The 81,031-nt window shown below is 36.7% G+C and carries 82 protein-coding genes, 2 pseudogenes and 4 other annotated features; of the genes and pseudogenes, 66 read left to right on the top strand and 18 right to left on the bottom strand.

Features of this window, described 5'->3' with window-relative positions; genetic code table 11:
• Both exsA and G9F74_RS22040 read left to right on the top strand, forming a co-directional pair.
• Positions 1-1,114: pseudogene (gene exsA, locus G9F74_RS30175) on the top strand (spore coat assembly protein ExsA); the annotation flags it as partial.
• A gap of 180 nt (positions 1,115-1,294) precedes the next feature.
• The gene (locus G9F74_RS22040) at positions 1,295-1,942 is read left to right on the top strand and encodes a YhcN/YlaJ family sporulation lipoprotein (protein WP_001093525.1); all 648 of its coding nucleotides are present in this window, start codon (positions 1,295-1,297) and stop codon (positions 1,940-1,942) included.
• Positions 1,943-1,975: 33 nt separating this feature from the next.
• On the opposite strand, the gene G9F74_RS22035 is transcribed toward G9F74_RS22040, so the two are convergent.
• On the bottom strand, positions 1,976-2,419 hold the full coding sequence (locus tag G9F74_RS22035) for a hypothetical protein (RefSeq protein WP_002039655.1): 444 nt from the start codon (positions 2,417-2,419) through the stop codon (positions 1,976-1,978).
• A 433-nt stretch (positions 2,420-2,852) separates the two neighbouring features.
• Between G9F74_RS22035 and G9F74_RS22030 the strand changes: the two genes are divergently transcribed.
• A complete protein-coding gene (locus G9F74_RS22030) occupies positions 2,853-3,383 on the top strand; it encodes a BofC C-terminal domain-containing protein (protein WP_000871206.1) in 531 nt (176 codons plus the stop codon).
• 11 nt (positions 3,384-3,394) lie between these two features.
• On the opposite strand, the gene G9F74_RS22025 is transcribed toward G9F74_RS22030, so the two are convergent.
• Positions 3,395-4,339 carry an iron-hydroxamate ABC transporter substrate-binding protein gene (locus G9F74_RS22025; protein WP_000823617.1) on the bottom strand — a complete coding sequence of 315 codons (945 nt, stop codon included), beginning with the start codon at positions 4,337-4,339 and terminating at the stop codon, positions 3,395-3,397.
• Between the two features lie 188 nt (positions 4,340-4,527).
• Between G9F74_RS22025 and ruvA the strand changes: the two genes are divergently transcribed.
• Genes ruvA through yajC form a run of 6 tightly spaced genes read left to right on the top strand, consistent with a single transcriptional unit; the run spans position 4,528 to position 8,861 of the window.
• Positions 4,528-5,145 (top strand): Holliday junction DNA helicase RuvA, encoded by a 618-nt coding sequence (gene ruvA, locus G9F74_RS22020; RefSeq protein ID WP_000464514.1) that lies wholly within the window; start codon positions 4,528-4,530, stop codon positions 5,143-5,145.
• 5 nt (positions 5,146-5,150) lie between these two features.
• Positions 5,151-6,152: a Holliday junction branch migration DNA helicase RuvB gene (gene ruvB, locus G9F74_RS22015; protein WP_000344470.1), complete on the top strand. Its 1,002-nt coding sequence runs from the start codon at positions 5,151-5,153 to the stop codon at positions 6,150-6,152.
• Entirely contained in the window at positions 6,149-6,349 is a 201-nt protein-coding gene (locus G9F74_RS22010; RefSeq protein ID WP_000136158.1) for a DUF2905 domain-containing protein, read from the top strand. The genes ruvB and G9F74_RS22010 overlap by 4 nt, the downstream gene beginning before the upstream one ends.
• A gap of 19 nt (positions 6,350-6,368) precedes the next feature.
• Positions 6,369-7,421: a tRNA preQ1(34) S-adenosylmethionine ribosyltransferase-isomerase QueA gene (gene queA / locus G9F74_RS22005; RefSeq protein WP_000354013.1), complete on the top strand. Its 1,053-nt coding sequence runs from the start codon at positions 6,369-6,371 to the stop codon at positions 7,419-7,421.
• A gap of 12 nt (positions 7,422-7,433) precedes the next feature.
• Positions 7,434-8,573: a tRNA guanosine(34) transglycosylase Tgt gene (gene tgt, locus G9F74_RS22000; RefSeq protein WP_000125368.1), complete on the top strand. Its 1,140-nt coding sequence runs from the start codon at positions 7,434-7,436 to the stop codon at positions 8,571-8,573.
• Positions 8,574-8,600: 27 nt separating this feature from the next.
• The gene (gene yajC / locus G9F74_RS21995; RefSeq protein WP_000991114.1) at positions 8,601-8,861 is read left to right on the top strand and encodes a preprotein translocase subunit YajC; all 261 of its coding nucleotides are present in this window, start codon (positions 8,601-8,603) and stop codon (positions 8,859-8,861) included.
• A gap of 37 nt (positions 8,862-8,898) precedes the next feature.
• Here yajC and G9F74_RS21990 read toward each other — a convergent pair whose 3' ends face one another.
• Positions 8,899-9,282, bottom strand: a complete 384-nt coding sequence (locus tag G9F74_RS21990; RefSeq protein ID WP_000349137.1) for a TIGR04086 family membrane protein — start codon at positions 9,280-9,282, stop codon at positions 8,899-8,901.
• Between the two features lie 103 nt (positions 9,283-9,385).
• On the opposite strand from G9F74_RS21990, the gene G9F74_RS21985 reads away from it, so the two are divergent.
• Positions 9,386-10,042: a DUF421 domain-containing protein gene (locus G9F74_RS21985; RefSeq protein WP_000455378.1), complete on the top strand. Its 657-nt coding sequence runs from the start codon at positions 9,386-9,388 to the stop codon at positions 10,040-10,042.
• Between the two features lie 56 nt (positions 10,043-10,098).
• Here the strand turns inward: G9F74_RS21985 and spoVB are convergent, their stop codons facing one another.
• Entirely contained in the window at positions 10,099-11,658 is a 1,560-nt protein-coding gene (gene spoVB, locus G9F74_RS21980) for a stage V sporulation protein B (RefSeq protein WP_000198279.1), read from the bottom strand.
• A gap of 185 nt (positions 11,659-11,843) precedes the next feature.
• On the opposite strand from spoVB, the gene G9F74_RS21975 reads away from it, so the two are divergent.
• The 13 genes and pseudogenes from G9F74_RS21975 (at position 11,844) to G9F74_RS21915 (ending at position 27,400) form a co-directional block, all read left to right on the top strand.
• Positions 11,844-12,128 carry a post-transcriptional regulator gene (locus G9F74_RS21975; RefSeq protein WP_000890217.1) on the top strand — a complete coding sequence of 95 codons (285 nt, stop codon included), beginning with the start codon at positions 11,844-11,846 and terminating at the stop codon, positions 12,126-12,128.
• A 282-nt stretch (positions 12,129-12,410) separates the two neighbouring features.
• Entirely contained in the window at positions 12,411-14,675 is a 2,265-nt protein-coding gene (secDF, locus tag G9F74_RS21970; protein ID WP_001119095.1) for a protein translocase subunit SecDF, read from the top strand.
• Positions 14,676-14,839: 164 nt separating this feature from the next.
• Entirely contained in the window at positions 14,840-15,733 is an 894-nt protein-coding gene (locus G9F74_RS21965) for a cation diffusion facilitator family transporter (protein WP_000409731.1), read from the top strand.
• A 101-nt stretch (positions 15,734-15,834) separates the two neighbouring features.
• A complete protein-coding gene (recJ, locus tag G9F74_RS21960; protein ID WP_000941246.1) occupies positions 15,835-18,156 on the top strand; it encodes a single-stranded-DNA-specific exonuclease RecJ in 2,322 nt (773 codons plus the stop codon).
• 65 nt (positions 18,157-18,221) lie between these two features.
• Positions 18,222-18,734, top strand: coding sequence for an adenine phosphoribosyltransferase (locus tag G9F74_RS21955; RefSeq protein ID WP_000346217.1), 513 nt, complete (start codon positions 18,222-18,224; stop codon positions 18,732-18,734).
• 210 nt (positions 18,735-18,944) lie between these two features.
• A complete protein-coding gene (relA, locus tag G9F74_RS21950) occupies positions 18,945-21,128 on the top strand; it encodes a GTP diphosphokinase (protein WP_001262805.1) in 2,184 nt (727 codons plus the stop codon).
• 17 nt (positions 21,129-21,145) lie between these two features.
• Entirely contained in the window at positions 21,146-21,586 is a 441-nt protein-coding gene (locus G9F74_RS21945; protein WP_001266954.1) for a D-tyrosyl-tRNA(Tyr) deacylase, read from the top strand.
• A 266-nt stretch (positions 21,587-21,852) separates the two neighbouring features.
• A pseudogene (locus G9F74_RS21940) lies at positions 21,853-22,185 on the top strand (YrdB family protein).
• A 79-nt stretch (positions 22,186-22,264) separates the two neighbouring features.
• Positions 22,265-22,456, top strand: coding sequence for a hypothetical protein (locus G9F74_RS21935; protein WP_001104578.1), 192 nt, complete (start codon positions 22,265-22,267; stop codon positions 22,454-22,456).
• A gap of 85 nt (positions 22,457-22,541) precedes the next feature.
• On the top strand, positions 22,542-22,718 hold the full coding sequence (locus G9F74_RS21930; protein ID WP_001242605.1) for a hypothetical protein: 177 nt from the start codon (positions 22,542-22,544) through the stop codon (positions 22,716-22,718).
• A gap of 54 nt (positions 22,719-22,772) precedes the next feature.
• Positions 22,773-23,003: a binding site (T-box leader), on the top strand.
• A gap of 69 nt (positions 23,004-23,072) precedes the next feature.
• A complete protein-coding gene (gene hisS, locus G9F74_RS21925) occupies positions 23,073-24,344 on the top strand; it encodes a histidine--tRNA ligase (protein ID WP_033657340.1) in 1,272 nt (423 codons plus the stop codon).
• Between the two features lie 12 nt (positions 24,345-24,356).
• Positions 24,357-26,132 carry an aspartate--tRNA ligase gene (aspS, locus tag G9F74_RS21920; protein WP_000840919.1) on the top strand — a complete coding sequence of 592 codons (1,776 nt, stop codon included), beginning with the start codon at positions 24,357-24,359 and terminating at the stop codon, positions 26,130-26,132.
• A gap of 500 nt (positions 26,133-26,632) precedes the next feature.
• Positions 26,633-27,400 (top strand): tRNA threonylcarbamoyladenosine dehydratase, encoded by a 768-nt coding sequence (locus G9F74_RS21915; RefSeq protein WP_000903173.1) that lies wholly within the window; start codon positions 26,633-26,635, stop codon positions 27,398-27,400.
• Positions 27,401-27,880: 480 nt separating this feature from the next.
• Here G9F74_RS21915 and G9F74_RS21910 read toward each other — a convergent pair whose 3' ends face one another.
• Together G9F74_RS21910 and G9F74_RS21905 are read right to left on the bottom strand one after the other, a co-directional pair.
• Positions 27,881-28,522 carry an RsfA family transcriptional regulator gene (locus G9F74_RS21910; RefSeq protein ID WP_000857727.1) on the bottom strand — a complete coding sequence of 214 codons (642 nt, stop codon included), beginning with the start codon at positions 28,520-28,522 and terminating at the stop codon, positions 27,881-27,883.
• 37 nt (positions 28,523-28,559) lie between these two features.
• Positions 28,560-29,846 (bottom strand): replication-associated recombination protein A, encoded by a 1,287-nt coding sequence (locus tag G9F74_RS21905; protein WP_016109126.1) that lies wholly within the window; start codon positions 29,844-29,846, stop codon positions 28,560-28,562.
• Positions 29,847-30,242: 396 nt separating this feature from the next.
• On the opposite strand from G9F74_RS21905, the gene cymR reads away from it, so the two are divergent.
• From cymR to G9F74_RS21870, 7 genes are all read left to right on the top strand, one after another.
• Positions 30,243-30,659 carry a cysteine metabolism transcriptional regulator CymR gene (cymR, locus tag G9F74_RS21900; protein WP_000704116.1) on the top strand — a complete coding sequence of 139 codons (417 nt, stop codon included), beginning with the start codon at positions 30,243-30,245 and terminating at the stop codon, positions 30,657-30,659.
• A 35-nt stretch (positions 30,660-30,694) separates the two neighbouring features.
• Positions 30,695-31,840 carry a cysteine desulfurase family protein gene (locus G9F74_RS21895; protein WP_016109124.1) on the top strand — a complete coding sequence of 382 codons (1,146 nt, stop codon included), beginning with the start codon at positions 30,695-30,697 and terminating at the stop codon, positions 31,838-31,840.
• 16 nt (positions 31,841-31,856) lie between these two features.
• Complete coding sequence (gene mnmA / locus G9F74_RS21890; protein ID WP_001038014.1) at positions 31,857-32,972, top strand: tRNA 2-thiouridine(34) synthase MnmA; 1,116 nt, start codon at positions 31,857-31,859, stop codon at positions 32,970-32,972.
• A 110-nt stretch (positions 32,973-33,082) separates the two neighbouring features.
• Positions 33,083-33,742, top strand: coding sequence for a tetratricopeptide repeat protein (locus G9F74_RS21885; RefSeq protein ID WP_000066402.1), 660 nt, complete (start codon positions 33,083-33,085; stop codon positions 33,740-33,742).
• A gap of 107 nt (positions 33,743-33,849) precedes the next feature.
• Positions 33,850-36,186 (top strand): SF1B family DNA helicase RecD2, encoded by a 2,337-nt coding sequence (recD2, locus tag G9F74_RS21880; protein WP_000528059.1) that lies wholly within the window; start codon positions 33,850-33,852, stop codon positions 36,184-36,186.
• A 127-nt stretch (positions 36,187-36,313) separates the two neighbouring features.
• Positions 36,314-36,502 (top strand): hypothetical protein, encoded by a 189-nt coding sequence (locus G9F74_RS21875; protein WP_000469281.1) that lies wholly within the window; start codon positions 36,314-36,316, stop codon positions 36,500-36,502.
• 18 nt (positions 36,503-36,520) lie between these two features.
• Positions 36,521-36,649 carry a YrzQ family protein gene (locus G9F74_RS21870; RefSeq protein ID WP_001053553.1) on the top strand — a complete coding sequence of 43 codons (129 nt, stop codon included), beginning with the start codon at positions 36,521-36,523 and terminating at the stop codon, positions 36,647-36,649.
• A 34-nt stretch (positions 36,650-36,683) separates the two neighbouring features.
• On the opposite strand, the gene G9F74_RS21865 is transcribed toward G9F74_RS21870, so the two are convergent.
• Positions 36,684-36,896, bottom strand: coding sequence for a hypothetical protein (locus G9F74_RS21865; protein WP_000242555.1), 213 nt, complete (start codon positions 36,894-36,896; stop codon positions 36,684-36,686).
• A gap of 176 nt (positions 36,897-37,072) precedes the next feature.
• Here G9F74_RS21865 and G9F74_RS21860 point away from each other — a divergent pair, with 176 nt between their 5' ends.
• A complete protein-coding gene (locus G9F74_RS21860) occupies positions 37,073-38,140 on the top strand; it encodes an AI-2E family transporter (protein ID WP_000793112.1) in 1,068 nt (355 codons plus the stop codon).
• 42 nt (positions 38,141-38,182) lie between these two features.
• On the opposite strand, the gene G9F74_RS21855 is transcribed toward G9F74_RS21860, so the two are convergent.
• A complete protein-coding gene (locus G9F74_RS21855) occupies positions 38,183-38,527 on the bottom strand; it encodes a PH domain-containing protein (protein WP_016109123.1) in 345 nt (114 codons plus the stop codon).
• A 237-nt stretch (positions 38,528-38,764) separates the two neighbouring features.
• Positions 38,765-38,983, top strand: a binding site (T-box leader).
• Positions 38,984-39,023: 40 nt separating this feature from the next.
• Here G9F74_RS21855 and alaS point away from each other — a divergent pair.
• From alaS to G9F74_RS21795, 12 genes are all read left to right on the top strand, one after another.
• Positions 39,024-41,666: an alanine--tRNA ligase gene (alaS, locus tag G9F74_RS21850; protein WP_000811807.1), complete on the top strand. Its 2,643-nt coding sequence runs from the start codon at positions 39,024-39,026 to the stop codon at positions 41,664-41,666.
• A gap of 76 nt (positions 41,667-41,742) precedes the next feature.
• On the top strand, positions 41,743-42,009 hold the full coding sequence (locus G9F74_RS21845) for an IreB family regulatory phosphoprotein (protein WP_000348591.1): 267 nt from the start codon (positions 41,743-41,745) through the stop codon (positions 42,007-42,009).
• Positions 42,010-42,012: 3 nt separating this feature from the next.
• Complete coding sequence (gene ruvX, locus G9F74_RS21840; protein ID WP_001221202.1) at positions 42,013-42,426, top strand: Holliday junction resolvase RuvX; 414 nt, start codon at positions 42,013-42,015, stop codon at positions 42,424-42,426.
• A 12-nt stretch (positions 42,427-42,438) separates the two neighbouring features.
• Entirely contained in the window at positions 42,439-42,717 is a 279-nt protein-coding gene (locus G9F74_RS21835; RefSeq protein ID WP_000392249.1) for a DUF1292 domain-containing protein, read from the top strand.
• A gap of 218 nt (positions 42,718-42,935) precedes the next feature.
• Positions 42,936-44,006, top strand: coding sequence for an endolytic transglycosylase MltG (mltG, locus tag G9F74_RS21830; RefSeq protein ID WP_000572128.1), 1,071 nt, complete (start codon positions 42,936-42,938; stop codon positions 44,004-44,006).
• A 203-nt stretch (positions 44,007-44,209) separates the two neighbouring features.
• Positions 44,210-44,851 carry an O-methyltransferase gene (locus G9F74_RS21825; RefSeq protein ID WP_000389100.1) on the top strand — a complete coding sequence of 214 codons (642 nt, stop codon included), beginning with the start codon at positions 44,210-44,212 and terminating at the stop codon, positions 44,849-44,851.
• 7 nt (positions 44,852-44,858) lie between these two features.
• Positions 44,859-45,788: a peptidase U32 family protein gene (locus tag G9F74_RS21820; protein ID WP_000742797.1), complete on the top strand. Its 930-nt coding sequence runs from the start codon at positions 44,859-44,861 to the stop codon at positions 45,786-45,788.
• 18 nt (positions 45,789-45,806) lie between these two features.
• Entirely contained in the window at positions 45,807-47,087 is a 1,281-nt protein-coding gene (locus G9F74_RS21815; RefSeq protein WP_000217962.1) for a peptidase U32 family protein, read from the top strand.
• 17 nt (positions 47,088-47,104) lie between these two features.
• The gene (udk, locus tag G9F74_RS21810; RefSeq protein WP_000537080.1) at positions 47,105-47,743 is read left to right on the top strand and encodes a uridine kinase; all 639 of its coding nucleotides are present in this window, start codon (positions 47,105-47,107) and stop codon (positions 47,741-47,743) included.
• A gap of 274 nt (positions 47,744-48,017) precedes the next feature.
• A complete protein-coding gene (gene greA / locus G9F74_RS21805; RefSeq protein ID WP_000102593.1) occupies positions 48,018-48,494 on the top strand; it encodes a transcription elongation factor GreA in 477 nt (158 codons plus the stop codon).
• A 91-nt stretch (positions 48,495-48,585) separates the two neighbouring features.
• Positions 48,586-50,340 carry a peptidoglycan D,D-transpeptidase FtsI family protein gene (locus G9F74_RS21800; RefSeq protein ID WP_000702462.1) on the top strand — a complete coding sequence of 585 codons (1,755 nt, stop codon included), beginning with the start codon at positions 48,586-48,588 and terminating at the stop codon, positions 50,338-50,340.
• 116 nt (positions 50,341-50,456) lie between these two features.
• A complete protein-coding gene (locus G9F74_RS21795) occupies positions 50,457-51,107 on the top strand; it encodes a YrrS family protein (RefSeq protein WP_000897105.1) in 651 nt (216 codons plus the stop codon).
• Positions 51,108-51,141: 34 nt separating this feature from the next.
• Here G9F74_RS21795 and G9F74_RS21790 read toward each other — a convergent pair whose 3' ends face one another.
• Entirely contained in the window at positions 51,142-51,357 is a 216-nt protein-coding gene (locus G9F74_RS21790; RefSeq protein WP_000010978.1) for a YrzA family protein, read from the bottom strand.
• 136 nt (positions 51,358-51,493) lie between these two features.
• Here G9F74_RS21790 and G9F74_RS21785 point away from each other — a divergent pair, with 136 nt between their 5' ends.
• From G9F74_RS21785 to G9F74_RS21725, 13 genes are all read left to right on the top strand, one after another.
• Complete coding sequence (locus G9F74_RS21785; RefSeq protein ID WP_000536326.1) at positions 51,494-52,132, top strand: class I SAM-dependent DNA methyltransferase; 639 nt, start codon at positions 51,494-51,496, stop codon at positions 52,130-52,132.
• A gap of 14 nt (positions 52,133-52,146) precedes the next feature.
• A complete protein-coding gene (gene mtnN, locus G9F74_RS21780; protein WP_001217044.1) occupies positions 52,147-52,842 on the top strand; it encodes a 5'-methylthioadenosine/S-adenosylhomocysteine nucleosidase in 696 nt (231 codons plus the stop codon).
• Positions 52,843-52,924: 82 nt separating this feature from the next.
• Complete coding sequence (locus tag G9F74_RS21775; protein WP_001103866.1) at positions 52,925-53,848, top strand: O-acetylserine dependent cystathionine beta-synthase; 924 nt, start codon at positions 52,925-52,927, stop codon at positions 53,846-53,848.
• Between the two features lie 3 nt (positions 53,849-53,851).
• On the top strand, positions 53,852-54,985 hold the full coding sequence (locus G9F74_RS21770; protein ID WP_001201921.1) for a bifunctional cystathionine gamma-lyase/homocysteine desulfhydrase: 1,134 nt from the start codon (positions 53,852-53,854) through the stop codon (positions 54,983-54,985).
• A gap of 260 nt (positions 54,986-55,245) precedes the next feature.
• The gene (adhE, locus tag G9F74_RS21765) at positions 55,246-57,852 is read left to right on the top strand and encodes a bifunctional acetaldehyde-CoA/alcohol dehydrogenase (RefSeq protein ID WP_016109122.1); all 2,607 of its coding nucleotides are present in this window, start codon (positions 55,246-55,248) and stop codon (positions 57,850-57,852) included.
• Between the two features lie 123 nt (positions 57,853-57,975).
• Entirely contained in the window at positions 57,976-58,203 is a 228-nt protein-coding gene (locus G9F74_RS21760) for a YrhC family protein (RefSeq protein WP_033657341.1), read from the top strand.
• Between the two features lie 156 nt (positions 58,204-58,359).
• Positions 58,360-59,307, top strand: coding sequence for an ABC transporter substrate-binding protein (locus G9F74_RS21755; RefSeq protein WP_016109121.1), 948 nt, complete (start codon positions 58,360-58,362; stop codon positions 59,305-59,307).
• Positions 59,308-59,312: 5 nt separating this feature from the next.
• The gene (locus G9F74_RS21750; RefSeq protein WP_000445394.1) at positions 59,313-60,341 is read left to right on the top strand and encodes a FecCD family ABC transporter permease; all 1,029 of its coding nucleotides are present in this window, start codon (positions 59,313-59,315) and stop codon (positions 60,339-60,341) included.
• Positions 60,328-61,146 carry an ABC transporter ATP-binding protein gene (locus tag G9F74_RS21745; RefSeq protein ID WP_000626361.1) on the top strand — a complete coding sequence of 273 codons (819 nt, stop codon included), beginning with the start codon at positions 60,328-60,330 and terminating at the stop codon, positions 61,144-61,146. Before G9F74_RS21750 ends, G9F74_RS21745 begins: the two co-directional genes overlap by 14 nt.
• Positions 61,113-61,508 carry an ankyrin repeat domain-containing protein gene (locus tag G9F74_RS21740; protein WP_000556701.1) on the top strand — a complete coding sequence of 132 codons (396 nt, stop codon included), beginning with the start codon at positions 61,113-61,115 and terminating at the stop codon, positions 61,506-61,508. Before G9F74_RS21745 ends, G9F74_RS21740 begins: the two co-directional genes overlap by 34 nt.
• 308 nt (positions 61,509-61,816) lie before the next feature.
• Positions 61,817-62,323, top strand: a complete 507-nt coding sequence (locus G9F74_RS21735; protein ID WP_000469138.1) for a GNAT family N-acetyltransferase — start codon at positions 61,817-61,819, stop codon at positions 62,321-62,323.
• A 56-nt stretch (positions 62,324-62,379) separates the two neighbouring features.
• Complete coding sequence (locus tag G9F74_RS21730; RefSeq protein WP_000276121.1) at positions 62,380-62,838, top strand: GNAT family N-acetyltransferase; 459 nt, start codon at positions 62,380-62,382, stop codon at positions 62,836-62,838.
• A 124-nt stretch (positions 62,839-62,962) separates the two neighbouring features.
• Positions 62,963-63,340: a hotdog family protein gene (locus G9F74_RS21725; RefSeq protein WP_000025016.1), complete on the top strand. Its 378-nt coding sequence runs from the start codon at positions 62,963-62,965 to the stop codon at positions 63,338-63,340.
• Between the two features lie 38 nt (positions 63,341-63,378).
• Here G9F74_RS21725 and G9F74_RS21720 read toward each other — a convergent pair whose 3' ends face one another.
• The gene (locus G9F74_RS21720; protein WP_001020691.1) at positions 63,379-63,924 is read right to left on the bottom strand and encodes a helix-turn-helix domain-containing protein; all 546 of its coding nucleotides are present in this window, start codon (positions 63,922-63,924) and stop codon (positions 63,379-63,381) included.
• Positions 63,925-64,080: 156 nt separating this feature from the next.
• Here G9F74_RS21720 and G9F74_RS21715 point away from each other — a divergent pair, with 156 nt between their 5' ends.
• Positions 64,081-64,485: a DoxX family protein gene (locus G9F74_RS21715; protein WP_001071553.1), complete on the top strand. Its 405-nt coding sequence runs from the start codon at positions 64,081-64,083 to the stop codon at positions 64,483-64,485.
• A 22-nt stretch (positions 64,486-64,507) separates the two neighbouring features.
• Positions 64,508-65,365 carry a VOC family protein gene (locus tag G9F74_RS21710; RefSeq protein ID WP_000009833.1) on the top strand — a complete coding sequence of 286 codons (858 nt, stop codon included), beginning with the start codon at positions 64,508-64,510 and terminating at the stop codon, positions 65,363-65,365.
• Positions 65,366-65,381: 16 nt separating this feature from the next.
• On the opposite strand, the gene G9F74_RS21705 is transcribed toward G9F74_RS21710, so the two are convergent.
• The 3 genes from G9F74_RS21705 to G9F74_RS21695 form a co-directional block, all read right to left on the bottom strand.
• Complete coding sequence (locus G9F74_RS21705) at positions 65,382-65,696, bottom strand: 4a-hydroxytetrahydrobiopterin dehydratase (protein ID WP_000979552.1); 315 nt, start codon at positions 65,694-65,696, stop codon at positions 65,382-65,384.
• On the bottom strand, positions 65,677-67,431 hold the full coding sequence (locus G9F74_RS21700) for an aromatic amino acid hydroxylase (RefSeq protein ID WP_016109120.1): 1,755 nt from the start codon (positions 67,429-67,431) through the stop codon (positions 65,677-65,679). Before G9F74_RS21700 ends, G9F74_RS21705 begins: the two co-directional genes overlap by 20 nt.
• A 161-nt stretch (positions 67,432-67,592) precedes the next feature.
• Positions 67,593-67,820, bottom strand: a binding site (T-box leader).
• A gap of 51 nt (positions 67,821-67,871) precedes the next feature.
• Positions 67,872-68,101: a binding site (T-box leader), on the bottom strand.
• Between the two features lie 70 nt (positions 68,102-68,171).
• Complete coding sequence (locus tag G9F74_RS21695) at positions 68,172-70,919, bottom strand: S8 family serine peptidase (RefSeq protein WP_016109119.1); 2,748 nt, start codon at positions 70,917-70,919, stop codon at positions 68,172-68,174.
• A 228-nt stretch (positions 70,920-71,147) separates the two neighbouring features.
• Here G9F74_RS21695 and G9F74_RS21690 point away from each other — a divergent pair, with 228 nt between their 5' ends.
• Complete coding sequence (locus G9F74_RS21690) at positions 71,148-72,386, top strand: eIF2A-related protein (protein ID WP_016109118.1); 1,239 nt, start codon at positions 71,148-71,150, stop codon at positions 72,384-72,386.
• Between the two features lie 41 nt (positions 72,387-72,427).
• Here the strand turns inward: G9F74_RS21690 and G9F74_RS21685 are convergent, their stop codons facing one another.
• Together G9F74_RS21685 and G9F74_RS21680 are read right to left on the bottom strand one after the other, a co-directional pair.
• Positions 72,428-72,550 carry a DUF4023 domain-containing protein gene (locus tag G9F74_RS21685; protein ID WP_016109117.1) on the bottom strand — a complete coding sequence of 41 codons (123 nt, stop codon included), beginning with the start codon at positions 72,548-72,550 and terminating at the stop codon, positions 72,428-72,430.
• 70 nt (positions 72,551-72,620) lie between these two features.
• Positions 72,621-72,959: a hypothetical protein gene (locus G9F74_RS21680; RefSeq protein ID WP_016109116.1), complete on the bottom strand. Its 339-nt coding sequence runs from the start codon at positions 72,957-72,959 to the stop codon at positions 72,621-72,623.
• Between the two features lie 169 nt (positions 72,960-73,128).
• Between G9F74_RS21680 and G9F74_RS21675 the strand changes: the two genes are divergently transcribed.
• The 3 genes from G9F74_RS21675 to G9F74_RS21665 all read left to right on the top strand — a co-directional run bounded on the left by G9F74_RS21675 (position 73,129) and on the right by G9F74_RS21665 (position 75,051).
• The gene (locus G9F74_RS21675; RefSeq protein WP_000779723.1) at positions 73,129-73,731 is read left to right on the top strand and encodes a histidine phosphatase family protein; all 603 of its coding nucleotides are present in this window, start codon (positions 73,129-73,131) and stop codon (positions 73,729-73,731) included.
• 18 nt (positions 73,732-73,749) lie between these two features.
• Positions 73,750-74,286 (top strand): hypothetical protein, encoded by a 537-nt coding sequence (locus tag G9F74_RS21670; protein ID WP_000935637.1) that lies wholly within the window; start codon positions 73,750-73,752, stop codon positions 74,284-74,286.
• Positions 74,287-74,550: 264 nt separating this feature from the next.
• Entirely contained in the window at positions 74,551-75,051 is a 501-nt protein-coding gene (locus G9F74_RS21665; RefSeq protein ID WP_000236610.1) for a DoxX family protein, read from the top strand.
• A 41-nt stretch (positions 75,052-75,092) separates the two neighbouring features.
• Here the strand turns inward: G9F74_RS21665 and G9F74_RS21660 are convergent, their stop codons facing one another.
• Entirely contained in the window at positions 75,093-75,977 is an 885-nt protein-coding gene (locus G9F74_RS21660; protein WP_016109115.1) for an alpha/beta fold hydrolase, read from the bottom strand.
• A gap of 15 nt (positions 75,978-75,992) precedes the next feature.
• Positions 75,993-76,826, bottom strand: a complete 834-nt coding sequence (locus G9F74_RS21655) for a GNAT family N-acetyltransferase (RefSeq protein ID WP_000706708.1) — start codon at positions 76,824-76,826, stop codon at positions 75,993-75,995.
• 261 nt (positions 76,827-77,087) lie between these two features.
• On the opposite strand from G9F74_RS21655, the gene G9F74_RS21650 reads away from it, so the two are divergent.
• Both G9F74_RS21650 and G9F74_RS21645 read left to right on the top strand, forming a co-directional pair.
• A complete protein-coding gene (locus G9F74_RS21650; RefSeq protein ID WP_016109114.1) occupies positions 77,088-78,473 on the top strand; it encodes an alkaline phosphatase in 1,386 nt (461 codons plus the stop codon).
• A 54-nt stretch (positions 78,474-78,527) separates the two neighbouring features.
• Positions 78,528-78,995 (top strand): hypothetical protein, encoded by a 468-nt coding sequence (locus G9F74_RS21645; RefSeq protein WP_001210411.1) that lies wholly within the window; start codon positions 78,528-78,530, stop codon positions 78,993-78,995.
• A gap of 28 nt (positions 78,996-79,023) precedes the next feature.
• On the opposite strand, the gene G9F74_RS21640 is transcribed toward G9F74_RS21645, so the two are convergent.
• On the bottom strand, positions 79,024-79,674 hold the full coding sequence (locus G9F74_RS21640; RefSeq protein WP_000456209.1) for a GTP pyrophosphokinase: 651 nt from the start codon (positions 79,672-79,674) through the stop codon (positions 79,024-79,026).
• Between the two features lie 349 nt (positions 79,675-80,023).
• Here G9F74_RS21640 and G9F74_RS21635 point away from each other — a divergent pair, with 349 nt between their 5' ends.
• Positions 80,024-80,650 (top strand): nitroreductase family protein, encoded by a 627-nt coding sequence (locus tag G9F74_RS21635; RefSeq protein ID WP_016109113.1) that lies wholly within the window; start codon positions 80,024-80,026, stop codon positions 80,648-80,650.
• Positions 80,651-80,794: 144 nt separating this feature from the next.
• The gene (rpmG, locus tag G9F74_RS21630; protein ID WP_001265617.1) at positions 80,795-80,944 is read left to right on the top strand and encodes a 50S ribosomal protein L33; all 150 of its coding nucleotides are present in this window, start codon (positions 80,795-80,797) and stop codon (positions 80,942-80,944) included.
• Positions 80,945-81,031: the final 87 nt, after the last annotated feature.

Below are 81,031 nucleotides of genomic sequence, written 5' to 3'. Positions count from 1 at the left end.
AAACATAGTATCACCGCAAGTAAAGAAAGAAAATGTAGGAAACATAGTATCGCCGCAAGTAAAGAAAGAAAATGTAGGAAACATAGTATCGCCGCAAGTAAAGAAAGAAAATGTAGGGAATATAGTATCGCCGCAAGTGAAAAAAGAAAATGTAGGAAACATATTGTCGCCGCAAGTAAAGAAAGAAAATGTAGGGAATATAGTATCGCCGCAAGTGAAGAAAGAAAATGTAGGAAGCATAGTATCACCAAATGTATCGAAAGAAAATGTGGTTATCCCACAAGTCATACCGCCAAATATTCAAGTACCAAATATAATGCCAATGCTGGATAACAATCAACCACCAAATATAATGCCAATAATGGATAACAATCAACCACCAAATATAATGCCAATAATGGATAACGATCAACCACCAAACATAATGCCAATAATGGATAACAACCAACCACCAAATATAATGCCAATAATGGATAATAACCAAATGCCGAATATGATGCCGATTATGGATAACAATCAAATGCCGAATATGATGCCGATTATGGATAATAACCAAATGCCGAATATGATGCCGATTATGGATAACAATCAAATGCCGAATATGATGCCGATCATGGATAACAATCAAATGCCGAATATGATGCCGATCATGGATAACAATCAAATGCCAAATATGATGCCGATCATGGATAACAATCAAATGCCAAATATGATGCCGATCATGGATAACAATCAACTACCGAATATGATGCCGTATCAACAGCCGATGATGCCGCCGAATCCATATTATCAACAACAAAACCCATATTACAATATGCCATATCAGCAAGGGGCACCTTTTGGACCACAGTATACGTCTATGCCAAATTCAAATATGATGCCAATGGATAATAATATGCCGCCACTCATACAAGGTGAGGAAGATTGTGGATGCGGAGGAGAGAGTAGGTTATATAGTCCGCAGCCTGGGGGACCACAATACGCTAATCCTTTATATTATCAACCAACGCAGTCTGCATATGCACCACAGCCAGGGACGATGTATTATCAACCAGATCCACCAAATGTATTTGGAGAGCCAGTCGCAGAAGAAGAGGACGAAGAAGAAGTTTAAAAAAAGGTGGGATTATTCCCACCTTTTTTGTATGTAGAATTGTTTTGAAAACGGAAGATTTACATCAAGTGTTAGAAAATTCCCAGTGAAATATTAACAGTGTAAAAACCTTCTCTGTTACTCATCATAAGAGGGAGCTTTTCAGAAGAGAAGTTCATTCTAACAGAGGGGGTTTTTGTATTGAATACGAAAGTAAAAGTGATTGCTGCTTCTTTGTTAGTTACCAGTGCATTAGCTGCATGTGGTACACCAAAAGATAACAATGCGATGGATGGACGTAACTACAATTACGAGCGTACATCTTATAATGATACACATCAGTATCGTGATAATGTAGCGCGTAACGATCGTTATACAGATTATGTAACATATAGAAACGGTCGTAACGATACAGGATATAATAATTATTACCGTGATGTAAATTACAACGGGCAAATTGCTAATCCGCATCCAACTCGTAATATTACAATGAACAATTCATACATTAACAATGATGGTAAAACTGCAGAAAGAATTACAAATCGTGTGAAACGTATGAATAACGTAGACCGCGTGTCTACGGTTGTATATGGAAACGACGTAGCGATTGCAGTAAAACCACGTAACACAGCGACAAATGAAACGGCGATGGCGAACGAAATTCGTCAAGCGGTTTCAAATGAAGTTGGAAACAGAAACGTATATGTTTCTGTAAGAAATGATATGTTTACTCGTGTCGATGCAATGAGTACGCGTCTACGTAACGGTACAGTTACAAACGATTTTAATCGTGACATAGGAAATATGTTCCGAGACATTCGTTACGGTTTAACTGGTACAGTGCGATAGAAAAACAAAAGAGGAAGGGGTTGCCCTTCCTCTTTATTCATCGTTATCTTGTAAACGACGTTTTTTAATAAAATAACTAACGGAATAAGAAATTAAAAAGCATATGAAGAAAATACTACCTGTTAGAAGTGCTTCAAACAGAGGTCTTTCTGGACTGAAAATGATATAAATAATGGCTATAATAGTTCCTACAATAAGAGAGCGTAAAATAATTTTGTAATAAGGAGTTAACTTTATATCCTTTTCGCCTTCTTCTACATCGATAGAAACGCTTAACTGTAAATAACTAAGTACGATACTTGTAAGGATAAATAATAACCATAATGGAGATTTCGTAATTTGATCCATTCCTTCAGTGAATCCGATATAGCCTAAAATGCCAATTATACCAAGTGATTGAAAAAGAAAGGCAATACGTATGTTTTTTAATGTTTTCAGAATGAGACGTTCATCCTTTATTTTTTTCACAATATCCATCTCCTGTTTATTATGATTTCGCTGTTACATTAATTGTAACATATATATTACATTTATCAATTTATAATTTACATAAAGTTCGTTTGGGTGAAAGAGAAAATAAAATATTTGTTATAAAAATGTTGCACTTATACGTTATTAATGTTATATTAGCAAAGCGATGAGCTAATTTACGTAAGACGAGAGATATGCTTAAGTGCTAAACACGCGAATGTGGTCGCCTGGTCTCTCGCCGTAAACGCATCAAGACGCCTGCTTGCAGGCGTCTTTCATTTTATATAAAAACAAATGCTAATGCAGATAAGGATAAAACCTTATCTGCATTTTTTTATTTTTGAGAGAAATGTAATGTGGTTGTTTATATGGATAAAACCTCCACTTTCGGCAAAACTACTAATGAAAGTTTGATTTTGCCTAAAAGAGGTGAACGGAAATGAAATGGATACTGATTGCAGTGCAAGCTTTCGTGATGATGTTTTGTTTAGCCTATGAAACGAGTGTGAGGGCGGAAGGACCAGTACCAGAAGTAACAGAAAAAGAATCTGAAGTTACAATTTTATTAGAGCGTATGTATGTTGATGGAGAAGTAAGTGAAGAAATATTTACAGAAAAAGTAGCGGATTTAGAAAAGTTTTTACAGCAATATAAAGAATGGCAACTCGTTGATCGTGATGATGTACAAATTGTATTGCAAAAGAAAGTGGACGATATTTCTCCGTTATTGAAGACGAGCGGCTATTTTGGTGTTTCAGAGGAAGGGATATTACAAATTTTCAAGGGTGTACCAAAAAGTGATAATGCGATTCATTCTTTCTTTCAAATTGATATGAAAAAACTTGAGAGTTATGAGCGTGCGAAATTGAAACGTGGTATTCGTATAAAATCAAAAGAAAGTTTTGTGAAGACGATTGAAAAAATGAAGCAATATGCAGTGCAAAATAAGAAAAAAAGCAGCTCATGGTGAGCTGCTTTTTCTTACTTGTTTTTAGCTAAAATTTCTTTTGCGATTTCATCAATTAGCATATCTTTTCCGATTGGATTGAATGCTTTCGTATTGAAGATTTCATTCGATACTTCATATACGTGATTGTTTTTTACTGCTTTATTGTCTTTCCAAACAGCACTATTTTTATAGTCTTCGTACACTTTATCAGCCTCGCCGCCGAAGTTTACAATAAACATTTGATCAGGTTGGAATGCAACAAGCCCTTCTAATGATACTTGCGCCATCGTTTGTTTTAAATCTGTACCTTTTGTTGCTGGAAGTTTTAAGTCGTTAAAGATGATGTCACCGTATCCGAAGCTACCGTATACACGGAAGTTTTGTGGTGTAACTGCGACAAACATAAAGTTTTCATCTTTTGTTTTTTCTTTAATTTTTTTAGATAAAGAGTCTGCTTTTTTATCGTAGTCGGCAATCCATTTGTCAGCTTTCTTTTCTTCATCAAATAGTTTACCTACTTCTTTAAACTTACCGCGCCAGTCTTCTAAGTTTGTTTCTAGAACAACAGTCGGTGCAACCTTTTCTAATTGATCATAAATTTTTAATTGACGATTATTTAAAATAATTAAGTCCGGTTTTAAAGCTGTAACAGCTTCTAAATCAACTTTAGGTGCCCAGTACCAGCCAACTGCTTTTACGCCATCTAGCTTGTCTGTTAAGTGATTTTGGATTTTATCTTTATATGTATTTGCTGTACCAACAGGTTTGTGTCCAAGAAGTAATAACTCTTCTGTTGATCCAGATAAGTCAACAATTCTCTTTGGATTTACTGGAATTGTAGCTTCCCCTTTAGCGTGTTTCACAACTTTTGTTTTCGGTTGTTCTTTTGCTTTTGACGCTTCTTTTTGAGAAGAACAGCCAACGATAGAAAGAACGACTAGCATAATAGTTAATAAAATAAATAACTTACGTTTCATCCTGATGTAACCCCTTTAATTAGTATTGATAATCATTATCGACTCCTGTATATTAAGGTGCTTTATCTTTTCTGTCAATGGAAAATAACAGAAGTTTTAAACGGAGAACATTTGTTGGGGTAGTCTCGCTTTTCTATCATTAAATATGTTAAAATGGAATACATGATTTAAGAGGGAGAGATCGTATTTTGTTTGAATATGTTACAGGTTACGTGGAGTATGTAGGACCGGAATATGTCGTAATTGACCATAATGGAATTGGGTACCAAATTTTCACACCAAATCCGTATGTATTTCAAAGAAGTAAGCAAGAAATCCGTGTCTATACATATCATTATGTGAGAGAAGATATTATGGCACTTTACGGGTTTAAAACACGTGAAGAGCGTTTATTATTTACAAAATTGTTAGGTGTGTCTGGCATTGGGCCAAAAGGCGCTCTTGCGATTTTAGCATCTGGTCAAACAGGACAGGTCGTTCAAGCGATTGAACATGAAGATGAGAAGTTTTTAGTGAAATTCCCGGGCGTCGGAAAGAAAACAGCGCGCCAAATGATTTTAGATTTAAAAGGAAAACTAGCAGATGTTGTACCAGATGCATTTGTTGATTTGTTCTCAGATGTTGAAAGTTTTGATGAGAAGAAAGGTTCCTCAGTTGAACTTGATGAAGCACTGGAAGCACTGCGTGCACTTGGTTATGCAGAACGGGAAGTTTCTCGTGTTGTACCAGAGTTATTAAAAGAATCATTAACGACGGATCAATATATTAAAAAGGCACTTAGTCTTTTACTAAATGGTAAGAGGTGAGTATAATGGACGAACGTCTCCTTTCAGGGGAATCTGGATACGAAGATGCGGATTTAGAGTATTCATTACGGCCACAGACGCTCCGTCAGTATATTGGCCAAGATAAAGCGAAACATAATTTAGAAGTGTTTATTGAAGCGGCGAAAATGCGTGAAGAAACGTTAGATCACGTACTTTTATATGGACCACCTGGACTTGGTAAAACGACGCTTGCGAATATTATTGCCAATGAAATGGGTGTTAACATTCGAACGACGTCAGGTCCCGCAATTGAAAGACCAGGAGATTTAGCAGCGGTATTAACAGCACTTCAGCCTGGAGATGTATTGTTTATTGATGAAATTCATCGTTTGCATAGATCAATTGAAGAAGTACTATATCCTGCGATGGAAGATTTTTGCCTTGATATCGTAATTGGAAAAGGACCGTCAGCACGGTCTGTACGTTTAGATTTACCTCCATTTACATTAGTTGGAGCGACAACACGTGCCGGAGCATTATCAGCGCCGCTCCGTGACCGTTTCGGTGTACTTTCAAGATTAGAGTATTATACAGTGGATCAGCTTTCTGCGATTGTTGAACGTACAGCGGAAGTATTCGAAGTGGAAATTGATTCGTTAGCCGCACTAGAAATTGCAAGACGTGCCCGTGGTACACCTCGTATTGCGAATCGTTTATTACGACGTGTACGTGACTTCGCACAAGTTCGCAGCGACGGAACAATTGCAATGGAAATTACACAAATGGCATTAGAACTACTGCAGGTAGATAAATTAGGACTCGATCATATTGATCATAAATTATTGCTCGGTATAATTGAGAAATTCCGTGGTGGCCCAGTTGGATTAGAGACAGTTTCGGCAACGATTGGAGAAGAATCTCATACAATTGAAGATGTGTATGAGCCGTATTTATTACAAATTGGCTTTTTACAACGAACGCCAAGAGGCCGAATCGTAACGCCACTTGCGTATGAACATTTCGGAATGGAGATGCCAAAAGTATGACGGAGATACCGAAATTGCTTATAACAGCAGGTATCTTACTCATTGTTGTTGGCTTAGCTTGGAAGTTCATTGGAAGGCTTCCAGGCGATATTTTTGTGAAAAAAGGTAACGTTACCTTTTATTTTCCTATCATTACATGTATTGTGTTAAGTATTGCATTATCTTTTATTATGTATATAATAAATCGATTCAAATAAGAAATAGGTGGATACAGTTATGGATATTAATCTGTTTGATTTTCATTTACCAGAAGAACTTATTGCACAAGTCCCGTTAGAGGATCGTGAAACATCAAGATTAATGGTGTTAGACCGTGAAACTGGTGATATTGAGCATAAACATTTTACGGACATTCTTTCTTACTTACATGAGGGGGATTGCTTAGTTTTAAATGAAACGAAAGTTATGCCTGCTCGCTTGCACGGTGTGAAAGAAGATACAGGCGCGCACATTGAAGTGCTTCTTTTGAAACAAGAGGAAGGCGATAAGTGGGAAACGCTTGTTAAGCCAGCGAAACGTGTAAAAGAAGGAACTGTAATTTCTTTTGGTGAAGGGAAATTAAAAGCAACTTGCACAGGGACTGCAGATCAAGGTGGGCGTCAGCTTGAATTTTCATATGACGGCATCTTCTATGAAATTTTAGATGAACTTGGGGAAATGCCACTTCCTCCATATATTAAAGAGACACTGGAAGATCGCGATCGCTATCAAACAGTATATGCGAAAGAAATCGGTTCAGCAGCAGCGCCGACAGCGGGACTTCACTTTACAGAAGAGTTACTTGAGAAGTTAAAGAAAAAAGGCGTTCAGTTAGCATTTATTACACTTCACGTAGGGCTTGGAACATTTAGACCAGTTTCTGCAGATACGATTGAAGAGCATCATATGCACGCAGAATATTACCATATGTCTGAAGAGACAGCGGCATTATTAAATCGTGTGAAAGAGAATGGTGGACGTATTATCACTGTAGGTACGACATCAACTCGTACGTTAGAAACGATTGCGACCGATCATAGTGGTAAGCTTTGCGCAGCTTCTGGTTGGACAGATATTTTTATGTACCCAGGATATAAATTTAAAGCAATTGATGGTTTAATTACAAACTTCCATTTGCCGAAATCAACATTAATTATGCTTGTAAGTGCATTTTCAAATAGAGATAATGTACTTCATGCTTATAATGAAGCAGTAAAAGAAAAATATCGTTTCTTTAGCTTCGGTGACGCAATGTTCGTTGCATCTCACGCTAAAATGAGAAACAAATAAAAGGAGTAAATTATGACAGCAATTCGTTATGAATTTATTAAAACTTGTAAACAAACGGGTGCGCGTTTAGGTCGTGTACACACGCCGCACGGTTCATTTGATACACCAACATTCATGCCAGTTGGTACACTTGCAACAGTTAAGACAATGTCACCAGAAGAATTAAAAGCAATGGATTCTGGCATTATTTTAAGTAATACGTATCATTTATGGCTACGTCCAGGTCACGAAATTGTTCGTGAAGCAGGTGGTTTGCATAAATTTATGAACTGGGACCGTGCAATCTTAACGGATTCTGGTGGTTTCCAAGTATTCAGTTTAAGTGACTTCCGCCGTATTGAAGAGGAAGGCGTTCACTTCCGTAACCACTTAAATGGAGATAAATTATTCTTATCACCAGAAAAAGCGATGGAAATCCAAAATGCATTAGGTTCAGATATTATGATGGCATTTGATGAGTGTCCACCGTTCCCAGCTACTTTTGAATATATGAAGAAATCTGTAGAACGTACAAGCCGCTGGGCAGAACGTTGCTTAAAAGCGCATGAACGTCCACAAGATCAAGGTTTATTCGGTATCGTACAGGGCGGAGAGTTTGAAGAGCTTCGTCGCCAAAGTGCAAAAGACCTTGTTTCAATGGACTTCCCTGGTTATGCTATAGGTGGTTTATCTGTTGGTGAACCGAAGGATATTATGAATCGTGTGCTTGAGTTTACAACACCACTTCTTCCAGATGATAAGCCACGTTACTTAATGGGAGTAGGTTCTCCTGACTCGTTAATTGATGGGGCAATTCGCGGCGTTGATATGTTTGACTGCGTACTTCCAACTCGTATCGCTCGAAATGGTACATGTATGACAAGTGAAGGCCGTCTAGTTGTAAAAAATGCGAAATTCGCAAGAGACTTCGGTCCGCTTGATCCTAATTGTGATTGCTACACATGTAAAAATTACTCTCGTGCGTACATTCGTCACTTGATGAAATGTGATGAAACGTTCGGAATTCGTTTAACGTCTTATCACAACCTTCATTTTCTGTTAAACTTAATGGAGCAGGTGAGACAAGCTATTCGTGAAGACCGTCTTGGTGATTTCCGCGAAGAGTTCTTTGAACAGTATGGCTTTAATAAACCGAATGCTAAAAACTTCTAATACATAATTTAAAAGGAGGAACAAAAGATGAATGCAGGTATGATGAATATCGTTATGATCGTTGCGATGTTTGCGATTTTCTATTTCTTATTAATTCGCCCGCAACAAAAGCGTCAAAAAGCAGTTGCTCAAATGCAAAACGAATTAGCAAAAGGTGATGCTATCATAACAATTGGTGGCTTACACGGTACAATCGAATCAGTAGATGAAACGAAAATCGTTGTTAAATCTGGTGGTGCACACTTAACTTTCGATCGCAATGCGATTCGTGAAGTTGTGAAAAACTAATGAGGAAGGCCCTGCATGAAATGTGCAGGGCCTTTTTTTAATTATTTTGCTTTGACATATTTACACCGAAAATACCACCGAGTGTACTCGCGCCCATTAATGCCAATTGGTAAAGTAACTGTGAGTTCGATAAAGTTTGAGAGAAGCCTAAATAGTTAACTAGAAAAACGAGTATGGCGAATGTGAGTCCTGTTGTAAAACCAACTAGCCAACCTTTCCCTTGTGCTTTTTTACCAGCAATAAACCCAGACATAAGCATAGATAAAAGAGCTAGTATCAAAATAGTGACGGTTAATGTACTTTCATTCATGTTCGTAAACTTTAATAATAGAGCCATAACCATGCTAGTAATAGATGCGAGAATTAGTAGGGTAATAATACCGAAACCAATTGCAGTTGATAATTTTTTCGTTCCATCCATTTATGCATTCCCCCTTTTTAATACAAGCATATTTCTCTTTTGCTTAAGTTAGACTATTTTCTTTTCTATAGGGGAATCTATAAGTAAAAAAGGAGATGTAGAAATGGAATGGGTATCGATAATTGGCCGGACGATGCTTTTGTATATTATTATCTTAATTATTTTCCGTCTTATGGGTAAACGTGAAATTGGAGAGCTAAGTGTATTAGATTTAGTCGTATTCATTATGCTTGGTGAAATGGCTGTAGTAGCGATTGAAAATACAGATAAATCACTTTGGCATCAATTAGTTCCGATGACTTTCCTTATGTGCATACAAATCATTTTGTCGGTTATTTCTTTGAAGTTTCAACGATTTCGGCATTTAATAGAAGGGGAGCCTGCTATTCTTATAAATGCGGGAAAAATTGATGAAAAAAAGATGAGAAAACAGCGCTATAACATAGATGATTTAATGATGCAATTAAGGGAGCAAGGGGTCGGAGACGTGCGGGATGTGGAATACGCTATTTTGGAACCATCAGGGAAGTTATCCGTTTTTCAAAAACAAAAAAGTAAAAAGAGTAAAAATGATACGCCTATTTTCACTCTGCCATTAATTATTGATGGAGAAATTCAATCTAATCATTTGCAAATGATTGAACATACAGACGAATGGCTCATTGAAAAACTAAAAAACTTAGGTTATAACGATATAACACAAATTTTATACTGTAGTTTTCAAAATGGACAATTTTTTGTTGATTTGAAAGAAAACTAAAAGCTTACCATTTTAAATAGTAAGCCCGGAAAAGTCTCGCTAATGAAAGTTTTACTTTATTTCAAAAATGAAAGTTTACGAATGATAGGGAGGCGACTTAACTCCTCTTTTCGAATTAGTTTAAAGATGAAGAGGAGAACGACATAAACCATTGTTGTTAAAGTGATTTCCCATAATGTTTGTATACCAAGAGAATGAGAAAAAATAATATACTTATGAAGGTAAAAACCGAAGGCACCTGCAATACCGATGGCAAGTCCGCCGAAAATATAGTCTTTTGCGTAAATGGTAAATGTAATCTTTTTTAAAACGGTAGCGTAGTGAAGGAATGTTACTGTTACTATATTTGCTGCAATAGCGAGAGCAACCCCCATCATTTGAAATTCTGGCTTTGAAGCTAGTACAAAAATAACGATTAATTTCACGATGGCGCCAATAAATGTGTTCATCATAGCAGCGCGTGCTAAATTTAAAGCTTGCAATACAGATGTAAGTGGACTTTGAAAATAATGAAATAAAAAGCAAGGTGCAAGTAGCTGAATGAATGCTGTTGCGCTGTCTGATCCGTACATAAGAGTTAAAACAGGGGAAGCGAATACGTATAATATAACGACAGACCACCCACCAGTAATTAATGAAATTCGAAGTGCTTGTTGTAAACGGTGCTCCACTAATTTATGTTGCCTTTTTGCCATTGCTTCACTAATTGAAGGAACGAGCGCTGTAGAAAGAGCGTATGTAATGAAGGCGGGTAGTGATAGGAGCGGGAATGCATAACCGTTTAATATACCGTATTGCTGGGTTGCGACAGAAGCGGCAACTCCGGCAATCGCTAAACTTTGCATAACGACGATAGGTTCAAAAAAATAAGAAACAGAACCGATTAAACGACTTCCTGTAGTTGGAAGGGCGATATCCATAAGAGAATAAAATGTACCTTTGCTCTCCTTTACGGTAGTGAAAAATCTAGAGCGTATAGATAAGTGTTTTTCACGTTGGAATAAAGTGAGTAAGAATAATAAGGATGCAACTTCGCCGAGAACGGCTGATAACATAGCGCCGGCTGCAGCATATTCTACGCCATAAGGTAAAAATATTCGAATACATACAGCGATAATTGTAATGCGGACAACTTGTTCGATCACTTGAGCATAAGCGCTAGGTTTCATATTTTGTTTCCCTTGGAAATAACCGCGTAAAACAGAAGAAACAGCAATAACAGGAACGACAGGTAAAATGGCCATTAATGGATAGTACGTTCTTTCATCGGTTAATAATGTTTTCGCTAAAATAGGTGTGAGGAGCATAATGCCCATTGTTAAAATGATGCTAATAAAGGAAGTGACAGCTAGTGATACGGTTAATATTTTTTTTATTTTTTGTTTATCGTTCACCGCTTCCGCTTCTGCTACAAATTTTGCGATTGCGACAGGAAGACCGATTTGTGTTAATGTAATTGCTAAAATGAATGTAGGAACGGCCATCATATAAAGGCCAACGCCTTCTTCTCCTAGTATACGTGCCATTACAATCCGGTTAATAAATCCAAGAATTTTGGTAATAAAGCCGGCAATCATTAAAATAAATGCGCCTTTTAAAAAGCTTTGTCTCGTCATGGTCTTCTCCTACCTTCTCAAAATCAGTGGAATGATTTACAATAATTTATATGCACGTACGAGACAAGAATGACAAGCATTTAAGAGAGTGAAGTATGATAGTGCTCTTGAAAGTAGTTATTGCTGTCCATTAGAGCGGGAATAAAAGCGACTTTTCGTGCTGAAATTATAAGGAGATGTTACGTATGTTAGAAAAAGAAGATTTGGTAGAATCATACCGCGGACAGTTACAAGTCGTTTTAGTTAGTAAAGTAGAGGAGTTTCAAATGTTCGGTTATGACAGAGTGACAGATGATGACATTTGGAAGTTTCTTAAAGTGAAAAAGTGGAAAAAGATAGACAGTAATGTTAGGTTGTATGAATTAGTGAACGATGTATTAAGAATAACACCTAATGAATATATGACATATTTAACTGTTGAAGCATACCAAGCGCCACTTTGGTCATTTGATGAGTATGAAAATAAATAACTGACTGCAATTGGTTTGTTCTTCCTTTTGCAGTATAATGATAGGTATTGATAAAGAGGAAATAACGATGTCTAAGATTATATGTAAAGGAGGTAGTGAAGAAGAAAAATAAATAATGAAAGTGTAGGTATTGCGTAAGGTTTACCGACACAGCTAGTGATGAACTAGCAAAAAACAAATGTATTTTATAGAAAGGAAGTCTACTAACTAGGTGTATGCACACGTATAGCAGTGAATCGTAAGAGATTTATTGAAAGTGTTAGTAGCAGAAAGAGGGTACATATGGCAAAGCGTGGTACGAGAATTGCCGCCTTTTTCCTCATCGTTTTATTAATCGGTGGCGTAATTGGTGCGGCAGGAAAAGACATAGCAAAAGGAATTAGTCTAGGACTAGACCTTCGCGGTGGTTTTGAAGTTCTGTATGAAGTAAAACCAGCCAAAAAAGGCGATAAAATTGACCGAGAGGCACTTGTAAGTACAGTAGGTGCTCTTGAAAATCGTGTCAATGTTCTCGGTGTAAGTGAGCCGAACATCCAAATTGAAGGAGAAAATCGAATTCGTGTACAGCTTGCTGGTGTACAAGATCAGCAAAAAGCACGTGAAATGTTATCAACACAAGCGAAATTAACATTCCGTGATGTGGATGACAATCTTCTTATGGATGGTACGGATTTAAAAGGCGGCGGAGCGAAGCAAACATTTGATGAGCAAGGCCGTGCGAGCGTAGGTCTTACATTAAAAAGCGCTGAAAAATTCCGTGCAGTAACTGAAAAAATTTCAAAGATGCCACCACCAACGAATTTAATGGTAATATGGCTTGATTTTGAAGAAGGAAAAGATTCGTATAAAGCAGAATCTGCAAAACCGAATCCGAAGTTTTTATCAGCAGCAACAGTAAGCCAAGTGTTTAACCAAGCTGAAGTATCTATCGTAGGTGGAAACTTTACAGTTGAAAGTGCGAAAGAACTTTCATCTTTATTAAATGCAGGTGCACTTCCTGTTGATTTAAAAGAAATGTATTCAACATCTGTTGGAGCGAAATTTGGTCAACAAGCATTAGAGCAAACGATTTTCGCTAGTGCAATCGGTATTGCTATTATCTTCTTATTTATGCTTGTATTCTACCGTTTACCAGGGCTTGTAGCGGTTATTATGTTAGGTTTATACATTTTCGTTACATTACTTGTCTTTAACTGGATGCATGCGGTTCTTACGTTGCCAGGTATTGCGGCATTAGTGCTCGGGGTAGGTATCGCAGTTGATGCGAATATCATTACGTACGAGAGGTTAAAGGAAGAGCTGAAAATTGGTAAGTCAATGATGTCAGCATTTCGTGCTGGTAACCATCGTTCATTAGCGACAATTTTAGATGCGAACATTACAACAATTGCAGCAGCCGGTGTATTATTTGCTTACGGTAATAGTTCTGTAAAAGGTTTCGCAACAAGTTTAATTGTTAGTATTTTAGTCGGTTTCATTACGAACGTATTCGGTACTCGTTTCTTACTAAGTTTACTTGTAAAGAGCCGTTACTTCGATAAAAAACCATCTTATTTTGGTGTTAAGGAAAAGGATATTATTCCATTAACAAAAGGTGTAGTACATCCGCCAACGAGATTTGATCGTATTAACTTCGTAAATATCGGTCATAAATTCTTCTTATTCTCAATTGTAGTCGTAATTGCTGGGGCAATTATATTACCGATTTTCAAAATGAATCTTGGTATTGACTTTGCAAGTGGTACACGTATCGACTTGCAATCAAAACAAGCAGTTACTGTTGCTGATGTTCATAAAGATTTTAAAGAATTGAAAATCGATGTGAAGGAAGAAAATATTGTACCGACTGGAGATGACAATAAAGGTTTCGCAGTTCGTACATTAGGTGTTCTATCAAAAGATGAAATTGCGAAAACGAAAACATTCTTCCACGATAAATACGGTACAGATCCGAATGTAAGTACAGTTTCACCGACAATCGGTAAAGAGATTGCACGAAATGCATTTATCGCAGTATTGATTGCTTCTGCAGTAATCGTTTTATACGTAAGTATTCGTTTCCGTCTTACGTACGCAGTATCTGCAGTAATCGCATTATTACATGATGCCTTCGTTATGATTGTTGTATTTAGTCTTTTCCGAATAGAGGTAGACTTAACGTTTATCGCTGCGGTATTAACCATTATTGGTTACTCTATCAATGACTCAATCGTTACGTTTGATAGAAACCGTGAATTATACAAACAGAAAAAACGAGTTCGTGATTTAAAAGATTTAGAAGAAATCGTAAACTCAAGTATTCGTCAAACAATTGGTCGTTCAATTAATACTGTTTTAACAGTGTTGTTCCCAGTAATTGCACTACTTATTTTCGGTAGTGAATCACTGCGTAACTTCTCACTTGCGTTATTAATTGGATTAGTTGTAGGTACGTACTCTTCTATTTTCGTTGCTTCTCAAATTTGGTTAATGCTTGAAAACCGTCGTTTGAAAAAGGGCAAAAACAAGAAGAAGGTTGAGAAAGAAGTATCTGAACCACAAGTATAAAAAGGTGATGCCTCATTAGGAGGCATCTCTTTTTTCGTTTGTGGATACAATAAGATAGCAACTTTTTACAGAAGAAAGATGGAAGAAAGTGGTGATGTTATCGTTGTTTTTGATACAATAAATCGGGATAACAAGATAGGTTAAGAAAAGAAGGGATTTTAATTATGGAAAAAGATGAACGTTTTAAACAGGCCGAGTTTGGTGCTATTGTCGGAATCGTTGGTAATATTATATTAGCGATTGTAAAGGCGGTAATTGGTTATATCGGGAACAGTAAAGCACTATTAGCGGATGCTGTGCATTCTGCATCAGATGTAATTGGTTCGCTAGCTGTACTTTTTGGATTGCGAGCAGCAAAGCAACCACCAGATGAAGATCACCCGTACGGTCATGGTAAAGCGGAATCGATTTCAGCGATTATTGTTGCAGTATTATTATTTATTGTGGGCATCGAGATAGCGATTTCGTCTATAAAAGCTTTTTCGCAAGAACTAGAACCACCGAAAGGAATTACGATTTTTGCTGTTATTCTTTCGATTGTCGTGAAAGAAGGAATGTTTCAATATAAATTCCGATTAGGGAAGAGGGTAAATAGTGATGCAATTATTGCAAATGCATATGAGCACCGTTCGGATGTATTTTCTTCAATTGCAGCTTTAATCGGTATTTGTGCAGCTATTATCGGTGGTAAGCTAGGTTTAGATTGGCTTGTATATGCGGATCCGGTTGCGGGGTTATTTGTTTCACTCCTTGTTGCAAAGATGGCGTGGAGTATTGGGGCGGAAGCGATTCATGCAACGCTTGATCATGTACTTCATGAGGAAGATGTTATTCCGCTTAGAGAAGCTGTCCTGCAAGTAAATGGTGTGAAAAAAATCGGTTCTTTATATGCGAGAGAACATGGTCACTATGTTATTGTCGATATTAAAGTTTCTGTAGATCCATACATTACTGTAGAAGAAGGACACCGCATTGGAAAACATGTGAAAGAAATGCTTATGAAACAAGATAATGTACAAAATGTGTTTGTACATATAAATCCGTATTCTCCAAATTAAATATCATTAACATTTTAGTATATAGATATTGCATCGTAGTTTGCATTATATTGTCACCCCTTAATCTGTCTTGTATAATAAACAGGTTAAGGGGTGATTTCGTGTTACAACCGAAGACGCGTTGGAAAGAAAAAGAATATAATGAAGAGCGAGTGAGTGAATTAGCAAAAAAGTTACAACTATCACCACTTGTCATTTCGTTATTCCTCGGTAGAGGATTAGATACAGAAGATAAGATTTTAGATTTTTTAAATACAGAAAATCAAGAATTTCACGATCCGTTTTTATTAGAAGGAATGGATAGAACGGTAGAACGTGTAAATAAGGCGATTCAAAATGGAGAGCAAATATTAATATTTGGTGATTATGATGCGGACGGAGTAAGTAGTACAACGGTTTTATATCTTGCTCTGCAAGAATTAGGTGCAGAGGTAGAATTTTATATTCCAAACCGTTTTACAGAAGGTTATGGACCGAACGAAGAAGCGTTTCGTTGGGCGCATAGTGCAGGGTTCTCACTTATTATTACTGTCGATACTGGTATCGCAGCGGTACATGAAGCGAAGGTAGCGAAGGAACTTGGAATAGATCTTATTATTACGGATCACCATGAGCCACCGCCAGAATTACCAGAAGCACTCGCGATTATTCATCCAAAACTAGATGGCGGTGTGTATCCGTTTCATTATTTAGCCGGTGTAGGTGTTGCGTTTAAAGTTGCACATGCACTATTAGGTCGTGTACCAGAACATTTATTAGAAATTGCAGTAATCGGTACGGTAGCCGATTTAGTATCACTTCATGGCGAAAATAGATTGCTAGTGAAGCGCGGTTTAAAACATATGCGAATGACGAAAAATATTGGTTTAAAGGCATTGTTTAAAGTTGCTAACGTTTCGCAAAGTGAAATTACAGAAGAAAGCATTGGATTCTCAATCGCACCGCGTATTAATGCAGTTGGGCGTTTAGAAGATGCTACGCCGGCTGTACACCTATTATTATCAGATGACCCAGAGGAAGCGAAAGAACTGGCTGAAGAAATTGATGAGCTGAACAAACTTCGAAAAGATATTGTAAAGCAAATTACAGAAGAGGCTATCGCTGAAGTGGAAAATAAATTCCCGCCAGAAGAAAATAAAGTGTTAGTGCTTGCAAAAGAAGGCTGGAATCCAGGTGTAATTGGAATTGTCGCTTCTAAATTAGTTGAACGTTTTTATCGTCCAACAATTGTATTAAGCATTGATCCTGTCAAAGAAACAGCAAAGGGTTCAGCACGTAGTATCGCGGGATTTGATTTGTTTGCAAACTTGTCGGATTGTAGAGAGTTATTACCGCACTTCGGAGGGCATCCGATGGCCGCAGGAATGACGCTACATATGAATGATGTAGATGAGTTACGTCGCCGCTTAAATGCGCAAGCGGATGCAATTTTAACAGAAGCGGATTTTATTCCAATCACAGCAGTTGATACATTTTGTAAAGTGGAAGATGTAACGCTTGCAGCGATTGAGGATATGCAAAAGTTAGCGCCATTTGGTGTTGGAAATCCGAAACCACGTCTTGCAGTGAAAAATGCTGAATTAGAAAGTATTCGTGCAATCGGATCAGATGGTTCACATTTGAAAATGGCACTTCGTGACGGACAGGCAACACTGGATACAATTGGATTCGGATTTGGTGCGTATGCAAAAGAAATTTCTCCAGTTGCTAAGGTATCTGTAATAGGAGAGGCATCCATTAATGAATGGAATAATTTTAAGAAGCCACAATTAATGGTACAAGATATTGCTGTAGAGGCATGGCAATTATTTGATTGGCGTAGTATGCGTAATGTGGAAGCAAATTTAGCAGAACTTCCGAAAGAAAAAATAACAATGGTGTATTTTTCTGAAGAGGTATTGAATAAGTTTTCTTTAGAAGACTATAAAGAACATCTTGTGCATGCATCAGAGGTAACTCATTTAGATGATCAATACATCGTGTTACTCGATTTGCCAAAAGGAACAGATGAATTGCGTGATTTATTTAAAGTAGGATTCCCATCTAGAATCTATACGTTATTTTATCAAGAGAACAATCATCTATTTAGTACAGTCCCAACGAGGGAACATTTTAAATGGTACTATTCTTTCTTAAACCAAAAATCACCATTTTCTTTAAGACAATATGGGGAACAACTATGTCGCCATAAAGGTTGGTCAAAAGATACAGTAAATTTCATGACACAGGTGTTTTTTGAGTTAGAATTTGTTACAATAAAAGACGGTGTCATTTTTATGGCCGAACAAAAACAAAAGCGTGATTTAATTGAATCGAACACATATCGTGAGAAAATGAACCACTTACAATTAGAAAAAGAATTGGTTTATAGCACATATCAGCAACTATATACATGGTTTGAAACGATTCGTAATCATAAATAAGTAGAACAGTTAGGGTAAAGGATTTGTATTTACAAACCTTTTATATCTGAGGAGGATTCAGAAATATGGATTTCAAGCAACATATCGCAATTGTACCGGATTATCCGAAAGAAGGTATTGTGTTTAAAGACATTACACCTTTAATGAACGACGGTAAAGCATACAAAGCAGCAACAGATGCAATCGTTGAGTATGCAAAAGAAAGAGATATCGATGTTGTAGTAGGACCAGAAGCTCGTGGTTTTATTATCGGTTGCCCAGTTTCTTATGCATTAGAAGTAGGATTTGCGCCAGTTCGTAAATTAGGAAAATTACCACGTGAAGTAATTACAGTTGACTACGGCAAAGAATATGGTACAGATGTTTTAACAATCCATAAAGATGCAATTAAACCAGGTCAACGCGTATTAATTACTGATGATCTATTAGCTACAGGTGGAACAATTGAAGCAACAATTAAGCTAGTTGAAGAACTTGGCGGAGTTGTAGCAGGGATTGCATTCTTAGTAGAGCTTACTTACTTAGATGGTCGTAAAATGTTAGATGGTTACGATGTATTAGTATTAGAAAAATACTAATCACTATATAGGTAAAACTACGGTGATAAAAAGTACCCGTGAATCTCTTGGAGAGGAGCGGGTACTTTTGTATAATTGAACAAAAAAATAAGGTGAAATGTCAGTAAAATCTTTTCCTTTTCACAATTCACAATCATTGGGTTATAATGATAGAATATAATTTATTCTATTTAATAAATACAAAGTCAATTTTCAATAAAAGGTGATTCGATGGCAAATGAGCAAGTACTAACAGCTGAACAGGTACTCGAGAAAGCAAGTCAATATTTAGCGGTTGAAGATATTGAGCTAGTGGCACGTGCTTATGAATATGCACGCGATGCACATAGCGAACAATATAGAAAATCGGGTGAACCATATATTATTCACCCAATTCAAGTTGCAGGTATTTTAGTTGATTTACACATGGATCCAGCTACAGTATCGGCAGGTTTCTTACATGATGTAGTGGAAGATACAGAGATTACATTAGAAGATATTGAGCGAGAATTTAATAAAGAAATCGCTATGCTTGTCGATGGTGTTACAAAGCTCGGAAAGATTAAATATAAATCTCATGAGCAGCAACAAGCAGAAAACCATCGCAAAATGTTTATCGCAATGGCTCAAGATATTCGAGTTATTTTAATTAAACTAGCTGATCGTCTTCATAACATGCGTACATTGAAACATTTGCCTCAAGAGAAGCAGCGTCGCATTGCGAATGAAACGTTAGAAATCTTTGCACCTTTAGCACATAGACTCGGAATTAGTACTATTAAATGGGAGTTAGAGGATACGTCACTTCGCTATTTAAATCCGCAACAATATTATCGTATTGTAAATTTAATGAAGCGTAAACGTGCAGAGCGTGAAGAATATTTAGATGAAGTAATGACTGGTATTCGTGAGAAATTAAAAGAAGTTTCCATTCAACCTGAGATTTCTGGAAGACCAAAACATATTTACAGTATTTATCGTAAAATGGCATTGCAAAATAAACAGTTTAATGAAATTTACGATTTACTAGCTGTACGTGTCGTTGTAAATAGTATTAAAGATTGTTACGCGGTGCTTGGAATTATTCATACTTGCTGGAAGCCAATGCCAGGTCGTTTCAAAGATTATATTGCAATGCCGAAAGCAAATCTGTATCAATCTCTTCATACGACGGTAATTGGACCGAAAGGTGATCCGCTAGAAGTGCAAATTCGTACGAAAGAAATGCACGAAATTGCAGAATTCGGTATCGCGGCACATTGGGCGTATAAAGAAGGAAAGACCGCAGAAACAACAGGTACATTAGAGAAGAAACTAACTTGGTTCCGTCAAATATTAGAATGGCAAAATGAAGCTTCTAATGCAGAAGAGTTTATGGAGTCATTAAAAATTGATTTATTCTCTGACATGGTATTCGTCTTCACACCGAAAGGCGATGTAATGGAATTACCACTTGGATCTGTTCCAATTGACTTTTCTTATCGTGTCCATTCAGAAATCGGGAATAAAACAATTGGTGCAAAAGTAAATGGGAAAATGGTGACCCTTGATTATAAATTAAAAACGGGTGACATCATTGAAATTTTAACATCGAAACATTCGTATGGCCCAAGCCAAGATTGGGTGAAACTTGCTCAAACATCTCATGCGAAAAATAAAATACGTCAATTCTTTAAGAAACAGCGTAGAGACGAAAATATTGAAAAAGGCCGTGAACTTGTTGAAAAAGAAGTACGTGGTCTAGAGTATGAGATGAAAGAAGTGTTAGCTCCTGACAATTTAAAACGTGTTGCCGAGAAGTTTAATTTTGCAAATGAAGAAGATATGTTTGCAGCAGTTGGATATAGCGGAATTACAGCGTCGCAAATTGTTACGCGACTAACGGACAAGTTCCGTAAGCAGCGTGAAGAAGAAGAAATTGTTGAAGTTAAAGAAGTTCGTAAACCGATGAAAATTCGAAAATGGGATTCTGGTGTAAAGGTAAGTGGTGCTGACAATTTATTAATTCGTTTGTCAAAATGCTGTAACCCAGTTCCAGGTGATGATATCGTTGGGTATATTACGAAAGGTCGGGGCGTATCGATTCACCGTCGTGATTGTGTAAATATTCATACAGAAGAAGCTGTAGAGCGCTTATTAGAAGTAGAGTGGGAAGGTAGCCCTGAAAAAGAAATTGAATACAACGTTGATATCGAAATTTCAGGCTATGATCGCCGTGGTTTATTAAATGAAGTATTGCAAGCTGTTACAGAGACGAAAACATACATTTCAGCTGTTTCTGGTAGAAGTGATCGTAATAAGATGGCAACGATTAATATGTCGATCTCGATTCGTAACTTACAACACTTGAAAAAAGTAGTAGAACGCATTAAACGTGTTCCTGAAATTTATGCAGTACGACGCATGATGCATTAATAGGGAGTGTAGAAAAGATGAGAGTTGTTTTACAACGATCAAAAGAGGCGTCTGTCACAGTAGATGGTGAGATTGTAGGACAAATTCCATTCGGTTTAACATTACTAGTTGGCATTACGCATGAAGATACTGAAAAAGATGCAACGTACATTGCGGAAAAAATCGCGAACTTACGCATCTTTGAAGATGAGAGCGGAAAGATGAACCATTCTGTACTCGATGTAGAAGGACAAGTTCTATCAATTTCGCAATTCACATTATATGGCGATTGCCGCAAGGGAAGACGTCCAAACTTTATGGATGCTGCGAAACCTGACTATGCAGAGCATTTATACGATTTCTTTAATGAAGAAGTTCGTAAACAAGGATTGCATGTAGAAACAGGGAAGTTCGGTGCAATGATGGACGTTTCTTTAATCAATGATGGTCCGGTGACCTTAATTGTAGAAAGTAAATAGTATGGCCTAAGAAGAGAGGATTATATAATCCTCTCTTTTTTATACTTTGTTGTATGTTTTGTTCATTTATCCCGCTATTTGTGGGCAGTAAGAACCCCACCTCAAAATTCAGCGGAAGCAAAGAAGTTAGGGGGGCGGGCTGCCCGTAAAAGCCCGATTGGTGAGGGCTGATAATCAGTGGGGGATGAACAAAACCCCCACTGATTAAAGTTTCACTTTATCATAGGATTAATTCGAAGGGGAATAAAAGGAAAAGAAGGTGTAGCATGCTTCAAGAATTCAATATAACTTTACGTTTTATGCTAGAGTTATGTGTTCTTGGGATTGTTGGATACTGGGGATTTCGGGTAGGAACAATAACGGCTATAAAAATTACACTTGCTATTATTTTTTCGATTGTTGTTGCAGTCATTTGGGAGCTATTTGGAGCTCCGCATGCAGAATGAGAAGTACAAGGTATATTGCATGTATTGTTAGAGATTATCATGTTTGAAGCGGATGTTGCAGCGTTGTATCATTTGAAGCATCCTATGCTGGCGAGTGGATTGGTAACTATTATTGTTATAAATCGAATGCTGATGTTGATTTGGAATCAATAGCTTGGGTTATCCATTATATAGTATAATGTAAAAAATGGTAAAAACATTCGGATGTATGTGTGAAAAGGGGAGATAGTATATGAATTGGTCAATCTTTAAAGATTTGAAATTTTCATTGCGATTTAGCTTAGCTATTTTTTTACATGCATTAGGAGTTACTTTCGCAGTGCTAAGTTACAGTACTTGGGCAGTATTTGTAATAGCAGCAATGGTTGTAACAACCTTTATGATTCAAAGAGCGGATTATTTATATAAAAGTGGTATGGAATAACGTTATTCGTTTATACGTATAACTACCTCATCAATATGGAACAATAAAAAGTAAAACATCCATATTGAATGTGAGGGATATACGTATGCGTATGAATGAAAAAGGGCATTCTGTTACAAACGGTGCAAATCAACTGTTTAACGTGAATTTTCATGATTTTATTTCAAAAGAACAAAACAATACTTCGATGGAGCTTGCTTCTGAGTTTGGAATTTCTCTTCAAGATGTAAAGCGTCTTAAGAAGCAGATTGAACGCTCTTAGAACACTTGACAATCGTACTCAACAAACGTATAGTAATTTTATATTTACATATGAATATAACCGTTGATAGAGAAGAGTAAATGAGATACACATGGAAAGAGAGGAGATGTCTTAGGCTGAAAACATTTCTACATGATGACTGATTGAATGACACTCTAGAGGTTTCAACTTGAACGGCATATATGCTTAGTAGGGATGAACGCACATTTAAGCGTTATTAAAAAAGTGGAAGCATACGTGCTTCAATTAGGGTGGCACCACGGGTATAATACTCTCGTCCCTACTGTTCAAACAGTAGAGGCGGGAGTTTTTTTATTTTTATTAAGATTAAAACAATTTGAGGAGGAACTGAATATGTCTATTCAAATCCCACGCGGAACGCAAGATATTCTTCCAGGCACTGTTGAGTTATGGCAGTATATCGAAGGGCAAGCACGCGAAATTTGCCGTCGTTACAATTATAAAGAAATTCGCACACCAATTTTTGAACACACTGAGTTATTTTTACGTGGTGTTGGTGATACGACAGATATCGTACAAAAAGAAATGTATTCATTCCAAGATCGTGGTGAGCGCAGTTTAACATTACGTCCAGAAGGTACTGCACCTGTTGTACGTTCTTACGTTGAAAACAAAATGTTCGGTGACGCAACGCAACCAACAAAGTTATACTATATCGGTCAAATGTTCCGTTACGAAAGACCACAAGCAGGTCGCTATCGTCAATTCGTACAATTCGGTATTGAAGCAATCGGTAGTAACGACCCTGCAATTGATGCAGAAGTAATTGCACTTGCTGTAGAGTTTTACCGCGGCATGGGCTTAAAAAATATTAAAGTTGTATTAAACAGCTTAGGTGATGCAGCGAGCCGTCAAGCGCACCGCGATGCATTAATCGCTCATTTTGAGCCACGCATCGGCGAGTTCTGCTCTGATTGCCAATCTCGCTTAGAAAAGAATCCACTTCGTATTTTAGACTGTAAGAAGGACCGTAACCATGAATTAATGGGTACAGCACCATCTATTACAGAATACTTAAACGAAGATTCAGCAGTATACTACGATAAAGTTCAAGAACTATTAACGATGATGGATGTTCCATTTGAAAAAGATCCAAACTTAGTGCGTGGTTTAGACTACTATCAACACACTGTTTTTGAAATTATGAGTGAGGCAGAAGGTTTCGGTGCTATCACTACATTAAGCGGTGGTGGCCGTTATAATGGACTTGTACAAGAAATCGGTGGACCAGAAATGCCAGGTATCGGTTTTGCGATGAGTATTGAACGTCTAATTATGGCGCTAAAAGCTGAGAACATTGAGTTACCAATTGAACATAGTATTGATTGTTACGTTGTAGCTCTTGGTGAAAAAGCGAAAGACCATGCTGCGAAAGTTGCGTTTGATCTTCGTAAAGCTGGATTATCAGTCGAAAAAGATTATTTAGATCGCAAAATGAAAGCACAATTTAAATCAGCAGATCGTTTAAATGCGAAATTTGTAGCTGTATTAGGGGAAGATGAGCTAGATAAAGGCATCATTAACTTAAAAGATATGGCAACAGGCGGACAAGAAGAAGTAGCATTAGATGTATTTGCTTCATACGTAGCAGAGAAATTAATATAGGGGGAACTTACAGTGGCTGAAAGAACACATGCATGTGGAAAAGTAACAGTAGAAGCTGTTGGACAAACAGTTCAATTAAAAGGTTGGGTACAAAAACGTCGTGACTTAGGTGGATTAATCTTCATCGATTTACGTGACCGTACAGGTATCGTGCAAGTCGTATTTAACCCAGAAACATCAAAAGAAGCACTAGAAGTAGCAGAAACGATTCGTAGTGAATACGTATTGCACGTAGAAGGTACAGTTGTTGAACGTGGTGAAGGCGCAATTAATGACAATATGGCAACTGGTCGTATTGAAGTACAAGCAACGAGAGTAAACGTATTAAACGCAGCGAAAACAACACCAATCATTATCGCTGATGATACAGATGCATCAGAAGATGTGCGTTTAAAATATCGTTACTTAGACTTACGTCGTCCTGTAATGTTTAACACATTCAAAATGCGTCACGACGTAACGAAAACAATTCGTAACTTCCTAGATACAGAAGACTTCTTAGAAGTTGAAACTCCAATTTTAACGAAGAGCACACCAGAAGGAGCTCGTGACTATTTAGTACCAAGCCGTGTACACGACGGTGAATTCTATGCATTACCACAGTCACCACAATTATTTAAACAACTTCTTATGGTCGGCGGATTTGAGCGTTACTATCAAGTAGCACGTTGTTTCCGTGACGAAGATTTACGTGCGGATCGTCAACCAGAATTCACGCAAATCGATATCGAAGCTTCATTCTTAACGCAAGATGAAATTTTAGATATGATGGAGCGTATGATGACGAAAGTTATGAAGGATGCAAAAGGTGTAGAAGTTAGTGCACCATTCCCTCGTATGAAATATGCTGATGCAATGGCTCGCTACGGTTCTGATAAGCCAGATACACGCTTTGAAATGGAACTAACAGACCTATCTGAATTTGCAGTAGATTGTGGATTTAAAGTATTTACAAGTGCTGTAGAAAGCGGCGGACAAGTAAAAGCAATTAATGCAAAAGGTGCCGCAAGCAAATACTCTCGTAAAGACATTGATGCATTAACTGAATTCGTAAAAGTATACGGTGCAAAAGGTCTAGCTTGGCTTAAAGTGGAAGAAGACGGCTTAAAAGGACCGATTGCGAAATTCTTCGGCGAAGAAGATGCAAAAGCGTTAATGAGTACATTAGAAGCTACTGCTGGCGATTTATTACTATTCGTAGCAGATAAGAAAAGCGTTGTTGCAGATAGCTTAGGTGCACTTCGTTTACGTTTAGGTAAAGAGCTTGAGTTAATAGATGAAAGTAAATTTAACTTCCTATGGGTAACTGATTGGCCACTTCTTGAGTACGATGAAGATGCAGATCGTTACTTCGCAGCTCACCACCCATTCACAATGCCATTCCGTGAAGACGTTGAGCTATTAGAAACAGCACCAGAAAAAGCACGTGCACAAGCATATGACCTTGTATTAAACGGTTATGAGCTTGGTGGCGGATCACTTCGTATTTACGAGCGTGACGTACAAGAAAAAATGTTTAAAGCACTTGGATTCTCACAAGAAGAAGCGCAAGAACAATTCGGATTCTTATTAGAAGCATTCGAATACGGTACACCACCACACGGCGGAATTGCATTAGGTTTAGACCGTCTTGTTATGTTACTTGCAGGTCGTACGAACCTTCGTGATACAATTGCATTCCCGAAAACAGCAAGCGCAAGCTGCTTATTAACAGAAGCTCCAAGCCCAGTTGCAGAAGCTCAGCTTGAAGAACTGAACTTAAAATTAAGCTTGAAAGAAGAGAAGTAAGAATAGGGTCTAGATGGTTATACTATAGCCGTCTAGACTTTTTTTGAGAGGAATTTTAAAAAGTCCGGTTTAGATAACTGTCGCATTTCGTCGTTGCTTCGCCAGTCCGGTGCTCGAGTAGTAAAGCTACACTGCGCTCTTCCTAGCATACGTGCCTCGATCTGCTCGGTTCTCTAAATCCTCCTTTTTAAACGTATATTGAGAGGAAGTTTAAAAAAGTTCGGTTCAGATGGCAGTCGCATTTCGTCGTTGCTTCGCCAGTCCGGTGCTCGAGTAGTAAAGCTACACTGCGCTCTTCCTAGCATACGTGCCTCGATCTGCTCGGCCCTCTGAATCCTCCTTTTAAAACGTGTATGTAGGAAGAAATAAAAGTCCGGTTTATATTATGTTTTTGTTTGAAATATGTATTTTTAGGAATTCTATAACTTTTTCTATACAAATAGTCGGAAAAACGCTAGAATACATGGTAGACCATTTTTGTAATAGGAGTGTAGAGCTGAATGTTACATCAATTTTCACGTAATGAATTAGCCTTCGGTAAAGAAGGACTTGAAATATTAAAAAATAGTACAATCGGTATTTTAGGAATTGGCGGCGTAGGATCATTTTCAGCTGAAGCGTTAGCGCGTTCTGGTGTAGGACGTCTCGTATTAGTTGATAAAGACGTTGTAGATATTACAAACGTAAACCGTCAAATTCACGCTTTAGTATCTACTGTAGGGCGTTCAAAAGTAGAATTAATGAAAGAGCGTATTGCAGACATTAATCCGGAATGTGAAGTAATTGGATTAGAAATGTTTTATACAGATGAAACATATGAAGAGTTCTTTAAACACGGTTTAGATTTCGTAGTGGATGCATCTGATACGATTACGTTCAAAATCCATTTAATTAAACAATGTTTACGTCGTAAAATTAAAATTATCTCATGTATGGGTGCAGCAAATAAAATGGACCCAACTCGTTTCCGTATTGCGGACATTTCTAAAACACATACAGATCCGATTGCGAAAGTAATTCGTACGAAGCTTCGTAAAGAGGGTATTAAAAAAGGTGTAAAAGTTGTCTTCTCTGACGAAAACCCAATCGTAATTCGTGAAGAAGTACGTAAAGAAATCGTACCAGACGAAAATGCAAAAATTCGTAAGGCGAAATTACCACCTTCTTCAAATGCATTCGTACCATCTGTGGCAGGCTTAATTATGGCAAGTCACGTTGTACGTGAGCGTATTAAAAACGTAGAAGTGAAGCGTGTAGGGCAAGAATAAAAGGAAAGCATATATCCATTTCGGATATATGCTTTTTCTATGTTTTAAAGAATTATTGATATTTGCAATATTAATAATTCAAATGTAAGTAAGGTTAGTAAGTAATGATGATATTTATCTGATTTATAGGCGGATGTCTTTTTTAGACTGTTAATGGTGAAGAGAGCTAAAGTCAGGACGAGAAGGCCAAGAGTTATTTTGACATTACAGTAAAAATTATCCAATGTATTTTGGGAGTTTCCTTGTATGACAGGGAGAAATGTTATTGTCAATTTTTGTCGTTAAATCGATATTTTTTTTCGAATCGTTGATATATTGCAAGTTGTGATAGATATATTTGAAAAATCGTTGATATATTGCAAGTTACGATAGATATATTCGAAAAATCGTTGATATAATTTCATTTACCGATATATCAATATACGGTTCACCGAAAACAAACAAGGATGTCACTTAATCAAAAAAGTGACATCCTTGTTTTTAATTCTCTGCAGAATAAATAATATCTAAATTCCCGTTTTGATCGGTTTTGAAAATGGGAGCAATCTGTTCTTCTTGTTCTTCAACTGAAACAAGTTTTCGAGCACGATCCATAATTCTAACAAGCATTGCATAATCTTCTTCGATTGCTTGTTGTTTTTTTGTGAGTACCGCTAATTTTGCTTCAAGTTCATGATTCGTTTTTTGCAAGGAAGTAAGCTGATCTTGTAATACCTCATTTTCAGTTTGCAACTTTGCGGTTGAAGGGTTATTATGTTCCATGTTTTGCAAAAATGAGATGACATTTTGCATTGTAAGTTCCTGTTGACTTGGCGTGATATTTTCTGAAAACTCGGCATCGATTACGAGCTGCCGAGTTTGTGTAAACTGCTCTTTTTCTATTTTAGCTTCAGAACGTTTTAATTCTTTACGTTGTTTTTTTGCAATCTGTACCGCATCTTCGTAATTCGCTCGTACTTCAGCATTCCATCTAAAACCGCAAGCTGCTGAAGTGCGGTTCAAAGCATCGCCAACTTCATCGAATGCTTTGATTTGTGTACTGCCGCTACGAATATGTCGTAAAACAGTTTCTGCTAAAAGGAGATCGTCTTCTCTTGTCCATGCATCTTGACGTGTTTTCATAAGCGAAGCCTCCGTAATGGTGACGTTTTCGTTTATGTTACCCTTTATTTTTCGTTTTATTCGAACTTTGTAATCTTTCATAAACAGTAGAAAGTGCTTGCTCAAATTTCCCTGTTGTTTTCGGTTTATAATATTGCTTGTTTTTTATTTTATCAGGTAAGTATTGTTGGTGTACCCAGCCATTTGGATGGTCATGTGGATATAAGTATCCAATGCCTCGACCTAACGATTCAGCGCCTTTATAGTGACTGTTTTTTAAATGACCTGGAATGTCACCTGTTTGACCGTTACGTAAATCGTGCAATGCAGCATCAAGTGCTTTATAAGCTGAATTTGATTTTGGTGATAAGCATAGCTCGATAACGGCATTTGCAAGTGGTATGCGTGCCTCTGGGAATCCAACTCGTTCAGCTGACTCGATCGCTGCAAGTGTGCGCGGTCCAGCTTGCGGGCTAGCAAGTCCGATATCTTCATATGCCATAATAAGAAGGCGTCTACCGATACTTTGTAAATCACCTGCTTCAATAAGGCGTGCTAAATAATGAAGTGCTGCATTTACATCACTTCCGCGCACTGATTTTTGAAATGCCGATAATACGTCATAATGAGCATCTCCACCTTTGTCATGAACGAAACTCTTTTTTTGTAAGCATTCTTCTGCGATTTCTAGCGTGATTTCCGCAGCTTTGTCGTCAGTTGTAAAGCTAGATAAAACAGCTAATTCAAGTGCATTATAAGCTGAACGCATATCTCCGCCTGATGCATTTGCAAAGTGATGTAATGCTCCATCCGTAACAGTTACATCATATTCCCCAAGCCCTTTTTCTTTATCTTCAAGAGCTCGTTTTAAACCAATTAAAATATCATCTTCTGTTAGTGCGTGTAACTCGAAGATTTGACATCTGCTTCGGATAGCAGAGTTTATCGCATGGAATGGATTACTCGTCGTTGCACCGATTAAAGTAAGGAGTCCACTTTCTAAATGAGGTAATAGAAAGTCTTGTTTCGCCTTATCTAACCTGTGAACTTCATCTAAAATTAAAACGAGGTGTCGATGCATCTTCGCTTCTTGTACGACAACTTCTATATCTTTTTTATTGTGAGTAACAGCATTTAATAGGCGAAACGGTGTTCCAGTACTTCCCGCAATTGCGCTAGCTATTGATGTTTTTCCTGTACCTGGAGGACCGTATAAAATCATAGATTGAAAATGATTTGCTTGGACCATTCGCCATAAAATCTTTCCTTCACCAACTAAATGCTGTTGTCCAATAATTTCTTGAATATTTGTAGGGCGCATTCGATGTGCGAGTGGTTGTTTCATTTTTACCGTCTCCCTTACTATATAATCTCATTCTATCGTATCATTTTTTTTAGTGGAATTTGAAATAGGATGCTGTTTTATGGGAAAGATGAATATGAATATTTTTATTTTTCTTTCAATTTTAATAATTTCCGAGTTTTTCAATGCGATTTTATGTTATCATTTTGATACACAAGTTGAAATTTCTTATAATACTATATTATGCTATAATTTCATAGGATTTTAAATTGTGTTCTTTTATAAAGTGAAACTTTAATCAGTGGGGGTTTTGTTTATCCCCTACCTAACTTCTTTGCTCCAGCCGAATTTTGAGGTGGGAGTTTTACTGCCCGCAAATAGCGGGATAAATAAGATATAACCAATAGAAGTGAAAATTTGAAAAGAGGTGCAAAATAGATGAAGATTTCAACAAAAGGCCGCTACGGCTTAACAATTATGATCGATCTTGCAAAAAAGTTTGGTGAAGGTCCGATTTCATTAAAATCAATCGCACAGGCACATGACTTATCGGAACATTACTTAGAACAATTAATTTCACCACTTCGTAACGCTCGTCTTGTAAAGAGTACGCGTGGTGCATATGGCGGATATGTATTATCTGATCAACCGGCTAACATTACAGCTGGGGATGTAATCCGTGTACTAGAGGGTCCAATTAGTGTTGTAGAAATGATAGAAGAAGAAGAACCAGCACAGCGCCAATTATGGATGCGTGTTCGAGATGCGGTGCAAGAAGTGTTAGATAGTACAACTTTAGAAGATTTAGTGCGTTATGAGGAAGAAAATCACGGGGGCTATATGTTTTACATTTAATTCCTTGTGAAACGATTTGGAAAGAAGGAGATTTAATGGAACGCATTTACTTAGATCATGCTGCGACATCTCCGACTCACCCAGAAGTGGTCGAAAAGATGATTCCATATATGACAGAAACATTCGGAAACCCGTCTAGTATTCACTTTTATGGACGTCAAGCGCGCCATGCAGTAGATGAGGCGAGACGCGTGTGTGCAAAAAGCATCCATGCGAACCCGAATGAAATTATATTCACGAGCGGTGGTACAGAAGCTGATAATTTAGCGCTTATAGGTGTAGCACACGCAAACCGTCATAAAGGTAACCACATTATAACGACGGAAATTGAACATCATGCGATTTTGCATACGTGTGAATTGCTTGAGCGTGAAGGGTTTGAAGTGACATATTTACCTGTCGATGAAACGGGGCGTGTTCAACTTTCTGACATACAAAAGGCATTAACAGAAGAGACAATTCTTGTATCTATTATGTTTGGGAATAATGAAGTAGGGACGATGCAATCGATTGCGGAAATAGGAAAACTGCTAAAAGAGCATCAAGCTTATTTTCATACAGATGCGGTACAAGCTTACGGTTTAGTAGAAATAAATGTGAAAGAGTTTGGGATTGATTTATTATCAATTTCAGCGCACAAAATTAACGGGCCAAAAGGCGTAGGGTTCTTATACGCTAGTGCAAATTTGAAATTTGAACCGTTATTAATAGGCGGAGAGCAAGAAAGAAAACGCCGTGCTGGTACTGAAAATGTACCTAGTATTGTCGGACTTCAACATGCAATTCTTTTAGCTGAAAAAACTCGTGAGCAAAAAAATGCCCAATATGAAGAGTTTAAAGATATAATGGTATCTGTCTTCAAAAATGAAGGCATTACTTTCGAGGTAAACGGAAACTTGGAATATCGCTTACCACATGTGTTGAATATTAGTTTTACAGGAATGAACATTGAACCATTTCTTGTGAACTTAGACTTAGCTGGCATTGCAGTATCAAGTGGTTCTGCTTGTACAGCTGGTTCGATTGATCCATCACATGTATTAGTGGCGATGTTCGGAAAAGACTCCGATCAAATACGTTCATCCGTACGCTTTAGTTTCGGTCTTGGAAATACGAAAGAGCAAATTGAAAAAGCGGCGTACGAAACAGTGAAAATCGTGAAGCGATTAACACAAAATTAGCATGGGAGGTGACATGATGAACAAACTACCTCACGAAACACGCGTTGTCATCGGGATGTCCGGTGGCGTCGATTCATCTGTAGCAGCTCTTTTATTAAAAGAGCAAGGTTATGATGTGATCGGAATTTTTATGAAAAACTGGGATGATACAGATGAGAATGGTGTCTGCACAGCAACAGAAGATTACAATGATGTAATTGAAGTGTGTAACCAAATCGGTATTCCGTATTATGCAGTAAACTTTGAAAAACAATACTGGGACAAAGTATTTACGTACTTCTTAGATGAGTACCGAGCTGGTCGTACACCAAACCCAGATGTAATGTGTAACAAAGAAATTAAATTTAAAGCATTTTTAGAGCATGCAATTGCGCTTGGTGCTGATTATGTAGCGACAGGCCATTATGCACGTGTTGCTTATATGGACGGCGAATATAAAATGCTTCGCGGCGTTGATGACAATAAAGACCAAACGTATTTCTTAAATCAATTAAGCCAAGAGCAATTATCAAAAACAATGTTCCCATTAGGTGAATTAAAGAAACCGCAAATTCGCGAAATGGCGACAGAAGCTGGTTTAGCGACAGCGGCGAAGAAAGATAGTACTGGTATTTGCTTCATTGGCGAGCGTAACTTTAAAGATTTCTTAAGTAACTATTTACCAGCGCAACCAGGTGTGATGCAAACGTTATCTGGTGAAGTGAAAGGAAAACATGACGGTTTAATGTACTATACAATTGGACAACGTCATGGCCTTGGTATTGGTGGTAACGGTGATCCATGGTTCGCTGTTGGGAAAAACTTAAAAGACAACATTTTATATGTTGATCAAGGATTCCATAATGAACTTCTATATGGTGATGAAGTTATCGCTACGAATGTAGGATGGGTAAGTAACAAAGCAAAAGAAACAGAATTTAAATGCACAGCGAAATTCCGCTATCGTCAAGCAGATAATAAAGTAACGGTTCAAATTGTTGATGAAAATACAGTTCGTATTCTTTGTGATGAGCCAATTCGTGCGATTACGCCAGGCCAAGCAGTTGTTTTCTATGATGGAGATGAGTGCTTAGGTGGCGCTACAATTGATGAAGTATATCATAGTGGTAAGAAATTAGATTATTTAGGATAAAACGAGAAGCCTCTGCCGATTAGCGGTTAGAGGTTTCTTTTACATAAAGCGAATTTTCGTTCGCTTGGAAAATACATTCTTTGTTATAATTTGTTGTAGAGGTGAAGGACATGTCAAACAAACTTGAAACAGGTATTCAATATATGCAAGAAGGAAACTGGGAAGAAGCAGCTAAAAATTTTACAGAAGCAATCGAAGAAAATCCGAAAGATGCGCTTGGATATATTAACTTTGCGAATTTATTAGATGTATTAGGTGATAGTGAACGAGCAATTTTATTTTATAAGCGTGCATTAGAGTTAGATGATAAATCTGCGGCTGCTTATTATGGCTTAGGAAACGTATATTACGGTCAAGAGCAATTTGCAGAGGCAAAATCTGTATTTGAACAAGCAATGCAATCGGGCTTACAGTCAGCTGATGTAACATTTATGTTAGGTATTACACATGTGCAACTTGGAAATGATCGTCTTGCATTACCATTTTTACAAAGAGCGACGGAATTAGATGAAGACGATGTAGAAGCTGTTTTCCAATGCGGACTTTGCTTCGCGCGACTAGAACATATTCAAGAGGCAAAACCTTATTTTGAAAAGGTATTAGAAATGGATGAAGAGCATGCAGATGCGTATTATAATTTAGGTGTTGCGTACGTATTTGAAGAAAATAACGAGAAAGCTCTTACTTTATTTAAGAAAGCAACTGAAATTCAGCCAGACCACTTTTTAGCTGGTAATGGTATTCGTTTATTAGAGCAAGAAGCTGAATAAAGTGAAATAATAGTTTAATGCGCAGTTACCCCTCATCTAAAGATTGTGAAAGAGGTGGGGGATGTACTGCTCATTAAGGTGAAAAGAACTCGGGAAGGAGAGGAAAGATGGGAAATCAACATGCCATGGATTTGTTTGAGGAAGAGAAAAAATTTATAAAAGCGCAAGTTCTTCATACCATTTTCCACAACGAAGAAAACCTCTATTCCGTTGTCAGTATGAAAATCATTGAAACGAATGAAACATACGACGAAAAAAAAGTAATGATAAACGGTCATTTTCCCCGTATGCATGAAGATGAAGTGTTTACATTAACAGGTCATTTTAAAGACCACCCGAAGTATGGGAAACAATATTTAGTTGAAACGTTTAAGAAAGAATTGCCGCAAACAAAAGCAGGTATGGTGCAATATTTAGCGAGCGATTTATTTAAAGGGATTGGAAAGCGTACGGCTGAAAAAATCGTAGATCACCTTGGTGAGCATGCCATTTCTAAAATTATGGATGATCCTGATGCGTTAAATGGTGTTGTTAACAAACAAAAAGCACAGGAAATATATGAGACAATTGTGGAGCATCAAGGGTTAGAGAAAGTAATGAGCTTTTTAAATGGTTACGGTTTTGGAACGAAGCTTTCTATTAAAATTTATCAGCAATATAAAGAAATGACATTAGAAGTGATTCGTAATAATCCATATCAACTTATTGAAGAAGTGGACGGGATTGGTTTTGGACGAGCAGATGATATAGGACGTGCGTTAGGTATATCGGGTAATCATGATGACCGTGTACGTGCGGGATGTTTTTATACGTTAGAGAATGTTTCACTGCAGCTCGGTCACGTTTATATGGGGAAAGATCAACTTGTAAGAGAAACGATGTCACTTTTAAATAATCAAGAAGGTAGAGTGACTGAGGAAGACATTATAGGCTGTGTTGAAATGATGCAAAGTGAAGGGAAAGTCATCATTGAAGAAGAACGAGTGTACTTAGCATCGTTATTTTACTCTGAAAAAGGTGTTGTAAAGTCTATTCGTAGGCTTATGAATCAAGAGGAAACCCCTTCATTTCCTGAAGCAGAAATGTTAAAAACATTAGGTGAAATTGAAGAACAGCTGAAGGTGCAGTATGCACCGTTTCAGCAAGAAGCAATTCAAACGGCACTTCATAAGCCGATGATGTTATTGACAGGTGGACCAGGAACGGGGAAAACAACAGTTATTAAAGGAATTGTTGAAATGTACGCGTCCTTGCATGGGGTATCATTAAATCCGAATGAATACAGTGATGATAATCCATTTCCAATATTATTAACGGCTCCAACAGGAAGAGCAGCGAAGCGAATGAGTGAATCTACCGGGCTCCCTGCTTGTACAATTCATCGTCTGCTTGGTTGGACGCCAGAAGGGTCTTTCCAGCGTAATGAAACCGATCCAGTTCAAGGGAAGTTACTCATTATTGATGAGTTTTCGATGGTAGATATTTGGCTTGCAAATCAGCTATTCAAGTCACTTCCGACAAATATTCAAGTTATCGTTGTAGGTGATGAAGATCAGTTGCCATCTGTAGGACCTGGACAAGTGTTAAAAGATTTATTAAATGCAGGAGCCATTCCAACGGTAAAACTTACAGAAATTTATCGTCAGGCGGAAGGTTCGTCTGTTATTCAGCTTGCCCATGCGATAAAAGACGGAACACTTCCACCGGATTTAGCTCAAAATAAAAAAGATCGTTCATTTATCAGCTGTGCAGGGGCTCAAATTGTTGAAGTTGTAAAAAAAGTATGTGAAAACGCGAAGACGAAAGGGTTTAGCGCAAGAGATGTCCAAGTGTTGGCACCTATGTACCGCGGACCAGCAGGTATTAATGTGTTAAATGAAGCTCTTCAAGAAGTGTTTAATCCGAAAAAAGAAAAAAGTAAAGAAATTGCCTACGGTGACGTTGTGTATCGAAGAGGTGATAAAGTACTTCAATTAGTCAATCAGCCGGAAAGCCAAGTATTTAATGGTGATATTGGAGAAATTGTTTCGGTGTTTTATGCAAAAGAAAATGTTGAGCAACAGGACATGATTATCGTTTCATTTGATGGAATCGAAGTAACGTATACAAAGCCGGATTTAAATCAAATTACCCATGCATATTGCTGCTCGATTCATAAATCACAAGGTAGTGAATTTCCAATAGTTATTATGCCGATTGTAAAGAGCTACTACCGTATGTTACGTCGTAATTTAATTTACACGGGCATTACAAGAAGTAAGAAATTCCTTATTATTTGTGGGGAGGAAGCGGCTTTTCAATCCGGTGTAAATCGCCTTGACGATGCAATGCGTCAAACGACTTTAGCTAGTCGTTTGCAAGAATCACAAGGAGAGGTGCAGATGGTAACGGTTAATGGCGAGGAAATGGACGTGGAAAACATTTCACCGTATGATTTCATGTAACGAGGTGAAATTATATAGTGAAACTTTCAAACGTATAACGTTGAAAGGCTCCAGCAATGTATAAATGAATGCGGTTTGGACATAATGGCGAATAGAATCTGGGAGACTGTAAGGAGATGAAAGCCATATGTTTATTTGTCCAAATTGCAAAGGGAAAGACATCGGAAAAATAGGTGTCAACCAATTTTATTGCTGGAATTGTTATATCGAATTATCGGTTTCAAAGGGGAAAATCCATACGCATCAAGTAGAGGAAGATGGTTCATTAAGCTCTCTTGATGATTTATTTGATGAGAACGAAAGAACGATCGGATAACGAAAAGGGGGATTTACTTTGAATCTACGCAATTCATTAATCGCATTAGGTGTTGGAGCTGCAGCATATCAATATGCTCGCAAGCAAGATGTATTTTCAAAACGCAATATGAAAAAAGCACGTAAGATGATTAAATCTTATTTATAAACGTAAAAAACTCCCTTCATGATAAGGGAGTTTTTTATGCGCTCGTATGCAAATATAAAAGTCCAATTTCAGAGAAGAGATAAGATAGACCGTAACACCCAACACCAAGCATTCCGTAATGAAATAATTGCTTCGCCCTCTCTTTTCGTGAGGAACGAATAAAGAAACCTTTCCAAATACCAAATCCGATACAAACCCATTCAAGAATCATAAAAAGTGCTGATAATACGAGCATAAATAAAACCATTATGAGTCCTCCTGATTATATTGTTTCATGCTGCATTCTCAGGGATGGTTGTCCTTGTTATGTTATGTATATGTACGTCTTTACAAAACAGTATGGTCTGTATGAAAAGATTTTAAAAGTTTTGCACATAACCTACCCTATTTATTTTCAAAATAAAGGTGGAGGAGGTTTTTCGTGTGAAGAATCTTAAAATCATTTGGATATACCGTTTAGGATTATTGTTACTTGTATTTCTTTGTTTGCTTGTCTTCTTAAAGATCAAGCCACTATGGGCGCCGATTATTTTTGTATGTAAAGTGGCGATTACACCGTTTCTTATCGCTTGTTTTATTGCGTATTTATTGCATCCTTTAATTGAAAAAATTCATAAGGAAGGGATGCCGCGCACACTCGCTATTTTGCTCATTTACATCCTGTTCTTTGGCGGGATTGGCTATGGGATTTATAAAGGAACGCCAGTTGTTATTAAACAGTTACAAGAAATTAATGAACAATTTCCGCAGTTCACAAAAATGTATGATTCTTGGATGGATGGCGTTACAGAACAAACAGCGAATTTCCCATCATTTATTCATGAAAAGGTAAAGCAAATTTTCGTTGGTGTAGAAATGAAGATACAAACGCTTTTAAATAAAGTTATGAGCACAGCCCGTGGTGTACTGGATTCATTGCTCATTATTTTCTTGATTCCGTTCATTGTATTTTACATATTAAAAGATTACGGTGAGTTTTATCATATCTTTTGGAAACTAGTTCCGAGTAAGTGGCGTAGTACGGGTCAAATGCTTGCGAAAGAAATTGATAAATCACTCGGAAGTTATATTCGAGGACAGTTATTTGTTTGCTTAGTATTAGGGGGAGTATCTGTTCTTTCTTTTTGGTTTATCGGTATGAAGTATCCATTGCTGCTCGGCATTATTATTGGGGTAACGGATATAATCCCATACTTTGGTCCTATTTTAGGGGCGATTCCCACGTTGATGATTGCGGCAACGGTATCAACGAGTTTACTCATTAAGGCGGGGATTACAATTGCTATTTTGCAATTTTTGGAAAGTAACATTTTATCGCCTTACATCGTTGGTAAGTCGCTTCGTATGCACCCCGTTATTATTATGCTTGCCTTACTAGTTGGAGGAGAGATAGCCGGGATTGTAGGATTGCTAATATCGGTTCCGATTTTAGCAGTTATTCGTACAGTGATTGTTCATGTGAGGCCTCTTTGGAAAAGAGAAGATGTTTAAAATGAAGCCCTCTATTTAAAAAATAGAGGGCTAATCATATGATTATTTAGGGAGCTGATTTTTTATTTTTTGAACAAAAGAGCTCACATCAGTTGTTTGAATATGTTTTATTCTTTTCCATTCCGTATCATACATAAATACAATTTGATTGCTGAAAAGGCGCTTTTGTTCTTTTAGATTAGAAATTTTTGCGAAAGCGTACTCTTCAAATATTGGATTCTTACTTACATCTGGTCCATAAAAGAATAGCCTTTTGTCCGTTAAAATCAATAGGCCTGGCCTTGCGACGGAACGATAAATAAATATGTCTAATGAACATGCTGCATAAAAAAGAATTTTTTCATCAGTTGTTAACATTTCTCTAGCTTGATTCAATAAAGTTGTCATTGTAATCGCTCCTTTATTGTTAATAATTTAATTATAACAAATAATTTAATATTTAGAAATTTGTATAAAGTATTTTTTGTGAGGAGATTCCTATTTAGTAATAAATGCATAATATATTGAAAGGCTGTTAAGAATGAATAGTAGAATAACTATGAGTAATAAACAATTGATACAATATAAATGATTATCTACATTGACAAACTTAAGAGAATTCTATTATATTTAGTCATATAATACATTAAATCAATGACGGAACAAGTACGTTACAGTCCATTTGTAGAGAGAAGCTTCCACTGGCTGAAAGGAGCTTTAAATGAAGGGTAACAGAAAGCTAATCCTGAGAGCAGCTAATCACTGCCGTCTTGCCACGTTACGGCACCATGAGGTGATGAATTGATTGTTATAATAATCAATTCATAATTAGGGTGGTATCGCGAGTTAACTCTCGTCCCTTTTATAGGGGCGGGAGTTTTTTATATTTAAGGAGGAAAATACAATGAAACAACTAACAGGCGCACAAATTCGTCAAATGTTTTTAGACTTTTTCCAAGAAAAAGGACATGCAGTAGAACCTAGTGCATCACTAGTTCCACATGAAGATCCATCTCTTCTATGGATTAACAGTGGTGTAGCAACATTAAAAAAATATTTTGATGGACGCGTAATCCCGCAAAATCCACGTATTACAAATGCTCAAAAATCAATTCGTACAAACGATATTGAAAACGTAGGGAAAACAGCTCGTCACCATACATTCTTTGAAATGTTAGGGAACTTCTCGATCGGTGATTACTTCAAAGAAGAAGCAATTACTTGGGCTTGGGAATTTTTAACGAGCGACAAGTGGATTGGATTCGATAAAGAATTACTATCAGTTACAATCCATCCGGAAGATGAAGAAGCATTTACAATTTGGAATGAGAAGATGGGTGTTCCAAAAGAGCGCATCATCCGCTTAGAAGAAAACTTCTGGGATATCGGTGAAGGACCAAGTGGACCGAATACAGAGATTTTCTATGATCGCGGGGAAGCTTACGGTAATGACTTTAGTGACCCAGAATTATATCCGGGCGGAGAAAACGAGCGTTACTTAGAAGTATGGAACCTTGTATTCTCTCAATTTAACCATAATCCAGACGGTTCATATACACCACTTCCTAAGAAGAACATTGATACAGGGATGGGTCTAGAGCGTATGACATCTATCGTTCAAGATGTACCTACGAACTTTGATACGGATCTATTCATGCCAATGATTGGTGCAACAGAATCAATTTCTGGTGAGAAGTATCGTAATGGAGACTTAGAAAAAGATATGGCGTTTAAAGTCATTGCTGACCATATTCGTACAGTAACATTCGCTGTTGGTGACGGTGCTCTTCCATCTAACGAAGGCCGTGGTTATGTATTACGTCGTTTATTACGCCGTGCTGTTCGTTATTCTAAGAAATTAAACATCAACCGTCCATTCATGTTTGAATTAGTACCGGTTGTTGGAGAAGTAATGAAAGACTTCTATCCAGAAGTACTGGAAAAGAAAGATTTCATCGCAAAAGTTGTGAAAAATGAAGAAGAACGCTTCCACGAAACACTTCATGATGGTGAAGCAATTTTAGCTGAAGTTATTGCAAAAGCGAAAGAAGAAAAAACAACTGTTATTTCTGGCGTAGATGCGTTCCGTTTATACGACACGTACGGTTTCCCAATTGAATTAACAGAAGAATATGCAGAAGAAGCTGGTATGACAGTTGACCATAAAGGTTTTGAAGCTGAAATGGAAAAACAACGTGAGCGTGCACGTGCTGCTCGTCAAGACGTTGATTCTATGCAAGTTCAAGGCGGTGTACTTGGTGAAGTTAAAGTAGCGAGCGAATTCGTTGGTTACGGTACAGTTGCAACAGAAAGTAACATTGTTGCACTTGTGAAAAACGGTGAGTATACAGATAGCTTACAAGCAGGTGAAGAAGGACAGTTAATGCTTGATGTAACACCATTCTATGCTGAGAGCGGCGGACAAATTGCAGACCGTGGTTACCTTCTTGCTGATGGCGTGAAAGTTGTTGTAAAAGATGTACAAAAAGCACCAAATGGTCAAAACTTACACAAAGTAGTTGTGGAAGAAGGTACATTAACGAAAGGTGCGGCTGTAAAAGCTGTTATCGATACGAAAAACCGTAGTAGCGTTGTGAAAAACCATACAGCAACTCACTTACTACACCAAGCGTTAAAAGATGTACTTGGAACGCATGTTAACCAAGCAGGTTCTCTTGTAACTTCTGAACGTTTACGCTTTGACTTCTCTCACTTCGGTCAAGTACAAGCTGACGAATTAGAAAAAATTGAGCGTATCGTAAACGAGAAAATTTGGGAAAGTATTAACGTTGAGATTTCTCAAAAATCAATCGAAGAAGCGAAAGAAATGGGTGCAATGGCATTATTCGGTGAAAAATACGGTGATGTTGTACGCGTTGTACAAGTAGGCGATTACAGCTTAGAGCTTTGCGGTGGTTGTCACGTTGATAACACAGCTTCTATCGGTATTTTCAAAATCGTTGCTGAGTCTGGTATCGGTGCAGGAACTCGTCGTATTGAGGCGGTAACTGGTAAGTCTGCATACGAATTAATGAACGATCAAGTAGGTTTATTAAAAGAAGCAGCAGGAAAAATGAAAACAAATCCGAAAGATATTTTAACGAGAGTTGATGGCTTATTTGCTGAAGTGAAACAACTTCAAAAAGAAAATGAATCTCTTGCTGCAAAATTAAGCAATATCGAAGCTGGAAACTTAACTGATTCAGTAATGACAGTTGATGGCGTAAACGTATTAGCAGCGAAAGTAAATGTTGCAGATATGAACAACTTACGTACGATGATGGATGACCTTAAAAATAAATTAGAGTCTGCAGTTGTTGTATTAGTGTCTGTAAATGACGATAAAGTAAACATTTTAGCTGGCGTAACGAAAGATTTAATTAGCCAAGGTTACCATGCTGGTAAACTTGTGAAAGAAGTAGCTTCTCGTTGTGGCGGTGGCGGTGGTGGCCGTCCTGATATGGCTCAAGCGGGCGGTAAAAACCCAGCACAAGTTGAAGAAGCTTTAGCATTTGTACAAGAGTACGTTAAATCTGTTTCAAAATAAAGAGATAGTAGTGTACAATGGTAGGGAGAGGAGAAGTTCTTCTCCCTATACTTACTATATAAGTGAGGTGCTTGAAATGGACGGTTTTGATAAAACAATGAAGTTTAGCATTCAAGATGAAAAACAGAGTGTCCATGTAAATGATGTACTTTTAACTGTGTATGATGCACTTCAAGAAAAAGGCTATAATCCGATTAACCAAATCGTCGGTTATTTATTAAGTGGAGATCCAGCATACATACCTCGCCATAAAGATGCACGAAGCATCGTTCGCAAACTTGAACGTGATGAGATAATTGAAGAGCTTGTGAAGTCTTACTTGAAACATCATCGTGAGGAGTAGTTTATGCGGATATTAGGTTTAGATGTAGGTACAAAAACAGTCGGAGTTGCAATGAGCGACGAAATGGGCTGGACAGCACAAGGATTGGAAACAATCAAGATTAACGAAGAACGAGGTCACTTTGGTTTTGACCGTATTTCTGAGTTAGTAAAGCAGTACAATGTGGACAAAATAGTAGTAGGTTTACCTAAAAATATGAATGGTACAATTGGCCCACGTGGTGAAGCGTGCCAGCAATTTGCAGAAAACCTACGAGAGCTGTTACAATTAGACGTTGTAATGTGGGACGAGCGTTTGTCGACGATGGCGGCGGAGCGTCTACTCATTTCAGCTGATGTAAGTCGTAAGAAGCGAAAGCAAGTAATCGATAAGATGGCTGCAGTCGTAATCTTACAAGGATTTTTAGATAGTAAATAAGAGGTGACCAAAATGGAAGAAAATCAAATTACAATTGTAGACGAAAAAGGTAACGAACATTTATGTGAGATTGTTTTCACTTTTGATGCTGAAAAATTTGGCAAAAAATCATATGTAGTCTTCTCTCCAATCGGTGAAGTAGACGAAGATGGAGACCAAATTTATGATGCAATGGCTTATGAGCAAAATGAAGAAGAGGGCGGAACTTTACTTCCAATCGAATCTGAAGAAGAGTGGGAAATGGTACAAGAAATGTTCAACACTCTAGCTGATGAGCAAGAAGCTGAATAATAAGTACTGAGAAGATGGACGATATATAGTCCATCTTTTTTTATATGTAAAATGAAAGATTTTTTGTCGAAACTGTGTAATCCTTTGTAGTATAATGAGACGGATTGTAGAAAAATAAAATATCTGTCAAAAAATGATAGGTAAGTTTATTGTGATTTTTCATCGTGTTGTATAGAAAGACGTACATATGGCCTACAATTGAATAAGGAGGAAGAGTTTTGATAGAGAATCAAGTGAAAAAGAAGCGTAGACGCATTTTTTTATTTTCGATTATTGCACTGCTTTTAGTTTGTGGTTCAGTCTATGCGTATATTTCATCGGCATTAGGACCAGTTGATAGCGGGAATAAAAAAGAGATTGAAGTAGAAATTCCGAAAGGATCATCTACTAGTAAAATTGGTGAAATTTTAGAAGAAAAGGGTGCTGTGAAAAACGGTACAGTTTTTAGCTTTTATACAAAGGCTAAATCAAAAAACTTACAAGCTGGTACATATTTATTAAATCCTTCAATGAGTGCCTCAGATGTCATTGAACAAATGTCATCTGGTAATGTACATCGTCCAGCTCTGTATAAAGTGACGATAAAAGAAGGAGCGCAAGTAACTGAAATTGCAGAAACGGTTGCGAGTGAATTAAAGTGGAATAAAGATGATGTTACGCGTCAATTAAACGATAAAGCATTTATTCAAAAAATGCAGCAAAAGTATCCGAAGTTATTAACGGATAAAATCTTTGATAGTAATATTAAATATCCATTAGAAGGGTATTTATATCCTGCGACGTATTCGTTCTATAAGAAAGATACAACGTTAGAAGAAATCGTAATTCCAATGCTTGAGAAAACAAATGCAATCATTGTTCAAAACGAGGCGAAAATGAAAGCGAAGAACTGGGATGTTCATCAGCTTTTAACATTGTCTTCACTGATTGAAGAAGAGGCGACTGGTTTTACAGATCGCCAAAAGATTTCTAGTGTTTTTTATAATCGCTTAGCAAAAGGTATGCCCCTTCAAACAGATCCAACGGTATTATACGCGCTTGGAAAGCATAAGCAACGTGTATTATACGAGGATTTAAAGGTGAATTCACCGTATAATACGTATGTTGTAAAAGGATTACCAGTTGGACCGATTGCGAACTCTGGTAAACATTCAGTGGAAGCTGCGTTAGAACCTGCGCAAACAGATTATTATTATTTCTTAGCTGCACCAAGTGGTGAAGTGTACTATGCGAAAACATTAGAAGAGCATAATGCATTAAAGCAAAAATATATTACGAAAAAACAGTGAAATGGGGAGGGATAGCGAAAAAGGTCGCACATCCCTCTTTTTTGTGGTAAAATATATCGGGTTAAAAACTGGCAGAAGAATCGTTTTTAATATCAAAACGGGACGTACAAGCTAAGGGTAAAGCTGGCTTGTATTTTTATTGCATTCTATGTGTGAAAAGACGTCATAGAGGCACTTCTCCATGTAAATAAGGAGGACCATTTATGGAGGATGCAGTTAACGAGTACCTATTATCATTTATTGATCCAAAAGATAAATTAATTCTTGAAATGGAAGAATATGCAACAGAAAATCATGTGCCGATTATGGATCGACTTGGAATGGAATTTATGCTGCAATTTTTACGTTTAATTGGACCGAAAAGCATTTTAGAGCTTGGTACAGCAATTGGCTATTCTAGTATTCGTATGATGCAAGCTATTCCAAATTCACGCATTGTGACAGTTGAGCGCAATCGTGAACGATATGAAAAAGCACTTGAATATATAGAACGTTCCCCAGTAAAAGAACGTATTTCAGTTATATACGGTGATGCGTTAGAGACGGGTGAACAAGTAAAAGAACACGGAACATTTGACGTTATTTTTATTGATGCAGCAAAAGGACAATATCGTCGCTTTTTTGACTTATATGAACCGTTATTAAACCCTGGTGGCGTAATTATTTCAGATAATGTTATGTACCATGGTCTTGTAACGACAAAAGAGAAAATTGAAAATAGACGTACACGTGGTTTAATCCGTCGTATTAAGACGTACAATGAATGGCTTATGAACCATGAAGGATATGATACAACGATTTTCCCAATTGGAGATGGAGTAGCTGTTAGTAAAAAGAGAGGATGACCAAGGTATGAAGAAACCTGAATTGTTAGTAACGCCAAGAGCGGTGGCGGATATCGAACCTCTTGCGAAAGCAGGAGCAGATGCAGTAATGATCGGTGAACAAAAGTTTGGTTTACGTTTAGCAGGGGAATTTTCACGTGAAGATGTAAAAAAATCTGTTAAAATTGCACATGAAAATGGTGTGAAAGTATACGTAGCAATGAATGCTATGTTCCATAATGATAAAGTAGAAGAATTAACAGATTACGTTGCATTTTTAAACGAAGTACATGTAGATGCAATTGTCTTCGGAGATCCAGCGGTATTAATGGCTGTTCGTGAAGTAGCACCAAATATGCAACTGCACTGGAATACAGAAACGACAGCAACAAATTGGTTCACTTGTAACTACTGGGGTCAAAGAGGAGCGAAGCGTGCTGTATTAGCTCGTGAGCTTAGCTTAGATGAAATTGTTGATTTAAAAGAAAATGCTGAAGTGGAACTTGAAGTGCAAATTCACGGTATGACTTGTATGTTCCAATCGAAGCGTTCGTTAGTAGGAAACTACTTTGAGTATCAAGGACGTAATCTTGACATTGAAAAGAAAAAATATGAAGAGAATATGTTCTTGTATGACCCAGAGCGTAACAATAAATATCCAATTTATGAAGATGAAAATGGTACTCACATTATGAGTCCGAATGATATTTGTTTCATCGATGAATTAGAGGAACTAATTGAGGCTGAAGTTGATAGCTTAAAAATCGATGGTGTACTAAAAAGCTCTGAATACATTATTGAAGTAACGAAGAAATATCGTCAAGCGATTGATTTGTGTGTGGAAGATCGTGATGCGTATTATGACGTGAAAGATGATCTATATAAAGAAATAGAAGAAATGCAACCAGTAAATCGTCCATTAGATACAGGATTCTTCTTTAAAGAAACGGTTTACTAAACGAGGAGGGTGTAGGAAATGACTGTACAAGAAATTTCACGAGTGATCGATGGCAAGCGCGTTATTGTGAAGAAACCTGAACTGTTAATCCCTGCGGGTAACTTAGAAAAATTAAAAGTAGCTATCCATTATGGGGCAGATGCTGTATATTTAGGTGGACAAGAATTTGGTCTTCGTTCTAATGCAGGTAACTTTACGCTAGAAGATATGGCAGAAGGCGTTGAATTTGCAAAGAAATATGGAGCGAAAATATACGTAACAACAAATATTTTCGCACATAATGAAAATATGGACGGGCTAGAGGAATATTTAAAAGGGATTGAAAAAGCTGGTGTAACGGGAATTATCGTTGCAGATCCGCTTATTATTGAGACGTGTAAACGTGTAGCGCCTTCTGTTGAGGTGCATTTAAGTACACAACAATCGCTATCCAACTGGAAAGCAGCACAGTATTGGAAAGAAGAAGGTTTACATCGTCTTGTATTAGCTCGTGAAGCAAGCTATGAAGAAATGAAAGAAATTAAAGACAAAGTGGACATTGAAATTGAAGCATTCGTCCATGGTGCAATGTGTATCGCATATTCAGGAAGATGTACATTAAGTAACCATATGACAGCGCGTGATTCTAACCGTGGTGGTTGTTGTCAATCTTGTCGCTGGGACTATGACTTAGTTCAAACGGTATCACAACATAAAGATGCAAAAGAGCTTCCTTTATTCCAAGAAGAAGATGCTCACTTTGCGATGAGTCCAAAAGATTTAAATTTAATCTTGTCAATTCCGAAAATGATTGAAATTGGAATTGATAGCTTAAAAGTTGAAGGACGTATGAAATCTATCCATTACGTAGCGACTGTAGCAACTGTATATCGCAAAGTAATTGATGCGTATTGTGCGGATCCGGATAACTTTGAGTTTAAACAACAATGGTTAGATGAGCTTGATAAATGTGCAAATCGTGATACAGCTCCTGCATTCTTTGAAGGGGTTCCAGGACATCAAGAGCAAATGTTTGGAAATCATAGTAAGAAAACAACGTATGATTTTGCTGGTTTAGTGTTAGATTATAATGAAGAAACGGGCATCGTAACGCTTGAGCAACGTAATCACTTCAAACCAGGACATGAAGTGGAGTTCTTTGGACCAGAAATAGAAAACTTTACGCAGACGGTGGAGAAAATTTGGGATGAGGATGGAAACGAATTAGATGCAGCGAGACATCCGTTGCAAATCGTGAAATTCAAAGTGGATCAACCAGTGTATGTGAATAATATGATGCGCAAAAACATACTTCAATAAGAAAGAGTGGTAGTCGAATGGGGACGAATAAGCCTGTTGTAATTGGAATCGCTGGTGGTTCAGGATCAGGAAAAACAAGTGTAACGAAAGCGATTTTTGACCATTTTAAAGGTCATTCCATTTTAATCTTGGAGCAAGATTATTATTACAAAGATCAAAGCCATTTACCGATGGAAGAGCGTTTAAAAACAAATTATGATCATCCGCTTGCGTTTGATAATGATCTGTTAATTGAACATTTGCAGCAGTTGCTTGCATATGAGCAAATTGATAAGCCTGTATATGACTATACATTGCATACGCGTTCAGAAGAAATTATTCCAGTTGAGCCGAAAGATGTAATCATTTTAGAAGGAATTCTTATTTTAGAAGACCCACGTCTTTGTGAGTTGATGGACATTAAGTTATTCGTTGATACAGATGCAGATCTTCGTATCCTGCGCCGCATGCAGCGTGATATTAAAGAGCGCGGTCGTACGATGGATTCAGTTATTGATCAATACGTAACTGTTGTGCGTCCAATGCACAATCAATTTATTGAGCCTTCTAAGAAATTTGCGGATATTATTATCCCTGAAGGTGGACAAAACCATGTTGCAATTGATATTATGGTGACAAAAATTGCAACAATTCTTGAACAAAAAGTAAATTTGTAATAGCATAGTAAAAGATATACGATAGGAAGGGATTTTTTCCCTTCCTATCGAATACAATGAAGCATGCAACCTCATCTATATATAGGTGAGGGCATATTTATATCAACTTTCCATACATATCTTCTTTAAAAGAAGAATTGGAAATACGGGGTTGTATGTGACAACTCCGCTAGTGCAAGGGTACTAGAAACCTCCGCTAACAATGGAAGCGGAGGAGTTTTCATATGGAACTCCTCTTTTTTCGGGGGATTGGTATATAAAAGGAGTGGAAAATATGTCAACAGAAAAAACATACCCTATGACGCAAGAGGGTAAGCAAAAATTAGAGAACGAAGTTGAGCAATTAAAAACAGTAAGACGTAAAGAAGTAGTAGAGCGTATTAAAATCGCGCGTAGCTTCGGCGATCTTTCTGAGAACTCTGAGTACGATGCAGCGAAAGATGAGCAAGCGTTCGTAGAAGGACGTATTACACAATTAGAAAACATGATTCGTAACGCAGTTATCATCGAAGATAATGGCGAAGAATCTACTGTCGTTACATTAGGTAAAACAGTAACATTTAAAGAATTACCAAATGGAGATGAAGAAGCTTACACAATCGTAGGTAGCGCGGAAGCTGACCCATTCGAAGGAAGAATTTCTAACGATTCTCCAATCGCAAAGAGCTTATTAGGTAAGCAAATTGGTGAGAAGGTAGCAATTCAAACACCAGGCGGAGAAATGCAAGTAGAGATTATCTCTGTTAAATAATAAAAATCACTCGTGTAAAAACGAGTGGTTTTTTTATTTGTATAAAAGGTTAAACACCTCGTCCAAACTATAATAGGCGAGGTGTTTTTTTATGAAAATAAGACGGAGAATTACAGTTGTTTTAATTTGTTTTATATGTGTGATGTTTTTATTACTTTGTCGTTTACTCCAAATACAGATTATAGATACTGAATCTTTTACTGATCGAAATATTAATTTAATCGAAAGAAGCGTTACGCAACGAACACAATCACTTACAGTAGATAATGGAAGAGGACATTTTACAGATCGGAATGATAAAGAAATTGGTGAAGAGAAATACCCAGTTTTAATTATTTTTCCTTTTTTACAAATAAAAAATGACATGTTAAAGAAAATTGCGCATATCATTGGTGTGTCGAGACAAGAGATCAAAATACAAATGAAAGATAAAAAAAATGCATTTATACTCCAAAGAGGAAATGAGCCATTTCCTTTAGTACGAGAGCAGATGGAGAAGATTAATCAATTAAATGTATTGGGCATTGTAGCGGCTGAAGTTCGATTAAAACAAACTGGAGGGACAAATCATTTAGTGGGTGAAGTGGGGGAGAATGAACGAGAATTCCAAAAGCGATATGGAGAAGTAGAAAAAATTTCAAAACAAACGCCAATTGGTATTTCTGGATTACAGCAATCTTTTGATGAATTTTTATTAACTGATGGAGAGGCAAAAGTATTGTATCAAGTGGACCGGCAAGGAGAACCGATTTTTGGAAAACAGGCGAAATACACTTCGCCAGGAAATCCATTTTATCCAGTTACAATTCAAACTACTTTACATAAAGAGTTGCAGCAAAAAGCTGAAGAGACAATTGAAAAAAGTGAAATAAAGAAGGGGGGATTAGTATTACTTGATGTAAAAACAAATGAAATACTAGCGATGGTTAGCAAACCATCTTTACAGGTTAAAAACGAAAGATTATATAAAGCTACACTTGAAAATCAAATGTTAACACCGCATTTTCCTGGTTCTGTTTTTAAAACAGTAGTTGCAACGGCAGCGATTGATCAAAATATAAATGTATTGAATCGCACATTTAATTGTAATAAAGATTTATATGGTGAAAACGACCCACAAGTTTTGATGGGAACACTTAGTTTTAAAGGGAGCTTTGCTAGAAGCTGTAACAGGGCATTCTCACAGTTAGGTAACGAGCTAATACAAAAGGATAAGATGGTGTTAGAAACGTACGTAGCGGCTTTAGGAGCAGTTGGAAAGGTTGGTTGGAACGGTTCGGTATTTCATACATCGCGTTTCGAGCAAATGCCAGAGGAGAAGAGTGCTATTATCTGGGGGAGTGAGGAAAATAAGACTAGTAAAAAAGCGGTAGCGCAAACAGCAATTGGACAGAAAGATGTACGTATATCACCTCTAGCAATCGCTAATATGATGGCGACGATTGCTAGGAATGGAGAAAAAATGGAAGTGAAAGCTGTTAAAAAAATAGTGTATAAAAATGGAAGTGACTTTTTTACATTTGAAAACCATAAATTAAATGGAAAACAGCTTTCTTATGAAACAGTAAAAACATTACAAGAGTTATTAAGAGGCGTTGTAACAACAGAGAAAGGAACAGGAGCAGCATTCAGGTCGTTGCCACTAAGTGTCGCTGGAAAATCTGGGACAGCACAAACAGGGAAAGGGATGAAGGTCAATCGCTGGTTTGCAGGTTATTTTCCATATGAAAATCCAAGATATGCTTTAGTTGTCGTTGATATAGAAACGGACAGCAGTGTAAATAAAGTCACATCCATTTTCAAAGATATCGTAGAAGAAATCCATCGATTAGAGAATGAAAAGTAATCTTGCAATTCATAGTGAAATGTTTTCATTTCATGAAAATATTATTGTAAATGTTCAACCTTTCTAGATTTAATGTTACAATAGCAAGTATGAAAAACTGCATGGAGGTTTGAAGAATGGCAGGAGGATCTAGATTCCAACAGAAACAACAAAAACGTCGTCAAAACGGTGTTTTAAATATTGCAATCGCTATTGTATTAGTGGCAGTAGCTATTGTAGCATATCAATTGTTCGTTCCTGACACAAAAGAGCAAGCGTCTTCTAATGATAAAAAGGTAGCTCAGCAAACAACAAAAGAAAATAAAGCTGAGAAAGCTAAAGGTAAAGAAGAGACGAAGAAGGACGAACAAGAGAAGGCAGAGGCTAAGAAGAAGGAAGAAGAAGAGAAGCAAAAGGCTGAAGAAGAAAAGCAAAAAGCTGAAGAAGAAGCGAAAGCTAATGAGAAAGTGGCAGCTGAAAAAACACAGCCAAAGGCAACAGATGCTTATACGAAACCTTCTTGGAAGCCAGTAGGTACAGAGCAAGGTGCAACACCTGCGATGACGTTTAACAAAGGTACAGCAGATTGGAATGAGATGAATCAAGCGATTTCCGCTGCAATCGACGTTCCGGTAGAGCAATTAGTTATTCATAGAATCGGAAATAACGGTAAGAATAAAGCTTACGGCAACGTACAAGATAAGCAATCAGGTAAAAAATATTATGTAAATATTGATTGGGTAGAAAATGAGGGCTGGAAACCAGTGCTTGTTCAAACTCTAAACTAAAAAAGAGAAGCTCCTAGGAGCTTCTCTTTTTTAGTTAGCATAATTTCTTTAATTTAAAATGAACAACCGCGCTGTAATACGGTCTTTTGCTTTCGGGATCCATAACCATTTGATGCGAGATGTGATGAACTTCAAGCATAAGTGCTTTATTATTATCAATTTGTTCACTAATTTTTCTTTCTAAGGAAGCTAAGTCTCCCGCTTCAAAAAATTCTATTTTATCTTCTAACATTTCAAAGGTAAATGACATGAAGATGCCCCCTCTCCTATGTAATCAACTACAGTGTAACAAAGAAAAGAAGGAAATACCACGTGCATTTCAATTGACATTTTTAGAAAGAGGGAATATCATACTGATAAAACCGATAAGAAAAAGGGGAATTTTTATGGGCACAGAATTTAATGGTTTATTTGATGAGTGGGCTCATACGTACGACTCATTCGTACAAGGCGAAGATATACAATATAAAGAAGTTTTCGCCCATTATGAGGACATTTTAGAGGATGTAGTTAACAAGTCATTTGGTAACGTATTAGAATTTGGTGTTGGTACTGGCAATTTAACAAATAAATTATTACTTGCCGGTCGTACAGTTTACGGTATAGAACCGTCGCGTGAAATGCGCATGATTGCAAAAGAGAAATTGCCAAAGGAATTTTCTATTACAGAAGGTGATTTTCTTTCGTTTGAAGTTCCGAATTCAGTTGATACCATTGTAAGCACCTATGCATTTCATCATTTAACAGATGATGAAAAAAATGTAGCTGTTGCGAAGTATAGTCAATTGCTAAACAAAGGTGGTAAAATAGTGTTTGCTGATACGATATTTGCAGATCAAGATGCATATGATAAAACTGTTGAAACAGCAAAACAAAGAGGTTTTCACCAGTTAGCAAACGATTTGCAAACGGAATACTATACACGTATTCCAATCATGCAGACTATATTTGAAAACAATGGCTTCCATGTAACGTTTACGAGATTAAATCATTTCGTTTGGGTAATGGAGGCAACTAAGCAATAGAAAGAGGGATTAGATTGAGAATTGCTGTAATTGGAGCAATGGAAGAAGAAGTACGTATTTTACGTGACAAATTAGAACAAGCAAAAACAGAAACGGTTGCGGGTTGTGAATTTACGAAAGGACTATTAGCAGGACATGAAGTAATCTTGTTAAAGTCTGGTATTGGTAAAGTAAATGCAGCGATGTCAACGACAATTTTATTAGAAAAATATAAGCCTGAAAAAGTAATTAATACTGGTTCAGCTGGTGGATTCCATCATTCTCTAAATGTTGGAGATGTAGTTATTTCAACAGAAGTTCGTCACCATGACGTAGATGTAACAGCATTTAACTATGAATATGGTCAAGTACCAGGAATGCCACCTGGATTTAAAGCTGATGAGGCATTAGTTGCATTAGCTGAGAAATGTATGCAAGCTGAAGAGAATATTCAAGTTGTAAAAGGTATGATTGCAACAGGTGATTCATTTATGAGTGATCCGAACCGCGTTGCAGCAATTCGTGATAAATTTGAAAATCTTTATGCAGTAGAAATGGAAGCGGCAGCTGTTGCACAAGTGTGCCACCAATACGAAGTTCCGTTTGTTATCATCCGCGCACTTTCCGATATTGCTGGTAAAGAATCAAATGTTTCATTTGATCAATTTTTAGATCAAGCAGCCCTTCATTCTACAAACTTTATCGTAAAAGTACTAGAAGAGTTAAAGTAATGTAACAAAAAGGCAACTGTCTCATATAAAGAAAATACATACAGTTGCCTTTTCTTTATTGGCAAATAAGGGGGAGAACACGATGAATGTATATCGTGGAGTTCATGAGTTAATTGGTCATACACCAATTGTAGAAATTACTCGGTTTTCACTTCCAGAAGGGGTCCGTTTATTTGCGAAGCTTGAATTTTATAACCCAGGCGGAAGCGTTAAGGATCGTTTAGGAAGAGAATTAATCGAAGACGCGCTAGAAAAAGGGCTTGTCACGCAGGGTGGAACAATTATTGAACCGACTGCTGGAAATACTGGTATTGGACTGGCACTTGCAGCGTTAGAACATGATTTACGCGTTATTGTTTGTGTACCAGAGAAATTTAGTATTGAGAAACAAGAATTAATGAAAGCGCTAGGCGCAACAGTCGTGCATACACCGACTGAACAAGGAATGACCGGAGCAATTGCAAAAGCAAAAGAGTTAGTAAATGAAATACCGAATTCATACTCTCCAAGTCAGTTTGCGAATGAAGCAAACCCACGTGCTTATTTCAAAACATTAGGTCCTGAACTTTGGAATGCATTGAATGGAGAGATTAACATATTTGTTGCTGGAGCAGGAACCGGCGGTACATTCATGGGAACTGCATCTTATTTGAAAGAAAAAAATATAGATATTAAAACAGTTATTGTAGAACCAGAAGGATCTATTTTAAATGGTGGTAAAGCTGGTTCACATGAAACAGAAGGAATTGGTCTTGAATTTATTCCACCATTTTTGAAAACATCTTATTTTGATGAAATTCATACGATTTCTGATCGAAATGCATTTTTACGAGTAAAAGAATTAGCGCAAAAAGAAGGACTTTTAGTTGGGAGCTCTTCAGGAGCAGCATTTCATGCAAGTTTACTGGAGGCAGAGAAAGCAACACCAGGTACAAATATTGTAACGATTTTTCCTGATAGTAGTGAGCGCTATTTAAGTAAAGACATATACAAAGGATGGGAATAAAAAATGAGAGCAAAGACAAAGTTAATTCATGGTATTCGCATAGGAGAACCTTCAACTGGATCTGTAAACGTACCGATTTATCAAACAAGTACGTATAAACAAGAAGCAGTTGGTAAGCATCAAGGATATGAATATTCACGTACAGGCAACCCAACACGAGCAGCTTTAGAAGAAATGATTGCCGTATTAGAAAACGGTCATGCTGGATTTGCATTTGGTTCGGGAATGGCTGCTATTACAGCAACAATTATGTTGTTCTCAAAAGGTGATCACGTTATTTTAACAGATGATGTTTATGGGGGAACGTATCGTGTTATTACGAAAGTATTAAACCGCTTCGGTATTGAGCATACATTTGTAGATACAACAAACTTAGAGGAAGTTGTAGAAGCAATTCGTCCAAATACGAAAGCGATCTATGTGGAAACACCAACGAATCCACTACTAAAAATTACTGATATTAAGAAAATATCTACTCTTGCTAAAGAGAAAGATTTATTAACAATTATTGATAATACATTCATGACGCCATATTGGCAGTCGCCGATTTCTTTAGGAGCAGACATTGTACTTCATAGTGCAACGAAATATTTAGGAGGTCATAGTGACGTAGTTGCAGGTCTAGTAGTGGTAAATAGCCCACAACTAGCAGAAGACCTTCACTTTGTACAAAACTCAACGGGAGGTATTCTTGGACCACAAGATAGCTTCTTACTACTTCGCGGTTTAAAAACGTTAGGAATTCGTATGGAAGAACATGAAACGAATTCACGCGCAATTGCTGAATTCTTAAATAATCATCCAAAAGTAAATAAAGTATATTATCCAGGCCTTGAATCACATCAAAACCATGAATTAGCAACAGAACAAGCAAACGGATTTGGTGCTATCATCTCATTTGATGTAGATAGTGAGGAAACATTGAATAAAGTACTTGAGAAACTGCAATACTTTACACTTGCTGAAAGCCTAGGAGCAGTCGAAAGTTTAATTTCTATCCCATCTCAAATGACACATGCATCAATTCCAGCAGATCGTCGTAAAGAATTAGGAATTACAGATACATTAATTCGTATCTCTGTCGGAATTGAAGATGGTGAAGATTTAATTGAAGATTTAGCACAAGCGCTAGCATAATAAAAATGCACTGCTAATGTGGAGCAGTGCATTTTTATTATGTTTATTTGTGAAATATTTCACAAATTAGACATACACAAATGAAATGATTTCATGTATATTGAATTCATGAAATGTTATTCACGAATAAATTTGTGAAATATTTCACAAACAATGGGATTCATGTAGGACGGTAACTCTATTTTTTTTCGCTAATCGGGACTTCTTATGACCTATAGGGACTTATAAAGACCGTGATAACAGAATAGGAGGAAATTTACATGGTAGTCAAAGAGAAAGTTGTAAATGAAATGCAAGAGGTAAAAGAGATGATTGATACGTTAGTAAATAATGGTCAAGAAGCTTTACAAGCATTAGAAAGTTTTACACAAGAACAGATTGACAACATTGTTCATGAAATGGCACTAGCAGGTGTTGATCAACATATGTCGCTTGCAAAATTGGCTGTTGAAGAAACAGGCCGTGGTGTCTATGAAGACAAATGCATAAAAAATATTTTTGCCACTGAATATATTTGGCATAGTATAAAGCAAGATAAAACGGTAGGAGTTATTCATGAAGATCCTCATGAAGAAATAATAGAAATTGCGGAACCAGTCGGTGTAGTAGCTGGAGTAACGCCAGTAACGAATCCAACGTCAACAACAATGTTTAAAGCATTAATCGCGATAAAAACGAGAAATCCAATTATTTTCGCATTTCATCCTTCTGCACAAAATTGTTCCGTTGCAGCGGCCAAAACAGTATATGATGCAGCGGTGAAGGCGGGTGCGCCAAAGCATTGTATTCAATGGATTGAAAGACCATCTGTCGAAGCAACGAAACAATTAATGAACCATGATGGTGTCGCACTCGTTCTAGCAACTGGAGGCGCTGGTATGGTGAAATCGGCTTATTCTACTGGTAAACCAGCACTAGGTGTAGGTCCTGGTAATGTACCGTGTTATATAGAGAAATCAGCACATGTAAAACGAGCTGCTAATGATTTAATTTTATCGAAAACATTTGATAACGGTATGATTTGTGCATCGGAACAGGCAATCATTATCGATAAAGAAATTTATGATGATGTCAAAACAGAAATGATTGCAAATAATTGTTACTTTGTAACAGAGGAGGAGAGAAAGAAATTAGAAAAGCTCGTTATAAATGAAAATACATGTGCAGTAAATAGTGATATTGTAGGGAAATCTGCACAGTATATTGCCGAATTAGTTGGGATTACTGTGCCTGAACATACAAAAATACTTGTAGCTGAAATTAAAGGAATTGGGGCAGCGTATCCACTATCTCGTGAGAAACTGAGCCCAGTATTAGCTTGTGTAAAAGCGAATTCATTAGAAGAAGGATTTACATATTGCGAAGAAATGTTGAATCTTGGAGGTTTAGGGCATTCAGCAGTCATTCATTCTACAAATAAAGAAGTACAAAAACAATTTGGTTTACGTATGAAAGCTTGCCGTCTTATTGTAAATGCACCTTCATCACAAGGCGGAATAGGTGACATATATAATGGGTTTATTCCATCGCTTACACTTGGTTGTGGTTCATATGGGAAAAACTCAGTTTCTCAAAACGTAACAGCGACTCATTTATTAAATATAAAAAGGCTGGCAAATAGAAAAAAGAATATGCAGTGGTTCAAGTTGCCACCAAAAATTTATTTTGAAAAACATGCTACGGCGTATTTAGCAAATATGCCTAATATTTCACGCGCATTTATTGTAACGGATCCAGGAATGGTTGAGCACGGCTATGTAGACACAGTTACGCACTATTTACGTAAGCATGCAAATGATGTGAAAGTTGAAGTGTTCTTTGAGGTCGAGCCAGATCCGTCAGATGAAACTGTTTTTAAAGGTGCGGAAATGATGAGAAGCTTTAAGCCTGATGTAATTATTGCACTTGGTGGCGGTTCAGCTATGGATGCGGCAAAAGGGATGTGGTTATTCTATGAGCATCCAGAAACATCATTCTATGGCATTAAACAGAAATTTTTAGATATAAGAAAACGTACATGTAAATATCCGGAATTAGGAAATAAAGCGCAGTTTGTTGCCATTCCAACAACATCAGGAACAGGGTCAGAAGTGACACCATTTGCGGTTATTACAGATAAGAAAAATAATATAAAGTATCCGCTTGCAGATTATGAATTAACACCAGATGTAGCGATTGTTGATCCGCAATTTGTAATGACAGTACCACCACATGTAACAGCAGATACTGGTATGGATGTTTTAACACATGCAATTGAGGCGTATGTGTCTGTTATGGCAAATGACTATACAGATGGATTAGCATTAAAAGCTATTGATCTCGTATTCAAATATTTACCGAGAGCATATAAAGATGGAAATGATGAAGAAGCAAGAGAAAAAATGCATAACGCTTCTGCAATTGCAGGGATGGCATTTGCAAATGCTTTCCTCGGTATTAATCACAGCTTAGCACATAAGATTGGACCAGAATTCCATATTCCGCACGGACGCGCAAATGCCATTCTAATGCCGCACGTAGTCCGCTATAATGCTATTAAGCCAAGAAAACACGCATTGTTCCCAAAATATGAGTACTTTGTGGCAGATGAAAGATATGCACATATAGCGAGAATGCTCGGGCTTCCAGCAAGTTCGGCAGCAGAAGGGGTGGAATCACTTGTCCAAGCAATTATTGAGCTTGGAAAAAGCTTGAATATTAATATGAGTATTATGGGGCAAGGAGTCGATAAAGAGAAATTTGAAGAGGTTGTTGGAGTATTAGCAGAACGGGCTTTTGAAGACCAATGTACAACAGCTAATCCGAAATTACCGCTCATTTCAGAGTTGAAAGAAATTTATATGGAAGCATATAAAGGTGTGGAATAGATAGGAAAGAGTCGCAATTAAGCGGCTCTTTTTCTTTTGGAAAACATCTCCCCGAATGGCTGCATTTACTTGTCTTTCAGTTTCATAGAATATGATACAGTGAAATGGAGGAGTGAGAATATGATGAAAGAATTACAAGGGAAAATAGAAGATTATACTCGGTTCGGACAGATCCTTCTCGCTGTAAGCACATTGTTAATGGTTGGCTTATTGATTCCGAATGGAGCAAAAGAAACGATACAATTTTTTGTTATGATGGGGAGCATCGTTATATTTTTAAGTTTATCGTTCTTTTTCTTTCAGCGTGTAAAAGTGATGCGTGACCAGTTGGAGGAAAATGAATGTGAGTAATAGTATTAAATAAAGCACTACAAAAAGAAAGGATCTTTTTATAGCGCTTTTTGTTTTTTTGAAGAAAATGTATGCGTTTTTGTTGACGATGATAATCTTTATCAATTAAAGTAGAATAGTAGTTAATGATTATCATTATCAATTAGAGGTGGAAGAATGAAAAAGTCTATTACGCTATTTACAGCGATTTTATCTGTTTTTTTCTTATTAATAGGTTGCAATGCAAAGGGAAACGACAAAGCATCTGCAACCAAAACAGAAAAAGGAAAAGAAAAAATCGAAATTACCGACCTATCGGGAAGAAAGATAACATTCGATAAAACACCAGAGAGCTTTGCAACATTAAGTATGGGTGATATGGATATTATTCATGCTTTAGGCGGAAAGATTATAGGTCGTCCAGATACGAAATTAACTCTTCCGGAGGAGTTAAAGAAAGCGCAAGTAATTGGGAATGCACATCAGCCGAATTTTGAGCAAATTGCTAGCTTAAAGCCAGATGTACTTGTTGCTAACAATGGATTCCAAAAGAATGTTCCAACGGTTGAAGGTCAAGGGACGAAAGTAGTCATTTCTACTGCAAATTCTGTACAAGATATTCAAAAGAATATTGAAATATACGGAGCAGTAATGAAGAAAGAAGATAAAGCAAAAGAACTGAATCAAAAAATGAATGATCAAATGAAGAAATATGAGAAAAAGAGTGATGTGAAAGCATTGCTAGTGTATGGAGCACCAGGAACTTATTTAGCAGCATTACCAACATCTCTGTCAGGTGACATTTTAGAGAAAACGGGCGGAAAAAATATTGCAGCTGGTTTTCCAGAAATGAAAGAATATCCGCAATATGCACAGCTAAGTGTAGAACGTATTATTGAGGCGAATCCAGATGTAATTTATTTAATTACACATGGAGACCCGAATAGCGTGAAAAAAGCATTTGAAGGCGAAATGATGAAAAATGAAGCGTGGAAAAATTTAGATGCAGTAAAACAAAATCGTGTAGTTATTTTACCACCAGACTTATTTGGATCAAATCCTGGAACAAAAGTAACAGAAGCTATGGACTTTATGTATAAAAGTATACAAGATGTAAGGAAATGATAAGTATGGAGAGTAATGAAGTAGTAAGAGAAAAGGAACATCCTTTTGCGAAAAAAAGATGGGGAATAGCAGTTATTTTAGTCGTATTAACGATTCTAGGTCTTTTTTACGGTCTTTTCGCGGGAAGTTTATCCTTTTCTTTACGAGACATCCTAACAGGGATGCAAGATGAAGGTTCGATAGTTCATCGAATTGTATGGGATCTTCGTATACCAAGGGTGCTCGTTGGATTTATAGTAGGAACGTGTTTAGCGGCATCAGGTGCATTATTGCAAGGGGTTATGAGAAACCCTCTTGCAGACCCTGGTATTATCGGGGTTTCATCTGGAGCGGGTCTTGTAGCAATTATAATTATGATTTTATTTCCTCAGCACATGGCTTTTTTACCGCTAGGGGCGTTTTTAGGAGCTTTCATCACAGCAATGGTCATCTATGCTTTATCATGGCAAAAAGGGGCACCACCTTCAAGAATTGTCTTAGTAGGTGTGTCGATTAATGCATTGATTGGTGCAGCAACGTCAGCATTAATGTTATTACATAGTGACAAAGTACAATCTGTTTTACCGTGGTTAGCTGGTGGCATTGGTGGTGTAAGCTGGGCACATTTAAATATGATTATTTATTATGCGATATTTGCTATTATATTAGCCTTCTTTGGTATTAAGCATATTCGAGTATTAATGCTTGGAGATGAAATGGCAAAGTTATTAGGACATAACGTGGAAAAAAGTCGTTTTTATTTAATCGTAGTAAGTACATTATTAGCTGGAATAGCAGTTAGTGTTTCTGGACTTATTGGGTTTGTCGGTCTTGTTGTACCGCATATGCTACGTTTATTAGTTGGAAATGATTATAAATATTTGCTGCCTCTATCATGTCTTGGCGGCGGGGTATTACTTGTTTTTGCGGATGCGATAGCTCGAAGTTGGTTCGATCCAATCGAATTGCCTGTTGGTATTTTATTATCCTTCTTAGGTGGTCCGTTCTTCTTATATTTAATTCATAGAGGAGGAAAACAACGTGATTTCCGTTGAAAAAGTGTTTTACGCACATTCTGAAAGATTTCAAATGCAAAATATGAATGTACATATTAAAGCTGGAGAAGTTGTTAGTTTAATTGGACCGAATGGATCGGGGAAATCTACTTTGCTTCGTTTAATGGCAAGGCTACTTAAACAAAGCGAAGGGGAAATCATTTTAGATGGGAAAAATATTCATACGATGAAGAGTGCCGATGTAGCGAAGCAATTAGCGATGTTACCACAAATGCATGATCATCAATTAGATTTAACAGTGAAAGAATTAATTGAATTTGGAAGAGGCCCCCATAAATCATGGAGTGTTCGCTTAAATAAAGAAGATGAAGAAATTGTTAATTGGGCATTGTCTGTTACAAATCTTGAAGGGTATGAATATCGTCTTTTACAATCTTTATCAGGAGGAGAAAGGCAGCGTGCTTGGATTGCAATGACGCTAGCACAACGCACGAATGTTTTATTATTAGATGAGCCAACAACTTTTTTAGATATCGTTCATCAGTTGGAAGTAATGGAACTTGTGAAACGATTAAATGAGGAGTTTGGTATGACAATTGTAATGGTTTTACATGACATTAACCAAGCTACTCAATATAGTGATCGTTTACTCGTATTAAAGCGAGGGGAGATTCAGTATGACGGTGTACCAGAAGAAGTATTATGTCATGAAATGTTTCAATATGTATTTGGTATAGAAGTGGATATTTTTCAAGGAAGTGACAAACCATTTTTTACACCGAAACGAATTTCTAAAAAAGGAGAAGAGCGATGCATACAGAAGAGCGTATTACCACTGAGTTAGTAAGAGAATTTGTTATGGCAGCTCACGGAAATTTAGAAAAAGTACAGGAACTGTTGGTTGAATCGCCCAGCTTACTTCATGCCTCTTACAATTGGGGCGGATCAGATTGGGAAAGTGCCTTAGGAGCATCGGCACATGTAGGTCGTAAAGATATTGCTCTTTATTTACTGGAAAAGGGTGCTCGCATGGATATTTTTGCTGCAGCTATGCTTGGAGAGTTAGAAGTTGTACAAGCTATTTTAGTAGCACAACCAGAAGCATTACGTGCATCTGGCCCACATGGTATTTCCCTTCTTCAACATGCGCGAATGGGTGGAGAAAAAGCACAGCGTGTGTTTGATTACTTAACAGTGCTCTCTTAATGACCGCAAAAGTTCTTATGTGCGGTAAACTTTTCACTTTCAAATAATTGAAAAGTTTACCGCCCGTTAGAACGGGATAAGTATCTAGTATATTTGAAAATCCTACACCCCCCTCAATTGTAGTTTTCTTTGTGCTAGTTATGATATGGATGCAGTAGACAATATTTGTCTACTGCTTTTTTTATCGGGTAAAAGAATGAACATTCTGCATTTTTTGTTTCGTTCATTTATAATAGGTAGTAATACTTATTATACATGTAAAATATGGTCGTGAAATAAAGAACACATTAGTGGGAAGGAGTGCAGAAATGTTTCATACAGATCGTTTACAAGTTCGCAAATATACAATGGATGATTTACAGTTCTACGCTTCACTATGGGGAAACGAGAAGGTAATGCGCTATATTGGAAATGGGACGTTAAAAACATATATGCAATGCAAAAAAAGCTTGGAGGAGTGGGTAATTCCTAATTATAAAAATGGTCTCGGTTTATTTGTAATGATTGAAAGGGAAACGGGAATACGAATTGGTCATGCGGGACTAGTAAAGCAGAAGATAGATGGAAAAGAGGAAATTGAAATTGGTTATTGGTTACTTCCTCAGTATTGGGGAAAAGGGTATGCGAAAGAAGCAGCTGCGGCATTTCGAGACTACGGTTTCCAAGCATTACAAATGAATAAATTAATTTCTCTTATTAATCCGAACCATCCCGCCTCAATATTTGTTGCTAGAAAAACAGGGCTTAGTTATGAGAAAACAACTTCATTTCAGGGGATGGATGTTCTTGTTTATTCGATTAAGCGAGTTGGATGAAAAAAGGTAAATTGCATCTTTTGAAGAATGGTATATAAAAATAAAGGGGGGATTACATGTATATTTACCATAATGGGCTTATTATCCGTGAAGGAACGAATGGAGTACCAGCATATGCAATTAAAACTTTATTTGAAGATGCCGGTTGGAGTAATGATAATATCCCTTCTTGGCAAATTGAAAAATTTACGCTTGCATTTGAAAATTCAACATGGGCTTTCACAATTTGGGATGAAGAAGAAATGGTTGCGATGGTTAGAGTGATTTCTGATCAAATGATGGTTGCTAACATAGTAAATTTGGTTGTGAAGTGTGAGTATAGGGGGAAAGGATTGGGTAAGAAACTTGTAGCTCTTTGTTTACAAAAGCTTCCCCATGGTGATTGGTTTGCACATACATCTGCGAACAATTTTGATTTTTATAGAAGTTGTGGATTTGAAGTTAGAGAGTTATCCAGAAATGGTACATGTGCGTATTATGGATACCAAATCGCAAAAAGAGATGGTCATCGGTAAATGGGTGAAAAGTAAAGAAATACAGTTATAAGTATTTCTAATTATTTTTTGTAATAGAAAATGAATTAAGACTCATTTCATGATAAAATGAAAGAAAATTCAGTTTATTATTAGGGGGATAAAAATGAGTATAAAAGTTGGGGAAGTATTTAAATATGAAAGAAGATTTACTGAGGAAGAAGTTTTCGAATTTGCAAATATTACAGGTGATAAAGGGAGACATCATATGGAATATGATGAGAATGGCCGATTAATGGTTCATGGTTTATTGACTGCTAGCATTGGAACGAAAGTAGGCGAAGAGTTACATTACATAGCAAGAGAATTAGTAAGTGAGTTTATTAGACCAGTTTTTACAGGGGATACGATTACTTGTGAATTAACTTTAACAAATATAGAGCAAATGGAAGGGTATAAAAAAGTTTCAATCGAATCAGTTTATCGCAATCAACATGAAAAGACGGTGCTAGTTGGGACAAGTTACGGGATTATACGAGAATAAAAAAGAAGCCTGTTTGAAGCAGGCTTCTTTTTTATTGATTAGTAAACGCGTTTTCGATTCTCCGCATGACTAGAGATAAGTAATAGTGCGGATTCTTTTCCTACATTACGAACAATATGTGGAACGCATGCATTCCAAGAGAAAGAATCACCTTCTTCTACAATTGCAATATCTTCACCATGTTGAACTTCTAGCTTTCCGCGTAATACAAGATGACACTCTTCACCTTCATGGGCATTTGGTGAGTTTTCTTTCGGAAACCCGGCAGGAATTTCTACGAGATTCAGGCGAAGGCCACCTTGCTCCGCAACATGTTCAATTCTTTGCTCATCTTTGCCGTATACACTGTATTTTCGTTCTTCTTTTTTAACAATTTTCAATCGATCTTTTTGTTCTAACAATAAATAGGGAAGGGGAACGTTTAAAAAATTTGAGATCGTTTCTAACGTTGAGATAGATGGTGATGTTTTATTATTTTCAACCTGACTCATAAAGCCTTTAGAAAGGCCTGTTCCTTCACAAATTTGTGCAATTGTTATGCCTCTACGTTGACGAATTTCACGTATTGCAGAACCAATATTCATAAAATCAAGCTCCTTTTTGTAAACAACTATTTGTATCATAGCAAAAAAAATATATTTTTTCCCAATGAAAATGAATTGACGAATAAAAAAAATTAGTGTATTTTTTGTAATGTAAATAAAAGTTTTGTATAAGAAAACTATAAAGGAGAGAAAGAAATGAATCAACATATTGGTAACTTAATTATTCGTATCGTGTTAGGGGTAACGTTCTTTATGCACGGTTTAACAAAATTCCAATCAGGAATTGACAATATTGCAGGGTGGTTTACAAGCATTGGTTTACCAGGAGGACTGGCATACGGTGTAGCAACATTTGAATTAGTTGGAGGCCTATTATTAATTCTAGGTTTAGGTGTAAGATATATTGGATTATTATTTGCACTTGTTATGGTTGGGGCAATCGTAAAAGTGAAATGGTCAGCTGGTTTATTGGGAGATGGAAAAAATCCTGGTTTCGAATTAGAACTTGCATTATTAGCAATGGGTGCATACTTATTTGTTGCAAAAGCTGATGGTTTTGTAGATAATTTCTTAAAAGAAAAAATGTCAAAGAAGAACTAATTTAAATGGGGGGGCTAACAAGATGAGTTTTCAACTTCATCCCGATACAACACTTGATGTTGTTCATTTATACGTATCTAATGTAAAGAAATCACTAGAGTTTTATACGGAAGTACTAAGTATGAAGGTGCTAAAAGAAGAGGAAGCAGTCGTTACATTTGGGAATGAAAATGATGAACCACTTCTTATCATTGAAGAAAAGAAAGAAGCTTTTCCGAAGCAAAGAGCAAGAACAGGGTTATATCATTACGCAATTTTATTACCAAGTAGGCAGGATTTAGCGAATGTTCTTCGTCATCTTGTAGAGATGGTATATCCACTACATGGCGGAGCCGATCATTACTTTAGTGAAGCTCTTTATTTAGCTGATCCAGATGGAAACGGGATTGAAATTTATCATGATCGACAAAAAGAAGTTTGGCGTGATGAGAATGGAGAACTCCCATTTGTTAGTAACCCGTTAGCTGGTGAAGAATTATTACAGCAAGGAAGTACATGGAATGGATTTCCAGCTGGTACTGTGATGGGGCATATTCATTTCCATGTAGCTGATTTAGAGGAAGCGAAACGTTTCTATGTTGATGGTCTTGGTTTTGAAGTAACGATCCCAGCTCGTAATGGAGCGTTGTTCGTATCAGCAGGTGGTTATCATCATCATATCGGTTTAAATACGTGGCAAGGTGAAGGGGTACCACCGCAAATGCCGGGTTCTGTTGGTTTGAAATATTTCACAATTGTACTAGCGGATGAAAAACAAAAAGAGCAAGTATGTGAAAGCTTAAAAAATATTGGCAAAATTGCTACGTACAAAGATGGAATATTACAAGTCGAGGATCCATTTGGACATTGTATCCATTTCAAAATAAAAGGAGAAGCCTAAAAAGGCTTCTCTTTTTTTATTTTCTTATAATTGCATTTTCGTTTTGTAAAAATAGTTCATCAAATTGTTTTGCAAGCTCAAAATCTAGTTTCGTTAAACCTTTTGCATTCCAAGATGACAAAGTAATAATAACTGCTTTATACTGGATAAGGATAAATGGATGGTGATTATGTTCTTCTGATAGTTTGGCGGCTTCAGAGACAAATTCGACTCCTTTTAAGTAGTCGGAAAACATATATTTTCGTTCAATCCATTTCTCATCTTTTACCATCCATTTATCTACCTTCAATAACTCCTCGCGAACTTCTTCTTCAGTTAATCTTAGCATCATTTTTCACATCCTTTACCTGCAGTAACGCAAGACCATTGTTAATAAGGCGTGTTACAGCTTCGTCAGTTGTGAAAGTAGAAAGTTGATGTAGTAATGCTGCAGATGTTTCATGCCCTTTGTTATGCTCTAAAAGTAATTCTAATATTTCAAGGCGAAGCAGCCATTCTTTCGCATAAAATGTATTTAATACTTCTTGAATTGCTACTAATTGATCGATATGGACGTCGTGTAAAATACCTTCGCTTCGAATATCTCGAACTGTTTGATACATACGTTCAAGTTCATTCAGTACAAGTGGAGCAGGGATTTCTTGTACTTCTTCATCCAATGGGAAAAATGCTGCGGCATCTGCGGCACCTGGGAATACGGAAGTAATTGTTGAACCAACAGCCATATCAAATGCGCCCCATGAAGCATCAAATAGTAAACGATCTTTATAGGTAACTGTACAATCTATAAATGAGATAAGGGCAATTTTATTATCATTCTTTACAATATCAGTTACTGTTCCTTTTACATGAATGTCACTTGCAAAAGTAAAATCTGCACCGTTTCCAATTGTAATGCCTAATGACTGTAACTTTTCTTCTGTACAATCTTCTAGTGCGATATTACCATTTAGTAATCCGACTGGTGTCCCGAATCCATCACTGTGTACAGAAGTAGAATGATTTGCCAACTGCTTATTATGAATTGCTAATGCAGTTGGAGAGCTTGTTCGCATGTAAATGACTTCGCCGGCATCATTTTTAATTGTTTCTGTAAATGTACCTGTAATTTGTAATCCGCTACTTAACTCAGTTGTGGCATGATTTTCGGAGTGAATTGCTTTTTCTAATCCTTCTGTGCCACCTGTTTTGAATGCCATCGTTTCAGAGAACGTCTCAAGCGCCTCAGTTAACTCTTCAAATGATTGACAAACAAATAGCTGTGGTTGCATTTTTGTCACATCATAAGTTGTCCCTGTGCAAGCTTCAATTGAGAAAGGAACTTTTTCTACAGCATCTGTTAAGCAATGTTTGCTTTCGCCGACAGAGGAAAGAAGGCCAGCACCATAGATTTTTGGATCGTCAATATTACCAATTAATCCGTACTCCACTGTCCACCAGAAAAGACGTGAAATTTGTTCAGCTTCTGATAAACCAGAAACTAAGTTTTGTTTTGCAATTACAGCATTTTCAGCAGCCTTAACTTCATCAGGAGTAGAAGTAGGGCTTTCTTTGACAATCGTTAATGTACGAACAGCTTCAAATGCATCATGTTCTTCTTTTGTAGAGAAAGCTTTTGCACCAATTTGCCCAAAACGTTTCACATATTTTGCATATGTAGGATCAAGTAAAATCGGTGCGTGTCCTGCCGCTTCGTGTACAATATCTGGAGCTGGTGTGTACTCGATATTTTCTACTTTACGAATATCTGTTGCAATTGGTAGTAATCCGTGCCCCTGAAAATCGAAAAATGCGACGCCAGGAATAAGGCCATCAATTGTTACAGCTCCCCAGCCGCTTGGTGCTAAGCATTCATTCATTTCTTCTACCTTTGGAATTGCATCTATATTAATACCAGATGATTGTAGTCCATTCACATAGGCTGGATGGGCAACGTCTTTTAAGAAGCTATGATTTTGTCTCATAATGTAACGCCACACAGCGTGATTCACCGGTGTGTATTGATCATAATGTTGTGTGGATACGAATGGTTTTAAATGCGATGGGATTTCTGTTTTCTTTGTCATTTAGACATCCTCCTTGTTTTCTATAAAATTGAATATGAGTTTCGTATAGCTTATATCACCCCCTTTCAAATTGTAAGCGCTTATAAAATTTTATCATAAGATTCGGAATTATTTAACATTTGTTTCTTTGAGAAATAGAAAAAGCCCCTATCGGAACATCCGATAGGGGCGAAAGAATCGCGGTACCACCCTATTTGTAAGTGAAAATACACTTACATCTCAATTCATGATAACGGAAAAACTCCGTCTTTTCCTTCATGCATAAAAGCACTACGAAAAAGAAGCTCCAGAATTGTAATTCGTACTTATATATGTGCTAATTTCCACCGACCACTAGCTCTCTGTAACAGGGATATAATATACTACTGCGATTCTTTCAATGCGTATATATGAAGTTGTATAAAAGGGAAGGACGCAAAAAAGCCCCTATCGGAAAATCCGATAGGGACGATAAAAATCGCGGTACCACCCTAATTGTAAACATAAAAATTGTTTACCACTCACTTTAAGATAACGGAAAGATCCGTCTTCCTCTTCATGCACTATGTGCACTACGGGAAAGAAGCTCCAGAATTGTAATTCACGCTTGTATATGTACTGATTTACACCAACCATCAGTTCTCTGAGACAGGGATATAAGTCGCTACTAGTATTCCTTCAAAGCCGATATATAATTCGTTCAACTAAACTATGTTTCGTATTATAAAACTATTTTTAAAAGATTGTCAACAATAATTTAATTATTTCACTTCTAAATCAACATTCAAATTAGATGTATTTCCAGCGGCATCAGTTGCTACAATGTGAATGGTATTCTTTCCTTGCTGTAATTGACTACGATCGAAATAAATTTCGTAGTTTTTCTCCCAATGGTTCAGGAATGCATTTTCCCATGTGCCATTCCCGTTAATTTCATACTGTATCGTGACAGGATGCCCTGGAGCAATCCATCCGGATTCTGTCATCCAATCTAACAGTATATCAGTTACTTTCCCTCTAATTATGAGATTTTCTTGATCAACTTCGTGTGTTAATTTAGGTGCAGTGCGGTCGACAAACACAGCCCCTGTTTGTTTCGTTTCTCCACCAGAATTAGAAGCAACAGCTTCAATTTGGTATAAGCCGTCAGGCAGAGGTGATCCACCAACTTTTGTACCATTCCATTTGAAAGATTTATAACCTGGTGTTTCATTTTTACCTTGATAAACGATACCTTGATAGGTTACTCGGTCTTTCGTAATTAAATTAGCGTGAAACGTTACATCCTCAACGGGTGTAACTAAATAGTAATTGATAAGGTTGTCATCTAGTATTTGGTCATTATTTGGACTGAAAGTAGAATTAACAATTTCAAGGCCATCAATACGTTTGTATTCTTTTGGATCAATGCTAAATGTAAATGGAATACGTATTTCTTCTGTCTTACCTTGTTCTTTTACATATACATTCCCTGTATATACACCTTGTGGCAAAGAACTATCCACAGTAATGGTAAAAGGTTTTTCTATGTTACTATTCGGTTTTACGCTCACAGAAGAAGCGAAAGAAGTTTGAACTTTCGTTTTTGTATCTAATAGTTCAATGCGAGTTGAAAAGTTTTTCTTTTTGCTAGAAAGATTTTGTAATGTAATATTTTGTGTTAATTTTACTTTTCCGCTATTTGGTTTAATTAGACCGAAACTTACATTGTTTGGTGTAACTAATGCGTCCGCTTTTACTGCTTTTGGAATATTAATTAAGCCCGATCCTTGTGTCATAACAGGATATGTGTTTTCATTTACGTCTTTTAATGTTTCGGCTGTATTGGCAAGAGATGATTTTAATTGTTCTGTCGTCCAATCAGGATGCATTTGACGTAATAGAGCAACGGCTCCAGCTACTTGCGGCGCAGCCATACTTGTCCCATTGTGAGATTCATAGCCACCTCTTGGTACTGTACTTGTAATTTGTACGCCAGGTGCAACAACATCAGGCTTTATAAGCCAACTTCCTTGTGATGGTCCCCTTGAACTAAAATTACCAATAAGTTCTGTTTGTTTTGGTTGTCCAATTTTTATATTTTTCTTTCGTTTTGTAATTAAATTTTTCAACTCTTCGCCATTCGTATTGGATAGCTGCATAACAGGAAGAGCTACTTCTTCACGACCAAAATATTCTGGCATAATATTAATTTCTTTTTCGTTAGAAATTAGTAGCACGCCGAGAGCGCCAGCTTGTTTTGCTTGTTCTGCTTTTACTAACGTGCTCGAAGTCCCTTGTAAGACAAGCGCGAACTTACCTTTTACATCTTGTTTAGAGTAATCACCTGGATTACCGTATCCAACATATACAAGCTGGGCATCGTTTCCTACTTGGAAATCCGATTTTGATAACGGTAATCCTTGGTAAGTTTTATTGGAACCAGCTACTTGGAATGTTGGAAATGGAATAGAAACTGTAGATGCTCCAACAGAGATGACACTACTTGCATTCCCAGGTGCATCTACAGACCAAGGTTTGGGTCCATCATTTCCATTTGATACGACCGCAGTAACACCAAGTTTCGCCGCACGTTCTAGCGTCATTGTTACAGGTTGATCGGGTACATTTAAATCTTGACCAAGAGATAGATTTAAAACATCGGCACCATCTTGAATAGCATGCTCAATACCTTGAATAATATCTTCGGTTGTACCAGTACCCCCATCATTCATGACACGGTAAGCAAGTATAGAGGCATTTGGAGCAATCCCTTTTATTTTTCCATTACCAGCGATAATTCCAGCAACATGAGTACCGTGTACGTTTCCGTCCATCGGATCATTATCTTCATCGACTGTATCATAGCCGCCGATATAATTTGCTTTTAAATCAGGGTGTGTATAGTCTACACCTGAATCGATAATAGCGACTTTCATTCCTTTTCCATCAAGTGGTTTGCCAGTCGGATCTTTTAAATTCCAAGCTTCAGGCGCACTAACTGTCGGTCCTCCAATATTTGGTGTTTCTTGATTAGCCAGACTTTTTGACGTTTCATGTAATTTGTATGTTAAGTTTGGATAAATTGCTTTTACTTCAGGTAAAGAAGCTAGAGCGGTAATTTGATCCCCTGGGATAGAGATAGAAAACCCAGAAAATAAGGTACTATACGTTTCTTTTATCGTTGCTTTCGGTGCTTTTTCTTTTATTTTCTTAGTAGTATCTTCTTGTGCTTTTTTTAGTTGCGCATGATAAGACTGGGCATTATTATTTTGTAAATCTGGAGCATGTTGAATGTTACTTTGTGAAGCGAGTGGAGCATGTTGCAATTCTACAATGACAGATATTTCTTTTGATGTTTTTGTTTCAACATTTTGCGCAATTTTATTTTCTCCCCATTGTGTAATGTTTGCTTTTAACTGTGGACTAAATTGCTTCTCTTTTTGCAGTGATTCAGCATGGGCGCTTAAAGCTCCAAAACTGGAAAAGACGAGCGCCATACTCAGTAGTGTAGATGTAGTTTTTTTCATAGAAACTCCCCCTGATAAAAAGTGTCAATATTCCGAAAATTAATCTTACAAATTTATCTCGAATTACATAATCGGATGTTAGATAAACTATATTTTCGGCATAATTCATACCAATCCTCTATGAATTTAAAATTTCTTGGGAAATTTTTTCTGATTATGTCGAATAGGTATTTTTTACATATTGTAGGTGGACATTGAGGAATGCTATGAGGGAAATGGAGGGGTATTATGAAACGGTTCATAGTAAGCGTTGGTACAATGTTAGTCTTATTTTTATGTTCAATCATTAATAGTAGCGCAGAAAATAATGAAGCGAAAATTGCTTTTATTCGTCATCATGACCTCTGGATTAAAGTTGAGGGGAAAGAGAAACAACTTACAAAAGGAGAGTATATAACAGGGCCAAAGTGGTCTCATGATGGAGAGTGGCTGGCATATGTAAAAGGAAAGAAAGAAGGTAGTCTTGAGTTATATCGGCTGAAAGATGGAAAGAAAGTTACGCCGTTTCACTCAGAAGCATCGAATTATCAATGGTCACCAACAGAAAATATAATTGCATTTATATTTACAGGTACATTAAATACATTTGATGTAGAAAAAAAGAATACAGATTTTGAAAATGTATCGGCAGGTGTAGGAGATTATGCATGGTATCCTGATGGAAAGAAGTTTTTTGTATCATCTGAAGCACATTTACTTCCAACAGGGTGGACAGGAGCCCAGCTATATGAAGTACAAAAAGATGCACATATGAATCCTCATAAAATGAAGCATTTGTATGCATTACCAAATGAACATGATGATTTCCTAGCATTAGTTGCAAGTGGCTTTCAGTGGTCGCCAGATCAAAAGTGGATTTCATTTTTAGCAGTACCGACAGCTTCATGGTCAGCTGATAGCAATACGCTTTGCTTAGTTCGTGCAGATGGTAGTCGTTTTGAAAAGGTAGATCAAATGTTATTAAACACACAATGGTTCAAATGGGCGCCAGCCAACAATATATTGGCCTATATTGAAGGAAGCGGGAGAGTTGCGTTAGAGAATAAACATTTAAAAGTAAAAGAATTGCCAGCACTTCAACAGAACACATTTACACCGAAAGGATATGTCGATTGGGATTTTACATGGAAGAATGATAACGTAATTATCGTTTCACGAGTAAAAGAGGCGGGGATAGAAACTCCACCAGAAAAAAGACCACTACCATCTTTATATGAAATCGATAGTACAAGCGACGAACAACATCGAATCACAAAGCCACCTCATAGGCAAGGAGATTATCATCCGCTCTTCATGAATAAGAGTAATCAATTAATATGGATACGTTCAGACCGTAAGAAAGCGGATGTATGGCTTGCTCATAAAGATGGAAAGCATGAAATGAAGTGGATTGAAAATATAGATGTACCAGAGTGGTATTATGAGAAATGGAATTGGGAAAATGTTATCTCGGTGAAAGAAGAATAAAAAACCTGCCTAAAAGATAATTTTAGGCAGGTTTTTTATTGTTATTTATGTGTTTTATTTGGCTTCTTTTTCGCTGGGTTTCCGTTCCCCTGACGTTTTTTATTTTGTTCATCTTTTGCTTGTTTTTCATGCAGTGTATCTAAAAAATCATTCGAGTTACTCATTTTTCTATCGCTCCTTTCATTTCGTCCTAATTACTATAACCATTTAGGAGGATAATCATGAGATAAAAAGTTAAGCGCTTAATTTTCTTCGGTAGTATATGTAAAAGATGCCATACGTAATAAATAGCATAAATAAAATTTGTAACTCTATATTTTCTTTTAAAATAGTTGCGATAGGAGATGGTAAGTAAGGTGATGTATTGTTTGTTTCTACACCTAACCATTTGTTTAAGAGGTTAATGGTACAAAACATAAAAACACCGGACCAGCTTGCAATAATTGCTTTCTGTTTAATTTTTGTTTCTCGTTCATCATCTGTAATCCAAGGATTAGCAGTTTTATCACTACTAAAAAATCCGTTTATATATCCCCATATAATCATTCCAATTAAGATGGTTATCCATTTCATATTTATAATTCCCCTCTTCCTTGTAAAAAGTATTTTACATATGCAATTGTAATATTTTCCTGTTATTTATGTCAAATACTTTTTACATATTGTTTTTTTATAGCAGGAATAATGAATGAGATAGGGAAGAAATTATGTTGAAGGATTTCATGGAGAGAGGAGGATGGGTATGAAACTCGTCTTTGTTCGGCACGGTGAAGGAGAACATACAAAGGATTTGCCGGCAAGTTTACAAATGTTGAATCCATCATTAACGGATGAGGGAAGGAATCAGGCTGGATTCATTCAATTCAATGTACCATTACAGAAAACAGATATATTAATCGCTAGCCCTACACTTAGAACTTTACAAACGGCGGCGATATGGAGTGAGAAAGTAGCTTGTCAAAAAATCGTTCATCCATATGCATCCCCACGTATTTTTCCTTATCGAGAAGGAGCGAAAACATTACCATGTGATCACATAGTAGATCAAGGAATAATAACAAATTTATTTCCACATTTTTCGATTGCGAAAAGTACAAATAAGCAGTTATGGACGGAAGGTATAAATACTATTTCAGAGAATCGTTTTCAGCAAATAGTAGATGAATTTCTTCTTTGGTGTTATGAGCTGGGGGCGGAAAGAATTTGCATTGTATCTCACGACGGGACAATTACAGCGTATCGGCAATATTTACAGAAAGTCGTTTTAACTAGATCTGATTTTTTGAAAGAAACGGGTATATATAAAATGGATGTATCCCTTAATAGTTTGATTGAGGAGATCTAATTATAGGATGGAGGGTGTATGTTGAATGTTGCACTAGTAGTTGGCTTTAATTCTGATTTAGAGGCACAATCAATCCGAGCATCGCTTGAATATTTTGGGGCAAGAGTTGTGACATATTGGATTGGTAGGCCGAATGATTTCGTGGAAATTCTTTCTGGAAAGAACTTATATAACGATATCAATTATGTTGTTTTTTGCTTTCATGGTGAGGAAGGAAAGTTTGTCATGGAAGAGTTAGGTGAAGATATTTACGAACAAGATGAACCGAGAGGGAACTTTGGAGCGAAAGAAATTTATAAATATGCAAAATTGCATAATACACATATTGTAAATAGTGGGTGCACGTTAGGGGAGGGGAAATTAGCAGAATCATTTTTATATAGTGGCGCAAAATCGTATATTGGGTCGATAGATTACGTAGATGGGAATGCAGCGCTTATGTTTACAATACGCTTATTTTACAGTGTTATTAACCATGACAAAACGTTAGAAGAAGCCTTTCAAGAAGCGAGATTAATTGATGAAGAGACCGATACTTTTCGATTATATAAGTAGTGCGAGACGTGTTTATTTAAATATAGAATAAACACGTTTCACATTTAGCACACATTTTTTTTACAATTTTTTCAATGAAAATGATTATCACCTGTGGTATGATATGTTCAAGTTTTTATAGGTAATAAAAGTTACTATATAAACGTTAGTTTTTAATGTTTAATATGTATGACACAAATTATTCATAATTAACGTTTGAAAAATAAGTAACTAATGTTATTATATTACCTGTAACTGACTTAATTACACCTTTAGGAGGAAGATATGGTTATTCAATTTTTAAGAGAAAACAAAGCAGTTTCTTTTGTATTAGCAGTAATTCGAGTATATCTTGGTTACACATGGTTAATGGCTGGAATTGGTAAACTACAAGGAAAAGGATTCGATGCAACGGGTTATTTACAAGGTGCAATTGAAAAATCTAAAGGAGCACAACCGGCTGTTCAATCTTGGTGGGCATCATTTTTACAAGAATTTGCAATTCCAAATGTAGATTTGTTTAATACACTTGTAACATGGGGAGAAATTTTAGTTGGAATTGGTTTAATTGTAGGCTGTTTAACAAAAACAGCGGTCTTTTTTGGCCTTGTAATGAACTTTTCCTATATGTTTAGTGGGTCAATCGGTGTGAACCCTGAGATGGTTATCTTATCTATGTTTGTTCTTGTTTCCGGTATGAACGCTGGGAAATTTGGAATGGATGGTTTCATTATCCCGAAAGTATTGGGATCAAAAACTCAAAAACGTCAAAAGCAAGCTGCTTAATATATGAAAACGGGTATCTCAAAATGAGATACCCGTTTATGTTATTTTTCAAATTGGATCGTATTATTGTTAAAGAAGTCTTTTACATACCCTACAAATTCTTGTGGTTCTTGGCGAAATGGTGCGTGATAACCTTTTTCAATAATATGTAAAGTGCTGTTTGTTAAGAATTGGTGATACGTTTCTCCTTCTTTCCAAGAAACGCTACTATCATTTCTTCCCCATATAATTAAAGTTGGTTGTTTCATTTCATTTGCATTGATTTTAAGTCGTCTAGGCCATAACTTCATTTTATTATAATGCTCTTCATCATTACGCTTGAATTTCACTTTGCTCTCATCATAATCTGCAATTGAAGAAACGGCACTTAAATCAGTCGACAACTGTGGCTTTGGTGATCCTTGTTTATGAACGAATGTATGAGGGCCACCTGTAGCGTCAGTTAAAATAAGGTGGGTAACCGCTTCAGGGTATAAATATGTTAAATTAAGAGAAATTTCTCCACCCATCGAATGCCCTAATATTGCGAATGAATCATACCCTAGTTTTTTCATTAACTTATAATACAAATTTGCATGAGTTGGGAAAGAATAATAAAAATCCATCGGCTTAGATGAACGCCCGAATCCTAAAGCATCTACAGAAATAATCGTATGATCTTTTGCTAAATCGGAATAAATCTTTTGGAAACCATCTGATGATCCTCCAAATCCATGGATCATAAGTAAAGGTGGTTTTTCATTACCGATTTTTTTAAAGTAAATCGTTTGACCGTCTATTTCTACCATTTTTTCCTCGGTAGCTAGTTTTGCTGTAATTGTATTTTTAACTTGTTTTACTTGTTCTACTGGCTTTTCTGCTGCACTACATCCTACTAATAGTGTAAGAGTAAGACAACCTACCATAAAATAGCTAAACTGCTTCAATTAGTTGTCTCCTTTCTAACATAATGCTGTATCTATCACAGCAAATAGCATATTACGATTTCCAGGAAGTTGGCTACCATTTTTTATCATAAGAGGTGAAAGGAGCGTTTCTTGGAAATTGTCTGTTTGAAGAAAGTTACGAAATGTAAATTGTGAATGCGGGACATCAATTCGTACGATACCATGCCAACACTCACAAATCTTTTTTAATAATCGAATAGCATCTTCCTCTTGTTTTGCGATAAGTGGATTGATACATAAAATATTCCCTTTCTGTATACAGAAGGAAAAAGCTTCTATACAGTTATTTCTCTCAATTTTAAAAGAGTGTACAGCTCTTGGTAATAATAATGAGTAGAGTAGAGAGCGATTGGCACCAGTTACAATTTCATCGAGAGAGGTAATAGAGATAAGGTCTTTTTCTTTCACTTGTTGTGTTTGAACGGTATTCGTCTTAGTAGTTTGTTTTTCAAAACGATGTATCGTCGTTACTGTTTGAAATCCGCATGATGTGTATAAGGGCTCGCCAGCTTTTGTTGCAATAAGTGCAATTGGTTGTTTTGAGTGAGCGTGTTTCAAACAGCTATCTAGTAACATACGTCCAATTCCTCGTCCTTGAAAATGAGGATGAACGATTAACATGCCAATGGAAGAAAAGCTACTTGTAAAGGGAAATACACCTCCAGTTGCAATGAGTTTATTTTCATGAATATAACCTACAAGTGTGCCAATAGAGAGGTACATTTTGAATTGTTTTTTCATAAAGATTTCATCTTGTAACCATCCAACAGATTTGCAAAGATTGAGTAATTCAACAATGAAAGATTCATTTAGCTTTACTATTTTCATAAAAGTACACCACATTTCTATTTGTTTTCATAAAAATAGATTCGAAATGTAAAATAAGAGGTTTACGTTAAAGGAAATCCAACTTGTTTATATTTAGATTGTAAAGGGAACGATGCTTGATATGAAAAGACAAACTTATACAAATTATAACTTATATTTACATAAGTTAACAAAAAATTTACATATAACTAATTTTCCCTTAACAGTCTTCTATTAAATTTGATAGTGGGAAATGAATAACCTAATTAGGGGGACAAGACAGTGAAAAAGTTTGTAAAAAAAGCATGGCCATTTGCAGTTGTGGCGTCGTTAGCAGTTACTTCGGTAGCAACATGGAATTTTACACGTTCTAGTGAGGTTAATGCAGATGAGAGCGGAAACAATGCAAAGATTAAAAATGTTATTGTGTTAATTGGAGATGGCATGGGTCCTTCATATATGACGGCTCATCGTTATATGAAGGATAATCCAAAAACATTCGAGATGGAATCTACAGAATTTGATAAGCATCTTGTAGGAACACAAAAAACATATCCGGAAGATGAACATGAAAATATTACAGACTCTGCATCAGCGGCAACAGCTATGTCAGCAGGGATTAAAACATATAATGCGGCAATTGCGGTTGATAATGATAAAGCAGAAGTGAAAACTGTTCTTGAACAAGCGAAAGAAAAAGGGAAATCAACGGGACTTGTTGCGACTTCTGAAATTACACATGCAACACCAGCTGCTTTCGGTGCTCATGATATTAGCCGTAAAAATATGGACGTAATTGCAAATGATTATTTTGATGAAAAAATTAAAGGGAAGCATAAAGTTGATGTTATGCTTGGCGGCGGTGTAAAGAACTTTGTTAGAAAAGATCGTAATCTTACAGAAGAGTTTAAGAAATCTGGTTATAGCTACGTAACAGATCGAGATCAATTGTTAAATGATAAAAATGATCAAATCCTTGGTTTATTTGCACCAGGCGGTTTAGATAAAATGATTGATCGCAATGAGAAAACACCTTCACTAGAAGAAATGACGAATGCAGCAATTGAACGTTTAAACAAAAACAAAGATGGTTTCTTCTTAATGGTTGAAGGAAGTCAAATCGACTGGGCTGGGCATGATAATGATATTGTCGGTGCAATGAGTGAAATGGAGGACTTTGAAAAAGCATTTAAAGCAGCGATTGAGTTTGCGAAAAAAGATAAAAATACGTTAGTCGTTGCAACCGCAGACCACGCTACAGGTGGATTATCTCTAGGTGCGAATGGTGAGTACAACTTTAAAGTAGATCCAATTAAAGCTGCAAAACGTACACCAGACTTTATGGCAAATGAGATTGCAAAAGGTGCAAATGTAGAAGAAACATTGAAAAAATATATCGATTTACAATTAACACCAGAAGAAATTAAAGCTGTAAATGATATAGCTCCATCAAAAGATGTAACGAAGATTGATAATGCGATTGAAGATATCTTCAATAAGCGTTCGGTTACAGGGTGGACAACAGGTGGACATACAGGTGAAGATGTAAACGTATATGCATTTGGACCAGGTAAATACTTATTCTCCGGTGTTCAAGAGAATACAAATATAGCGAAACGTGTCTTTGATATTGTTGGTGGTGGCGACCCGAATAAAGGAAGACGCTAATTATGAACGAAAGTGAGGCAAAATGCCTCACTTTTCTTTTTAGGAGATGGACAGATGAGATTTTTTTTACGGAATTTAAGTTTTCTTCTATTCTTTGTATTATTGCTAGTTGGATGTCAACCTCAAGAGAATAATATAGAACAAAAACCTACTACGAAAAAAACTGAAGAAAAAGTACAGATAACGAAAGAGGAAGAACAGTCTATTCAAGATGTTATTGAGGCATTTGTACGGACGACGAATGAACGAAAATTTGCTGAACATATGGAGTTATTTTCAAAGAAGCTACCTAGTGCCGAAGACTTAAAAACACAAAAAGAAGCAGCTTTTCAAAAAGGAAATAAAAAAATTGAATTGGAACATATAGATATGAAAGCTAGTAAAGCAGGATATATCATTGTTGAAACAAAGGAAAAAGAATTAGATGGGGAAATTGCTATTCAAAAGAAAGTACAGTATGCGCTTGGAAAAGAAGATGAGACCTGGAAGATCGAAGAGGTCCGCACGATAGAGAAGAAATAAAAAAGGTTCTCCTTGAAGAGAACCTTTTTTATAGTGGTAACAGAATTTGATTTGAGCATGCTTCAATGTCATCAATATCTTGGCGAATGGTTGCCATTTTATTATCAAGATCTTCAGCTTTCATTGCTGCATCATGTAGTTCATCTTTTAAATATTCAGGTATATTTCCTTCATATTTATAATAAAGTTTATGTTCTAAACTTGCCCAAAAGTCCATTGCAAGTGTACGTAACTGAATTTCTGCAAATACATCTTTTGTACCAGAATTTAGTGATAAGGGATACTTAATAATCATGTGTAAACTTTTATATCCGTTTCCTTTTGGGTTAGCGATATAATCTTTTACTTCTATGACTTCCATATCCTCACGCTTTTGAATTACTTCTTTTAAATGATAGATGTCTTCTACGAAGCAACATGTAATACGAATACCAATGATATCTTGCAAATTTGTTTGAGCATTTTCAATTGTTGGCAATAAGTTTTTTCGCTCTAGCTTTTTTATAATACTTTCAGGTTGTTTTAGTCTAGTTTTTATATGTTCAAACGGGTTGTAATCCTCTAAAAATTGAGCTTCCCGGTTCATAATTTCAAATTTTGTTTTTAACTCTTCTAAAGCAAATGTATACGGTAATACAAAAGCTTTCCAGTAGTTAACTGTTGATTGATTATATTCCATTTATATACACACCTTTTCCTATTTACAAGTGAGGTTGTTATTTATACTAAATACCAAATCATATAAGCGCAAGCAGCAAATGATGAGATCATAAAACGATATTTAGTTTTCATACTTTCAACTCCTTTCGAGTGAGATTCTATATGAGTAAACGTGATTGTTAATAAATTCACTATGTACAACTTCTATAGTAATAGATTCATGTGAATTTCGTATGAACTAATTGTTTCAGCTTTTTGTCTTTTTTTGTAAATCATAATTATTATCTGTAATTTAAAGTGTTTTAATTTGATTTATTCATTTGTATAAATTAATGTATATTTAAATTTATAGTTATTAAGGAGGATATATGGTGAACTTTGAAGAATTGGCAACTGCTAGGCGTTCCGCAATGAAATTTATACAAGGCATAGAAATCCCTGATGAGGATTTTAAAAAAATATTTGAGTTAACAAAGCTTTCCCCCTCTTGTTATAATTTGCAACATGCACATTATGTCGTAATTCGTGATCAAGAGCGAAAAGGAAAATTAAAAGAATTAGCTTTCGGACAATATAAAGTAGCGAGTGCATCTGCTGTAGTGCTTGTTTGTGGTGATAAGAGAGCGTATCAAAATGTTGAAAATATTTATTTTGGTATGAAGGTTTTAAAAATGATTGATGAATGTGAATATGAAGATACAATTAGGCAAACGAAAGGGTTATATGAAAGAAAAGGAGAGCGCTTCATGGAAGAGGAAGCGATTAGAAATGCTTCGTTAAGCGCAATGACTTTTATGTACGCTGCTAAATATTACGGCTATGATACGTGTCCAATGATTGGTTTTGATGAAAAAGCAGTACAAAATGAGTTGAATATGCCAGGGCATATAGTACCTGTTTTAATGGTTACGATAGGGAAAAGTGATACCACTAAAATTCGTCCTAGAGGATATCGAAAGCCAATTAGCGAGTTCGTTACATACGAATCGTTTTAATCAAAATGATAGATTACTAAAAACAAAAGGGTTCTATTTAGAATCCTTTTGTTGTGTGATTGACAAATAGAATGAAGTTATATAATATATAAATCGTAATCATTACGTTTTAGTTGCAATCTTTGAAAGAGAGGAGAATTACATATGCGTGTAAATATTACATTAGCTTGTACGGAGTGCGGTGATCGTAATTACATTTCTAAAAAAAATAAACGAAACAATCCCGAGCGCATCGAACTAAAAAAATATTGTCCACGATTAAAGCGAGTAACGTTACATCGTGAAACGAAGTAAAAGACTAGAGATTTTGAACTGAACCCAAAAAATTAGACAAATATATTAAGCAGCTACTAAGGATTGAACTCTGTATTGCACAGGGGA

This window comes from Bacillus sp. EKM202B (assembly GCF_011066025.1).
GTDB lineage: Bacteria > Bacillota > Bacilli > Bacillales > Bacillaceae_G > Bacillus_A > Bacillus_A toyonensis.
This window is presented reverse-complemented; position numbering and strand designations above follow the sequence as displayed.

Bases quoted from the DNA above. Each gene is read 5' to 3' on its own strand.
- relA (WP_001262805.1), top strand. From the start codon at position 18,945: ATGGCAAATGAGCAAGTACTAACAGCTGAACAGGTACTCGAGAAAGCA.
- G9F74_RS21865 (WP_000242555.1), bottom strand. From the start codon at position 36,896: ATGGTTTTATTTATGCTCGTATTATCAGCACTTTTTATGATTCTTGAA.
- G9F74_RS21825 (WP_000389100.1), top strand. From the start codon at position 44,210: ATGGAGGATGCAGTTAACGAGTACCTATTATCATTTATTGATCCAAAA.
- G9F74_RS22025 (WP_000823617.1), bottom strand. From the start codon at position 4,339: ATGAAACGTAAGTTATTTATTTTATTAACTATTATGCTAGTCGTTCTT.
- G9F74_RS21675 (WP_000779723.1), top strand. From the start codon at position 73,129: ATGAAACTCGTCTTTGTTCGGCACGGTGAAGGAGAACATACAAAGGAT.
- G9F74_RS21750 (WP_000445394.1), top strand. From the start codon at position 59,313: ATGGAGAGTAATGAAGTAGTAAGAGAAAAGGAACATCCTTTTGCGAAA.
- ruvB (WP_000344470.1), top strand. From the start codon at position 5,151: ATGGACGAACGTCTCCTTTCAGGGGAATCTGGATACGAAGATGCGGAT.
- G9F74_RS21695 (WP_016109119.1), bottom strand. From the start codon at position 70,919: ATGAAAAAAACTACATCTACACTACTGAGTATGGCGCTCGTCTTTTCC.
- G9F74_RS21755 (WP_016109121.1), top strand. From the start codon at position 58,360: ATGAAAAAGTCTATTACGCTATTTACAGCGATTTTATCTGTTTTTTTC.
- G9F74_RS21875 (WP_000469281.1), top strand. From the start codon at position 36,314: ATGTTTATTTGTCCAAATTGCAAAGGGAAAGACATCGGAAAAATAGGT.
- G9F74_RS21935 (WP_001104578.1), top strand. From the start codon at position 22,265: ATGAATTGGTCAATCTTTAAAGATTTGAAATTTTCATTGCGATTTAGC.
- G9F74_RS21795 (WP_000897105.1), top strand. From the start codon at position 50,457: ATGGCAGGAGGATCTAGATTCCAACAGAAACAACAAAAACGTCGTCAA.
- mnmA (WP_001038014.1), top strand. From the start codon at position 31,857: ATGAACAAACTACCTCACGAAACACGCGTTGTCATCGGGATGTCCGGT.
- G9F74_RS22030 (WP_000871206.1), top strand. From the start codon at position 2,853: ATGAAATGGATACTGATTGCAGTGCAAGCTTTCGTGATGATGTTTTGT.
- G9F74_RS21915 (WP_000903173.1), top strand. From the start codon at position 26,633: ATGTTACATCAATTTTCACGTAATGAATTAGCCTTCGGTAAAGAAGGA.
- adhE (WP_016109122.1), top strand. From the start codon at position 55,246: ATGGTAGTCAAAGAGAAAGTTGTAAATGAAATGCAAGAGGTAAAAGAG.
- G9F74_RS21930 (WP_001242605.1), top strand. From the start codon at position 22,542: ATGCGTATGAATGAAAAAGGGCATTCTGTTACAAACGGTGCAAATCAA.
- G9F74_RS21670 (WP_000935637.1), top strand. From the start codon at position 73,750: ATGTTGAATGTTGCACTAGTAGTTGGCTTTAATTCTGATTTAGAGGCA.
- yajC (WP_000991114.1), top strand. From the start codon at position 8,601: ATGAATGCAGGTATGATGAATATCGTTATGATCGTTGCGATGTTTGCG.
- G9F74_RS21740 (WP_000556701.1), top strand. From the start codon at position 61,113: ATGCATACAGAAGAGCGTATTACCACTGAGTTAGTAAGAGAATTTGTT.
- G9F74_RS21645 (WP_001210411.1), top strand. From the start codon at position 78,528: ATGAGATTTTTTTTACGGAATTTAAGTTTTCTTCTATTCTTTGTATTA.
- G9F74_RS21730 (WP_000276121.1), top strand. From the start codon at position 62,380: ATGTATATTTACCATAATGGGCTTATTATCCGTGAAGGAACGAATGGA.
- G9F74_RS21975 (WP_000890217.1), top strand. From the start codon at position 11,844: ATGTTAGAAAAAGAAGATTTGGTAGAATCATACCGCGGACAGTTACAA.
- G9F74_RS21700 (WP_016109120.1), bottom strand. From the start codon at position 67,431: ATGACAAAGAAAACAGAAATCCCATCGCATTTAAAACCATTCGTATCC.
- rpmG (WP_001265617.1), top strand. From the start codon at position 80,795: ATGCGTGTAAATATTACATTAGCTTGTACGGAGTGCGGTGATCGTAAT.
- G9F74_RS21680 (WP_016109116.1), bottom strand. From the start codon at position 72,959: ATGAAATGGATAACCATCTTAATTGGAATGATTATATGGGGATATATA.
- G9F74_RS21845 (WP_000348591.1), top strand. From the start codon at position 41,743: ATGGACGGTTTTGATAAAACAATGAAGTTTAGCATTCAAGATGAAAAA.
- G9F74_RS21690 (WP_016109118.1), top strand. From the start codon at position 71,148: ATGAAACGGTTCATAGTAAGCGTTGGTACAATGTTAGTCTTATTTTTA.
- G9F74_RS21725 (WP_000025016.1), top strand. From the start codon at position 62,963: ATGAGTATAAAAGTTGGGGAAGTATTTAAATATGAAAGAAGATTTACT.
- G9F74_RS21705 (WP_000979552.1), bottom strand. From the start codon at position 65,696: ATGATGCTAAGATTAACTGAAGAAGAAGTTCGCGAGGAGTTATTGAAG.
- G9F74_RS21760 (WP_033657341.1), top strand. From the start codon at position 57,976: ATGAAAGAATTACAAGGGAAAATAGAAGATTATACTCGGTTCGGACAG.
- G9F74_RS21955 (WP_000346217.1), top strand. From the start codon at position 18,222: ATGGATTTCAAGCAACATATCGCAATTGTACCGGATTATCCGAAAGAA.
- alaS (WP_000811807.1), top strand. From the start codon at position 39,024: ATGAAACAACTAACAGGCGCACAAATTCGTCAAATGTTTTTAGACTTT.
- G9F74_RS21985 (WP_000455378.1), top strand. From the start codon at position 9,386: ATGGAATGGGTATCGATAATTGGCCGGACGATGCTTTTGTATATTATT.
- G9F74_RS21665 (WP_000236610.1), top strand. From the start codon at position 74,551: ATGGTTATTCAATTTTTAAGAGAAAACAAAGCAGTTTCTTTTGTATTA.
- queA (WP_000354013.1), top strand. From the start codon at position 6,369: ATGGATATTAATCTGTTTGATTTTCATTTACCAGAAGAACTTATTGCA.
- G9F74_RS21735 (WP_000469138.1), top strand. From the start codon at position 61,817: ATGTTTCATACAGATCGTTTACAAGTTCGCAAATATACAATGGATGAT.
- G9F74_RS21855 (WP_016109123.1), bottom strand. From the start codon at position 38,527: ATGACAACTTTATTGAATCAAGCTAGAGAAATGTTAACAACTGATGAA.
- G9F74_RS21790 (WP_000010978.1), bottom strand. From the start codon at position 51,357: ATGTCATTTACCTTTGAAATGTTAGAAGATAAAATAGAATTTTTTGAA.
- G9F74_RS21770 (WP_001201921.1), top strand. From the start codon at position 53,852: ATGAGAGCAAAGACAAAGTTAATTCATGGTATTCGCATAGGAGAACCT.
- G9F74_RS21710 (WP_000009833.1), top strand. From the start codon at position 64,508: ATGAGTTTTCAACTTCATCCCGATACAACACTTGATGTTGTTCATTTA.
- G9F74_RS21640 (WP_000456209.1), bottom strand. From the start codon at position 79,674: ATGGAATATAATCAATCAACAGTTAACTACTGGAAAGCTTTTGTATTA.
- G9F74_RS21685 (WP_016109117.1), bottom strand. From the start codon at position 72,550: ATGAGTAACTCGAATGATTTTTTAGATACACTGCATGAAAAACAAGCA.
- G9F74_RS21895 (WP_016109124.1), top strand. From the start codon at position 30,695: ATGGAACGCATTTACTTAGATCATGCTGCGACATCTCCGACTCACCCA.
- G9F74_RS21945 (WP_001266954.1), top strand. From the start codon at position 21,146: ATGAGAGTTGTTTTACAACGATCAAAAGAGGCGTCTGTCACAGTAGAT.
- G9F74_RS21785 (WP_000536326.1), top strand. From the start codon at position 51,494: ATGGGCACAGAATTTAATGGTTTATTTGATGAGTGGGCTCATACGTAC.
- G9F74_RS21885 (WP_000066402.1), top strand. From the start codon at position 33,083: ATGTCAAACAAACTTGAAACAGGTATTCAATATATGCAAGAAGGAAAC.
- secDF (WP_001119095.1), top strand. From the start codon at position 12,411: ATGGCAAAGCGTGGTACGAGAATTGCCGCCTTTTTCCTCATCGTTTTA.
- greA (WP_000102593.1), top strand. From the start codon at position 48,018: ATGTCAACAGAAAAAACATACCCTATGACGCAAGAGGGTAAGCAAAAA.
- tgt (WP_000125368.1), top strand. From the start codon at position 7,434: ATGACAGCAATTCGTTATGAATTTATTAAAACTTGTAAACAAACGGGT.
- cymR (WP_000704116.1), top strand. From the start codon at position 30,243: ATGAAGATTTCAACAAAAGGCCGCTACGGCTTAACAATTATGATCGAT.
- G9F74_RS21775 (WP_001103866.1), top strand. From the start codon at position 52,925: ATGAATGTATATCGTGGAGTTCATGAGTTAATTGGTCATACACCAATT.
- G9F74_RS22035 (WP_002039655.1), bottom strand. From the start codon at position 2,419: ATGGATATTGTGAAAAAAATAAAGGATGAACGTCTCATTCTGAAAACA.
- recD2 (WP_000528059.1), top strand. From the start codon at position 33,850: ATGGGAAATCAACATGCCATGGATTTGTTTGAGGAAGAGAAAAAATTT.
- G9F74_RS22010 (WP_000136158.1), top strand. From the start codon at position 6,149: ATGACGGAGATACCGAAATTGCTTATAACAGCAGGTATCTTACTCATT.
- G9F74_RS21910 (WP_000857727.1), bottom strand. From the start codon at position 28,522: ATGAAAACACGTCAAGATGCATGGACAAGAGAAGACGATCTCCTTTTA.
- G9F74_RS21800 (WP_000702462.1), top strand. From the start codon at position 48,586: ATGAAAATAAGACGGAGAATTACAGTTGTTTTAATTTGTTTTATATGT.
- G9F74_RS21905 (WP_016109126.1), bottom strand. From the start codon at position 29,846: ATGAAACAACCACTCGCACATCGAATGCGCCCTACAAATATTCAAGAA.
- G9F74_RS21720 (WP_001020691.1), bottom strand. From the start codon at position 63,924: ATGAATATTGGTTCTGCAATACGTGAAATTCGTCAACGTAGAGGCATA.
- G9F74_RS21835 (WP_000392249.1), top strand. From the start codon at position 42,439: ATGGAAGAAAATCAAATTACAATTGTAGACGAAAAAGGTAACGAACAT.
- udk (WP_000537080.1), top strand. From the start codon at position 47,105: ATGGGGACGAATAAGCCTGTTGTAATTGGAATCGCTGGTGGTTCAGGA.
- G9F74_RS21820 (WP_000742797.1), top strand. From the start codon at position 44,859: ATGAAGAAACCTGAATTGTTAGTAACGCCAAGAGCGGTGGCGGATATC.
- G9F74_RS21815 (WP_000217962.1), top strand. From the start codon at position 45,807: ATGACTGTACAAGAAATTTCACGAGTGATCGATGGCAAGCGCGTTATT.
- G9F74_RS21655 (WP_000706708.1), bottom strand. From the start codon at position 76,826: ATGAAAATAGTAAAGCTAAATGAATCTTTCATTGTTGAATTACTCAAT.
- spoVB (WP_000198279.1), bottom strand. From the start codon at position 11,658: ATGACGAGACAAAGCTTTTTAAAAGGCGCATTTATTTTAATGATTGCC.
- ruvX (WP_001221202.1), top strand. From the start codon at position 42,013: ATGCGGATATTAGGTTTAGATGTAGGTACAAAAACAGTCGGAGTTGCA.
- G9F74_RS21990 (WP_000349137.1), bottom strand. From the start codon at position 9,282: ATGGATGGAACGAAAAAATTATCAACTGCAATTGGTTTCGGTATTATT.
- G9F74_RS21715 (WP_001071553.1), top strand. From the start codon at position 64,081: ATGAATCAACATATTGGTAACTTAATTATTCGTATCGTGTTAGGGGTA.
- hisS (WP_033657340.1), top strand. From the start codon at position 23,073: ATGTCTATTCAAATCCCACGCGGAACGCAAGATATTCTTCCAGGCACT.
- G9F74_RS21965 (WP_000409731.1), top strand. From the start codon at position 14,840: ATGGAAAAAGATGAACGTTTTAAACAGGCCGAGTTTGGTGCTATTGTC.
- G9F74_RS21635 (WP_016109113.1), top strand. From the start codon at position 80,024: ATGGTGAACTTTGAAGAATTGGCAACTGCTAGGCGTTCCGCAATGAAA.